Source organism: Azoarcus olearius (assembly GCF_001682385.1).
In the GTDB taxonomy this organism is placed as follows: domain Bacteria; phylum Pseudomonadota; class Gammaproteobacteria; order Burkholderiales; family Rhodocyclaceae; genus Azoarcus; species Azoarcus olearius.
Genome location: NZ_CP016210.1, coordinates 4,355,752 through 4,451,751, shown reverse-complemented (window position 1 = coordinate 4,451,751; position 96,000 = coordinate 4,355,752). Strand labels below are relative to the sequence as shown.

General features: G+C 69.3%; 90 protein-coding genes (1 of these 90 only partly in view). 61 read left to right on the top strand and 29 right to left on the bottom strand.

The annotated features are described in order from the left end of the window. Nucleotides 1-313 precede the first annotated feature (313 nt). The 15 genes from rpmH (at nucleotide 314) to dqs_RS20290 (ending at nucleotide 17,803) form a co-directional block, all read left to right on the top strand. The gene (rpmH, locus tag dqs_RS20600; RefSeq protein WP_002926183.1) at nucleotides 314-448 is read left to right on the top strand and encodes a 50S ribosomal protein L34; all 135 of its coding nucleotides are present in this window, start codon (nucleotides 314-316) and stop codon (nucleotides 446-448) included. Nucleotides 449-545: 97 nt separating this feature from the next. Beyond that, the gene (gene rnpA, locus dqs_RS20355; protein WP_041644152.1) at nucleotides 546-812 is read left to right on the top strand and encodes a ribonuclease P protein component; all 267 of its coding nucleotides are present in this window, start codon (nucleotides 546-548) and stop codon (nucleotides 810-812) included. Continuing rightward, nucleotides 809-1,018 (top strand): membrane protein insertion efficiency factor YidD, encoded by a 210-nt coding sequence (gene yidD / locus dqs_RS20350; protein ID WP_011767712.1) that lies wholly within the window; start codon nucleotides 809-811, stop codon nucleotides 1,016-1,018. The genes rnpA and yidD overlap by 4 nt, the downstream gene beginning before the upstream one ends. 26 nt (nucleotides 1,019-1,044) lie before the next feature. Continuing rightward, nucleotides 1,045-2,688: a membrane protein insertase YidC gene (gene yidC / locus dqs_RS20345; RefSeq protein ID WP_041642917.1), complete on the top strand. Its 1,644-nt coding sequence runs from the start codon at nucleotides 1,045-1,047 to the stop codon at nucleotides 2,686-2,688. Further along, nucleotides 2,660-4,018 carry a tRNA uridine-5-carboxymethylaminomethyl(34) synthesis GTPase MnmE gene (gene mnmE, locus dqs_RS20340; RefSeq protein ID WP_011767710.1) on the top strand — a complete coding sequence of 453 codons (1,359 nt, stop codon included), beginning with the start codon at nucleotides 2,660-2,662 and terminating at the stop codon, nucleotides 4,016-4,018. The genes yidC and mnmE overlap by 29 nt, the downstream gene beginning before the upstream one ends. A 59-nt stretch (nucleotides 4,019-4,077) precedes the next feature. Then, a complete protein-coding gene (locus dqs_RS20335; RefSeq protein ID WP_065341572.1) occupies nucleotides 4,078-4,842 on the top strand; it encodes a TSUP family transporter in 765 nt (254 codons plus the stop codon). Beyond that, nucleotides 4,835-5,812, top strand: a complete 978-nt coding sequence (speE, locus tag dqs_RS20330; protein ID WP_157108232.1) for a polyamine aminopropyltransferase — start codon at nucleotides 4,835-4,837, stop codon at nucleotides 5,810-5,812. Before dqs_RS20335 ends, speE begins: the two co-directional genes overlap by 8 nt. A gap of 92 nt (nucleotides 5,813-5,904) precedes the next feature. Beyond that, the gene (gene rsmB, locus dqs_RS20325; protein WP_065341570.1) at nucleotides 5,905-7,185 is read left to right on the top strand and encodes a 16S rRNA (cytosine(967)-C(5))-methyltransferase RsmB; all 1,281 of its coding nucleotides are present in this window, start codon (nucleotides 5,905-5,907) and stop codon (nucleotides 7,183-7,185) included. Then, nucleotides 7,136-7,750, top strand: coding sequence for a DUF4390 domain-containing protein (locus dqs_RS20320; protein ID WP_041642914.1), 615 nt, complete (start codon nucleotides 7,136-7,138; stop codon nucleotides 7,748-7,750). The genes rsmB and dqs_RS20320 overlap by 50 nt, the downstream gene beginning before the upstream one ends. Then, the gene (locus tag dqs_RS20315) at nucleotides 7,747-9,867 is read left to right on the top strand and encodes a sensor histidine kinase (protein ID WP_065341569.1); all 2,121 of its coding nucleotides are present in this window, start codon (nucleotides 7,747-7,749) and stop codon (nucleotides 9,865-9,867) included. The genes dqs_RS20320 and dqs_RS20315 overlap by 4 nt, the downstream gene beginning before the upstream one ends. Nucleotides 9,868-9,870: 3 nt before the next feature. Further along, entirely contained in the window at nucleotides 9,871-11,118 is a 1,248-nt protein-coding gene (locus dqs_RS20310) for a sigma-54-dependent transcriptional regulator (RefSeq protein WP_065341568.1), read from the top strand. Nucleotides 11,119-11,200: 82 nt separating this feature from the next. After that, the gene (trkA, locus tag dqs_RS20305) at nucleotides 11,201-12,604 is read left to right on the top strand and encodes a Trk system potassium transporter TrkA (RefSeq protein ID WP_011767703.1); all 1,404 of its coding nucleotides are present in this window, start codon (nucleotides 11,201-11,203) and stop codon (nucleotides 12,602-12,604) included. After that, nucleotides 12,604-14,076, top strand: coding sequence for a TrkH family potassium uptake protein (locus dqs_RS20300; RefSeq protein WP_011767702.1), 1,473 nt, complete (start codon nucleotides 12,604-12,606; stop codon nucleotides 14,074-14,076). Before trkA ends, dqs_RS20300 begins: the two co-directional genes overlap by 1 nt. A gap of 87 nt (nucleotides 14,077-14,163) precedes the next feature. Then, entirely contained in the window at nucleotides 14,164-15,240 is a 1,077-nt protein-coding gene (hemE, locus tag dqs_RS20295; protein WP_011767701.1) for a uroporphyrinogen decarboxylase, read from the top strand. A gap of 391 nt (nucleotides 15,241-15,631) precedes the next feature. Beyond that, a complete protein-coding gene (locus dqs_RS20290; RefSeq protein ID WP_065341567.1) occupies nucleotides 15,632-17,803 on the top strand; it encodes a primosomal protein N' in 2,172 nt (723 codons plus the stop codon). A gap of 439 nt (nucleotides 17,804-18,242) precedes the next feature. On the opposite strand, the gene can is transcribed toward dqs_RS20290, so the two are convergent. The 3 genes from can to dqs_RS20275 form a co-directional block, all read right to left on the bottom strand. After that, nucleotides 18,243-18,914, bottom strand: coding sequence for a carbonate dehydratase (gene can, locus dqs_RS20285; protein WP_011767699.1), 672 nt, complete (start codon nucleotides 18,912-18,914; stop codon nucleotides 18,243-18,245). A gap of 170 nt (nucleotides 18,915-19,084) precedes the next feature. Beyond that, nucleotides 19,085-19,807, bottom strand: a complete 723-nt coding sequence (locus dqs_RS20280; protein WP_065341566.1) for a uracil-DNA glycosylase family protein — start codon at nucleotides 19,805-19,807, stop codon at nucleotides 19,085-19,087. Nucleotides 19,808-19,843: 36 nt separating this feature from the next. Then, a complete protein-coding gene (locus tag dqs_RS20275; protein WP_011767697.1) occupies nucleotides 19,844-21,364 on the bottom strand; it encodes an AmpG family muropeptide MFS transporter in 1,521 nt (506 codons plus the stop codon). A gap of 251 nt (nucleotides 21,365-21,615) precedes the next feature. Between dqs_RS20275 and dqs_RS20270 the strand changes: the two genes are divergently transcribed. Together dqs_RS20270 and dqs_RS20265 are read left to right on the top strand one after the other, a co-directional pair. After that, complete coding sequence (locus dqs_RS20270) at nucleotides 21,616-21,933, top strand: hypothetical protein (RefSeq protein ID WP_011767696.1); 318 nt, start codon at nucleotides 21,616-21,618, stop codon at nucleotides 21,931-21,933. Between the two features lie 174 nt (nucleotides 21,934-22,107). After that, a complete protein-coding gene (locus dqs_RS20265; protein WP_065341565.1) occupies nucleotides 22,108-22,911 on the top strand; it encodes a peptidoglycan-binding protein in 804 nt (267 codons plus the stop codon). Between the two features lie 15 nt (nucleotides 22,912-22,926). On the opposite strand, the gene metW is transcribed toward dqs_RS20265, so the two are convergent. After that, complete coding sequence (gene metW, locus dqs_RS20260; protein ID WP_011767694.1) at nucleotides 22,927-23,514, bottom strand: methionine biosynthesis protein MetW; 588 nt, start codon at nucleotides 23,512-23,514, stop codon at nucleotides 22,927-22,929. Nucleotides 23,515-23,516: 2 nt separating this feature from the next. Beyond that, a complete protein-coding gene (gene metX / locus dqs_RS20255; protein WP_011767693.1) occupies nucleotides 23,517-24,644 on the bottom strand; it encodes a homoserine O-succinyltransferase MetX in 1,128 nt (375 codons plus the stop codon). Between the two features lie 201 nt (nucleotides 24,645-24,845). Here metX and thiS point away from each other — a divergent pair, with 201 nt between their 5' ends. The 5 genes from thiS (at nucleotide 24,846) to dqs_RS20230 (ending at nucleotide 29,161) form a co-directional block, all read left to right on the top strand. Further along, nucleotides 24,846-25,049 (top strand): sulfur carrier protein ThiS, encoded by a 204-nt coding sequence (gene thiS / locus dqs_RS20250; protein ID WP_011767692.1) that lies wholly within the window; start codon nucleotides 24,846-24,848, stop codon nucleotides 25,047-25,049. A gap of 54 nt (nucleotides 25,050-25,103) precedes the next feature. Continuing rightward, nucleotides 25,104-25,889 (top strand): thiazole synthase, encoded by a 786-nt coding sequence (locus dqs_RS20245; RefSeq protein WP_011767691.1) that lies wholly within the window; start codon nucleotides 25,104-25,106, stop codon nucleotides 25,887-25,889. Next, on the top strand, nucleotides 25,886-26,626 hold the full coding sequence (gene trmB / locus dqs_RS20240) for a tRNA (guanosine(46)-N7)-methyltransferase TrmB (protein WP_065341564.1): 741 nt from the start codon (nucleotides 25,886-25,888) through the stop codon (nucleotides 26,624-26,626). Before dqs_RS20245 ends, trmB begins: the two co-directional genes overlap by 4 nt. Nucleotides 26,627-26,731: 105 nt before the next feature. Continuing rightward, entirely contained in the window at nucleotides 26,732-28,552 is a 1,821-nt protein-coding gene (sppA, locus tag dqs_RS20235) for a signal peptide peptidase SppA (RefSeq protein WP_041644148.1), read from the top strand. A 99-nt stretch (nucleotides 28,553-28,651) separates the two neighbouring features. After that, a complete protein-coding gene (locus dqs_RS20230) occupies nucleotides 28,652-29,161 on the top strand; it encodes a hypothetical protein (RefSeq protein WP_011767688.1) in 510 nt (169 codons plus the stop codon). 7 nt (nucleotides 29,162-29,168) lie between these two features. On the opposite strand, the gene hemW is transcribed toward dqs_RS20230, so the two are convergent. From hemW to dqs_RS20205, 5 genes are read right to left on the bottom strand one after another with little or no spacing between them, the layout of a single operon-like run. Continuing rightward, a complete protein-coding gene (hemW, locus tag dqs_RS20225; protein WP_065341563.1) occupies nucleotides 29,169-30,392 on the bottom strand; it encodes a radical SAM family heme chaperone HemW in 1,224 nt (407 codons plus the stop codon). Further along, nucleotides 30,389-30,985 (bottom strand): RdgB/HAM1 family non-canonical purine NTP pyrophosphatase, encoded by a 597-nt coding sequence (rdgB, locus tag dqs_RS20220; protein WP_011767686.1) that lies wholly within the window; start codon nucleotides 30,983-30,985, stop codon nucleotides 30,389-30,391. The genes hemW and rdgB overlap by 4 nt, the downstream gene beginning before the upstream one ends. 3 nt (nucleotides 30,986-30,988) lie before the next feature. Beyond that, a complete protein-coding gene (rph, locus tag dqs_RS20215; RefSeq protein WP_065341562.1) occupies nucleotides 30,989-31,708 on the bottom strand; it encodes a ribonuclease PH in 720 nt (239 codons plus the stop codon). Between the two features lie 22 nt (nucleotides 31,709-31,730). After that, a complete protein-coding gene (locus dqs_RS20210; RefSeq protein ID WP_011767684.1) occupies nucleotides 31,731-32,651 on the bottom strand; it encodes a PP2C family protein-serine/threonine phosphatase in 921 nt (306 codons plus the stop codon). Between the two features lie 11 nt (nucleotides 32,652-32,662). Then, complete coding sequence (locus dqs_RS20205) at nucleotides 32,663-33,613, bottom strand: serine/threonine protein kinase (protein WP_041642910.1); 951 nt, start codon at nucleotides 33,611-33,613, stop codon at nucleotides 32,663-32,665. A gap of 92 nt (nucleotides 33,614-33,705) precedes the next feature. Between dqs_RS20205 and dqs_RS20200 the strand changes: the two genes are divergently transcribed. From dqs_RS20200 to dqs_RS20190, 3 genes are all read left to right on the top strand, one after another. Continuing rightward, nucleotides 33,706-34,572, top strand: a complete 867-nt coding sequence (locus dqs_RS20200; protein WP_011767682.1) for a YicC/YloC family endoribonuclease — start codon at nucleotides 33,706-33,708, stop codon at nucleotides 34,570-34,572. Nucleotides 34,573-34,735: 163 nt separating this feature from the next. Continuing rightward, nucleotides 34,736-35,191 (top strand): MerR family transcriptional regulator, encoded by a 456-nt coding sequence (locus dqs_RS20195; protein WP_065341561.1) that lies wholly within the window; start codon nucleotides 34,736-34,738, stop codon nucleotides 35,189-35,191. Next, nucleotides 35,136-35,522: a carboxymuconolactone decarboxylase family protein gene (locus dqs_RS20190; RefSeq protein WP_011767680.1), complete on the top strand. Its 387-nt coding sequence runs from the start codon at nucleotides 35,136-35,138 to the stop codon at nucleotides 35,520-35,522. Before dqs_RS20195 ends, dqs_RS20190 begins: the two co-directional genes overlap by 56 nt. A gap of 15 nt (nucleotides 35,523-35,537) precedes the next feature. Here the strand turns inward: dqs_RS20190 and dqs_RS20185 are convergent, their stop codons facing one another. Genes dqs_RS20185 through imuA form a run of 3 tightly spaced genes read right to left on the bottom strand, consistent with a single transcriptional unit; the run spans nucleotide 35,538 to nucleotide 40,988 of the window. Further along, complete coding sequence (locus tag dqs_RS20185; RefSeq protein WP_065341560.1) at nucleotides 35,538-38,732, bottom strand: error-prone DNA polymerase; 3,195 nt, start codon at nucleotides 38,730-38,732, stop codon at nucleotides 35,538-35,540. Nucleotides 38,733-38,740: 8 nt separating this feature from the next. Next, complete coding sequence (locus tag dqs_RS20180; RefSeq protein WP_065341804.1) at nucleotides 38,741-40,204, bottom strand: Y-family DNA polymerase; 1,464 nt, start codon at nucleotides 40,202-40,204, stop codon at nucleotides 38,741-38,743. Nucleotides 40,205-40,220: 16 nt separating this feature from the next. Then, nucleotides 40,221-40,988: a translesion DNA synthesis-associated protein ImuA gene (imuA, locus tag dqs_RS20175; protein ID WP_011767677.1), complete on the bottom strand. Its 768-nt coding sequence runs from the start codon at nucleotides 40,986-40,988 to the stop codon at nucleotides 40,221-40,223. 289 nt (nucleotides 40,989-41,277) lie between these two features. On the opposite strand from imuA, the gene dqs_RS20170 reads away from it, so the two are divergent. The 8 genes from dqs_RS20170 (at nucleotide 41,278) to dqs_RS20135 (ending at nucleotide 50,469) form a co-directional block, all read left to right on the top strand. Further along, nucleotides 41,278-41,814: a hydrolase gene (locus tag dqs_RS20170; RefSeq protein WP_232502204.1), complete on the top strand. Its 537-nt coding sequence runs from the start codon at nucleotides 41,278-41,280 to the stop codon at nucleotides 41,812-41,814. Nucleotides 41,815-42,004: 190 nt separating this feature from the next. Further along, nucleotides 42,005-42,619 carry a guanylate kinase gene (gene gmk / locus dqs_RS20165; protein ID WP_011767675.1) on the top strand — a complete coding sequence of 205 codons (615 nt, stop codon included), beginning with the start codon at nucleotides 42,005-42,007 and terminating at the stop codon, nucleotides 42,617-42,619. Nucleotides 42,620-42,621: 2 nt separating this feature from the next. Then, the gene (gene rpoZ, locus dqs_RS20160) at nucleotides 42,622-42,837 is read left to right on the top strand and encodes a DNA-directed RNA polymerase subunit omega (RefSeq protein ID WP_011767674.1); all 216 of its coding nucleotides are present in this window, start codon (nucleotides 42,622-42,624) and stop codon (nucleotides 42,835-42,837) included. A gap of 22 nt (nucleotides 42,838-42,859) precedes the next feature. Next, nucleotides 42,860-45,058, top strand: a complete 2,199-nt coding sequence (locus dqs_RS20155; RefSeq protein WP_011767673.1) for a RelA/SpoT family protein — start codon at nucleotides 42,860-42,862, stop codon at nucleotides 45,056-45,058. 98 nt (nucleotides 45,059-45,156) lie between these two features. Next, nucleotides 45,157-45,348, top strand: coding sequence for a DUF3460 family protein (locus dqs_RS20150; protein WP_011767672.1), 192 nt, complete (start codon nucleotides 45,157-45,159; stop codon nucleotides 45,346-45,348). A gap of 123 nt (nucleotides 45,349-45,471) precedes the next feature. After that, entirely contained in the window at nucleotides 45,472-46,236 is a 765-nt protein-coding gene (locus tag dqs_RS20145) for a class I SAM-dependent methyltransferase (protein ID WP_065341559.1), read from the top strand. 2 nt (nucleotides 46,237-46,238) lie between these two features. Beyond that, a complete protein-coding gene (locus tag dqs_RS20140) occupies nucleotides 46,239-47,663 on the top strand; it encodes an exonuclease domain-containing protein (protein WP_065341558.1) in 1,425 nt (474 codons plus the stop codon). Between the two features lie 247 nt (nucleotides 47,664-47,910). Next, entirely contained in the window at nucleotides 47,911-50,469 is a 2,559-nt protein-coding gene (locus dqs_RS20135) for a sensor histidine kinase (RefSeq protein WP_065341557.1), read from the top strand. On the opposite strand, the gene dqs_RS20130 is transcribed toward dqs_RS20135, so the two are convergent. Then, nucleotides 50,432-50,797: a response regulator gene (locus dqs_RS20130; RefSeq protein ID WP_236778713.1), complete on the bottom strand. Its 366-nt coding sequence runs from the start codon at nucleotides 50,795-50,797 to the stop codon at nucleotides 50,432-50,434. The genes dqs_RS20135 and dqs_RS20130 overlap by 38 nt on opposite strands. Nucleotides 50,798-50,880: 83 nt before the next feature. On the opposite strand from dqs_RS20130, the gene dqs_RS20125 reads away from it, so the two are divergent. The 8 genes from dqs_RS20125 (at nucleotide 50,881) to dqs_RS20090 (ending at nucleotide 60,817) form a co-directional block, all read left to right on the top strand. Further along, a complete protein-coding gene (locus dqs_RS20125; protein ID WP_065341555.1) occupies nucleotides 50,881-54,075 on the top strand; it encodes a response regulator in 3,195 nt (1,064 codons plus the stop codon). Nucleotides 54,076-54,267: 192 nt separating this feature from the next. After that, nucleotides 54,268-54,771: a ferredoxin-type protein NapF gene (napF, locus tag dqs_RS20120; RefSeq protein ID WP_065341554.1), complete on the top strand. Its 504-nt coding sequence runs from the start codon at nucleotides 54,268-54,270 to the stop codon at nucleotides 54,769-54,771. Continuing rightward, nucleotides 54,768-55,022: a chaperone NapD gene (locus dqs_RS20115; RefSeq protein WP_011767665.1), complete on the top strand. Its 255-nt coding sequence runs from the start codon at nucleotides 54,768-54,770 to the stop codon at nucleotides 55,020-55,022. Before napF ends, dqs_RS20115 begins: the two co-directional genes overlap by 4 nt. 1 nt (nucleotide 55,023) lies before the next feature. Further along, entirely contained in the window at nucleotides 55,024-57,567 is a 2,544-nt protein-coding gene (gene napA / locus dqs_RS20110; RefSeq protein ID WP_065341553.1) for a nitrate reductase catalytic subunit NapA, read from the top strand. Nucleotides 57,568-57,861: 294 nt separating this feature from the next. Further along, the gene (napG, locus tag dqs_RS20105) at nucleotides 57,862-58,722 is read left to right on the top strand and encodes a ferredoxin-type protein NapG (protein WP_011767663.1); all 861 of its coding nucleotides are present in this window, start codon (nucleotides 57,862-57,864) and stop codon (nucleotides 58,720-58,722) included. After that, the gene (gene napH, locus dqs_RS20100; protein WP_236778712.1) at nucleotides 58,719-59,714 is read left to right on the top strand and encodes a quinol dehydrogenase ferredoxin subunit NapH; all 996 of its coding nucleotides are present in this window, start codon (nucleotides 58,719-58,721) and stop codon (nucleotides 59,712-59,714) included. The genes napG and napH overlap by 4 nt, the downstream gene beginning before the upstream one ends. Next, on the top strand, nucleotides 59,711-60,163 hold the full coding sequence (locus tag dqs_RS20095) for a nitrate reductase cytochrome c-type subunit (RefSeq protein ID WP_011767661.1): 453 nt from the start codon (nucleotides 59,711-59,713) through the stop codon (nucleotides 60,161-60,163). The genes napH and dqs_RS20095 overlap by 4 nt, the downstream gene beginning before the upstream one ends. 15 nt (nucleotides 60,164-60,178) lie before the next feature. Further along, nucleotides 60,179-60,817, top strand: a complete 639-nt coding sequence (locus tag dqs_RS20090; RefSeq protein WP_065341551.1) for a NapC/NirT family cytochrome c — start codon at nucleotides 60,179-60,181, stop codon at nucleotides 60,815-60,817. Nucleotides 60,818-60,865: 48 nt separating this feature from the next. On the opposite strand, the gene dqs_RS20085 is transcribed toward dqs_RS20090, so the two are convergent. Then, nucleotides 60,866-62,503, bottom strand: coding sequence for a methyl-accepting chemotaxis protein (locus tag dqs_RS20085; RefSeq protein ID WP_065341550.1), 1,638 nt, complete (start codon nucleotides 62,501-62,503; stop codon nucleotides 60,866-60,868). Between the two features lie 587 nt (nucleotides 62,504-63,090). Here dqs_RS20085 and ccmA point away from each other — a divergent pair. The 10 genes from ccmA to dqs_RS20035 all read left to right on the top strand — a co-directional run bounded on the left by ccmA (nucleotide 63,091) and on the right by dqs_RS20035 (nucleotide 70,494). Then, nucleotides 63,091-63,717, top strand: coding sequence for a cytochrome c biogenesis heme-transporting ATPase CcmA (gene ccmA, locus dqs_RS20080; protein WP_011767658.1), 627 nt, complete (start codon nucleotides 63,091-63,093; stop codon nucleotides 63,715-63,717). Next, nucleotides 63,711-64,379 (top strand): heme exporter protein CcmB, encoded by a 669-nt coding sequence (gene ccmB / locus dqs_RS20075; RefSeq protein WP_065341549.1) that lies wholly within the window; start codon nucleotides 63,711-63,713, stop codon nucleotides 64,377-64,379. The genes ccmA and ccmB overlap by 7 nt, the downstream gene beginning before the upstream one ends. 88 nt (nucleotides 64,380-64,467) lie before the next feature. Further along, a complete protein-coding gene (gene ccmC, locus dqs_RS20070; protein WP_011767655.1) occupies nucleotides 64,468-65,244 on the top strand; it encodes a heme ABC transporter permease CcmC in 777 nt (258 codons plus the stop codon). Further along, complete coding sequence (gene ccmD, locus dqs_RS20065) at nucleotides 65,244-65,465, top strand: heme exporter protein CcmD (RefSeq protein ID WP_011767654.1); 222 nt, start codon at nucleotides 65,244-65,246, stop codon at nucleotides 65,463-65,465. Before ccmC ends, ccmD begins: the two co-directional genes overlap by 1 nt. Continuing rightward, entirely contained in the window at nucleotides 65,462-65,908 is a 447-nt protein-coding gene (gene ccmE, locus dqs_RS20060) for a cytochrome c maturation protein CcmE (protein WP_011767653.1), read from the top strand. Before ccmD ends, ccmE begins: the two co-directional genes overlap by 4 nt. After that, the gene (locus dqs_RS20055) at nucleotides 65,905-67,881 is read left to right on the top strand and encodes a heme lyase CcmF/NrfE family subunit (RefSeq protein ID WP_011767652.1); all 1,977 of its coding nucleotides are present in this window, start codon (nucleotides 65,905-65,907) and stop codon (nucleotides 67,879-67,881) included. The genes ccmE and dqs_RS20055 overlap by 4 nt, the downstream gene beginning before the upstream one ends. Before the next feature lie 19 nt (nucleotides 67,882-67,900). Further along, nucleotides 67,901-68,494 carry a DsbE family thiol:disulfide interchange protein gene (locus tag dqs_RS20050; protein ID WP_011767651.1) on the top strand — a complete coding sequence of 198 codons (594 nt, stop codon included), beginning with the start codon at nucleotides 67,901-67,903 and terminating at the stop codon, nucleotides 68,492-68,494. Nucleotides 68,495-68,567: 73 nt separating this feature from the next. Beyond that, complete coding sequence (locus dqs_RS20045; protein WP_050976236.1) at nucleotides 68,568-69,020, top strand: cytochrome c-type biogenesis protein; 453 nt, start codon at nucleotides 68,568-68,570, stop codon at nucleotides 69,018-69,020. Next, on the top strand, nucleotides 69,017-70,276 hold the full coding sequence (ccmI, locus tag dqs_RS20040) for a c-type cytochrome biogenesis protein CcmI (RefSeq protein ID WP_084018728.1): 1,260 nt from the start codon (nucleotides 69,017-69,019) through the stop codon (nucleotides 70,274-70,276). The genes dqs_RS20045 and ccmI overlap by 4 nt, the downstream gene beginning before the upstream one ends. Nucleotides 70,277-70,284: 8 nt before the next feature. Next, complete coding sequence (locus tag dqs_RS20035; RefSeq protein WP_011767648.1) at nucleotides 70,285-70,494, top strand: hypothetical protein; 210 nt, start codon at nucleotides 70,285-70,287, stop codon at nucleotides 70,492-70,494. A gap of 18 nt (nucleotides 70,495-70,512) precedes the next feature. On the opposite strand, the gene alr is transcribed toward dqs_RS20035, so the two are convergent. Beyond that, a complete protein-coding gene (gene alr / locus dqs_RS20030; protein WP_065341547.1) occupies nucleotides 70,513-71,574 on the bottom strand; it encodes an alanine racemase in 1,062 nt (353 codons plus the stop codon). 61 nt (nucleotides 71,575-71,635) lie between these two features. Next, nucleotides 71,636-72,949, bottom strand: a complete 1,314-nt coding sequence (locus tag dqs_RS20025) for a D-amino acid dehydrogenase (RefSeq protein ID WP_065341546.1) — start codon at nucleotides 72,947-72,949, stop codon at nucleotides 71,636-71,638. 104 nt (nucleotides 72,950-73,053) lie between these two features. Between dqs_RS20025 and dqs_RS20020 the strand changes: the two genes are divergently transcribed. The 7 genes from dqs_RS20020 to dqs_RS19990 all read left to right on the top strand — a co-directional run bounded on the left by dqs_RS20020 (nucleotide 73,054) and on the right by dqs_RS19990 (nucleotide 79,177). Beyond that, on the top strand, nucleotides 73,054-73,602 hold the full coding sequence (locus dqs_RS20020) for a winged helix-turn-helix transcriptional regulator (RefSeq protein ID WP_236778711.1): 549 nt from the start codon (nucleotides 73,054-73,056) through the stop codon (nucleotides 73,600-73,602). 117 nt (nucleotides 73,603-73,719) lie between these two features. Beyond that, nucleotides 73,720-74,340, top strand: coding sequence for a hypothetical protein (locus tag dqs_RS20015; protein WP_011767644.1), 621 nt, complete (start codon nucleotides 73,720-73,722; stop codon nucleotides 74,338-74,340). Beyond that, nucleotides 74,337-75,716, top strand: a complete 1,380-nt coding sequence (locus tag dqs_RS20010; protein WP_084018725.1) for an NAD(P)/FAD-dependent oxidoreductase — start codon at nucleotides 74,337-74,339, stop codon at nucleotides 75,714-75,716. Before dqs_RS20015 ends, dqs_RS20010 begins: the two co-directional genes overlap by 4 nt. Beyond that, the gene (locus dqs_RS20005) at nucleotides 75,713-76,723 is read left to right on the top strand and encodes a chorismate transformation FkbO/Hyg5 family protein (protein ID WP_065341545.1); all 1,011 of its coding nucleotides are present in this window, start codon (nucleotides 75,713-75,715) and stop codon (nucleotides 76,721-76,723) included. Before dqs_RS20010 ends, dqs_RS20005 begins: the two co-directional genes overlap by 4 nt. Then, a complete protein-coding gene (locus tag dqs_RS20000) occupies nucleotides 76,720-77,571 on the top strand; it encodes a MipA/OmpV family protein (protein WP_065341544.1) in 852 nt (283 codons plus the stop codon). The genes dqs_RS20005 and dqs_RS20000 overlap by 4 nt, the downstream gene beginning before the upstream one ends. 20 nt (nucleotides 77,572-77,591) lie before the next feature. Continuing rightward, the gene (locus dqs_RS19995; protein ID WP_011767640.1) at nucleotides 77,592-78,380 is read left to right on the top strand and encodes a lysophospholipid acyltransferase family protein; all 789 of its coding nucleotides are present in this window, start codon (nucleotides 77,592-77,594) and stop codon (nucleotides 78,378-78,380) included. 29 nt (nucleotides 78,381-78,409) lie between these two features. Then, the gene (locus dqs_RS19990; RefSeq protein WP_065341543.1) at nucleotides 78,410-79,177 is read left to right on the top strand and encodes a glycosyltransferase family 2 protein; all 768 of its coding nucleotides are present in this window, start codon (nucleotides 78,410-78,412) and stop codon (nucleotides 79,175-79,177) included. A 24-nt stretch (nucleotides 79,178-79,201) separates the two neighbouring features. On the opposite strand, the gene argC is transcribed toward dqs_RS19990, so the two are convergent. The 6 genes from argC to dqs_RS19960 form a co-directional block, all read right to left on the bottom strand. Further along, the gene (gene argC / locus dqs_RS19985; RefSeq protein WP_065341542.1) at nucleotides 79,202-80,125 is read right to left on the bottom strand and encodes an N-acetyl-gamma-glutamyl-phosphate reductase; all 924 of its coding nucleotides are present in this window, start codon (nucleotides 80,123-80,125) and stop codon (nucleotides 79,202-79,204) included. Nucleotides 80,126-80,239: 114 nt separating this feature from the next. Next, nucleotides 80,240-81,544 (bottom strand): cation:proton antiporter, encoded by a 1,305-nt coding sequence (locus tag dqs_RS19980; RefSeq protein WP_011767637.1) that lies wholly within the window; start codon nucleotides 81,542-81,544, stop codon nucleotides 80,240-80,242. Next, entirely contained in the window at nucleotides 81,544-82,269 is a 726-nt protein-coding gene (gene fabG / locus dqs_RS19975; RefSeq protein ID WP_065341541.1) for a 3-oxoacyl-ACP reductase FabG, read from the bottom strand. The genes dqs_RS19980 and fabG overlap by 1 nt, the downstream gene beginning before the upstream one ends. Nucleotides 82,270-82,279: 10 nt before the next feature. Beyond that, on the bottom strand, nucleotides 82,280-82,789 hold the full coding sequence (locus dqs_RS19970; RefSeq protein WP_084018722.1) for a hotdog family protein: 510 nt from the start codon (nucleotides 82,787-82,789) through the stop codon (nucleotides 82,280-82,282). Next, nucleotides 82,786-83,613, bottom strand: coding sequence for a beta-ketoacyl synthase chain length factor (locus dqs_RS19965; RefSeq protein ID WP_065341540.1), 828 nt, complete (start codon nucleotides 83,611-83,613; stop codon nucleotides 82,786-82,788). The genes dqs_RS19970 and dqs_RS19965 overlap by 4 nt, the downstream gene beginning before the upstream one ends. A gap of 4 nt (nucleotides 83,614-83,617) precedes the next feature. Continuing rightward, on the bottom strand, nucleotides 83,618-84,823 hold the full coding sequence (locus tag dqs_RS19960; RefSeq protein WP_065341539.1) for a beta-ketoacyl-[acyl-carrier-protein] synthase family protein: 1,206 nt from the start codon (nucleotides 84,821-84,823) through the stop codon (nucleotides 83,618-83,620). A gap of 181 nt (nucleotides 84,824-85,004) precedes the next feature. Between dqs_RS19960 and dqs_RS19955 the strand changes: the two genes are divergently transcribed. From dqs_RS19955 to dqs_RS19945, 3 genes are read left to right on the top strand one after another with little or no spacing between them, the layout of a single operon-like run. After that, nucleotides 85,005-85,874, top strand: a complete 870-nt coding sequence (locus dqs_RS19955; RefSeq protein WP_065341538.1) for a FecR domain-containing protein — start codon at nucleotides 85,005-85,007, stop codon at nucleotides 85,872-85,874. Between the two features lie 52 nt (nucleotides 85,875-85,926). After that, complete coding sequence (locus dqs_RS19950) at nucleotides 85,927-86,799, top strand: c-type heme family protein (protein ID WP_011767631.1); 873 nt, start codon at nucleotides 85,927-85,929, stop codon at nucleotides 86,797-86,799. Nucleotides 86,800-86,809: 10 nt separating this feature from the next. Continuing rightward, nucleotides 86,810-88,240, top strand: a complete 1,431-nt coding sequence (locus tag dqs_RS19945; protein WP_065341537.1) for a serine/threonine-protein kinase — start codon at nucleotides 86,810-86,812, stop codon at nucleotides 88,238-88,240. On the opposite strand, the gene dqs_RS19940 is transcribed toward dqs_RS19945, so the two are convergent. The 6 genes from dqs_RS19940 to tssG form a co-directional block, all read right to left on the bottom strand. Then, nucleotides 88,241-89,590 (bottom strand): tetratricopeptide repeat protein, encoded by a 1,350-nt coding sequence (locus tag dqs_RS19940; RefSeq protein WP_065341536.1) that lies wholly within the window; start codon nucleotides 89,588-89,590, stop codon nucleotides 88,241-88,243. An 18-nt stretch (nucleotides 89,591-89,608) separates the two neighbouring features. Beyond that, nucleotides 89,609-90,745 carry a PI-PLC domain-containing protein gene (locus dqs_RS19935; protein WP_065341535.1) on the bottom strand — a complete coding sequence of 379 codons (1,137 nt, stop codon included), beginning with the start codon at nucleotides 90,743-90,745 and terminating at the stop codon, nucleotides 89,609-89,611. A gap of 37 nt (nucleotides 90,746-90,782) precedes the next feature. Then, nucleotides 90,783-91,940 (bottom strand): lipase family protein, encoded by a 1,158-nt coding sequence (locus dqs_RS19930; protein WP_065341534.1) that lies wholly within the window; start codon nucleotides 91,938-91,940, stop codon nucleotides 90,783-90,785. Between the two features lie 11 nt (nucleotides 91,941-91,951). Continuing rightward, nucleotides 91,952-92,341 carry a DUF6795 domain-containing protein gene (locus tag dqs_RS19925; RefSeq protein ID WP_011767626.1) on the bottom strand — a complete coding sequence of 130 codons (390 nt, stop codon included), beginning with the start codon at nucleotides 92,339-92,341 and terminating at the stop codon, nucleotides 91,952-91,954. 100 nt (nucleotides 92,342-92,441) lie between these two features. Beyond that, nucleotides 92,442-95,162, bottom strand: a complete 2,721-nt coding sequence (gene tssH / locus dqs_RS19920; RefSeq protein WP_011767625.1) for a type VI secretion system ATPase TssH — start codon at nucleotides 95,160-95,162, stop codon at nucleotides 92,442-92,444. A 48-nt stretch (nucleotides 95,163-95,210) separates the two neighbouring features. Then, nucleotides 95,211-96,000, bottom strand: the 3' portion of a protein-coding gene (gene tssG / locus dqs_RS19915; protein ID WP_065341533.1) for a type VI secretion system baseplate subunit TssG. 254 nt of this gene lie beyond the right edge of the window; the window shows 790 of its 1,044 coding nt (coding positions 255-1,044); its start codon lies beyond the right edge, outside the window — the gene reads right to left on this strand; it ends in the stop codon at nucleotides 95,211-95,213.

Below are 96,000 nucleotides of genomic sequence, written 5' to 3'. Positions count from 1 at the left end.
GGAGAGGGCGGATTGCGCTTGCGACACGGTGCTCGGAAAAAAACCGCCGGCCACCGACGATGAAGCGGGCGACAGGCGGGGGATTGTAGCCAGGGGGCTTGTTGTTCGGATGTCATGCGCCGGAGGCCGGACCCGCGCTTTTGGTGGCGGGGCCTGCCCCTCCTGGGCCGGCGCGACTTGGAAGACGCGATTCTACCCGTCGGACCCGGACTTATCCACAGCGCCGGCCGCGCGGAAACCAAAAATTCTTATTGACAAACATGGAATTATCCAATTAAATCTCGCGTTTGACCTAACTGCAGGCAAGCCGAACATGAAACGCACTTACCAACCTTCCGTCGTCCGTCGCAAGCGCACCCATGGCTTCCTGGTCCGCATGAAGACCCGTGGCGGTCGTGCGGTGATCCGCGCCCGTCGTGCCAAGGGCCGTCATCGCCTCGCTGTCTGAGGTGACGGATCCCGCGGGTGCCGATGAGCGATTCCTTGGCGCCCACAGATTGCACAAAACGGATGAGTTTTCATCCGTTTTTGCTTTTCGGCGGGCCCTGCGTGGGCGCTACTTCATGCTGCACTATCGCCCCAACGCATTGACGACTGCCCGACTGGGTGTCGTGGTCGCCAAAAAGCTCGCCAAGCGGGCCAATGTGCGCAATCTCGTCAAGCGCATCGCCCGCGAGCGTTTTCGCCGTCAGCGCACCGTCCTGCCGGCTCACGATCTCATCGTCCGCCTGCATGCGCCCGTCACCGAGGCCAGCCGCGCGGCGCTGAACCAGGATCTCCTGCAGTTGTTCGGGCGCCTGCCACAGACATGAAAACCGTGCTGATCGTTCTGCTGCGTTTCTACCGCTACGCGATCAGCCCCATGCTGGGGCGGAACTGTCGTTTCCATCCCAGCTGTTCCGAATACGCCATCGAGGCGGTCCAACGCCATGGCGCCGTGCGCGGCGCCTGGCTGGCCGCCCGGCGGGTGGCGCGCTGCCATCCGTTCCATCCCGGCGGGTATGATCCCGTTCCCTGATCAACGACCGAATAGCGCGAGTTCCGATGGATCACCGTCGCCTGATACTTCTCATGGTTTTCACCCTTTCCCTGGTCATGCTGTGGGAAGGCTGGATCAAACACAACCGCCCGCCCGTAACCGAAACGCCGACTGCTGCCGCTCCTGAAGCCGCGACCGGCGCGGTGCCGACGCCGAGCGCCAGCCTGGGCGGTACCCCGGCCGTGCCGGCCGCTGCCGCGGCTTCCTCGGCGCCGCGGGTCAAGGTCGTTACCGACGTGCTGCAGGCCGAAGTGTCGGCCGAAGGTGGCAGCATCGTGCGGCTCGAACTCGAAAAGCACCGTGCCACCACCGACCGCAGCCGCGGTTTCCTGCTGCTGGACGACGGCGAACGCCACCTCTATGCGGCCGAGTCCGGCCTGATCGGCACCGGCCTGCCCACCCACCGCACCCGCTTTGCGCTGCCGGCTGGCGACCAGGTGCTGAAGGACGGCGAGGATCGTCTGGTGCTGCGCCTCGAAGCGCCCGAGCAGAATGGGGTCAAGGTCACCAAGGTGATGACCTTCCACCGTGGCAGCTACCTGGTGGACGTCAACTACGAAATCGCCAATGGCGGCGCTGAACCCGTCAAGGCGCACGCGTATTACCAGTTCACCCGCGACGGCAAGCCCGCCGAGCAGGTGGAAGCCTTTGGCGTGACCACCTTCACCGGCCCGGCGTACTACACCGACGCGGCGAAGTTCCAGAAGGTCAAGTTCTCCGATATCGACGAAGGCAAGGCCAAGTTCGCCAAGACCGCCAACGACGGCTGGGTGGCGATGGTGCAGCACTACTTCGTCGGTGCGTGGCTGCCGGAAGCGGGCGTGGAGCGCGAGTACTTCGCGCGCAAGGTAGGCGGCGATCTCTATTCGGCCGGCGCCATCGAGTCCGTGGCGGACGTGCAACCGGGTGCCACGGGCAACGCCCAGGCCCGCCTCTACGTCGGCCCGCAGGAGCAGGACAAGCTGGAGAACATCGCGCCGGGTCTCGATCTGGTGGTGGACTACGGTTGGCTGACCGTGATCGCGGCGCCGCTGTTCTGGGCGCTGTCGGCCCTGCACAAGCTCACCGGCAACTGGGGCTGGGCAATCATCCTGGTCACGGTGGCCCTGAAGGCGCTGTTCTTCCCGCTGTCGGCGGCCAGCTACAAGTCGATGGCCAAGATGCGCGTGCTGGGCCCGCGCCTGCAGCGCATGAAGGAGCTGTACGGCAACGACAAGGTCAAGATGCAGCAGGAGATGATGAATCTCTATCGCACCGAGAAGATCAATCCGCTCGGCGGCTGCCTGCCCATCCTCGTGCAGATCCCGGTGTTCATCGCGCTGTACTGGGTGCTGCTCGGCAGCGTCGAAATGCGTCAGGCGCCGTGGCTGGGCTGGATCCAGGATCTTTCGGCGAAGGACCCCTACTTCATTCTGCCGATCATCATGGGTGTTTCCATGCTGGTGCAGATGAAGCTCAATCCGACCCCGCCTGATCCGATCCAGGCGAAGGTGATGATGGCGATGCCGATCGTGTTCACCTTCATGTTCCTGTGGTTCCCGTCCGGTCTGGTGCTGTACTGGGTGGTGAACAACGTGCTGTCGATCGCCCAGCAGTGGCAGATCACTCGGATGATCGAGGGTGGCAAGCAAGGCGCCAAGACCGCCTGAGGCCATCGCCGCAATCGCAACGGCGCCGGGCCGCGGAGGCATCGGCGTCGTTCGCGTTTCGGGGGCGGGTCTCACCGGTTTCGCGCAGCAGTTGTGCGGGCGCGAGCCGCAGCCGCGTCTTGCGACGCTGGCGCGCTTTCGTGACGCTGACGGCGCCACGATAGACGAAGGCATCCTGCTCTACTTTCCGGCGCCGGCTTCCTTTACCGGAGAAGACGTCCTCGAGTTGCAGGGGCATGGCGGGCCGGTGGTCATGCAGATGCTGCTGGCGCGGTGCCTTGCCTTGGGTGCGCGACTGGCGGAGCCGGGCGAATTCACCCGTCGCGCCTTTCTCAACGGCAAGCTCGATCTGGCCCAGGCCGAAGCGGTCGCCGATCTGATCGAGGCCTCTACCGCCGCCGCGGCGCGGTCCGCGCTGCGCTCGCTGTCGGGTCAGTTCTCCGAGGAAGTGCTGCGTATCCGCGATGCGCTGATCGACCTGCGCATGCTGGTCGAGGCGACGATCGACTTCCCGGAGGAAGAGGTCGAGTTTCTCGACAAGGGGCGGGCGCTGCCCCGCCTTGCCGCCATCCGTACTCAACTCGACGCCCTGCTGGATCGCGCGCGCCAGGGCGCCTTGCTGCGTACCGGCATGAACGTGGTGCTGGTCGGCAGGCCCAATGTCGGCAAGTCCAGCCTGTTGAACCAGCTTGCCGGCGAGGATCGCGCGATCGTTACCGACGTTGCCGGGACCACCCGCGACGCCTTGCGCGAGGCGATCCAGATCGAGGGCATTCCGCTCCACGTCATCGACACCGCCGGTTTGCGGCAGACCAGCGATGTGGTCGAGCGTATCGGCATCGAGCGTACCTGGCGCGAGGTAGAGCGGGCGGATGTCGTTCTGAGGGTGATCGATTCTGAAGGCGCCGAGGAGGATGCACTGGAGGCTGAACTTGCCGCCCGTTGCCCTTCCGCCGCTGCACGTATCACCGTGGTGAACAAGATCGACCTGCTCGGCCTCGCGCCGGAGCGGACCGAGACGGCCGGCGCGGTGCGCTTGAGGCTGTCCGCGCGCAGCGGGGACGGCGTGGATCTGCTGCGCACCGAACTGTTGCGGGCCGCTGGTTGGCATGCGCATGGCGAAGACGTCGTGCTTGCGCGGGAACGTCACCTGCTTGCGCTGCGTGAGGCGTTGGATCATCTCGCCGCCGCGGAAGCCGCCGCCTCGGCCCTGGAACTCTTTGCTGAAGAGTTACGGCTGGCGCAGGAGGCGCTCGCCGGAATCACTGGCGAATTTTCCGCCGACGATCTGCTCGGCGAGATCTTCTCCCGCTTCTGTATCGGCAAATAAGCAGCGCCCGGTTTCGTCACCGGGTGGCCTGTTGTTTCACGTGAAACCGGACAGCTCCCATGGATGTGGATTTTCTTCTGATTGCACTCGGAGCCGCCGCGTTCTTTGCCGGCTTTGTGGATGCGATCGTTGGCGGCGGGGGGCTGATTCAGATTCCCGCGCTGTTTGCGGCTTTTCCCAACGCACTGCCGGCCACGCTGTTCGGCACCAACAAGCTCGCCAGCATCGTCGGAACGACGAGCGCCGCAGTCCAGTACGCCCGGCGGGTGGTGATCCCCTGGCGCGTCGCGGGGCCGGGTGCGGCAGCAGCGTTGATCGGTTCCTGGTATGGCGCCAAGGCGGTCGCCTACCTGCCCCCGGCGATGCTGCGCCCGCTGGTGCTCGTGCTGCTCGTCGTGGTCGCCGCCTACACGTTTGCCAAGAAGGAACTGGGGCAGGTTGCCCGCGAGCGCGAGCACCGGGTGGTTCCGCTTGCCGTTCTGATCGGAGGTGGCATCGGGTTCTACGACGGCTTCTTTGGTCCAGGGACGGGCAGCTTTCTGATCTTCCTGTTCATCCGGGTGCTGGGCATGGACTTCCTGCGCGCCTCGATGACTGCCAAGATCGTGAACGTCGCCACCAATCTCGCTGCGATCACCTTCTTCGCGCGCAACGTCGAGTTGTTCTGGGCGTTCGCCGCAGTGATGGCCGCGTGCAACTTGTGCGGCGCCATTGCCGGCTCGCGGCTCGCGCTCAAGCACGGCGCCGGCTTTGTCCGCAAGATGTTCCTCGCTGTCGTCAGCGTGCTGATACTCAAGCTCGCCTACGACGTGTTCCTTGCCTGACCGCTGGGTGTTTCACGTGAAACGAAAACGGCCTTCCTGCCTGATCAGTTCCGCGGTCCCGAGCGGGTCAAAACCTGAGACGGCCGTCGCTGCGCCGCTGGGTGCCGCGACCGACATGGTCCTGCGGCGCGCCGTCCTGCTGGACAAGGGCCGCTCTTCTCGCCAAAGCTACGAGGTGTGGGACACGCCCGATTTCGGCCGGGTTTACCTGCTGGACGGGCGTCTGATGGCGGCGGAGGCCGTTGCCAGCTACGGGCACGAGGCGCTTATCCACCCCGTAGCGCTTGCCCACCCGGAGCCGCGGACAGCGCTCGTGCTCGGGGGCGGTGATGGCGGCTCGGCGCGCGAGTTGATTCGTCATCCCTGCATCGAGGCGGTCACCGTGGTCGAACTCGACGACGCGGTTGTCGAGCTTGCGCGCCGCTATCTGCCGGCGATACACGACGGCGCCTTCGAAAACGGCCGGGTGCGTTTGACCATCGGCGACGCACACGCGCATGTGCTGGCGAACGCCGAATCAGTCGCCGGTGTGCGCTACGACCTCATCGTGTTCGACCTGACCGATCCAGACGGCACGGCCGCCGCCTTGCACGAAGCGTCCTTCTTTGCCGCGTGCAAGGCCTGTCTCCGCCCCGGCGGCGCGATCGTGGTTCAGCTGGGATCCCCCCACTACCACCGCTCGCAGGTGGTCGCGTTGGTGGCCCGGCTCGCGCAGTCCTTTGCCTGCGTGCGCCCCTATCTCGCCGACGTGCCGGTGTATGGCGGCGCCTGGGCCTTCGCGAGCGCGTCCGACGCGCTCGATCCTTCCGGGCTTGACCCCGTCGAGATCGAGCGGCGCGTCCGCGCGCGGGGTCTGGCAGTGCGCCACTACAATGGCAATCTCCATCGCGCACAGTTCGCGCTGCCGACTGATCTGCAGACGGCGCTTCGTGCCGCGCTTTCCAACCCGCAGTTCGACGGGCCAACGTGAAAAGACTCTCTTCATCCCGACCCCCCGCGTCAACGCAGCGCCGCAGCCCGGCCCCGCGCCCCTCCTCGCCCCGAACCGACCGCGCGGGCGCGATGCTCCCGCCCGACAGCCTGGCCTATGCGCTGCATCACGCGGCGGACCTCGTGGGCACGGTGCTCGAAGGCGGCAACCTCACCGCTGCGTTCGAAGCGCGCCTCGCCGATCATCCCGCCTGGCCGGACGCCACCCGCGGGGCGGTGCGCGATCTCGCGTGGTCCACGCTGCGCGAGTACGGGCGCGGTGATGTCGTGCTCGACCGCCTGCTGAAATCGCCGCCGCCCGCTTATATCCACGCGCTGTTGCTGGTTGCGCTCCATCGCCTGGAGCAACGGCCGGAACAGGCTCACACCGTCGTCGACCAGGCGGTAAGCGCCGCGGCTGCCGCAATGCCCGGCTTGAAGGGCATGGTAAACGGCGTGTTGCGCAACAGCCTGCGTCAGCACGAAGAGGTCGCCGCTTGGCGTTCGGCGAGCGAGGTCGCCCGCATGCGCCATCCCGCGTGGTGGATCGCCCGCCTGCGGCGCCAGTGGCCCGACGCTTGGCCGGCAGTGGCGGCTGCGGGCAACTTGCCGCCGCCGATGGCGCTGCGGGTGAATCGCCGCAAAGCCCGGCGCGACGACGTGCTCGCGGAACTGGCGTCGGCCGGGATCGGCGCCCGCCCCTGCGACGAAGACGGCGTGCTGCTCGACGTGCCGTGCGCAGTCGCCCGGTTGCCAGGCTTTGCCGAGGGGCGCGTTTCGGTACAGGACGCCGGCGCGCAGTATGCCGCCCGACTGCTCGATCTCCACGACGGCGATCGTGTTCTCGATGCGTGTGCGGCCCCGGGCGGCAAGGCCGCCCATCTGCTCGAGCGCGCCGATGTCCAGTTGCTTGCGCTCGAACTCGCCCCCGAACGCGCGGCCCGTATCGGCGCCAACCTCCAGCGCCTGGGCCTTGAGGCCAGCGTGAAGGTGGGCGACTGCCGCGCCGTCGATAGCTGGTGGGACGGCACACCGTTCGATCGCATCCTGGCCGACGTACCTTGCTCCGCCTCTGGCGTGGTGCGGCGTCATCCCGACATCAAATGGCTGCGCCGGGACGAGGACATTGCGGGGTTCGCCGCTCAGCAGGCGGAAATCCTGGATGCGCTTTGGCGCACGCTGCGCCCGGGTGGCACAATGCTTTATGCCACCTGCTCGGTGTTCGAGGAGGAGAATGCGGGCCAGGTCGCCGCGTTTCTCGCCCGCCACGCCGATGCGCTTTCCGTGTCGATCGACGGCCAGCCCCATCTATGCCTGCTTCCCGATGCCGACCATGATGGCTTCTTCTACGCGCTTCTTCGCAAAGCTGCCTGAGCGCCTGCGCGTCGCGTGCGCGACCGTGCTGCTGGCCTTGCTTGCGGCGAGCGCACAGGCCGACGACGTCGAGGTGGAGCAGGCCGAAATCGTCGCCGGCGATGCGGGCGGCTACGTATTGAATGCGGACATCCGGGTCGATCTCAACCCCCGTCTGGTCGACGCCATCATGCATGGGGTGGCGCTGTACTTCGTCACCGAGGTCATTGTCGAACGGCCGCGCTGGTACTGGTTGAACGACGTCGTGGTGAACCGCAGCCTCAACTACCGTCTGTCGTATCAGGCGATCACCCGCAGCTACCGCCTTTCGATCGGCAGCCTGCACCAGAACTTCGACAACCTCGAGGCGGCGCTGCGGACGATGCAGCGTATCCGCAACTGGCAGATCGCCGGCAATGAGGACTTGCGCCCCGGCGTATCGCACGAGGTGTCGCTGCGCTTCAGGCTCGATACCGCCCAGCTGCCCAAACCCTTCCAGGTCACCGCCATCGGTAGCCGCGACTGGAATCTCGGTACCGACTGGCAACGGTGGACCTTCCTGCCGGGAGCGGCGGCCTCGCGATGAAACGCATTGCCCTGATCGTCATTGCCGCGATTGCCGGCATCTCGCTGTTCCTGCTGACCACGGCCAGTTCCAACACCGGTCTGCTGGCGGGCAGCTACCCCTACCTGCTCGCCATCAACGGCGCGGTCGCGGTGGCGCTTGCGGGGCTGGTGGCGGTGCAGCTGCGGGACCTCTGGCGCGAGTACAAGGCGCGCCAGTTCGGTTCGCGCATGAAGTACCGGCTGATGCTGATGTTCGCGTTGATGGCCCTGGTGCCCGGTGTCGTGATCTACGCGGTGTCGCTGCAGTTCGTCGTGCGCAGCATCGAATCCTGGTTCGACGTCCGGGTGGATTCGGCGCTGGAAGGCGGCATCGCGCTCGGACAGAACGCGCTCGACTACCTCGTGGGGCAGGTGGATGCGAAAGCCCAGGACATGGCGCTCGATCTGGAGGTCGAGGGCACGGTGACCCCCGCGCGGCTCAACCGTCTGCGCGAAACCGCCGGGGTGGCGAGCGCCACCGTGCTGTCGCCGGCGGGGCAGATGGTGGCCACCGCCTCGGACGGCGTGGGCGACTGGATTCCGGAGCTGCCCAGCGTGGCGCAGCTGCGCCAGGCCCGCCAAAGCCGCAGCCTGCATCTGGTGGACAGCCATCCGGACGGCCAGCTGCTGATCCGCGTGATCGTCCCGATCGCAAGCCGCTCGCTCGCCGCCGAACCGAATCTCCTGCAACTCACCCAGGGCGTACCCGAAACCTTCTCGCGTCACGCCGAAGCGGTGCAGGAGGCCTATCGCGACTACCAGGAACTCACGCTCGCGCGCACCGGCCTGAACCGCATCTACACGCTGACGCTGACGCTGACCCTGCTGCTTGCGCTGCTGACGGCAGTGGCGGTGGCCTTCGTGCTGGCACGCCGGCTGGCGGCGCCCTTGCTGATCCTCGCCGAGGGCACCCAGGCGGTGGCGCAGGGCGACTACAGCCCCCGCCAGGCCCTGCCCGCCCGCGACGAACTGGGGGTGCTGACCCAGTCCTTCAACCAAATGACGCGCCAGCTCGAAGACGCCCGCGCCGCGGCGGACCGCAACCGCGCCGCGGTGGAGTCCGCCCGCGCCTACCTGGAAAGCGTGCTGGCCAACCTGTCCACTGGCGTGCTCGCGTTCGCGCCCGACGGCACCTTGCGTGCTGCCAATCACGGCGCGATGACCATCCTCGGTGACGATCTGCTCGGCTTCGAAGATATCGCGCTCGCCGCGTGGCCGCGCCACACCCACTTTCGCGATGCACTGCTGGAAGGGTTCGCGGCGCACGAAGGCGACTGGCACGAGCAGATCGAACTGCCGGTCAAGGACAGTTCGCCGCTGACGCTGCTGATCCACGGCTCGCGCCTTCCGCAGGCCACCGGGGGCGGGCTGGTGGTGGTGTTCGACGACATCACCCGCCTGATCGCCGCGCAGCGCGACGCCGCGTGGGCCGAGGTGGCGCGGCGGCTCGCGCACGAGATCAAGAATCCGCTGACGCCGATCCAGCTGTCGGCCGAGCGCCTCGCCTTCAAGCTCGCCGATCAGCTCGATGGCGACGGACGCGAGATGCTCGAACGCTCCACGCGGACCATCGTCAACCAGGTCGAATCCATGAAGAACCTGGTCAACGCTTTCCGCGACTATGCCCGGCTGCCGGCGCCGGTGCTGACCACGCTGGATCTCAATGCCTTGATCCGGGAAGTGCTGACCCTGTACGAAAGTGCGGCGGTGCTGATCCGCTTCGAGCAGTCCGCCGATCTGCCGCCGGTGCTCGGCGACGCGTCGCAGATCCGCCAGGTCATCCACAACATGCTGCAGAATGCCCAGGATGCGCTCGGTGGCCAGGAGCAGGGCACGATCAACGTCGTCACGCGGCGCGACGGCGAGCGCGCGCTGCTACTGTTCCGCGACAACGGCCCGGGTTTTCCGCCCGAGGTCCTGGCGCGGGCCTTTGAACCCTATTTCACCACCAAGACGCGCGGCACCGGTCTGGGCCTCGCGATGGTGAAGAAAATCATCGATGAACACGGTGGCGACGTGCGCGTCGCCAACCGCGACAGCGGCGGCGCGGAAGTCCGTATCCGCCTGCGTTTCGCGACCCCCGGCAGTGAAGTCTGAACAATGGCAAATATTCTGATCGTCGACGACGAAGTCGGCATCCGCGAACTCCTCTCCGAGATCCTGCGCGACGAGGGCCACGATGTGAAGCTGGCCGAAAACGCCGCGGCGGCCCGCGCCGCGCGCAACGCGGGCCGGCCCGACATGGTGCTGCTCGACATCTGGATGCCGGATACCGACGGCATCACGCTGCTCAAGGAGTGGTCAGCCAATGGCCAGCTGACGATGCCGGTGGTCATGATGTCGGGCCACGGCACCATCGACACCGCGGTGGAGGCGACGCGGATCGGCGCCATCGACTACCTCGAGAAGCCGATCGCGCTGCAGAAGCTGCTGTCCGCGGTCAAGCGCGGACTGCAGCGTCCACCGGCGGCGGGCACGCCCACGCCACTGACGCTGGCCGCCTTCTCGCGCTCGCTGCCGCTGCGCGAACTGCGCCGCCGGGTGGAGCAGATCGTCGAGAATTCGCGCGTGCTGCTGCTGCGCGTTGGCCACGGCAGCCTCGCCGAACTGGTGGCGCGCAGCGTGCAGGCCGCGGGCGCGCCCTGGCTGGATCTGGGGGCGGCGAGCGCCCCGGTCGATATCGGCCAGCTGCAGGCGCTGCAGGGCGGGGTGTTGTTCGCCGGTGAGCTGGCCCGCCTGTCGCGCAGCCAGCAGAAGAACCTCGCGTTCGCCATCGACCGCCTCGACAGATATGACCTTCGCATTGTCGTGGCCACCGATCGCGGGGTGGACGCGCTACTTGCCGACGGCTGGGACGAATCCCTGCTCAGCCGGCTGTTCGAGGTCAGTCTGGCGCCGCCCTCGATCACCGACGTCAAGGACGACCTGCCGGAACTCGCGAGCCAGATCCTGCTGCACCTGGTGGAAGGCGGCGAGGTGCCGTTGCGGCGCTTCTCGTCGGCGGCCCTCAACCAGCTGCGGACCCAGGCCTGGCCCGGCGGCTATGCCGAGCTGCGGGCCGCGGTGAAGTCGCTCGCGCTGGGCACGCTGGAGGACGAGATCGCGCTCGCCGACGTGCGTCGCCTGCTGCAGCCGCCGGCCGACGCCGCGGTCAGCGGCATTTCGCTCGACCAGCCGCTGCGCGAGGCGCGCGAGGCCTTCGAGCGCATGTACTTCGAGTACCACCTGCGGCTGGAGAGCGGCAACATGACCCGGCTGGCGGAGAAGACCGGCCTGGAGCGGACCCACCTCTATCGCAAACTCAAGCAATTGGGCCTGCAGGCGGGCAGGCGTCACGAAGAGGCCTGAAGCCACGGTGCCGGCACGGTATCGCCGGCCTACCCGCGCAGCGTAGAATCGCGGTCCCAAATTTCAAGCGGGGTGGTCGCGCGTGAAGATCATCATCCTCGGCGCCGGGCAGGTCGGCGCTTCGGTGGCGGAAAATCTCGTCTCCGAAGCCAACGACATCACTCTGGTCGACACCAACGCCGACCAGCTCGCCAGCCTGCGTGAACGGCTCGAAATCCGCACCGTGTGCGGCAACGCCGCCTCACCCTCGGTACTGCGCGACGCCGGCGCCGACGACGCCGACCTGCTGATCGCGGTCACCCAGTCCGACCAGACCAATCTGTGCGCCTGCCGGGTCGCGAAAGCGCTGTTCAATCTGCCGACGCGCATCGCCCGGTTGCGCTCGACCGATTACGTCGATCACCCGGAACTCCTCAATGACGAAAACTTCGCGGTGGACTTTTCCATCTGTCCGGAGCAGATCGTCACCGACTACATCAAGCGCCTGATCGCCTTTCCGGAGGCGCTACAGGTGCTGGAGTTTGCCGACGGCGTCGTCAGCCTGATCGGTGTGCGCGCCTTCGAAGGCGGCCCGTTGGTCGGCCACCCGCTGAAGGCGCTGCGCTTCCACCTGCCCAATGTCGAGGTCCGGATCGCCGCCATCTACCGCAACGGCGAGCCGATCATCCCGGAAGGCGACACCGTGATCGTGCCGGGGGACGAGGTGTTCTGCCTCGCGGCGAGCGTGCATATCCGCCAGGTGATGCGCGAACTGCGGCGCACCGACAGGCCGATGCGGCGGGTCATGATCGCGGGCGGCGGCAACATCGGCCTGCGTCTCGCGCGCAGCATCGAGCGCGACTACCACGTCAAGCTCCTCGAAGTGGACAAGCGCCGGGCCGAAACGCTGGCGACCCAGTTGAGCAACGCGCTGGTGCTGAGCGGCGACACCACCGACGAGAAGCTGCTCGAGAACGAAGGCATCGACGAGATGGACCTGTTCGTCGCGCTGACCAACGACGAGGAAGACAACATCATGTCGGCCTCGCTCGCCAAACGCATGGGCGCGCGCCGCACGCTGGCGCTGATCAACCGCAAGAGCTACGTGGACCTGGTGCAGGGCGGGCCGATCGACATCGCCATTTCGCCGGCCCACACCTCCATCGGTTCGCTGCTTGCCCATGTGCGCCGGGGCGACGTGGTGGCGGTGCACAGCCTGCGCCGCGGTGCGGCCGAAGCGCTGGAGATCATCGCCCACGGCTCGCCCAAGGATTCGAAGGTGGTCGGCCGTCGGATCGAGGAAATCGCCCTGCCGAAGGGCGCCACCATCGGCGCCATCGTGCGCGAGGAAAAGCGCGCCGACGGCAAGCTGTTGCGCCGCGTAGTGATCATTCCGCACCACGACACCCTGGTGGAACGCGAAGACCACGTGATCGTGTTCTGTACCCACAAGAACCTGGTGCGCAAGGTGGAAAAGCTGTTCCAGGTCGGATTCACTTTCCTGTGATGCGCGGCGCCAACGCGCGGGCCTATTTCCCCGCTTTCAACGCCCTGGGCCTGATCATCATGATCTTCGGCCTGCTGATGGTTTTTCCGCTGGCGGTCGCCTGGGCCTTGGGCGACGGCGCGGAAATGGCATTCGATCAGGCCATCCTCGTCACCTTCTTCGCCGGCCTGCTGCTGTGGGCCGCCACCCGCAGCCGGCGCCGCGACCTGCGGGTGCACGACGGCTTCCTGCTCGTGGCCGCGACCTGGGTGATCCTGCCGGTATTCGGCGCGCTGCCGCTGATGGCCTTCCTGCCCGAGCTGACGCCCACCGACGCCTACTTCGAAGCGGTATCCGGCCTCACCGCCACCGGCGGCACCGTGCTCACCGGGCTCGACCGGCTGCCGACTTCGATCAACCTGTGGCGGACCTTCATGCACTGGATAGGCGGCATGGGGGTGATCGTGCTGGTGGTCGCAATCCTGCCGCTGCTCGGCATCGGCGGCCGCCAGCTGTTCAAGGCCGAGGTGCCGACGCCGATGAAGGAAACCAGCCTGACGCCGCGCATCGCCGAAACCGCGAAGGGGCTGTGGCTTACCTACATCCTGCTGACCATCGCTTGCGGTTTCAGCCTGTGGCTGGCGGGGCTGGAAGGCTGGGACGCGGTGATCCACGCATTTTCGGTCACCGGGCTGGGAGGTTTTTCCAGCCGCGACGAATCGCTCGGCTATTTCGGCAACGTCGCGGTCGAGGGCGTGGCGATGGTGTTCGCGCTCGCGTCCGCGCTCAACTTCTCGACCCACTACCTGGCGCTGTCGCGACGTTCGTTTGCGCCCTACCTGCGCGACCCGGAGATTCCCTTCTTCTTCGCCGTGCTGTTGTTCAGCATCGCGCTGCTCACCGTCTACCTGCAGCAGTTCGAGGCCCACGCCGACCTGTTCTCGACAGTGCGCTATGTCGCGTTCCACGTGGTGTCGATCTCCACCTCGCTCGGCCTGGCCACCTACGACTACACGATGTGGCCGATGTTCGCGCAGATCTGGGTCCTGTTCCTCGGCAGCTTCATGGCCTGTTCGGGGTCCGCCGGCGGCGGCATCAAGATGATGCGGGCGATCATCCTTTACAAGCAGGTGCTGCGCGAAATCATCCGCTCGCTCCACCCCAACGCGGTTCGGCCGGTGCGGCTGGGCAGCCAACCCGTCAGCGAGGGCACGCTGCACGCGGTGCTCGGGTTCAGCTTCATCTACATGGTCACCATCGTCACGCTGACGCTGGTGCTGTCGGCGTCCGGGGTAGAGCTGATCACCGCGTTTTCGGCGGTGGTCGCCTGCCTCAACAACACCGGCCCCGGCCTGGACGCGGTGGGGCCGGCGTCCAACTACCAGGGGCTCAGTGATTTCCAGACCTGGGTGTTGTCCTTCACGATGATCCTCGGCCGTCTCGAAATCTTCACCTTCCTCGTCGTCCTCACGCCGACCTTCTGGCGGCGTTGAGCCGGTGCGGCGCGCGACGCAGGCGCGCCCCCGGATATCGGCGATAATCGACGTTTATCCGCATCAGCCGGACGAGAGGACCGCGACGTGAGCCGCCTGAAAAACGACACCTTCCTGCGTGCGCTGCTGCGCCAGCCCACCGAATACACCCCCGTCTGGCTGATGCGCCAGGCGGGACGCTACCTGCCGGAATACTGCGAAACGCGCAAACGCGCGGGCAGCTTCCTCAACCTGTGCAAGAGCCCCGCGCTCGCCTGCGAGGTGACGCTGCAGCCGCTGGCGCGCTACGACCTCGACGCCGCCATCCTGTTCTCGGACATCCTAACGGTGCCGGACGCGATGGGGCTGGGCCTGTATTTCGCCGAAGGCGAGGGCCCGCGCTTCGAGCGTCCGCTGCGCGACGAATGGGAGATCCGCAACCTGTCGGTGCCGGACCCCCACGCCGAGCTGCAGTACGTGATGGACGCGGTGTCCGAGATCCGTCGCGCGCTCGACGGCAGCGTGCCGCTGATCGGCTTCTCGGGCAGCCCGTGGACGCTGGCCTGCTACATGGTGGAAGGCGGCTCGTCGGACGACTATCGCCGCATCAAGACCATGGCCTACAGCCGGCCCGACCTGCTGCACCACATCCTCGGCGTCACCGCCGACGCGGTCGTGCAGTACCTGAACGCGCAGATCGAGGCCGGCGCGCAGGCCGTGATGGTGTTCGATTCCTGGGGCGGCGTACTCGCCGAAGCCGCTTACCGCGAGTTTTCGCTGCGCTACCTGCAGCGCGTGGTGGATGGGCTGATCCGCGAGCGCGAAGGGCAGCGCGTGCCCAGCATCGTGTTCACCAAGGGTGGCGGCATCTGGCTCGAGTCCATCGCCGCGATCGGCAGTGACGCGGTCGGACTCGACTGGACCATGGACATCGGCCGCGCCCGTGCGCTGGTGGGCCAGCGCGTGGCCTTGCAGGGCAACCTCGACCCCTCGATCCTGTTTGCCCCGCCCGAGGCGGTGGCGGCCGAGGCGCGTCGCGTGCTCGACGCCTACGGCCCCCACCCGGGCCACGTCTTCAATCTGGGCCACGGCATCTCCCAGTTCACCCCGCCCGAAAACGTCTCGGTGCTGGTGGATACGGTGCATGACCATAGTCGTAAGCTGCGGGCCGCGGTTGGCGGATAAGTGACAAATCGCCGGAAGGCCGCCTGAAGGTGGCATTTCCGGCGTCTGTCAAGCGGGATAGTGCTATTTCCTGCTTGACTTATACACATCCACAGCAATGTGTCAGGCCCGACGCACAGACTTGGTGCGTTATTCGATGTTTTTTCAAGACATTGAAAATAAAGCAAAAAATTTTTGCGTAATGTTAAGGCAAAGTGACGGAAAGGCTTGTGGGGCCTAGGTTTTCGTCGGATTCACCCAGCTTTCCCACAAAGTTATCCACAGGTTTTGTGGACAAGCCGGGGCCCGTCGCACGGCCAGATATTTAGCGCCGCTATGCACAGCTGTTTCTCAGCTAAGTTTCATATCTATTTGATTTTTATAGGTTGTTGTAGAAACAACATTTTCCCGCATGCGCATTGTCCGCGTCGCGTTGCCGGTGCCGCTAACGCAACTTTTTGATTATTCGCTGGAAGATGCATGCGAGACGGATGTTGGGCGATGCGTCCGGGTGCCGTTCGGGCGTGGGGACAAGAGCGGCGTCATCGTCGAACTGGCTGAACTGGCGGCGGTGGAGCCGGCGCGGCTCAAGCCGGTGCTTCACGTCCAGCGCGAGGTGGAGCCGCTGCCGCCGGACTGGCTGGCGCTCGTCGCCTTCGTCGCACGCTACTACCACGCCCCGCTGGGCGAGGTCATCGGACTCGCCTTGCCGCCGGGATTGCGGCGCGCCGACGAGGTCAGCGGCGAGTTGACCGATCCGCTGCTGGAACCGAGCGCTGCCGGGGCGCTGGCCCTTGCCGAGACCAAGCGTGAAAGCCGCGCCCTGGCGCTGCTGCGCGAGGTCGCCGGATTGGGGGCGCCGGTGCGCCGCAGCGCCGTGCGGGCGCTTGCGGCCGGCAGCGCGGTGGGGGATGCGCTGCGCCGGGGCTGGTTGCAGCCCGCCGCCGGGCAACCCGCTCATGTCGCGGCCGCCGCGCCCGCATTGACCGACGAACAGGCGCAGGCCCTTGCCACGATGGAGGCGGCGGGCGCCGGTTTTCGCGCCTGGTTGCTGCAGGGGGTGACCGGCAGCGGCAAGACCGAGGTCTACCTGCGTCTCGCGGAACGGGCACTCGCCGCGGGCGGGCAGGTCTTGATGCTGGTGCCGGAGATCGCGCTCACCCCGCAGCTCGAACGCCGCGTCGCCGAGCGCTTTCCGTCCGCGCAGGTCGTCAGCCTGCATTCGGCGCTGGCGGAGGGGGCGCGCTCGCGTGGCTTCGTCCAGGCGCTCGAAGGCCAGGCGGACATCGTGCTGGGTACGCGCCTGGCAGTCTTTGCCCCGTTGCCGCGCCTGGGGCTGATCCTGGTCGATGAGGAACACGACGCGTCCTACAAGCAGCAGGAGGGGGTGCGCTATTCGGCACGCGACGTCGCGGTATGGCGTGCGCGCCAGCGCGGGGTGCCGGTGGTCCTCGGTTCCGCTACGCCCTCGCTGGAAACCTGGCAGCACGCCCGGCAGGGCCGCTACGGCTTGTTGTCGCTGCGGCGGCGCGCGGTGGCGGCCGCGCTGCCGCCGGTGCGCTATGTCGATACCCGCAGGCAGCGGCTCGACGAGGGGCTGAGCGCGGCGCTGTGCCAGGCCATCGAGCAGCGTCTGGAAAGGGGCGAACAGAGCCTGGTGTTTCTCAACCGGCGCGGCTACGCCCCGGTGCTTGCCTGCCCGTCATGCGGCTGGATCAGCCGCTGTCCGCATTGCTCGGCGAACCTCGTGGTGCATTTGATGGACCGGCGCGTGCGTTGCCACCATTGCGGGGCCGAAGGTCCCATTCCGCCCGCCTGTCCGAGTTGCGGCGATCAGGACATCCAGCCCTACGGGCGCGGCACGCAGCGGATCGAGGCGCGCCTGGCCGAACGTTTCCCGCAGGCGCGGGTGCTGCGGGTCGATCGCGATGCCGCACGCACGCGGGCGCAGTGGGAAGGGCTGCTGCAGACGATCGCGGACGGCGGGGCGGACATCCTCGTCGGTACCCAGATGATGGCCAAGGGGCACGATTTTCCGCGCCTGACGCTGGTCGGGGTGGTGGGGGCCGACGCCTCGCTGCACGCCGCCGACTTCCGCGCGCCGGAGCGTCTGTTCCAGCAACTGATGCAGGTCGGTGGCCGCGCCGGGCGCGGTGCGCTTGCGGGCGAGGTGCTGGTCCAGACCGAGTACCCCGGCCACGCGCTGTACCAGCACCTGGCCCGCCACGACTTCGACGCCTTTGCGGCGATGGCGCTGGAGGAGCGGCGCCAGGCGGGTTTTCCGCCGCATACGGCGCAGGCGATGCTGCGCGCCGACGCCCCCGCGCTGGAGGCCGCCACCGACTTCCTGCAGCACGCCCGCCGGCTTGGAGAAGAGCGCGCCGCGCCGGGCATCCGCCTCTACGATCCGGTGCCGATGCGCCTGACGCGGCTCGCCCGCCGTGAGCGCGCGCAACTGCTGGTGGAGGCGGACCAGCGAGCGTTGTTGCAGGGCTTTCTGGTGGAGTGGATGGCTGCCTTGCGGGCGCAGCGAACGCCACGCGAACTGCGCTGGCAGATCGACGTCGATCCGCTGGAGGTCTGAGCGCTGGGTTTTCGCGGGTCGAACGTTTTCGCCGGCCGGAAAAGAAAAAGCCCAGGCACTGGGTGCCTGGGCAAATCCACACCAAAGGAGGAGGGTGGAGGAGACGGTTCAAAGAATAGCTGAGCGGATGTTGCAATGCAACAGCCGGCTCAGCAAATGTTTTTATGGACCGATCAACTTCACTTCCGTTGGCGGGTTTCAGAGGCAAGGCCGCAAACGTGACACGTTGTTGCAACGCGCAATGTGGGTACGGGAAAACCCGCACGCTGGCGCGAAACCCAAGGGTGGAACAGAAAAACGGGGCGGGGACCGGGTATGCGGGCGGCCGGGGCGCGGAGCAAGGCGCGCCGTGCGCGAGCCTCGCGCCTCCCTGACGGGGGGGAGCCTCGGGCGGGACGTGGGCGTCGTGCGGCAGCCGCGACGCCCGTCGCAAGACAGCTCAGACGCTGTCGCGGACCTGGCTGACCGCCTGGCGGTACTGTTCGAGCGCCTCGTCGCGGCTGCCCGCGTCGATGCCGAGGTCGTGCACCAGCCCGTCCTTGAGGCCGTAGCACCAGGCGTGCACATTCACCTTCTGCCCACGGGCCCAGGCTTCGCGCAGCACCGAGGTCTGGCAGATGTTGACGACCTGCTGCATGGCATTGAATTCGCACAGCCGGTCGACCCGCAGGTTGGGGTCTTCGATCTGCGCCAGCGTGGCTTCGTGCAGGTCGCGGACGTCCTGCACATGGCGCAGCCAGTTGTCGATCAGGCCGAGGCGGTTGTTGTTCAGCGCTGCCTTCACCCCGCCGCAGCCGTAGTGACCGACCACCAGGATGTGTTTCACGCGCAGCACATCCACGGCGTACTGGATCACCGAGAGGGCGTTGAGGTCGGTGTGCACCACGACGTTGGCGACGTTGCGGTGGACGAAGACCTCACCCGGGGCGAGGCCGATGATCTGGTTGGCGGGAACGCGGCTGTCGGAGCAGCCGATCCAGAGGTATTCGGGTGTTTGCTGGTTGGCGAGCCGGGTGAAGTACTCGGGATCTTCACCATGCATGCGTTCGGACCAGGCTTTGTTGTTGTCGAACAGTAGCTGGATGTCGGGGGTATTCGGGGTCGTTTGCATCTGTGTGGGCCGGGCAGGGTTTCCATAATTATGAATAATAGAGACCGCCTTGTCAGCCGGGACATTCGCCGTCAAGCGCTTGCGCCGCGAGGCGCCGGCAGCCGCCGGCGCGGTTTTTCCGCTCCCGCGGGGCGCGGCGGCCTTGGGCAAGGGCGACTTTGTCCGTGCTTTCATGTCGCACTCCAGATCCCGAGCTGCTCGAGCTGGCGCGTCGCCGCCTCCGCCCAGCCACGGTTCGCGGCGGGGCTGGCGGGGCTGGGGTGCAGGATGCGTCCGAGCTTGACGGGGAGGCCGGCAAGCGCCTCGGCAGCCCGCTTTTCCGCCCAGGCGCCGACCCCGATCACCCATTCCGGCTCCAGCGCCTGCGTTACCGCGCGCAGGTGCGCGTCGCACGCGGCCAGCAAGGGGCGCTGCTCGCCGGCGGGAAGCTTGTCGGGGGTCAGGTTGCGGCCGTGGTCGAAGAATGCGAGCGGACAGTAGTTGACGACGAAATGGTCGGCGAAGAAGGCGGCCGGGGTGTTGAAGCGGCTGCGGAACAAGCCCCACAGGCGCTGGCCGCTGACTTCCGAGCGGGCGCAGTCGAAACCTTCCACCGGGCGCTTGGGATTGACCTGCGCGGGTTGTCCCACTGCGCCGGCCAGCCCCAGCCAGTCGCGCGCAGTGGCGATTTCGCCGAAGGGCACACCGATCTGCGCCATGCCGAAGGGCCCGGGGTTCATGCCGAGGAAGATCACCCGCTTGCGTCCTTCGCCATACCGTTCCAGGTACGCCCGGTGGATGTCCCAGGCGTAGCCGAGCGGGTTGTAGACGTGGCTGACCGGGGGGGCGAAATGCAGGCTGTCGACCTGTTCAGAGAGCGTGCGGGCGGCGTTGACGAGGGAGGCTGCGGTCATCGGTGAAGGGCTGGAGAACGGTGGAAAGTGGCGCGGCTAGTCGTCGGCACCGGCGGGAACGGCGGGGCGGCCGAGCGCCGCGAGGGCGTCGCGCTGCAGCCATACCATCGCGACGCCGGGCACCGCGACGACGATGGAAAACAGGAAGAACGACGGCCACCCGATGCTCGCCGACAGCACGCCGGAGAGCGGGCTGACGTAGATCCGGCCGACCGCCGCGAATGCGGACAGCAGGGCGTAATGCGTGGCGGTAAAGCGCTGGTTGCACAGCGCCATCAGCAGCGCGATGAAGGCGACGGTGCCCATGCCGCCGGAAATGTTCTCGCCCGCAATCACCGTGAGCAGCAGGCCGTCCAGCTGGGTGGGCCTATCGAGTGCGACGATGCCCCAGTCGAAAGCCGGCAGGTCGACCGCGCCCCAGGCGCCGCGGCCGAGTTCGGCCAGCAGGTAGAAGCCGAAGTTGGATACCAGTTGCAGCACGCCGAACAGCAGCAGCGAGCGATAGAGCGCGAGCCGGGTCATGATCAGCCCGCCGATGAAGGCACCGAGGATGGTCAGCCACAGGCCGATCACCTTGTTCGCGATTCCCACTTCCTCCTGGCTGAACCCCATGCCCTTGATCAGGAAGGGCGTGGTCAGGCTGCCCGCGAAGGCGTCGCCCAGCTTGTACAGGATGATCAGCGCCAGGAAGGCGGCCGCGCCGCGCTGGGCGAAATAGCTCGACAGCGAGCGGTTCAGGGTTTCGAAACCGGCGCGCCGCGCCGCGAGGTAGGCGAGTGGCAGCGCCGCCGCGATTTCCATCAGCACGAACAGCAGCTGGATCCAGCGGTTGGGATCGTCCGGGTCGAGGCCGGCGAGCTTCAGCAGGTGGTGGGCGGCGAGATAACCCACGGCAAGCCCGGCGAGCATCGCGACGAAGCCGCGCAATTCGCGCGCGGGGTCGGAGTCGAGCGCGCGCAGGTGGCTTGCCACGCGCGGCAAGGTCAGCAGCGACAGCACGGCACAGCCCAGCATGATCGCTGCCATGCTGTGATAGACCCGCGGCCAGGACTGCCACTGCCCGGCCCAGATCAGCGCGATGCCGCCGGACGTGATCATCGCCAGCCGGTAGGCGAACACGTGCACCGATGCGCCGAGGCCGCGCTCCTCCTCGGGCAGCAGGTCGGTGCGGTAGGCGTCGACGACGACGTCCTGCGAGGCCGACAGGAAGGCCACCAGCAGTGCGGCGATCGCGAACAGCTCTGGCGCGGCGCTCGGCGACAGGCTGCCCATCCACCACAGCAGCGCTGCCAGCGCGAGTTGTGTCACCACCAGCCAGCCACGGCGGCGGCCGAGCAGCGGCGGTTCGAAGCGGTCCATCAGTGGTGCCCACAGGAACTTGAACGTGTAGGGCACCCCCACGAGGCCGAAGAAGCCGATGGTGGCGATATCGACGCCATCCACCGTCAGCCAGGCCTGCATCGCCTGCCCGGTGAGGGCGAGCGGCAGGCCGGACGCGAAGCCGAGCACCAGGATCGCGAACAGGCGCCAGCCGCGGCCCAGCGTATGAGCGGTCACCGGAACTGCTCCCGGGGCTCGCCAGCCCGGCCGGGGAGGCAGGCGGGCAGGGCAACAGGTGGAGCGAGCGGCGTGGCGGCGGAACGGGGCACGGCGGAATTCCCGGGCAAAAAGTCCGCGGATTATCCCAGATCGGCGCCCTCGCCGCCGGGCAGGGCGGCTTCACAATTCGATACCTTTCTTGCGCGCCGAGGGCGCGGGCGCGAAGAATGCGGCCCATAACAAGTCCAGACCAAAGGAGGAGACCCGCCATGCCGCACGTCGTGATCGTGGCCTTTGGTGCCGATCGTGAATACGAATTCACCGTGAGCGAGCAGGAGGCCGCGGCGCTGCGCAAGGACGACGCGCGCGCCTGGCTCGCGGCGGAGTTCGACGCGCTCGAGTGCTCGCCGTCCAACCCGATGGGGAAGATCCTGGTCCTCGACATGGTGCTCAATGTCGCCAAGTACGGGGGCGAGTCCCGCTTCGCTCAGGCCGGCGATTGGGCGCGTGCCTTCGTCACCGCCGCCGCCGTCGTGCTCGACCGGCCGGTGATCCGTATCGACGTGCCGGGTTTCACTGTCGGCTGAGCCGCCATTCGCCCTCTCGGGCTGTGATCCTGCCGTCTGTCCGGGCCGCCCCGGCGGCATTGGCGACCCCGCTTCCCGGGGCGCCGGACGAGGATGCCTCTCGCATGAAATGCGCGCGGTGCTCGCCTATAGTGGGTTCACGCGGCGCAGCCGCGAACCGGGGAGGGCGGGGCGATGGCGGTGCTGAAGAGGGGTGCAAGCGGCGCGGCGGTCGAGCGCCTGCAGAGGCGGCTGCTGGAATGCGGCTTTGATCCCGGCCTGATCGACGGCCTGTTTGGCGGCGGCACCGAGGCCGCGGTGCTGGCCTATCAATGGAGCGAAGGCCTGTTGCCGGACGGTATCGCCGGGCCGCGCACGCTGAAGTCGCTCGGGCTCGCCACCGTGAAGGATGCGTGGCCCGACGTGATTCCCGGCGTCAGCGTCGAGGCGGTATCGGAAATGTTCCCCTGCACGCCGGTGGGCAATATCCGCCGCAACCTGCCGGGCGTATGTGCCGCGCTGCGGGCGCGTGGACTCACCGACCGCCCGATGGTCCTGATGGCGCTGGCGACCATTCGCGCCGAGGCGGAGTGTTTCGAGCCGGTGGCCGAGGGTTGCTCGCGCTTCAATACCTCGCCGCGCGGCCATCCCTTCGATCTCTACGACCGCCGGCGCGACCTCGGCAACCAGGGCGCGCCGGACGGCGAGCGTTACCGCGGGCGCGGCTACGTCCAGCTCACAGGGCGTTTCAACTACGCGCGCTACGGCGACGTGCTCGGGATGGGAAGCCGTCTTGTTGATGAACCGGAGGACGCCTCCGAGCCCGCCGTCGCCGGTGACCTGCTGGCGGCCTTCCTGGCGGACAAGGAGGCGCTGATCAAGCGCGCGTTGGTGGCAGACGATCTCGGGGCCGCGCGGCGTCTCGTCAACGGCGGCAGTCATGGCCTCGACCGTTTCGCCGATGCCTTTCGCCGCGGCGAACGCGTGCTGCCCGCCTGAAGGCGGGACGCGGCGCTAGTCGCGCCCCAGCCGATATACCGCGACGCTGGCGAGGAAGTTCGGTTCGTCCAGTACCAGCTTGCCTTCGTCGAAGGCAAGCCGCTCGCGCACCGCGATGCCGTTCATCTCGCACAGCGCATCGAAGTCGGCGATCGTGAAGAAGCGCACGTTGGGGGTGTTGAACCACTGGTGCGGCAGGCTTTCGGACACCGGCATGCGGCCGTTGAGGATGCTCTGGCGGTGGCGCCAGTAGCCGAAGTTGGGAAAGCTCACCACCGCCTCGCGCCCCACGCGCAGCATTTCCGCCAGGATGCCCTGGGTGTTCTGCATCGCCTGCAGCGACAGGCTCATGATGACATGGTCGAAGAAGCCGTCCTCGAAGCCCGAGAGACCGTTCTCCATGTCCACCTGGATCGCATTCACGCCGTTCTTCACGCACGCGATCAGCTTGTCCGGATCGTTCTCGACGCCGTAGCCCTGCACCTGGCGCACCGCGATCAGGTGCTTGAGCAGGCTGCCGTCGCCGCAGCCGAGGTCCAGTACCTTCTCGCCGGGGGCGATCCACTGGGCGATCACGTCGTAGTCGTAGCGATAGGCCGCCATCCTTACACCTCGATGCGGTCGAACCAAGCGCTGAGCAGCGCGTGGTATTGCGGGTCGTCGAGCAGGAAGGAGTCGTGCCCGGCGGGGCAGTCGATCTCCGCGTAGCTGACGTTGCGCCGGTTGTGCAGCAACGCATAGACGATCTCGCGCGAGCGTGCCGGCGAGAAGCGCCAGTCGGTGGTGAAGGACACCACCAGGAAGTCGGCGCTGGCGCGGGCGAGCGCGGCGTTGAGATTGCCGCCGTGCTCGAAGGCCGGATCGAAATAGTCCAGCGTCTTGGTCGTCAGCAGGTAGGTGTTGGCGTCGAAGTAGCCGGCGAACTTGTCGCCTTGGTAGCGCAGGTAGGACTCGATCTCGAACTCGACGTCGTAGCTGTACACCGCCTTGCCGTGGCGCAGGCTGCGGCCGAATTTCTCACCCATCGAGTCGTCCGACAGATAGGTGATGTGGCCCACCATGCGCGCCAGCTTCAGGCCGCGCGCCGGCACCACGCCGTGCTCGTAATAATGGCCCCCGTGAAAATCCGGGTCGGTCAGGATGGCCTGGCGCGCGACCTCGTTGAAGGCGATGTTCTGCGCGGTGAGCTTGGGCGCCGAGGCGATGACGGCAGCGTGGCCGACGCGCTCCGGGTACTGCAGCGTCCAGGACAGGGCCTGCATGCCGCCCAGGCTGCCGCCGACGATCGCGGCGAAGCGTTGGATGCCGAGGCGGTCAGCGAGCCGCGCCTGCGCGTCCACCCAGTCCTCGACGGTGACGAAGGGGAAATCGGCGCCCCACGGCCGCCCGGTGGCCGGATTGACCGAGCCGGGGCCGGTGCTGCCGTAGCAGCCGCCGAGGTTGTTCACCCCGATCACGAAGAACTTGCGCGTATCGAGCGGTTTGCCGGGGCCGACCAGGTTGTCCCACCAGCCGACGTTGCGCGGGTCGTCCGCATAGACGCCCGCCACATGGTGGGAGCCCGACAGCGCGTGGCAGACCAGCACGGCATTGCTGCGCGCGGCGTTGAGCTGGCCATAGGTTTCGTACACCAGGTCGTAGCCGGCGAGCGTGCCGCCGCTGCGCAGCGGCAAGGGCTCGTCGAAGTGGGCCGTCTGCGGCGCCACGGTGCCGACGGATTGGGGTTCGGTCATGATCTGTGCGTGGAAAACAAAAAACCCAGCCGGCTCGAAAACGCGGACTGGGTCGCCCTCGCTTTAGCCGGATTTATTGAGCGCCCGCAAGCTGTGGTTCAAATCGGCGCTAAGTGGCGGAAAATTAGCCGCGCCCCGGGGAAAAGTCAAACCACCCAGCGTGATAACATCCTTGCCCGCTTCTCCGTTTTCCGTCGCAGCATGATCCGCGTCATCCTCAACGGCCAGCCCGCCGAACTCGCGCCCGGCCTCACCGTCGCCGCCCTGCTCGAACAACGCCAGCTCGCCGGCAAGCGCCTCGCAGTCGAACGCAACGGCGAGATCGTTCCGCGGGCGCGCCATGCCGACACCGCGCTGGCCGATGGCGACCGGCTCGAGATCGTGGTGGCCGTAGGCGGCGGCTGAGCCGCCGGTGCGGATCGTCTTCGTCCATCCCCTTTGCCTTTGCAGGTTGAACCCATGAACGACACCCTGGTGATCGCCGGCAAGCACTACCGCTCCCGGCTGCTGGTCGGCACCGGCAAGTACAAGGATTTCGCCGAAACGCGTGCCGCGATCGACGCCAGCGGCGCCGAAATCGTCACCGTCGCGATCCGCCGCACCAACATCGGCCAGAACGCCGACGAGCCCAACCTGCTCGACGCGCTGCCGCCCGACCAGTTCACCATCCTGCCCAACACCGCCGGCTGCTACACCGCCGACGACGCGGTGCGCACGCTGCGGCTGGCACGCGAGCTGCTCGATGGCCACGCGCTGGTCAAGCTCGAAGTGCTGGGTGACCCCAAGTCGCTGTTCCCCAACATGCCGGAAACCCTGAAGGCCGCCGAAACCCTGGTCAAGGACGGCTTCGAGGTGATGGTGTACTGCGCCGACGATCCCATCCAGGCCAAGATGCTGGAAGAAATCGGCTGCGTCGCGGTGATGCCGCTCGCGTCCCTCATCGGCTCCGGCATGGGCATCCTCAATCCGTGGAACCTGCGCCTGATCATCGACAATGCCAAGGTGCCCGTGCTGGTGGATGCCGGCGTCGGCACCGCGTCGGACGCCGCGATCGCGATGGAGCTGGGCTGCGACGGCGTGCTGATGAACACCGCGATCGCCGCCGCCGGCCAGCCGGTGCTGATGGCGAGCGCGATGAAGAAGGCGGTGGAGGCCGGCCGCGAGGCCTTCCTCGCCGGCCGCATGCCGCGCAAGTTCTATTCAGCGGATCCCAGCTCGCCCACCGCGGGGCTGATCGGTTCATGAGCGAAGCTGACAACAAGCCCGTGTCGGCCGCGGTCGAGCTGATCGCGCAGGACCGCCCGGAGCACCGCTTCTCCAGCCGCAGCATCCGCAGCTTCGTGCTGCGCCAGGGGCGGATGTCGGGCGCGCAGCAGCGCTACCTGGAAGACATGCTGCCGAAGATCGGCATCGAATACCGCCCGGCGCCGCTCGACCTCGACGCCGCCTTCGGCCGCAGCGCGCCGAAGATCCTCGAGATCGGCTTCGGCATGGGCGAGACCACCGCGAAGATCGCCGCTGCGCACCCCGAGCAGGACTACCTCGGCATCGAGGTGCATGGCCCCGGCGTCGGCGCGATGTGCAAGCTGGTGGCGGAAAACGGCCTCGCCAACGTGCGCATCATGCAGCACGACGCGGTCGAGGTGATGCGCGACATGATCGCCGACGGCGCGCTCGCCGGCGTGCACGTGTTCTTTCCCGACCCCTGGCGCAAGGCGCGCCACTACAAGCGCCGGCTGATCCAGCCCGATTTCGTCGCCTTGGTGGCGCAAAAGCTCGCCCCCGGCGGCTACCTGCACTGCGCGACGGACTGGGAGCACTATGCCCACTGGATGCTGGAGATTCTCGCCGCGGAGCCGCTGCTGCAGAATACCGCCGACGGATTTGCGCCGCGCCCCGACTACCGGCCGCTGACCAAGTTCGAAAACCGCGGCCTCAAGCTCGGCCACGGCGTGTGGGATCTGGTTTTCCGTCGCCGCTGAGTAACGCCGCCCCGTTTCCGGCCGCGGCCCAGCATGATCGGCAATCCCCGCGCCGTGCGCGTGCATCCGCCGCGGCGCCCCTGAACGGACGAGGAGAACGTCACCGTGTTGCGTAGGCTGTTCCGGTTCATCGGCCGCGTGTTGCGCGCGCTCTGGCGCGGCGTCGACCTGCTGCGGCGCACCGCGCTCAACCTTGTGCTGCTGGTGTTGATCGTGGCTGCGCTGGTCGCCTTCTTCCGTGCCGTCCCCGAGGTGCCGCAGGGTGCCGCGCTGGTGCTGCGGCCGCAGGGCGTGCTGGTCGAGCAAACGGTCGAAGCGCCGCTGGCGCTGCTGCGCGGCGGTGCCGCGGGCGGCCAGGTGGCGCTGCACGACCTGCTCGAAGCGATCCGTGCCGCGGCCGACGACGAGCGCATCGGCGCGCTGGTCATCGAAACGGACGATCTCGCCGGCGCCGGCCTGTCCAAGCTGGGCGAACTGCGCGAGGCGGTGGTGGCCTTCAAGGCCAGCGGCAAACCGGTGCTCGCGCGCGGCGAGCGTTTCACTCAGGGCCAGTACTACCTCGCCACGGTGGCGGACGAGGTTCATCTCGCGCCGGACGGCTTCCTGCTGCTGCAGGGCCTCGCGCGCCATCTCACCTATTTCAAAGACGCGCTCGACAGCCTCGGCATCAAGCTGCACGTGTTCCGCGTCGGTGAATACAAGTCCTTCTCCGAGCCCTTCACGCGCAACGACATGTCCGACGAGGACCGCGAAGCCTCGCGCGACCTGCTCGACGGCCTGTGGGGTGCGATGCGCGGCGAGGTCGCGCGCGCGCGCAAGCTCACCCCGGAAGCGCTCGACCGCTATGTGCTCGGCTTTGCCGACGTGCTCGCGCAGGCGGGCGGCGACCCGGCGCGCGCGGCGCAGGCCGCCGGCCTGGTGGATCGTCTCTCTACCCGCGACGAGTGGCGCGCGCACCTGATCGAGCGCGTCGGCGCCGACAAGGCCGGCACCGGCTACCGCAGCGTGGAGGCCGATGCCTACCTGTTCTCGCTGCGCGCCGCGCGGCCCCGCCATCGCGACCGCGTCGCGGTGCTGGTCGCGCAGGGGGCGATTGCCGACGGCGAGCAGCCCGCCAGCGCGGTCGGCGGCGACACGCTCGCGCGCCAGATCCGCGAAGCGCGCGAGGACAACGCGGTAAAGGCGGTGGTGCTGCGTATCGACAGCCCGGGCGGTAGCGCATTCGCGTCCGAGGTCATCCGCCGCGAACTCGAGCTGACGCGCCGCGCGGGCAAGCCGGTGGTGGCCTCGATGAGTTCGGTCGCCGCCTCCGGCGGTTACTGGATCGCGGTCGGCGCGGACGAGATCTGGGCGCTGCCCACCACCGTGACCGGGTCGATCGGCATCTTCGCGATGCTGCCGGAGGTGAGCGGTCCGCTCGCGCGCCTCGGCGTCCATGTCGACGGCGTGGCCACCGGGCCGCTCGCCGGCATGCCGGACCCGCGGCGAGCGCTGGACCCGGGGATGGCGAAGGCGATGCAGCTCGGCATCGAGCATGGCTACCGGCGCTTCCTGGAGGTGGTGGCCGAGGGGCGCCGGATGAAGGTGGGCGAGGTCGACGCGGTGGCGCGCGGCCGGGTGTGGACCGGCGAAACCGCGCTCGAACTCGGTCTGGTCGATCAGCTCGGCGGCGTGGATGCGGCGGTTCGCGCCGCGGCCAAGCGCGCGGGCCTGGAGCACTACAGCGTGCAGTGGCCGGTCACCGAGGTGTCGGCCGGGCGTGTGCTGCTGCAGCGCCTGCTCGCCGACGTCGGCCTCGATGCGGCGCTGGCCGCGCCGGCCTCGCTGCGGCTGGTGGATGGACTGGAGGCCGCCGCGGCCGAACTGGCGCGCTGGAACGATCCGCAGCAACGCTACGCGCACTGCCTGTGCGCGGCGCCTGAATAACGCGGGCGCTGTCCGGCGCCCCGCGGCCGCCGAGCGGCGCCGTGGCCTTTCCGTCGTCATGCCAGAATTTCCGGCATAACAACGGAGAGGAGACGTGTCATGGCCGTGGTTTTCGCCAAGACCGCGCGGGGCCAGGAGGAAATCGCCCGTCGCGCGGCGGGCCTCACCCCCCGTCAGCGGCGGGTATTGATCTGTATCGATGGTCGCCGCAGTGTCGATGAACTGCGGGAACTGAGTCCGGCCGACGACCTTCAGCACACGCTGGGCTTATTGGAAGAGGCGGGCCTGATCGAAGCGGCGCTGCTCGCCGAGGCGGAAGGTGCCACCACCGCGATCACCGCGCCGCTGCCGTCGATCACCGCGTTCGCGCCTTTGCCCGCCGAAGCCGACCCGGTGCGCGTGCAACAGGCGCGCAACTTCATGACCAACACCATCAACGCCTTCGTCGGCGCGCTCGGCGCCAGCTCGCTGCTGCAGCGGATCGAAGGTGCCGCGGACCAGCCGGCCCTGCGCGCGCTGTTCGACGAGTGGTATCACGCGCTGGTCAGCTCGCGCGAGGGCCGGCGCGAGGCCGAGGCGCTGCGGACCAAGCTGCTGCAGGTGATCTGAGCGGCGCTCAGTCGTCCAGGAAACGCTGCAGAAGGTCGTTGAGGAAGTGGCGTCCACGCTCGGTCGGGCGCACGCTGTCGGCGTCGATCTCGAGCAGGCCGTCCTGGCGCGCCGCACGCAGGCGCGCTTCCACCGCGGCCAGCGGCAGCCCGGTGCGCGCGGCGAACAGCGCGAGCGGAAAACCGCCGGTCAGCCGCAGCGCGTTCATCATGAATTCGAACGGCAGCTCGGCGACCGTCACCGACCGCCGTTCCTGCACGAAGTCGCCGCGCGCCGCGCCTTCCAGATAGCGCTGCGGATGCTTGTGGCGCATCTCGCGCACGATGCCTTCATGGTTGGAGAGCTTGCCGTGGGCGCCGGGGCCGATCCCGAGGTAGTCGCCGAACTGCCAGTAGTTGAGGTTGTGGCGGCATTCCTGCCCCGGCCGGGCGAAGGCGGAGGTTTCGTAGTGGCGGAAGCCCGCGGCCGCCAGCCGCGCCTCGATCGCGTCCTGCATGTCGGCGGCGCTGTCGTCGTCCGGCAGCGGCGGCGGATCGTGGGCGAAGGGCGTGTTCGGCTCCAGCGTCAGGTGGTAGCAGGACAGATGCGTGACGCCGAAGCCGAGCGCGGTGTCGAGGTCGGCGAGCGCCGCGTCCAGCCCTTGCTGCGGTAGCGCGTACATCAGGTCGATGTTTACCCGCTCGAAGTGCGCGAGTGCGCCTTCGATCGCACGCTTCGCTTCGTCGCTGCCGTGGATGCGGCCGAGGCGGACGAGCATGGCGTCGTCGAAGCTCTGGACGCCGAGCGACAGGCGGTTGACGCCGGCGGCGCGGAAATCGCGGAAGCGGGCCGCTTCCACCGTGCCGGGATTGGCCTCCAGCGTGATCTCCGCCAGGGGGTCGAGCGGCAGGCGCATGCGGATGTCGGTGAGCAGGCGGTCGAGCACCGGTGCCGACATCAGGCTGGGCGTGCCGCCGCCGATGAAGATGCTGTGCACCCGACGCCCCCACACCTGCGGCAGGGCGGCTTCGAGGTCGGCCACCACGGCTGCGGCCCACGCCTCTTCCGGAATGGCGGTCTCACCGCGCGGGGCGTGCGAGTTGAAGTCGCAGTAGGGGCACTTGCGCACGCACCACGGGAAATGCACGTACAGCGCGAGCGGCGGTGGCGCGCTGAGCTGCGGGCGCTCGGGAAGGACGACGGCCGCCGCTGCCGGCGCCGGCGTCAGCGGTATGACGCGGCGTTCGTTCACAGCGGGTGGGTCTTGAGGCGGTCGAGCAGATGGCGCATGGCGGCGCCGCGGTGGGAGAGGGTGTTCTTCAGCGCGGCGTCCAGTTCGGCCGCGGTCTGCGCGAGTTCCGGCAGCCAGAACAGCGGGTCGTAGCCAAAGCCGCCCTCGCCGCGCGCCGCTTCGAGGATGGTGCCGTGCCATTCACCGTCGGCGATCAGCGGGCGCGGATCGCCGGCGTGGCGCACCAGCACCACCGCCGAGTAGAAGTAGGCGCTGCGGTCCGCGACCCCGGCCAGCTTGTCCAGCAGCAGCGCGTTGTTGCGCGCGTCGGACTTCGGTTCGCCGGCAAAGCGCGCGGAAAGCACGCCCGGTGCGCCGCCGAGCGCGCTCACGCACAGGCCGGAGTCGTCGGCCACCGCGGGCAGGCCGGTGGCCGCCGCGGCATGGCGCGCCTTGGCGAGCGCGTTCTCGACGAAGGTGCCGTGCGGCTCCTCGGCCTCCGAAACGCCAAGCGCGCCCTGCGCCACCACCTCGATGCCGAGCGGCGCGAGCAGGGCCTGCATCTCGGCGGCCTTCTTGGCGTTGTTGCTGGCAAGGACGAGTCGTTTGCTCATGGGTCAGGCTCCCGCCAGCGCCGCCTTCTGCAGTTCCACGAGGCGGCCGATGCCGGCTTCGGCGAGGTCGATCAGGGCGTTGAGTTCGGTGCGTGAGAAGGGCGTGCCCTCGGCGGTGCCCTGCACTTCGATGATGCCGCCGCTGCCGGTCATCACCACGTTCATGTCGGTGTCGCAGCCCGAATCTTCAGTGTAGTCGAGGTCGAGCACCGGCACCCCGTCGACGATCCCGACCGAGATCGCGGCAACGAAGTCGGTCATCGGGTTGGTGGCGAGCTTGCCGGCGGCCACCAGGCCTTCGAGCGCGTCGTGCAGCGCGACGCAGGCGCCGGTGATCGACGCGGTGCGGGTGCCGCCGTCGGCCTGCAGCACGTCGCAGTCGATCACCACCTGGCGTTCGCCGAGCGCGGCCAGATCCACCACCGCGCGCAGGCTGCGGCCGATCAGGCGCTGGATTTCCTGGGTGCGGCCGGTCTGCTTGCCCTTGGCGGCTTCGCGCGTGCTGCGGGTGTGGGTGGCGCGCGGCAGCATGCCGTATTCGGCGGTGACCCAGCCGCGGCCCTTGCCCTTGAGGAAAGGCGGCACCGCTTCCTCCACGCTGGCGGTGCACAGCACCCGGGTGTCGCCGAACTCGACCAGCACCGATCCTTCGGCGTGGCGCGTGTAGCGGCGGGTGAGGCGGACGGGGCGGAGTTCGTTGGCTTGGCGCTGGCTGGGTCGCATGGGTCGGGTCTGCTGAGGAGGCTCAGGGTTTGGAGAATTTGTGGATCGCGGCGTTGATCTCGGCGATGGCGTTCTCGATTTCGTCGTCCGAGAGATCGAGGCCACCGGCCGGCGCCCGGCTGCGCTGGAAGGCGTCGAGCTGGGTGGTGAAGTTGTTCAGCGCCATGGTCTGGGTGGAGACGGAGTCGGCCGCGCCGGGCGCGAGGTCATCATGCCAGCGCATCGCCACCGCGGACAGGTTGTCGCAGCTGGCGCCGGCGGCGACCTCCGCGCGGGTCAGCAGGCGCGGCACCGCGGCCATCAGGTTCTCGTCAGCCAGGCCCAGCAGCAGGGCGTCGTCGTTGAGCGGTCCCCACAGGCCGTCGGTGCACAGCAGCAGGGCATCGCCGTCGTGCAGCGCGGTGCGGCGCGAGAACTCGATCTGCGGCGCGTGGTTGCCGCCCAAGCAGGAATAGATGCGGTTGCGCCCGGGATGGCGGGCCGCGCCCTCGGCGTCGAGCAGGCCTTGTTCGATCATCAACTGCACGCGCGAATGGTCGCGCGTCTGCGCCACCACCTGGCCCTGCCGCATCAGGTACAGCCGCGAGTCGCCCGCGTGCGCCCAGTACGCATAGCCTTCCTGCACCACGCAGGCGACCACGGTGGTGCGCGGGGCCTCCGGCAGGTGCTTGTCGAGCGCGTAGTCGAGGATGGCGTGGTGGGCGTTCATCAGTGCGCGCGACAGGAACAGGCCGGGGTCGGCCAGCAGCGGCTGCGCCTCGCGCTGGAAAGCCTGGGTGATGAACTGGACCGCCAGGTGCGCCGCCACTTCGCCGTGCAGGTGGCCGCCCATGCCGTCGGCGATCAGCATCAGCAGCGCGTCGCGCGAATAGCAGTAGGCGATGCGGTCCTGGTTGGTCTTGCGCCGGCCGATGCGGCTTTCCTGGTAGATGGTGAATCGCAAGTTGAACTCCGTCAGCCGCGGCCGATGAATGATTTGAGCCGTGCGCCCAGGTCGGTGAACCACGAGGCCGGCATCGGTTCGCCCGCCTCCTTCTGCATCAGTGCCTTCTGCAGCGTATAGACGCTCTGCGGTCGCGCCAGCGGATCCAGGCGCAGGCTCCATTCAATCAGTTCGAGCAGTTGTCCGGAATAGCGTCCTGCATGCGTTCTGGAAATCGGCATGATGGTGTCGTGTTTCAGGCGCTCGTCCGAACGCGGCGGCGCGGCGCCCACGATGCAGGCATAGATGCTGGCGCCGACGCTGTAGATGTCGCTCCACGGCCCCAGCGCCTCGCGCTGGCCGAGCTGTTCGGGCGAGGCGAAGCCGGGCGTGTACATCGGCTTGAGCATCGGCTGGTCGAGCGCCAGGGTCTGGCGCGCGGCGCCGAAGTCGAGCAGCACCGGGGTGCCGTCGGTGCGCAGGTAGATGTTGGACGGCTTGATGTCGAGGTGCAGCAGCTTGTGCGCATGCACCTCGCGCAGGCCGTTGAGCATGCGGGTGAACACGCCACGGATGAAGCGTTCGCCGACATCGCCGCGGTGCTTCTGGATGTAGTCGTGCAGCGTGCGGCCGCGTTCGAACTGCATCACCATGTACACCGTGTTGTTGGCGCGGAAGAAGTTGAGCACGCGCACGACGTTGGGATGCATCAGCTTGGCCAGCGAGCGGCCTTCCTCGAAGAAGCACTTCATGCCGTAGCGGAAGGCGGGCAGGTTCTCGTCGGGCACCAGCGGCTCGATCTGCCCTTCCTTGCGCAGCGCGAGCGAATTCGGCAGGTACTCCTTGATCGCCACCGCGGTGCCGTCGTCATCGTCGTAGGCCAGATAGACGATGGAGAAGCCGCCGAGGGAAAGCTGGCGTTCGATGCGGTAACGGTCGAGCTGGAAGCCGGCGGGAAGGGCGCAGTTTGCTTGAGGCGGCATCTGGTCGAGCGCTAAGATTCGGCTTTCCGCGGCATTTTCCTGTTGGGCCTGCAGTGTACTCGAACACGGCAGCTTCCCGGAGACCCCCATCCATGATCCATAGCATGACCGGTTTCGCGGTGCAGACCCGCGATCTTGGCCCCGTGAGCCTTCATCTCGAGCTGCGCAGCGTCAATTCCCGCTATCTGGACCTGTCCTTCCGCATCGTCGAGGACCTGCGCCAGGCGGAGCCGGCCATCCGCGAGCAGATCGCGGCCAAGCTGACGCGCGGCAAGGTCGAATGCCGTCTGAATCTGCACACCAACGATGCCGCCCCGCGCAGCCTCGCGCTCAACAACGCCCTGCTCGGCCAGCTGGCCGACGCCCAGGCCGCGGTGCGCCGCCAGTTCGCCGACGCCCAGCCGCTGTCGGTGGGCGAAGTGCTGCGCTGGCCCGGCATGCTCGCCGACGACAGCCTCGCGTTCGAGCAGATGCAGCCGGTGATCGCCGAACTGGCCAAGGCCGCGCTCGACGAACTGGTCGCCACCCGCCGCCGCGAAGGCGACAAACTCGCGGCGATGATCCGCGAACGCGTGGTGCGCATGCGCGAACTGGTCGCGATCGCCACCCCGCGCATGCCGGCCATCGTGGCCGAATACCAGGACAAGCTCACCGCCCGCCTGCGTGACGCAGTGGCTTCGCTCGACGAAGACCGCGTGCGCCAGGAAGTGGCGCTGTTCGCCCAGCGCATCGATGTCGCCGAGGAGCTGTCGCGCTTGGCCACCCACCTCGACGAAGTCGAGCGCATCCTCAAGGCCGGCGGCTCGGCCGGCAAGCGGCTGGATTTCCTGATGCAGGAACTCAACCGCGAGGCCAACACCCTCGCCTCCAAGTCCGCCGCCACCGACATCACCAACATCGCGATGGAACTGAAGGTGCTGATCGAGCAGATGCGCGAGCAGGTGCAGAACATCGAGTAAGGCGCAGCAGCGTTTTTTCCCGCGGCGGCGCCTTGCGCTGCCCGCTTTCCCCACGGGGTGCCGCGCGGCGCGCGCCGCCCCGCTTGCGATGTAGCCGGCATTTGACCGCGGCCGGTGCGCGGTGCTTGACTTCGAGCGCACTCGAACTTCTAGCATCGTTCCCATGGAATCCCATCTCAGTATCGACGAGGTCGCGCGCCGCACCGGCCTGTCCGCCCACACGCTGCGTTATTACGAGCGCATCGGCCTGATCGCGCCGGTGGCGCGGGCGCCGGGCGGGCAGCGGCGCTATGCCGCGGTTGATCTTGAATGGATCGGATTCCTGCTGCGACTGCGCGCCACCCGCATGCCCATCGGGCAGATGCAGGCGTTCGCGCGGCTGCGCAGCGAGGGGAACGCTACTGCCGGGGCCCGGCGCGCACTGCTCGAAGCGCATCTGGCCGAGGTGCTGGCCACCATCGAAGCGATGCAGCAGGCCGCCACGGCGCTGCAGGCCAAGATCGGCCATTACCGCGACATCGAGCGTTCCCTGCCGTCGTCCACCACCGATGAGAGGGAATCCCATGCCACAGGACCGCTACGCAACCGGCCTCGCGCGGCTGCGCGAGATCGACGGTGAAGCCGGCGAGCGCGTCGTCGCCAGCCTTGCCGACATCGCCCCCGACTTTGCCCGCTACCTGATCGAGTTTCCGTTCGGCGACATCTACTCGCGCCCCGGGCTGGACCTGCGCAGCCGCGAGATCGCGGTGGTCGCCGCGCTCACCGCGCTCGGCAATGCCGCGCCCCAGCTCAAAGTGCATATCCGCGGCGCGCTCAACGTCGGCGTCAGCCGCGACGAGATCGTCGAGACCATCATGCAGATGGCGGTGTATGCCGGCTTTCCGGCGGCGCTCAACGGTCTGTTCGCCGCGCGCGAGGTGTTTGGCGAGGATGCCGTAGCGGCGTCGTAAGGCGGCGCCCGCCGTTCAGTGGAAGTCGCGGCTGCGCGCAGCCAGCCCGCCCACCCAGGGGCTGAGGTCGACCAGGCGCTTGGCGAGCAGATGCACCACCTCGCCTTCGCGCTGCAGCTGGCCGAACACGCCGAGCAGGCGGGCGCCGAGCAGTTCGCGGCGCTGGCGCTCGGCGAGCCCGGCATAGACCACCACGTTGGCCGATCCGGTTTCGTCTTCCAGGGTGACGAAGATCACGCCCTGCGCGGTGCCGGGGCGCTGGCGGCCGGTCACGATGCCGGCGACGCGCACCAGCGCGCGGTCGGGCGTGCGTGCCAGCGCGGCGGCCTGAAGGAAGCGTCCGCGGGCGAGGCGCGCGCGCAGCAGTGCCAGCGGATGGCGGCCGAGGCTGAAGCCGGTGGCGGCGTAGTCGGCGAGCAGCTCCTCCGCCTCCTGCGGCGCCGCGAGTGCCACCGTGGCTTCGGGCGGCGGCGCGGCGTCGAAGAGGTCGCCCTGCAGGCAGACGCCGGCCACCTGCCAGGCGGCCTGGCGGCGGTGGCCGGCCAGCGCCTGCAGCGCGCCGGCGGCGGCGAGCAGGTCGAGTTCGCGGCGCTGCAGCGCAGCGCGGCGGGCGAGGTCGTTGGTGTCGGCGAAGGGCGCCGCCGCGCGTGCTTCGGCCACGCGCAGCGCGGCGGCCTCGGGAAAACCGGAGATTTCGCGCAGGCCCAGCCGCACCGCCGGCCGCCGGCCAGCGTCGGGGTCGGCGGGCAGGTCTTCCAGCGTCGCATCCCAGGCGCTGGCGGTGACGTCCACCGGCCGCACTTCCACGCCGTGGCGGCGGGCGTCCTGCAGCAGCTGGGCGGGCGCGTAGAAGCCCATCGGCTGGCTGTTGAGCAGGCCGCACAGGAAGGCCTCCGGCTCGTGGCGCTTGAGCCAGGCCGAGGCGTAGGCGAGCAGCGCGAAGCTGGCGGCGTGGGATTCCGGGAAGCCGTATTCGCCGAAGCCTTCGATCTGGCGGCACAGCGCGTCGGCGAAGTCGCTGTCGTGGCCGCGTGCCTTCATGCCGTCGCGCAGCTTCTGCTTGAAGCGCTCGATATGGCCTTTCTGCCGCCACGACGCCATCGCCCGCCGCAGCTGGTCGGCCTCGCCGGGGGTGAAGCCGGCGGCGACCTCGGCCAGCTTCATCACCTGTTCCTGGAAGATCGGCACCCCCAGCGTGCGCTCCAGCACCGCGCGCACGTCGGCGGGCAGACGGGCGAGGGTGCGCGCGCTGGCGGCGGGGTCGGCGCGGTTGGTGAGGTAGGGGTGGACCATGTCGCCCTGGATCGGCCCGGGGCGGACGATCGCCACCTGCACCACCAGGTCGTAGAACTGGCGCGGCCGCAGCCGCGGCAGCATTGCCATCTGCGCGCGCGATTCGACCTGGAACACGCCCACCGAGTCGGCCGCGCACAGCATGTCGAAGGTGGCGGCGTCCTTGGGCGGGATGTGGGGGAGCGCGAAGGGCGCACCGCGGCGCCGGCCGACCAGCTCCAGGCTGCGGCGGATCACCGACAGCATGCCGAGCGCGAGCACATCCACCTTGAGCAGGCCGAGCGCTTCGAGATCCTCCTTGTCCCACTGGATCACCGAACGCTCGGGCATTGCCGCGTTCTCGATCGGCACCAGGCGGCCGAGCGGGCCGCGCGAGATGACGAAGCCGCCGACGTGCTGCGACAGGTGGCGCGGAAAACCGATCAGCATGCCGGTGAGGTCCAGCCATTTCGCCACCCGCGGGCTGGCGGGGTCGAGGCCGAGTTCGATGAGCCGCGCCGGCAGCTGGTCGCGCTTGTCCCACCACGCCAGCGAGCGCGCGAGCGCGTCGATCTGGGGCTGGCCGAAGCCGAGCGCGCGGCCGGCGTCGCGCAGCGCGCCGCGGGTGCGGTAGCGGATCACGGTGGCGGCGAGCGCGGCGCGGTCGCGGCCGTACTTGCCGTAGATGTACTGGATGACGGTTTCGCGCCGGTCGTGCTCGAAATCGACGTCGATATCGGGCGGTTCGTCGCGCTCGCGCGAGATGAAGCGGCCGAACAGCAGGGAGGCTCGCGCCGGGTCCACCTCGGTGATGCCGAGCGCGTAGCACACGATGGAGTTGGCCGCGGAGCCGCGGCCCTGGCACAGGATGCCCTTGGCGCGGGCGAAGCAGACGATGTCGTAGACGGTGAGAAAGAAGGGCTCGTAGCCCAGTTCGATGATCAGCGCGAGCTCCTGCTCGACGTTGTCCGCGATCGCCGGCGGCACGCCTTGCGGATAGCGCCGCGCCAGTCCGGCCTGGGTTTCGCGGCGCAGGTAGCTGGCCGGGGTTTCGCCGGCGGGGACGATCTCCTGCGGGTACTCGTAGCGCAGGGAGTCGAGCTGGAAGTCGCACGCCAGGGCGAGGCGGGCGGCGGCTTCGAGCAGTTCGGCCGGGTACAGCCGCGCCAGCCGCAGCGGATGGCGCAGGTGGCGTTCGCCGTTGGGATGGAGCGCGGTGCCGGCCTCGAACACCGTGGTGCCGAGGCGGATCGCGGTGAGCGTGTCCTGCAGCGGGCGGCGGCCGCGCAGGTGCATGTGCACATCGCCGGCCGCCAGCCGCGGCAGCCCCGCCGCGGCGGCGAGTTCGGCGGTGCGCCCGAGCCACGCGGCATCGTCGGCGCCGCTGTGCAGTTCCACCGCCAGCCAGCCGCGTTCGCCGAAGCGGCGGGCGAACCAGTGCGCGTCCTCGGCGGTGGACGCGGCATCGGGCAGCCACAGCGCGTAGCAGTCGGGTACCGCGCCGGCGGGCGAGATCGCGTCGAGGTCGGCGCGCACCAGGCGGTAGCTGCCCTTCTCGCTGCGCTGGCGGGCGAGGGTGATCAGCGCCGAGAGGTTGCCGTAGCCGGCCCGGTTCTTCGCCAGCAGTACCAGCTTGAGGCCGCAGGCGAGGCGGAACTCGGCGCCGAAGACGAGGCGGAACTGTTCGGCGCGCTCGGCGAGCAGGCGGTCTTGCGCGCTGGCCTCGGGAGCGTCGGCGGCGGCGCGCAGGTCGCGGCGCAGTTCGGCGAGGCCGGTATCGGCGCGCACCGCGCCCGCCAGCGAACATTCGTCGGTGATCGCCAGGCCCTGGTAGCCGAGCGCCCAGGCGCGCGCCACCAGCTCTTCCGGGTGCGAGGCGCCGCGCAGGAAGCTGTAGTTCGACAGGCAGTGGAGTTCGGCGTAGGGCGGGGTGGCCATGGCGGTGCTCAGGCGAAATGGCCGTGCAGCCACCAGCCGCGGTCGTCGCGGAACACCCACAGCCAGGCGCCGCGGCGACTGAGCGCGACGAAGTAGTCGCGGCGCAGGTCGCCGTGGCCTTCGCCGCCGTCCCACCAGCCGCTTTCGATGCGCTCGGCGCGGGTCAAGAGGCGCAGCGGGCCGTCGTGCTGGGGGCGGCCGCGCCGTTCGGCAAGCGCGCGCGGCGCCGGCAGCAGCCACAGCGGCCGCGGTGGGGCGCCACGCGGCGGGGCGCTGGCCGGCAGCGGCCAGTCGGGGCTGCGGGTGGCGCACTCGGGACGGTGCTCGCCCACTACCGCCAGGGCATGCACCGCTGTCTGGCCGAGGCGGGCGCGCAGGCGTTCCACCACCGGGGCGATCGCCGCGCCCCCGGCCTCGCCGAACAGGCCGGCGCTGTGGCCGGGCAGGGGCAGGGGCGTCTCGGCCAGCAACTGCAATTCGACCACCGGGGCGGCCAGCGTCGTGCGGTCCAGTCGTTCGCGCAGCACCCGCAGCAGCCGCCCGGCATCGCGGGTGGCGGTGGCAAAGCCGAGGACGAGGCGGGTCGGGGGCGCGTCTTCGTGGATCAGCACCAGCAGGTATTCCTGCACCCCGGCGGCGCGGGCCGCCAGCCAGCCCGCCAGTGCCATCGCCAGGCGGCGGGCGGCGAACAGCAGCATGGCGGCGTGATCCACCCGTGCCGGCAGTTCGAGCCGAGTGGCGAAACGCTGCGGAAAGGCAAAAGGCGGGCGCGGATCGGGAACGGTGCCGAGTGCGCGTTCGAGCTGCAGTGTCAGCTGCGGGCCGAAACGGCGCGCCAGCGTGGCCGGCGGCAGCGCCAGCAAGTGGCCGAGGTGGCGCAAGCCCAGCGTGTCCAGGCGCCGCTGGTCGGCGGGCGGCAGGCGCAGCACCTCCACCGGCAGCGGGGCGAGCAGGGCGTGCAGTCCGTCGACGGTGGCAGCCTGTGCGGCGTCCGCGGCGGCAGGCGGGCCGGCGTGCGGCATCGCTGCTGCGGGGGCGATGCCCGCGCGCGCCAGCCACTGCGCGCCCAGCACGCTGGGCGCCAGGCCACATTGCAGCGTGAAGCCCTGTGCCTCGCCTTCCTCCCGCACTTGTCCGAGCAGCGCTGCGAGCCCGCCGAAAAGGCGCAGGCAACCCTGGATTTCGAGTACCAGCTCATCCTCGCCGGCCACGCTCAACTGCGGGCTGAAGCGCCCCGCCCAGCACGCCAGTGCTTCCAGTGCCGCGGCTTCGCGGGCGGGATCGCGCGCGTGCAGGGTCAGCCCGGGGGCGAGGCCGAGTGCGCTCGATACCCGCAGGCCGGGCTGGATGCCGGCGGCCTCGGCGGCGCCATCCCCCACCACGATGCGCTGGTGGGCAACCGCCGCGGCCGGGGAGGGGGCGTCGAACACCTCCACCGCCAGACGGGGAAAACGCAGCGCAAGCCACAGCATGGCGTCGTGCTTCGGCTCACGCCGCCACCGCAGCGTGGGGCGGCCGGCGGCCGGCGGCCGCGGGGGCAAGGTGCGGCGGCGCGGGAGACGGGGTGGGTTCCGCCGCGGGGGCTGCCCCGGCCACCGGCGCGGCTGGCGCCAGCCTGTCCCAGTGGAGCGGGCGCGGCACCGCCAGCCGCAGGGGCGCCGCCAGGGGCGGCCCGCGGCGTTTGAGCACCTCCACCGCCAGTCCGCCTTCGGCGGCGGCAAGTGCCAGACGCAAGGGCGCGGGTGAAGCGCTGGCGGCGACGGTGTGGGGGCGGAACACGAAGGCGAGACTGCGGCGGCCGTGGGCGGCAAGTTGCAGGCGGCGCAGGCCGCGGGCATCGCTGTCGGGCAGCCAGGCGAGCAGCGCCGCGAGGGCGCCGCTGGCAAGCAGTTGCTCGCAGGCCCAAGCGGCATCCGTCGCGCCGGCTTCGACCACCAGCAGGCGGTCGAGCGGCACCCCGGCCGCCAGCCAGGCGGGTGCATGCGGGCGCCATGGCGGCGCGACCAGGACCACCCAGCCCGCTTCCGGATCGAGCGCCGCCAACGCGGGCAGCAGCAGGGACAGCTCGCCGATGCCCGCTTCGCGGCTCAGCAGTTCGGTGAGTTCGCCACAGGGCCAGCCGCCGCCCGGCAGCACCGCGTCGAGCGCCGCATGGCCGCTGGCCCGCACCGGCGCGGCGGCCCGGGACAGCTGTCCCCCACGCCACACATCGGGGCGTTGCAGGAGGTCGGCGACGGCGGAAGCAGGGACGGCCATGGGCGCGGCGGGTCGGAAAAAAGGGATGTGATTGACTGTAAGTTTATACAGTCAACAATCTCCGTTTCAAGCTGCCGAGGTCCACGGCGCTACGCGTTTCCGCCCAGCGCGATGCTTCCGCCATCCCGATGATGTAGAACGAATTTGCGCCGCATGGCTGCGTTTTGTCGCAATCCGGCGTAACTTTTCGCAGCGCTGCGGGTCGATCCCGGCAAACCCCGGGCGTTGCGATGGCGCCGCGGTGTTGCCGTGCCCCGCCCCTTCCGTCCTCAAGGAGCTTCCGATGCGCATGAAAGCGTCTGCCTCGATCGTGCTCGCGGTCGATCTGCAAAGCCGCCTGCTGCCCGTCATCGACGGCGGCGACGCGGTGCTCGGCCACGCTGTGTGGATGGTGGAACTGGCGCGCAGCCTGGGTGTGCCGGTGCTGGCCACCGAACAGTATCCGCAAGGCCTGGGCCCCACGGTGCCGGCGCTGCGCGCGCGCCTGGGCGATGCCCCGGTGCTCGAAAAGATCCACTTCTCCGCGCTGGCGGACGACAGCTGGCGGCAGCAGCCGGAAACCGCGCGGCCGCAGTGGATCGTGATCGGCACCGAAGCCCACGTGTGCGTGCAGCAGACGGTGTTCGACCTGCTGGCGGCCGGGCGCGAGGTGTTCATCGTCGAAGAGGCGGTGGGTTCGCGCACGCCGCGCGACAAGGCGCTGGCGCTGGAGCGCATGCGCCAGCACGGCGCCGAGATCGTCAGCCGCGAGATGGTCGCGTTCGAGTGGCTGGAGCGTGCGGACGATCCGCGTTTCCGCGAGGTGCTCAAGCGCTTCATCCGCTAGCTGGCACGGACGATCTCCGCCGCCTGGTGCGAAAGTGTCAGCGGCGCTGCCGTGAAAGGCGCGCCGGGCGCTACAATCGCAGCTTCTCCAGCTTGCTCCCGGCTCCCGCGCTGCACGCATCGCCTGCACCGCGGGTCGCGGCGTCCGTGGTGGGCGGCAGGCGGAACCAGACGACATCAAGGATCGCCCGATGCCCGGAACCCTCTTCATCGTCACCGCGCCGTCGGGCGCCGGCAAGACCACGCTGGTGCGCGGCCTGCTCGATCGCGACCCCCAGGTGCAGCTGTCGATCTCCTATACCACCCGCGCGCCGCGGCCCGGCGAGCAGGACGGGCGCGAGTATCACTTCGTCGATGTGCCCACCTTCCGCGCGCTGCGCGACCGCGGCGAGTTCCTGGAATGGGCCGAGGTGCATGGAAACTATTACGGAACCTCGCGGGTCTGGCTGAAAGAGCAGCTCGCCGCGGGGCGCGACACCCTGCTCGAAATCGACTGGCAGGGCGCGCAGCAAGTGCGCAAGGTCTTCCCCGACGCGGTGGGCGTGTTCGTGCTGCCGCCCTCACTGGAAGAGCTGGAAAACCGCCTGCGCGGCCGCGGTACCGACAGCGATGACGTCATCAGCCGCCGCCTGCTGGGCGCGCGGGGCGAGATGCGGCATGTCGGCGAATTCGATTATGTTATTATTAACAACGAGTTGCATGAAGCGCTGGACGATCTGGTTGCGGTCGTGCGCGCCGCGCGGCTACGCTACGCCAACCAGCATCTGCGCCATCTGCAGTATTTTGCGTTTCTCGAACAGGACTAACCATGGCCCGCATCACCGTTGAAGACTGCCTGAAAAGAATCCCGAACCGCTTCCAGCTCACGCTGGCGGCCACCTATCGCGCGCGCCAGCTCACCGCCGGCGGCACGCCGCAGATCGAACTCGACCCGCATGACAAGGACAAGCCCACCGTGATCGCACTCCGCGAAGTGGCTGCCGGCAAGGTCGGGCTCGAGATGCTCAACCGCGGTCAGGCCTGATTCCGCGCGGGGGAAACGTGCGATGGACAGTGCCGCCGTATCCGCTCCCCCGCTGCCTGCCGCCCCCCAGGCCGAAGTCTGGCCCGACTTCGCCACGCTGCGCGACAAGCTCGCCAGCTACCTGAAGGCCGATGATCTCGGCCGCATCGACGCCGCCTACCACTTTGCCGCCGCCGCCCATGAAGGGCAGTTCCGCATCAGCGGCGAACCCTACATCTCGCACCCGGTCGCGGTCGCGTCCATCGTCGCCGACTGGAATCTCGATGCCCAGGCGCTGATCGCCGCGCTCCTCCACGACGTGATGGAGGACACCCACATCTCCAAGGCGGAGATCGCCGAGCGCTTCGGCAAGACCGCCGCCGAGCTGGTGGATGGGCTCTCCAAGCTCGACAAGATCGAGTTCCGCTCGCAGGAAGAAGCCCAGGCCGAGAACTTCCGCAAGATGCTGCTGGCGATGGCGAGCGACCTGCGGGTGATCCTGGTCAAGCTCGCCGACCGCCTGCACAACATGCGCACGCTCGACTACATGCGCCCCGCCAAGCGGCGCCGCATCGCGGTCGAGACGCTCGAGATCTACGCCCCCATCGCCAACCGGCTGGGGCTCAACAACCTTTACCGCGAGCTGCAGGAACTCTCCTTCCAGCATCGCTACCCGCTGCGCTACCGCGTGCTCGCCAAGGCCATCAAGGCGGCGCGCGGCAACCGCCGCGAGGTGGTCGGCAAGGTGCTGGCCAACATCGAGGAGCGCCTGCCGCAGTGGGGCATCGCCGCCGACGTGCAGGGGCGCGAGAAGCACCTCTACGGCATCTACCGCAAGATGGTCGAAAAGCACCTGTCCTTCTCGCAGGTGCTGGACATCTACGGCTTTCGCGTCATCGTGCGCGACGTGCAGTCCTGTTACCTCGCGCTCGGCGCGCTGCACTCGATGTACAAGCCGGTGCCGGGCAAGTTCAAGGACTACCTGGCCATCCCCAAGGCCAACGGCTACCAGTCGCTGCACACCACGCTGATTGGCCCCTTCGGCACTCCGGTGGAAGTGCAGATCCGCACCCGCGAGATGCACCACATCGCCGAAACCGGCGTGGCCTCGCACTGGCTGTACAAGGAAGACGAGAAGACGCTGACCGAGCTGCAGCAGAAGACCCACTCCTGGCTGCAGTCGTTGCTCGAACTCCAATCCACCTCGGGCGAGGCCACCGAGTTCCTCGAACACGTCAAGATCGACCTCTTCCCCGGGGAGGTCTATGTGTTCTCGCCCAAGGGCAAGATCTTCTCCATGCCCAAGGGCTCCACGCCGGTCGATTTCGCCTATGCCGTGCATACCGACATCGGCAACCGCTGCGTGGCCTGCCGCATCAACGGCGACCTGATGCCGCTGCGCTCCGAGCTGCGCAACGGCGATCAGGTCGAGATCATCACCGCGGCGCACGCCAACCCGAATCCGGCCTGGCTGTCCTATGTGCGCACCGGCAAGGCGCGCGCGCAGATCCGCCACTTCCTCAAGAGCGCGCAGCAGGAAGAATCGGTCGCGCTCGGCGAGCGCCTGCTCAACCAGGCCCTGCGCCCGCACGGGCTCACGCTGGGGCAGATCTCCACCTTCGCGTGGGACCGTTTCCTGCGCGACCGCGGCGTGCGCAGCAAGAAGGAGATCTTCTCCGACATCGGCCTCGGCAAGCGCCTGCCGGTCATCGTCGCGCGTCGCCTGTCGCAGGCGCAGGATCAGGAATCCGGCCGCCCCGACGTGATCAAGCCGAAGCCCGCCGGCGCCATCATGATCCGCGGCAGCGAGGGCATCGCGGTGCAGCTCGCGCGCTGCTGCCATCCGATCCCGGGCGACCCCATCATCGGCACCATCCGCAAGGGCCAGGGGCTGGAAGTGCACCTGCACGATTGTCCGGTGGTGGCCAAGCTGCGCGGCGACCGCGGCCGCTGGGTGGACGTGGAATGGGAGCCGGGCGACGACCGCATGTTCGACGTCACGATCCGCGTGCTCACCAAGAACGCCCGTGGCGTGCTCGCCAAGGTCGCCAGCGTGATCTCCGAGGAAGAGTGCAACATCCAGAACGTCAGCATGGACAACGAGCAGGGCGCCTACATCGCGCTCAGCTTCACGCTGCAGGTGCGTGACCGCATGCACCTCGCGCGCGTCATGCGCGGCGTGCGCCGGGTGCAGGAAGTCGTGCGCATCGGCCGGGTCAAGGGCGACGGCCGCGTCGGCTGAGCCCCGGCGGCGCTCGCGTGCGCCGTTTCGCGCCCCGCAGCCGCGGCGCTTGCGCCCGCTGCTGGTAGAATCGCCGGGTTTTCGAGGGAGAATCCGACATGGCGATGTACGAATCCGAGCACACCAAATTCATGCGCGAATGGATGGCCAAGCATCCGGAGCAGGCTGCCGAACAGAAGAAGGGCCGCGCGCTGTGGTGGGACAAGCCGCAAGACCTGAACGTGCAGGCCGACAACAGCGCTTCGCGCGTGCCGGTCAAGCCCTACTACTACGACATCAACAATCACTGAGCGGGCCCGGCGACGCTGCGCGCCGTTCCCCCTGTCGCCGGCGGTCGGGTGCGTGCAACGCCCGCCCGCCGGTTTTCCATCCGAGGCCGGCACCGCCCGGTCTCCGCTTCTGACCGTCCCACGATGACCGACCCTGCGTACAGCGCCAGCCCGCTGCAGACTGACCCGCAGCTGCGGCGCTATTTCGCCACCGAGGCCGAGCGCCGCCACACCACCCGCGCGCTGTTCGACCGCGCCGCCGCCGGCTACGACCGCGCCGAACGCATCACCGCCTTCGGCACCGGGCCGTGGTATCGCCGCTACGCCCTGCAGCGCAGCGGCCTCGCTGCCGGCATGACGGTGCTCGACGTCGCCGCCGGCACCGGCCTGGTCGCGCGCGAGGCGCACAGCATCGTCGGCCCGGCCGGACGTCTGGTGGCGCTCGATCCGTCCCCCGGCATGCTGGAGGAGTTGCGCAAGAAGCTCGACGTGCAGACCCTCGAGGCCTACGCCGAATCCATTCCGCTGGACGACGGCGAAGTCGATTTCGTGTCGATGGGCTACGCGCTGCGCCACGTCGCCGACCTCGACCAGGCCTTCGGCGAATACCTGCGCGTGCTGCGCCCCGGCGGCACCGCCTGCATCATGGAGATCACCCGCCCGCGCAGCCTGTTCGGCCGCCTCGCGCTGCGCTGCTATATCCGCGCGGTGGTGCCGGTGCTCGCCCGCCTCGCGCGCTGCACGCCCGACGTGACCATGCTGTGGGAATACTACTGGGACACCATCCAGGCCTCGGTGGAACCCGAGCGGGTGATGGAGGCGATGCGCGCCGCCGGGTTCGAGGACGTGCGCTGCATGCTGACGATGGGCGTGTTCCGCGAATACATCGGACGCAAGCCGGCGGCCTGACGATGTCGCTGCCGGCGCGCTACGTCCTGGTCGATCTCGAAACCACCGGCGCGCATCCGCTGCGCGACCGCATCACCGAGATCGCCATCCTGCGCATCGAGCGCGGCCAGCTCGTGCAGCGCTGGGAAAGCCTGATCAACCCCGGAGTGCCGATTCCGCCCACCATCCAGGGTGTCACCGGCATCGACGACACCATGGTCGCCGGGGCGCCCGACTTCGCCGCGGTGGCCGACACCGTGGCGGCGCTGCTCGATGACTGCGTGTTCGTCGCCCACAACGCGCGCTTCGACTACGGCTTCCTGAAGACCGCGTATGCCGCACTCGGGCGCGAGTTCGACGCCCCGGTGCTGTGCACCGTCAAGCTGTCGCGCGCGCTTTATCCCGACCACCACCGCCACGGCCTCGACGCGATCATCGAACGCCACGGCCTCGCGTGCGGCGCCCGCCACCGCGCGATGGGCGATACCGAGGTGCTGTGGCAGTTCGCCCGCGTGGTCGAGCAGGCTTTTCCCGCGGCCACGCTGGCGCGCGCGGTGGAACGGGCGATGAAGGCCCCGGCGCGCCCGCCCGACCTGCCCGAAGGCGCGATCGAAGGGCTGCCCGAGGCGCCCGGCGTGTATCTGTATTTCGCCAGTCCCGAGGCGATGCCCGGTGAAGGCCGCGAGCGGCCGCTCTACATCGGGCGCGCCGGCAGCCTGCGCGGGCGCGTCATGGAGCAGTTTGCCGCGGCGGCGCGTGGCGGCAAGGAGGCCGATTTCATCCGCCGCGTGCAGCGCGTGGAATGGGTGGAGACCGCCGGCGAACTGGGCGCGCAGCTGCTCGAGGCGGAACTGCTGCGCAGCCACCGCCCGCCGCACAACCGCCAGCCCGAACGCGGCGTGGACGCCTTCGCGCTGCGCCACATCTCCAACCGCAAGCGGCCGCCCATCCTCGAGCGGGTCACGGTGGCGGACACCGATCCCGCCACGTGGGATGCGCTGTACGGCTGCTTCCGCAGCCCGCGCGAAGCGGACAACCTGCTGCGCGAGTTCGCGTTGCTGTACCAGCTCTGCCCGCGCCGGCTCGGGTTGGAACACGGCGGCGCCGGCCCGTGCTCGGCCCACCTCGCGCGCCGCTGCGCCGGCGTGTGCGCGGGCCGCGAAACCTTCGCCGCGCACGACGCCCGCCTGCTCGGGGCGCTCGGCGCGACCGGGCTCAAGCCGTGGCCGTGGGCCGGACCGGCCGCGGTCGTCGAGGCCGCCGCGCACCGCCCGCCCGCCTTCCATGTCTTCGACCGCTGGTGTTATCTCGGCAGCACCGAGGACGAAAGCGAGCTGCCGGTGCTGGCCGCGCAGCCGCGCCGGTTCGATCTCGACCTCCAGCGCTTGCTGGCGCGCTGGTTCGCCACGCCCGGCAAGCTGGAACAGGTGCGCCCGCTGCCGCGCTGAGGCGGCGGCAGCCGCCAGCGCCTGCAGGTGCCCACCCCGGGTACTCCATTGACTATTTCTTTAGTAGTAATCTTGGTGGTCGCGCGATAATGCCGCTGGCGCTGCTCCCGGCAGTGTTCCGGCGTGCATTTCTTCCTTTTTGCCACCGATGTTGCCGGTAGAATCGCCCTACGCCGGCCAGCCGCCGGAGCAGGCCGACGGTCGCGGGGATGCGTCGCCGGAATAAAACAAAGGACGTAGCCGCCGGATGGGAATCGATCTGCACAAGTGGGGCATACGCGCCAAGCTCATCCTGCTCTTCGTCATCATCAAGGTGGTGCCGCTGATCCTGCTCGCGCTGCTCGCCTGGGAAGGCGTGACCCACCTCGGCAGCGGGCTGGCCGAGCGCACCGCGACGCTGGCCGACGAAGTGCGCAACACCGTCGCGCAGATGGGCAAGACCTTCACCACCGAGTCGGTGAAGGCGCTGGACGACCGGGCGCGCGAGGAGATCGAGCGCCTGACCACCGACACCGCGCGCGCGGTGGCCGACTTCCTGTACGACCGCGACCGCGACGTGCTGCTCGCCGCCGCCCTCGAACCGACCGAGGCGCAGTACCGGCGCTTCATCGACAACCGCACGCGCAACATCGTCGAAGCCGGTGAGTGGGTGCTGGCCGCCGACGGCAAGGGCTGGGCGCCGAAGCAGAGCCCTGTTCCCGACACCCAGGGCGTGGTCGCCAGCAATGCCGAGAACCGCCAGGACTTCCACTACCGCCCGCCGGAAACGGTGCGGCGCACGGTGCCGCTGCCGCTTTATCACGAGATCACCTTCGTCGGCCTCGACGGCCGCGAGCGGCTCAAGATCTCGCGCACCGGGCTGCTGCCGCGCGAACTGCGCGATGTCTCCGACAAGGCCAACACCTGGTGCAAGGCCGAGACCTACTTTGACGAGCTGAAAAAGCTCAAGCCGGGCGAGATCTACGTGTCGGACGTGATCGGCCCCTACGTGCCGTCGCGCGTGATCGGCCCGTTCACGCCGGAAAAGGCGGCCAAGCTCGGCATCCCGTTCGCCCCCGCGGCCGAGGCCTACGCCGGGCGGGAGAATCCGCAGGGCAAGCGCTTCCAGGGCATCGTGCGCTGGGCGACGCCGGTGGCGCGCGACGGCAAGGTCATCGGCTACGTCACGCTCGCGCTCGATCACACCCATGTGATGAGCTTCACCGACAACCTGATGCCGACGGCCGAGCGCTACACGCCGATTCCCGACGCTGCCAACGGCAACTACGCCTTCATCTGGGATTACCTCGACCGCAACATCGCCCACCCGCGCCACCATTCCATCGTCGGCTTCGATCCGCAAACCGGCGAGCACGCCACGCCCTGGCTGGAGGACGGCCTCCACGCCGCCTGGCAGGCGAGCGGGCAGCCGCTGCGCACCTATCTCGCAAGCATTCCGCCCTTCGACCACCAGACGCGCGACAAGAAGCCCGCGGCGGCGCTGACGCGTGCAGGCAATGTCGCGCTGGAATGCCGCTACCTCAACTTCGCGCCGCAGTGCCAGGGCTGGCATGACCTCACCGAATACGGCGGTTCCGGCTCCTTCCTGATCCTGTGGAGCGGGGTGTGGAAGCTCACCACCGCCGCGGCCATCCCCTATCACACCGGCCAGTACGGGCGCACGCCGCGCGGTTTCGGCTACGTGACCATCGGCGCCAACGTGGACGACTTCCACGAGCCGGCGCGCACCACGGCGCGCCTGATGGAAGACAAGGTGGCCGAGTTCGGCGAGCGGATGAAGGAGCAGCAGGCCGGGCTGCAGAGCCTGATCGACCATTCGATGAGCCGCACCGCCTTCGGCCTCACCTTCTCCACGCTGATCATGGTGTTCTTCGTGGTCGCGGTGGCGATCTGGCTGGCGTCGATGCTGACCCGCCGCATCACCGACCTCATCGGCGGGCTCAACCGCATCGAGGCGGGCGACTTCGGCTTCCGCTTCCGCAGCGAGTCGAAGGACGAACTCGGCCGCCTCAGCGATTCGCTCAACAACATGGCGGACAGCGTCAGCGAATCCTTCCAGCGGCTGGAAGACGCCCGCCGTCAGGCCGAGGACAACAGCCGCATGAAGAGCGACTTCGTCGCCAGCATGTCGCACGAGCTGCGCACCCCGCTGAACGGCATTCTCGGCTTTGCCGAGCTGATCCGCGACGACGCCCCCAACGATGAAGTGCGCGACCATGCCGACACCATCTACCAGAGCGGCGAACACCTGCTGTCGCTGGTCAACGACGTGCTCGACATCGCCAAGATCGAGGCTGGGCACATGAGCCTTGAGTCGGTCGCGTTCGACCTGCCGGCGCTGCTGCAGCAGGTGGCCAACCTGCACGGCACGATGGCGCAGCAGAAGGGGCTGGCGTTCGCCACCGAGTTCGCGCCCGGGCTGCCGGCGACGCTGGCCGGCGATCCCACGCGGCTGCGCCAGGTGATCAACAACCTGCTGAACAACGCGATCAAGTTCACCCCGGCGGGCGAGGTGAAGCTGCTTGCCCGCACGGAAGCGGACCGGCTGATCGTCGGCGTGCGCGACACCGGCCCCGGCATCGCTGCCGAGATGCAGCCGGTGATCTTCGATCGCTTCCGCCAGGCGTCCACCTTCATCACCCGCGAGCACGGCGGTACCGGCCTCGGGCTCGCGCTGGTGCGCGAGGTGGTGGCGCTGATGGGTGGGGCGGTGCGGCTGGAGTCGGCGCCGGGCGAGGGCGCCTACTTCGAATTCTGGATTCCGCTCGTCAGTCCGGCAGCGCCGACTGAAGGGCGCTCATCGTGATCGGCTTGATCATGATGCTGTCGAACCCGGCGCTGAGAATGCGCTCCTTCTCGAACTCCATCGCATGCGCCGTGTAAGCGACGATTCTCAGCCCCGCGAAGCGGCGGTCGGCGCGGATGCGCCGGCACACCTCTTCGCCGTCCATGCCCGGCATGCTGATGTCGAGCAGCACGCCGTCGAAGCCGCCTGCGCTCAACCGTTCGAGCGCGGCTGCGCCGTTGTCCACCTCTTCGGCCTGCCAGCCGCGCTTCTTCAGCATGGCGAGGGCGAGTTTGCGGTTGACGGGCACGTCGTCAACGACCAGGACCTTTTTCATCGGCAGCGGCAAGCGGGGGGAATTCGAGCGCCCCTTATACACCAGAAGGTGGGCCCGCAGAAGCTGCGCCCCCGCACGCGCGCGGAGGCCAGGCCATGAACGCGCTCGCAAGGCTGTGGCCGGGCAAGTTGCGCGCGCGCCTGTTGCTGGCGCTGATCCCGATGGTCGCGCTGTCGATCGGCGGGCTCGGCTACCTCCTCACGCTCGGCAGCGAGCAGTCCATCCTCGCCGAGAAGCGCGAGCGCCTGCTGGGCGTCACCCGGCTGCTGTCGGCGCGCCTGGAGGCCGACGGCGGCTACGCCGCGCTGCTCGCGCGTTCCCCCACGCCCGCGCAGGACCGCGCCGCGCGCATCGGCGTGCTCAACGCGGCGCTGGCCGGCTATACCGACGAGGTCGCCGCCGCGTTTCCCGGCACCGGCGTGGGCTATTACCACCGCGAACTGGACGCCATCCTCACCTACGGCCCCAGCGCCAAGTTCGGCGACAAGGTCGGGGTGTCGGTGGCGGCGGACCATCCGGGGCGGCGCGTGATGCATCTCGGGACCGCGGCGGTGGAGCGCGGCCTGCTGGTGCGCGGCCGCATCCTCAACGCGATGACGCCGGTGCGTCAGGGCGAGGAGGTCGTCGGCTACATCTGGGCCAACCAGCTGATCGACGACATCGACGCCGAAATCAGCCAGATGCGCACCATGGTGTCGGCCTTCACCGCGCTCGCGGTGCTGGTGGCGACGCTGCTGGTGGTGCTGCTCGCCACGCGGCTGACGCGCGACGTCGGCACCATCACCGCGGGCGTGCGCCGCATCGAGCAGGACCTGGGGGAGCGCCTCCCCGCGATGACCGGCGAGACCGGCGCGATCGCCCACGTGGTGAACACGCTCGCGGCCTCGCTCGAGGCGGCGCGCAGGACCGAACGCGAGCGCGCGGCCAGCGCGCTGCAACGTAGCGAAGGCATCCTGCGGGCCGCGATCGACGCGATCGACGAAGCCTTCATCATCTGCGACGAGCAGGACCGCCTGCTGTTGTGCAACGACCGCTACCGCGAACTCTTCGCGCTCACCGCCGATCTGCTGGTGCCCGGCACCCCGTTCGAGCGCATCCTGCGCGCCAGCGTGGCGCGCGGGCAGTTTCCGGAGGCGGTGGGCCGCGAACAAGCGTGGCTGGCCGATGCGATGGCGCGCCACCAGGCCGGCACCGAGGCGCGCGAAACCTGCATTGCGTCGGGGCGCTGGCTGCGGGTGGTCGATCGCCGCACGCCTGCCGGCCACATCGTCGGCTTCCGTGTCGACGTCACCGACCTGCACGAGGCGCGCGCCGCCGCCGAGGCCGCCAACCAGGCCAAGAGCCTGTTCGTCGCCAACATGAGCCACGAGATCCGCACGCCGATGAACGGCGTGCTCGGCATGACCGAGCTGCTGCTGACCACCGAGCTTGACGACGAGCAGCGCGACTTCGCCGAGACCGCCCGCCACAGCGCGCAGGCCCTGCTCGGCATCCTCAACGACATCCTCGACTTCTCGAAGATCGACGCCGGCAAGCTCGACATCGAAACCATCGACTTCGACCTGCATGGCGTGCTCAACGAAATCAGCAGCCTGCTCGCGCTGCGCGCCGAGGAGAAGGGCATCGAATTCATCTGCCGCGTGGAGCCCTCGCTCCCCGCGCGGCTGCGCGGCGATCCGGGCCGGCTGCGGCAGGTCTTGCTCAACCTGGTCGGCAATGCGATCAAGTTCACCGACCACGGCGAAGTCGTGGTGAGCGTGGGCGTCGAGGACCGCGGCGAACCACTGCGCGTGCGTTTCGAGATCCGCGACAGCGGCATCGGCATTCCGGCCGAAACCCTGCCCGCGCTGTTTTCGCCCTTCACCCAGGCCGAGGGCTCGACCAGCCGCCGCTTCGGCGGCACCGGGCTGGGGCTGTCGATCAGCAAGCGCCTGGTCGAGCTGATGGGGGGCGAGATCGGCGTCCGCAGCCAGCCGGGCGTGGGCTCGACCTTCTGGCTGGCGCTGCCGTTCGCGCGCCAGCCGGGTGGCGAACATCTGCCGCCGGCCTCCGACCTGGCCGGCCGCCGCCTGCTGGTGGTGGACGACAACGCCAGCAGCCGCGAACAGCTCGGCCTGCTGCTCGGCGCGTGGGGCTGCGAGCTGCTGGAGGCCGCCGACGGCGATGCCGCGCTGGCACTGCTCGCAGGCGAGGCGGAGACGGGCGCGACGATCGACGGCGCGATCCTCGACCTGCGCATGCCGGGCATGGATGGCGAAGCGCTCGGCCGACGGATCAAGGCCGATCCCGCGTTGGCCCACCTGCCGCTGCTGCTGCTGACCCCGGTCGCGATGCGCCCCGACGCCGAGCGCCTGCGCGCCGGCGGCTTTGCCGCCTATCTGGCGAAGCCGGTCCGCGCCGACCTGCTCGAACGCGCGCTGCGCACCCTGCTGCGCCAGGGCGGGCAGCCGCTGCGGATGCCCACCGCCCCGCTCATGGGAGGCGAGCGTCCGCGCCACGGCCGCATCCTGCTGGCCGAGGACAACGCCACCAATCAGAAGATCGCCCGCACGATGCTGGAACGCCAGGGTCACCGGGTGCACGTGGCCGGTGACGGCGCCGCGGCGCTGGCCGCGCTGGTGCAGGGCGATTACGACCTCGTCCTGATGGACTGCCGCATGCCCGAGGTGGACGGCTTTGCCGCGACCCGGGCGATCCGCGATGGCCTGGGCGGCGCCCGCCATGCCGCCATCCCCATCGTCGCGATGACGGCCGACGCGATGGAAGGCGACCGCGAGCGGGTGCTGGCGGCGGGCATGGACGACTACCTGACCAAGCCGATCGACGCCGCGCGGCTGGAGGCGACGGTGCGGCACTGGCTCAGCGTACCGGCGGATCCGTCGCCGCCGGACCTGCCCGCCGGACCGCCCGCCGCGCGAGGGCGCGCCTTCGATGCCGACCTCGCCCTCGACCAGATGGCCGGCGACCTTGACATCGCGCGCGAAATCCTGCCCGAGGCGGTCGCCGCGCTGTTCGGCGAAACCGCAAGCCTGCGGCTGGCGGTGGAGGCGGCGGACGGCGAAACCTGCGTGCGCGCAGCCCACACCGCCAAGGGCCTGGCCGGCACGGTCTGCAGCGCGGAGGCGGTGGACGCCGCGTTGGCGATCGAACTGGCGGCGCGCGCCGGCGACTTCGCCACCGTGACGCAGCTGCTGCCCGGCTGGACCCATCTGCTGGAAGTGCTGGCCGCCGATGTGGATCGCTGGCTGGCGGAAAGCCGGCCGGCGGCTGGCGAACCCAGCCTGGGCTGACGCCCGCCGCGGCGCCCCGCCGCCGGCATTGAACCGACCCTCGCCCCCGCCGCGGTCCGCGCCCGATACCGCGCTGTTTTTGCGCGTATTGAGAGCGATTCCTATCTTGACGTTCATCAATGACGCGGGGTCGGCGCCGCACGGAAGATATCCCCATTCGCTTCCTGGGGAATTTCCGTGGTTTCCGTATCGATGGCGCGCAGGGGCTTCCTGCGTGGCCGTACCCCGCCCGGCGCCTCGCCGCTGCGTCCGCCCTGGGCGGTCGCCGAAGAGGACTTCCTGCGCCAGTGCACCCGCTGCGACGCCTGCGTCGCGGCCTGCCCCACGCAGGTGGTGGTGCGCGGCGGCGGCGGATACCCCGAGATCGACTTCGCCCGCAGCGAGTGCAGCTTCTGCACCCGCTGCGTCACCGCTTGCGCGCCGCGCGCGCTGCAGCGTGACGACGGACGGACGCCCTGGACCCCGACCCTGACCCTGGGCGCCGGCTGCATCGCGCAGCACGGCGTGGAGTGCCGGGTGTGCGGCGAGGCCTGCGGTGCCGGCGCGATCCGCTTCCGGCCGCGCGCCGGCGGCGTAGCGCTGCCCGAGGTGGAGGCGGCGCGCTGCACCGGCTGCGGCGCCTGCGTCGCGCCCTGCCCGGTGCGGGCGATTTCCCTGCAGATGAACACGATGGCGGTGATGGAGGAAGGCGCATGAGGATCGCGAGCCTGGTGGTGCGGGCCAAGCCCGAGCACTTCGCGGAACTGAACGAGACCCTGGGCGAGATCCCGGGGGTGGAAGTGCATGGCGCCTCGGCCGAGAACGGCCGCATGGTCCTCTGCATCGAGGATGGCGAGGGCTACTCGATCACCGATTCGATATTGGCGGTGAGCCTGGCCGAGCATGTGCTCGGCGCCACGCTCGCTTACGAATACACCGACGAAGGTCTGGAATTACTGGAGGCGTGAGATGAGCATGGATCGACGCGATTTCATCAAGGCCAATGCGGTTGCCGCCGCGGCGGCGAGCGCCGGCATCGGCATCCCGGTGGTGGCGCAGGCGCAGCCCAACGGCGCCAACACCAAGGTGCGCTGGGACAAGGCGGCGTGCCGCTTCTGCGGCGTCGGCTGCTCGGTGCTGGTGGGCGTGCAGAACGGCCGCGTGGTGGCGACCCAGGGCGATCCGGACGCGCCGGTCAACCGCGGGCTGAACTGCATCAAGGGCTATTTCCTGTCCAAGATCATGTACGGCGAGGACCGCCTGACCAAGCCGCTGCTGCGGATGAAGAACGGCAAGTACGACAAGAACGGCGAGTTCACGCCGATCTCGTGGGACCAGGCCTTCGACATCATGGCCGAGAAGTGGAAGGCCGCGCTGAAGGAACAGGGCCCGGATTCGATCTGCATGTTCGGCTCCGGCCAGTGGACGATCTGGGAAGGCTACGCCGCCTCCAAGCTGTGGAAGGCGGGCTTCCGCACCAACAACATCGACCCCAACGCCCGTCACTGCATGGCCTCCGCGGTGACCGGCTTCATGCGCACCTTCGGCATCGACGAGCCGATGGGCTGCTACGACGACATCGAGAACGCCGACGCCTTCGTGCTGTGGGGTTCGAACATGGCGGAGATGCACCCGATCCTGTGGACCCGCATCACCGACCGCCGCCTGTCGCGCGAGGGCTGCGAGGTGCATGTGCTGTCCACCTTCGAGCACCGCTCCTTCGAGCTGTCCGACAACGGCATGATCTTCACGCCGCAGACCGACCTCGCGATCCTCAACTACATCTGCAACTACATCATCCAGACCAAGCGGGTGAACACCGCGTTCGTCAATGCGAACGTCAAGTTCAAGGCCGGTGAAACCGACATCGGCTTCGGCCTGCGCCCCACCCACGCACTGGAGCAGAAGGCCACCAGCAACGGCTACCCCGGCGCCGACGGCAAGCCCAAGGGCGACGTCAACGCCGCGAAGGACATCAGCTTCGAGGAATTCGCCAAGTTCGTCTCCGACTACACGCTGGAGAAGACCGCCAAGCTCACCGGCGTGCCCGCCGAGCGCCTGAAGCGGCTGGCCGAGGTCTATGCGGACCCGAACAAGAAGGTGATGTCGTTCTGGACCATGGGCTTCAACCAGCACACCCGCGGCACTTGGGTGAACAACATGATCTACAACGTCCACCTGCTGGTGGGCAAGATCAGCGAACCCGGCAACAGCCCGTTCTCGCTCACCGGCCAGCCGTCTGCCTGCGGCACCGCGCGCGAGGTCGGCACCTTCGCCCACCGCCTGCCCGCGGACATGGTGGTCGCCAACCCGATGCACCGCGCCATCGCCGAGGAGATCTGGAAGCTGCCGGAAGGCACCATTCCGGCCAAGATCGGCCTGCACGCCGTGGCGCAGAGCCGCGCGCTGAAGGACGGCAAGCTCAAGTGCTACTGGACCAGCACCACCAACAACATGCAGGCCGGTCCCAACGTCAACGAGGAAATCTACCCCGGCTGGCGCAACCCGAATGCCTTCGTCGTGGTGTCCGACGTCTATCCGACGGTGTCGGCGCTGTCGGCCGACCTGATCCTGCCCTCGGCGATGTGGACCGAGAAGGAAGGCGCCTTCGGCAACGCCGAACGCCGCACCCAGTTCTGGCGCCAGCAGGTCACCGCCCCGGGCGAGGCCAAGAGCGACCTGTGGCAGTACATCGAGTTTTCCAAGCGCTTCAAGGTCGAGGAAGTGTGGCCGGCTGACCTCATCGCGAAGAAGCCGGAGGTCAAGGGCAAGACCCTGTTCGACGTGCTGTTCGCCAACGGCACGGTCAACAAGTTCCCGCTCTCCGACGTCGAGAAGGCCAACGCGCATGCGATTCCGGGCTACATGAACCTCGAATCGAAGGCGTTGGGCTTCTACCTGCAGAAGGGCCTGTTCGAGGAATACGCCCAGTTCGGCCGCGGCCATGGCCACGACCTCGCCGACTTCGACGTCTATCACAAGGCGCGCGGCCTGCGCTGGCCGGTGGTTGAGGGCAAGGAAACCCTGTGGCGCTTCCGCGAAGGCTACGACCCCTACGTGAAGCAGGGCGAGGGCGTGAAGTTCTACGGCCACAAGGACGGCAAGGCGGTGGTGTTCGCGCTGCCTTACCAGGATCCCCCGGAGATGCCGGACAAGGAGTTCGACATGTGGCTGTGCACCGGCCGCGTGCTGGAGCACTGGCACACCGGCTCGATGACCCGCCGCGTGCCCGAACTGCACCGCGCGGTGCCGGAAGCGCTGGTCTTCATGCATCCCGAGGACGCCACCCAGCGCGGCCTGCAGCGCGGCATGGTGGTGAAGATCGCCTCGCGCCGCGGCGAAGTCGTCGCCCGGCTGGAGACGCGCGGTCGCAACAAGCCGCCGAAGGGGCTGATCTTCGTCCCCTTCTTCGACGAAGGCCGGCTGGTGAACAAGCTGACGCTGGACGCCACCTGCCCGATCTCGAAGGAAACCGACTTCAAGAAGTGCGCGGTGAAGGTGATGAAGGCGTAAGGGCCAGCCCTCGGCGCAGGCCGGTTGGCTCCCTCCCCTTCAAGGGGGTGAAGCAGGGGTTTCGGCAAGCACTGCTTGCCGCCCGCCCCAACGGGGATGCCTCCTGGCACCGGCTGCGGGGCGGCCTGATGTACTCCCTCCCCTTCAAGGGGAGGGCTGGGGTGGGGATGGGGTTGTCGCGGCGCTGAACCGAACCCCATCCGGCTCCCGACCTTCCCTCGAAGGGGGAGGAACCGATCAACAGGCGCTTGCGCGCCGCAAACCGCAGTTTCAACGACAAGCAGTCAGACCGACATGAGCAACGACCAGTCCCCCCGTGCCGGAGAGGCGGTATCCCCGCCCCGCCGCCGCTTCCTCAAGGAAGCGGCCGGCGTGGCCGGTGGCGCCGGCCTGTTGTCGCTCGGCGTCGGCCTTTACGCCAAGCAGGCCTCGGCGCTGCCGGCCACCGCGCTGCGCCCGCCCGGCGCGCTCGCCGAAGCGGATTTCCTCGCCGCCTGCGTGCGCTGTGGCCTGTGCGTGCGCGACTGCCCCTACGACACGCTGAAGCTCGCCGAACTCGGCGCCGCCACCGCCACCGGCACGCCCTACTTCGAGGCGCGCAAGGTGCCGTGCGAGATGTGCGACGACATCCCCTGCGTGGCGGCCTGTCCCACCGGCGCGCTGGACCGCGCGCTGACCGACATCGCGCAGGCCCGCATGGGTCTCGCGGTGCTGATCGACCACGAGACCTGCCTCAACTTCCTCGGCCTGCGCTGCGACGTCTGCTACCGCGTGTGCCCGGTGATCGACAAGGCGATCACGCTGGAGAAGGTGCATAACCCCCGCTCCGACCGCCACGCCATGCTGCTGCCGACGGTGCATTCCGACCACTGCACCGGCTGCGGCAAGTGCGAGAAGGCCTGCGTGCTGCCGGGCGAGGCGGCGATCAAGGTGTTGCCGGCGAAGCTGGCGCAAGGCTCGCGCGCCGAGCACTACCTGCGCGGCTGGGAAGAAAAGGAGGCCGCCGGCGGCTCGCTGATCGGCGAGCAGGTGGAACTGCCGGTGCGCGGGATGGAAGACAAGGCCTACGGCGACACCCGGCTGCGCCCGGGTGAAACGCCCGCCACCGCGCCGGCGGCCCCGGCCGGCGGGCTCGATTCGGGGTGGAAGCCATGAACGCGTCCGCACGCCCGCCCGCAGGGAGCGCGGCCTCCCGCGGAAACGATGTCCCGCAGCAGCCGGGCGGGCCGTCCGTGCCGTCGGCCGAGGACGCCGTGCCGGCGACCAGCGTGCGCGGCGCCGCCCGCCGTGGCGCGGTCGCGCGCCCCGGTGCCGAGGCGGTGGCGGCCAAGGGCTGGCTGCGCGCGCACAAGTGGCTGCTGCTGCGCCGTTTGAGCCAGTCCGGCATCCTCGCGCTGTTCCTCGCCGGGCCCTGGTTGGGGTGGTGGATCGTGAAGGGCAACCTCAGCTCCAGCCTCACGCTCGGCGTGCTGCCGCTCACCGATCCCTTCGTGCTGGCGCAATCCATCGCGGCCGGACAGTGGCCCTACCGCGAGGCGCTGACTGGCGCCGGCATCGTGCTCGCTGTCTACCTGCTGTTGGGCGGGCGCGTGTTCTGTTCGTGGGTGTGCCCGATGAACATCGTCACCGACGCCGCCGCGTGGCTGCGGCGCCGGCTCGGCCTCAAGGGCGGCAAGGTGCCGGCCGCGGCCACGCGCTACTGGCTGCTCGGCTTCGTGCTGGTGGCCGCCGCACTTACCGGTTCGCTGGCGTGGGAGTGGGTGAATCCGGTGTCGATGCTGCACCGCGGGCTGGTCTTCGGTTTCGGCCTCGCGTGGGGCATCGTCGGCGGTGTCTTCCTCTACGACCTGCTGATCGCGCCGCGCGGCTGGTGCGGCCACCTCTGCCCGCAGGGCGCTTTCTACGGCCTCCTCGGCCGCAGCGCCGGCGTCCGCGTGTCGGCCGCGCGGCGCAGCGCCTGCAACGACTGCATGGACTGCTTCGCGGTCTGCCCCGAACCCCAGGTCATCCGGCCGGCGCTGAAGGGCGTCGGTCAGGACCATCCGCTCATCCTCGCCGGCGACTGCACCACCTGTGGCCGCTGCGTGGATGTCTGCGCTCAGCACGTTTTCCGTATTACGACGCGATTCAACAGGAGCGAGTCATGAAAAAACCAGCCCGCCAATGCGTGATTGCGCTCATTGCCGCCCTCGGCATCGGCGCCTGCCTGCCTTCCGCCGTGCTGGCCGAAGGGGTGCGCAGCATCCGTGGCAACGAAGTCTCGGCGACCGAAGTGGCGCCCGGCAACTTCAAGCCCATCCCCGACCGCGCGCCGATTCCGCGCGACTACGTGCAGCAGCCGCCGCTGATCCCGCACAAGATCGAAGGCTACGAGATCAGCAAGAACTTCAACCGCTGCATGGACTGCCACGCCTGGAGCCGCTACCAGGAGACCGGCGCGACCAAGGTCAGCCTGACCCACTTCAAGGACCGCGACGGCGGCGAACTGTCGAACATCTCGCCGCGGCGCTACTTCTGCGTGCAGTGCCACGTGCCGCAGACCGATGCGCCGCCGCTGGTCAGCAACGGCTTCCAGCGTGCCGACGGCCTGCGCTGAGCGACGGAGAACGTCATGACCGACACCACCAAGCAGGGCCGTTGGACCTGGCTGCGCCGCATCGGCTGGACCGCGCTCGGCACCGCCTTCGTCGCCGGCATCGTGTTCTGGGGCGGCTTCAACTGGGCCCTGGAGATGACCAACAAGGAGCAGTTCTGCATCTCCTGCCACGAGATGAAGGACAACGTCTATCTGGAGTACCGCAACACCATCCACTACCAGAACCGCACCGGCGTGCGCGCCACCTGCCCGGACTGCCACGTGCCGAAGGAATGGGGGCCGAAGATGATCCGCAAGATCAAGGCTTCCAACGAGGTCTGGCACAAGCTGCTGGGCTCGATCGACACGCCGGAGAAGTTCAACGCCAAGCGCCTGCAGCTGGCGCAGAACGAATGGCGGCGGATGAAGGCCAACAACTCGCAGGAATGCCGCAACTGCCACAACTACGAGTATTTCGACTACTCGGTGCAGGGCCGGCGCTCCAACCAGATGCACCAGGCCGGGCTGTCGGCGGGGCAGACCTGCATCGACTGCCACAAGGGCATCGCCCACTCGCTGCCGCCGATCGAGCAGGAAATCGGCGCGGCGCGCGATTCGGTCGCACCCGAGGTGTTCCACCCGGCCCCGCCCAAGGCCGCCGAACAGGCACACTAGGCCGCGCGGTAACGAGGACGGCGGACTGCGGTGTCCGCCGTCTGTTTTTTACACGGCGTACTGCCCCACGGCCTTGCGCATGCGGTCCACCACCGCTTCCAGCCGGTGCACCATGTCCTCGGTGTCCGCCACCACGGCCACGTTCTGCTCGGTCATCGACGCGACCTGCTCGATATGGCGGGCGAGGTCCTGCAACGCCACCTGTTGCTCCCCCGAGGCGTGCGAGATTTCGGTCACGCGCTCCATCGTGACCGCCATCTCGGCATTGATGCGGTTCAGCGATTCTTCCGCCGCGCCGACGCGCTCCACCCCTTCGCCCACCTGGGTGGCGCCCGCGCGCATGGTGTCGACCGCCTGCTGCGTTTCGCTGCGGATGGTGTCGATCATCTCGCCGATTTCACGCGTCGCCTGGCCGGTGCGTTCGGCGAGCTTGCGCACCTCGTCGGCCACCACCGCGAAGCCGCGCCCCTGCTCGCCGGCGCGCGCGGCCTCGATCGCGGCGTTGAGCGCGAGCAGGTTGGTCTGGTCGGCGATCTCGCGGATCACGCCGGTGATGCGGCCGATCTCGTCCGAACGCTTGCCCAGGGTTTCGAGCTGCTCGGCCGACACCCCGACGCGGTCGGCCAGCGACTGGATGTTGCGGCTCGCGTCGCGCGTGATCCGCGCGCCTTCGTCCGACACGCGGCTGGTCTCTTCCGCCACCTCGCGGGTCGAGGCGGCATGCGCCGCAACCTCGCCGATCGACACCGTGACCTCTTCGATCGACGCCGCCGCCGAACTGGCCGCTTCGCTCTGCGTCTGCGCCGACAGGCGCACGTCGTGCACCCGGCTACCCACCTGCCCGGCGGCGCGCTCGACCTGCACCGACACCTCCGTCATGCCCTGCAGTGTGGCCTGCACCGAGGACACCACCTTGTCGGCGCGGCGGGCGAGGGCACCGATCACGTCGCGCCGTTTGAGGTCGAAGCGGTGCCGCAGGTCGCCGGTGCTCAGGATGCTTTCCAGCCAGGCCGCGGTGGCGCCGAGGTCGCGCTGGACGTGCGGCGCGTAGATCAGCAGGAAATACAGCGCGTAGAGCAGCGAGGGCACCGCCACCAAGGCCATCAGCGTCCCCGGAACCTCGATCGAGGTGAAGCCTTCGACGACCATCAGCAGGGCCTGCAGCACGGCGAGCACGCCCACCGCATTCATCTGGGCCCGCAGCGACACGGCTGCGTTCATCCACGCGGGCCGGTTGGCGACCACGCGGCCGTGATAGACCTTGATCGAGCGGTCGCCCTCGCGGATGCGCTTGTAGGCGGCTTCGGCCGCGGCAACCTCTTCGCGCGTCGGGCGCGACCGGACCGACTGGTAACCGACGATCCGGCCGCCCTCGCGCACCGGCGAGGCGTTGGCCACCACCCAGTAGTAGCCGCCGTCGCTGCGCCGGTTCTTCACCAGCCCCCGCCACGGCCGGCCCGCCACCAGGTCGGACCACATGTCCTTGAAGGCCTCCGCCGGCATGTCGGGATGGCGGACCATGTTGTGCGGCTTGCCGATCATGTCCTCGCGCGTATAGCCGCTGATCTCGGCAAAGGCCTCGTTGGCCTCCTCGATGCGCCCCTTGAGGTCGGTACGCGAGTAGATGAAAGCGCCGTCCGGGATGACGGTCTCGATTTCGTTGGTGTACGAACTGCGGGCGCGCATGCTGTTCTCCCGTCCGCGGCGCAGGGCCGTCGGATCTCTCTGAGGCGGGGCTGGAGGAAGTATGGGGAGCACGTTTCGTGCCCACGACTTTAGTTGTGTCGATTGACCGGAATGGGCCGGTTTGTCTGGCGTAGTAGCGGGGTTTGTCGCCGCAGCATGCGCATTCAAACTACAACGATAGTTATAGAAAATAAGCCCGTGCACGCCCGTTTTGTGGCTTTGTCCATGACGACAACGCGATAGGAATGGCCGCAGGTGAGTATCGCGCGAGTTTGTCCTTTTTGTCCAAGACAAAAATACATATTAGTCGATAAGTTTGGCAATAGATGCGATGTTGTCCAGGACGTACAGGCTGCGAGATGGTGGGGCTGGTAGACACGGGGACGTTCGCGCCCGGGTGCATTCAACCCTCGTGCTCTCGGGGTCTATTACCAACGGCCGAGAGGTGCGGTGGTGCGCGCCGTGCGCGCGATGCACCATCACGCGGCTGCAGCGACGGTACAAAGGCGACAGCCGGGGCCGTGATGGCGGTTTTGCGCGGTCGGCGCCATTCCCGCCGTAGCCGCCTTGTGGTTCAATCCGCCCCCATGCTCGAAGCCGAAGATCTCGCCTGCCTGAAGGGCGACCGCCTGCTGTTCCGCGGCCTCGCCCTCCGTGTGGAGGCGGGTGATCTCGTGCGCCTCGCAGGCCCCAACGGCGTCGGCAAGACCAGCCTGCTGCGCCTGCTGACCGGGCTGGCCCAGCCTGAAGCCGGTAGCGTGCGCTGGCAGGGCCGGCCGATCGCTGCCGAACGCGAGGCTTTCCATCGCGCACTGCTCTATCTCGGCCACGCCGCCGCCCTCAACGACCTGCTGAGCCCGCTGGAGAACCTGCGCTTTGCCTGCGCGGCCGCGGGCGAGGACGCCGACGTGGCGCGCTGCACCGCCGCGCTGGAACGCATCGGGCTGGGCAACCAGCTCGACCTGCCGGCGCGCGTGCTGTCGCAGGGCCAGCGCCGGCGCGTGGGGCTGGCGCGCCTGTTCCTGTCGGCGCAGCGCCCTCTGTGGGTGCTCGACGAACCCTTCACCGCGCTCGACGTGGCCGCGGTCGCCGATCTCGCCGCGACCTTGTCCGCGCACTGCGCCGCCGGCGGCATGGTGGTGCTCACCACCCACCAGGATGCGGGCTTCGCCCGTCCGCCGCGGGTGCTCGATGTCGGGGCCTGGGCATGTTGAGCGCCTTCGTCGCCGTGCTGCGGCGTGATCTGCTGCTGGCCTGGCGCGGCCGCGCCGACGTGCTGGTGACCCTGGCCTTCTTCGTCATCGTGGTGTGCCTGTTCCCGTTCGGCGTCGGCGCCGAGCCCAACCTGCTGCGCGCGATCGCGCCGGGGGTGCTGTGGGTCGCCGCGCTGCTCGCCTGCCTGCTGTCGCTGCACCGGCTGTTCGCGCAGGACCACGCCGATGGAACCCTTGAGCAACTTCTCCTGTCTAGTGAGCCTGCCGTGCTGTGGGTGACCGCCAAGGTGCTGGCGTTCTGGCTCAGCACCGGCCTGCCGGTGGTGGTGGTCGCGCCCGCGCTGGCCTTGCTGCTTGACCTCGAACAAGGTGCGCTTTCCATACTCGTTCTAAGTTTGGCGCTCGGCACGCCCATCCTCGCGCTGCTCGGCGCGGTGGGGGCGGCGCTGACCCTGGGCCTGCGCGGGGGCGGCATGCTGCTTGCGCTGCTGGTGCTGCCGCTGTTCGTGCCGGTGCTGATCTTCGGTGCCGGCGCGGTCGAGGCCGAGCTGTCGGGCACCGGCGCGGCCGCCCACCTGCTGCTGCTCGGCGGCGGGCTGGCGGGGGCGCTGGCGCTGGCGCCGTTGGCGTGCGCGGCGGCGCTGCGGATTTCGAGCGAATGACGATCAACCTTTACCCGGCCGGCGCCGTGCGCACCGGCCGCCCGGGCGACACCGCGGCGAACCGGCGCCGGCAAGCGAAGCGAACTTCATGACTACCTCCGATCGCGGTTTCAGCCTGTTCCGGTTCGCAGCGCCGCAGGCTTTCTATCCGCTCGCCGGCCGCCTTGCGCCGTGGTTCGCGGCTGCCGCCGCGGTGCTCACGGTCGTCGGCCTGTGGCTGGCCTTCTTCGTGGCGCCTACCGACGCGGTGCAGGGCGAGGTCTACCGGGTGATCTTCATCCACGTGCCGGCGGCGTGGATGTCGATGTTCATCTACCTGGTGATGGCGGGATGGTCCGCGGTGGGCCTGGTCATGAACACCCGCTTGTCCTTCATCATGAGCCAGGCCCTGGCACCAACCGGCGCAATGTTCTGTTTCGTGGCGTTGTGGACCGGCGCACTATGGGGGCGGCCGACCTGGGGCGCCTACTGGGTGTGGGACGCGCGCCTGACCTCCCAGCTGCTGCTGCTCTTCCTCTATTTCGGCTTCATCGCGCTCACCCGTGCGATCGAGGACCCGCGCCGCGCCGACCGCGCCGGCGCGCTGATCGCGATCGTCGGCGCGGTGAACGTGCCGGTGATCTATTTCTCGGTGAAGTGGTGGAACACGCTGCACCAGGGCGCCTCGGTCAGCCTCACCAAGGCGCCGTCGATGGCGTCCACGATGCTGGCCGGCATGCTGGTGATGGCCTTCGCGGCCTGGGCCTACACGCTGGCGGTGGTGCTGTGGCGGGTGCGGCCGATGATCCTGGAGCGCGAGCGCCACACCGAGTGGGTGGGCGCGGTCCTTGCGCAGGAAGCCGCGGCCGAAGGAGGGCGTGGGTGATGCAGTGGGAATCGTGGGCGGCGTTCTGGGCCATGGGGGGCAAGGGGCCCTTCGTGTGGTGGAGCTACGCGGTGAGCTTTGCGCTGATGGCGCTTGAGCTGGGGCTGCTGGTGCAGCGGCGGCGCGACACCCTGAAGCGGCTGCTGCGCTGGCGGCGCGCGGTCGGCAAGGACAAGCAAGGTGGCGGCCCGATCGGGGCCGCGGTGGAGATGGAACGATGAAAGCGCGTAACAAACGTCTGATGCTGGTCGGCGGCGGCATTGCGCTGCTGGTTGCCGCGGCGGCCCTGGTGCTGTCCGCCTTCCAGCAGAACCTGGTGTTCTTCCACACCCCGTCCGAGGTGGCGGAGGGCAAGGCGCCGGTCGGCAAGACCTTCCGCGTCGGCGGCATGGTCGAAACCGGTTCGATCCAGCGCGACGCCGACGGCGTCACCGTGCGCTTCGTCATTACCGACACCGCGAAGGTGATCCCGGTGAGCTACAGGGGTTCGCTGCCCGACCTCTTCAAGGAGGGCAAGGGCGCGGTGGTGCAAGGCACGCTCGGCGCCGACGGCCAGTTCCGCGCCACCGAGGTACTCGCCAAGCACGACGAGAACTACATGCCGCCCGAGGCCGCGCACGCGCTCGAACAGGCCCACAAGACCGCGACGACGGTGCAGCAATGATTCCCGAACTCGGACATTTCGCGCTGGTGCTGGCCTTGGTGCTGGCGCTGGTGCAGGCGGTGGTGCCGCTGGTGGGCGCGCAGCGCAACCGGCTGGCGCTGATGGCGGTGGCGCGGCCCGCGGCGCAGGGGCAGTTCTTCTTCGTCGCGCTGTCGTTCGTACTGCTGACCTGGGCCTTCGTGGTCAATGACTTCTCGGTGCAGTACGTGGCGATGCATTCCAACACCGCCACGCCGCTCGCCTACCGCATCACCGCGGTGTGGGGCAGCCACGAGGGCTCGCTGCTGCTGTGGGCGCTGACGCTGACGCTGTGGACGGTGGCGGTGACGGTATTCTCGCGCCACCTGCCGGAAGCCTTCGTTGCCCGCGTGCTCGGCGTGCTCGGCTGCATCAGCGTCGGCTTCCTCGCCTTCATGCTGGTCACCTCCAACCCGTTCGACCGCCTGCTGCCGGGCGCGCCCGAGGGCCGCGACCTGAACCCGCTGCTGCAGGACCCGGGCATGATCATCCACCCGCCGCTGCTGTACATGGGCTACGTCGGCTTCTCGGTGGCCTTCGCCTTCGCCATCGCCGCGCTGCTCAGCGGCCGGCTCGACGCCGCGTGGGCGCGCTGGTCGCGGCCGTGGACCACCATCGCCTGGGTCTTCCTCACCGCCGGCATCACCGTCGGCTCGGGCTGGGCCTATTACGAACTCGGCTGGGGCGGCTGGTGGTTCTGGGACCCGGTGGAAAACGCCTCCTTCATGCCCTGGCTGCTCGGCACTGCGCTGATCCACTCGCTGGCGGTCACCGAAAAGCGCGGCGCCTTCCGCAGCTGGACGGTGCTGCTGGCGATCGGCGCGTTCTCGCTGTCGCTGCTCGGCACCTTCCTGGTCCGTTCCGGCGTGCTCACCAGCGTGCATGCCTTCGCCACCGATCCGCGCCGCGGCCTGTTCGTGCTCGCCTTCCTCGTCACCGTGATCGGCGTGTCGCTGGTGCTCTACGCCTGGCGTGCCCCCCGGCTGGCGGGCGGCGGCCGTTTTGGCCTGGTGTCGCGCGACACCTCGCTCCTCGGCAACAACGTGCTGCTGTCGGTGGTATCGGCCTCGGTGCTGCTCGGCACGCTCTACCCGCTGTTCCTCGATGCGCTCGGCCTGGGCAAGATCTCGGTCGGCCCGCCGTACTTCGAGGCGGTGTTCGTGCCGCTGATGACGCCGGTGGTCATCCTGATGATGTTCGGCCCCTTCCTGCGCTGGAAGAACGACGACCTCGGCGCCGCGGTGCGCCGCGTGGCGCCGGCCTTCATCGCCAGCGTGGTGATCGGCGTGGGCGCCGCGTTCGCGATCGGCCATGTCACCTGGCGCACCGTGCTCGGCCTTGCGCTCGCCGCGTGGGTGGTGCTGGCCAGCCTGCAGCTGCTGGTCTCGCGCCTGCGCGAACGCGCCGGCGCGGCGGTATCGTCGCGGCTCTCCACCATTCCGGCGGCGTGGTGGGGCATGTGGCTGGCGCACCTCGGCGTTGGCGTGTTCATCATCGGCGTCACCCTGGTCGGCAGCCTCGAGCAGAACCTGGACCTCAAGATGCGCCCGGGCGAGCAGGCGGAGTTCGCCGGCTACACGCTGGCCTTCCGCGGCGTGCAGGAGATCGAAGGCCCCAACTACGATGCCGCGCGCGCCAACATCGTGATGTCGCGCGGGGGCGTCGAACTCAACACGCTGGAGCCGGAAAAGCGCGTCTATCGCGCGCAGCAGATGCCGATGACCGAAGCCGCCCTCGACGTCGGCCTGTTCCGCGACATCTATGTCTCGCTCGGCGAAGGCCTGAAGGACGGCAGCTGGATCGTCAGCCTGCACTACAAGCCCTTCATCAGCTGGATCTGGGCCGGCTGCCTGCTGATGGTCGCGGGCGGCATCTGCGCCGCGGCCGACCGCCGTTATCGCAAGCTCGCCGAGCGCAGCGCCGCGGCGGCGGCCACCGCCGGCCAGACCGCCTGAACCTGCCGTTGGAATCCCGATGAAAGCGAAGTTCCTCGTTCCCCTGATCCTGTTCCTGGTGCTGGCGGGCTTTCTTGCCTTCGGCCTCACCCTCAATCCGCGTGAAGTGCCGTCGCCGCTCATCGACAAGCCGGCGCCGGCCTTCCGCCTCGCCCGCCTCGACCAGCCGGCGCAGACCTTCGCGCTGGAGGAAATGCGCGGCCAGGTGTGGCTGCTCAACGTGTGGGCGTCGTGGTGCGTGGCCTGCCGCCAGGAGCACCCGGTGCTGGTCGATCTGGCCAAGCGCCAGCTCGCCCCCATCGTCGGCCTCAACTACAAGGAAGTGCGCGGCGACGGCGAGATCGATGCGCGCGACATGGCGCTGGAGGCGGAAACGGCGCTGGCGATCGAGCGCGCGCACGGCTGGCTGCGTGCCCACGGCGACCCCTATGCGCTGTCGGTGCTCGACATCGACGGCCGCGTCGGCATCGACTTCGGCGTCTATGGCGTGCCCGAAACCTTCCTGATCGACCAGCGCGGCAACATCCGCTACAAGCACATCGGCCCGATCACCCCGGAAAGCGTCGAGAAGATCTTCGCGCCGCGCATCGAGGAGCTGAAGCGTGCGGGCTGATTCCAGGCGGTTGCCGTTGCGCGCCCGCCGCGCGCTGACCCTGTGCGCCGCGCTGCTCGGCCTCGCCGGCGGCATGCCGGCACTGGCCGCGGACGCCGCGCCGCAGGCCCGTCCGGCGGTCGAGGACCCGGTGCTGGAAGAGCGCGTGCTGGAGTTGTCGCACAAGCTGCGCTGCCTCGTGTGCCAGAACCAGTCGATCGCCGAATCGCATGCGCCGCTCGCGGTGGACCTGCGCAACCAGGTGCGCGAGCAGTTCGTCGCCGGGCGTAACGAGGTCGAGATCGTCGACTACCTCGTCGCCCGCTATGGCGACTTCGTGCTCTACGAGCCGCCCTTCAAGACCACCACGCTGGTGTTGTGGCTCGGCCCGCTGCTGCTGCTGGTCGCCGGCGCCGGCTGGCTCGGCCTGCGCCTGCGGCGCCGGGCCGCGGAAGCGGCCACGCCGCTGAGCGACGCGGAACATGCCCGCGCCCGCGCGCTGCTCGAGGGCGGCGCCGATACCCCCAAACAGGAAGAACGTTCGTGAGTGTTTATCTGCCCTTCGTGCTGCTCGCGGCCCTGCTGGTCGCGGCGGCCCTGCTGCTGGTGCTGCCGCCCTTGTTCGGCGCGGGCCTGCAGCGTCGCCGCCGCGCGGCCGACGTCAGCACCGATGCCGGCCAGGCCGCCAGCGCGCTGACGGTGCTGCGCGAGCAGCTTGCCGAACTGGAGGCGGAACGCGCGGCCGGCACGATCGACGCCGAAACCTACGCCCGCAGCCGCGACGACCTGGAGAAGCGCGCGCTGGAGGAAGGCGAGGCCGCCGCGGCCACGGTGGAAGCCCGGCCGGCGCCGCGCCTCGCGATTGCGCTCGCGCTGGCGGTGCCGGTGCTTGCCACCGCGATCTACCTCGCCCTCGGCGAACCGGCCGGGCTCGACCCGCAGCGGGTCGCCGGCCAGGGCGGTTTCAGCCGCGAACAGGTCGCGCAGATGGTCGGCGGCCTCGAAGCCCGGCTGCAGCAGGAGCCGGACAACGTCGAAGGCTGGATGATGCTGGCGCGCTCTTACGTGGTGCTGGAAGACTTCCCCAAGGCCGCCGCGGCCTACGAGCGGCTGGTGGCGCTGGTGCCCGACAACCCCGACATCCTCGCCGACTGGGCCGACACCGTGGCAGCCCAGCACGGCAGCGTGTCCGGCCCGGCAGAGGCCATCGTCAGCCGCGCGCTCGAGGCCGACCCGAACCACGTCAAGGCGCTGCTGCTGTCCGGCACCGCGGCCTTCGAACGCAAGGACTACGCCGCCGCGTCGGCGCAGTGGGAACGTATCCTGGTGCGCATCCCGCCGCAGGAAGAAGCGGCGCGCGCGCTGCGCGCCGGCATCAACGATGCGCGCGCCAAGGGCGGGCTGCCGCCGCTCGCCGAAGCGCCGGCTCCGGCCGCCCCCGCCGCGGCTGCCGGTGCGGCGGAGGGCGGCAGCCTGACGCTGGCCGGGCGGCTCGAGATCGCGCCGGCGCTGCGCGAACGCGCGGGCGCGGACGACACCGTGTTCGTGTTCGTGCGTGGCGGGGGCGGCGGCCCGCCGCTCGCGGCGCTGCGCTTCAAGGCGGGCGAGTTGCCGCGCGAATTCAGCTTCGCCGACGCCCCGCGCATGGGCGACGGGCCGGTTCCGGCCCAACTGACGCTGACCGCGCGGGTTTCGAAGAGCGGCGACGTGGGCGCCCGCCCCGGCGATCTGGAAGGCCGGGTGGACCGCGTGGCGCCGGACGCGGGCGGCGTGGCCCTCGTGATCGACACGGTGCGCGAATAGGGCAGGTGATGGCGATCGCAGCCGGCACGCCGCAGCGCCCCGGCGGCATTGCCGACTGCCGGGGTTGCGCGGGCTACTACATCACCCACGATCCCGCCTTTCCCTACGGTTGCCGCATCCTAGGGTTCCACAGCCGGCGCAAGCCCTGCATCGAGGTGGAGGCGGCCTCCGGCGAACCCTGCCGCGGTTTCACGCCGAAGCCGGCGCGCACCGCCTAGCGCGCCGCGCGGCGCGCTTCACCCGCGGTAGCGAAAGGCCACCCGTTTGACGTTGCACAGCAGCTCGTAGGCGATGGTGCCGGCGCCGGCGGCGACCTGGTTGATCGGCACCTGCCGGCCCCACAGCTCCACCCGGCTGCCGATGCCGGCTTGAGGCAGGTCGGTGAGATCCACCGTCAGCATGTCCATCGACACCCGGCCGACCAGCATGCTCGGCTGGCCGTCGACCGCCACCGGGGTGCCGTCCGGCGCACTGCGCGGATAGCCGTCGGCATAGCCCATCGCTACCAGGCCGATGCGGCGCGGGCGCTCGGCGACGTAGCGTGCGCCGTAGCCCAGCGGCGCGCCGGCGGCGAGTTCGCGCACCGCGATCACCTCGCTTTCCAGCGTCATCACCGGCTGCAGGCCGTTACCCTCGCCGGGCATCGGGTCGGCGCCGTAAAGCAGGATGCCCGGCCGCGCCCAGTCGGCGTGCGCGTCGGGCCAGCCGAGCACCGCGGCTGAATTGGCGAGGCTGCGCGGGCCGGGCAGCCCTCGCGTGGCGGTGTCGAAATCGGCCAGTTGTTCGGCGGTGGCGATCACCTGGGGTTCGTCGGCGCGCGCGAAGTGCGTCATCAGCGTGATCTCGCCGACCTTGCCGCTCGCACGCAGGCGTTGCCACGCGCTGCCAACGGCGTCGCCGACGAAGCCGGCGCGGTTCATACCGCTGTTCACCTTCAGCCAGATGTCGAGCGGGCGCGCCAGTGCGGCCTGCTCGATCATCTCGATCTGGGCCGCGTGATGCACCACGGGCCACAGGCCATGCGCGACCACCTGCTCCAGCTCGGCGGCGTCGAACACGCCTTCCAGCAGCACGATGGTCTGGGTGATGCCGGCCGCGCGCAGCTCCAGCGCCTCGTCGAGAAAGGCGACCGCGAAACCGTCGGCCTCCGCCGCCAGCGCCTGTGCGCACCGCACCGCGCCGTGGCCGTAGGCATTGGCCTTGACCACCGCGAGGGCGCGCCCGCCGTGGCGGCTGCGGGCGAGACGGTAGTTGTGGCGGAGGGCGTCGAGGTCGATCAGGGCGGTGGCGGGGCGCATGCGTGCAGGGCGAGGGGTGGACAGGTTGGCGGCAGCGCCAGGCGGCGACTGCCGGTGAGGTTCAGGCCGCGGGGGACAGGTCGAAGCCGCTGCCGCGGCCGGTCGTCACTTTGCCATAACGGGCCAGCGCGAGGTCGTCGTGGCGGATCACCGGACGCTTTCCGGTGACGAGGTCGGCAAGCAACTGGCCGGCACCGCAGGCCATTGTCCAACCCAGTGTGCCGTGGCCGGTGTTGATGAAGAGTTCGGGGTAGGGGGTGGCGCCGACGATGGGGGTGCCATCGGGCGTCATCGGCCGCAGCCCGGTCCAGAACTCGGCGCCGCCCAGGTCGGCCGCGCCGGGGAACAGATCGCCGGCGACCATTTCCAGCGTGGCCCGGCGGCGCGGGTCGAGGCGCAGGTCGAAGCCGGCGATCTCCGCCATGCCGCCGATGCGGATGCGTTCGTCGAAGCGGGTGATCGCGATCTTGTAGGTTTCGTCGAGCACCGTGGACACCGGCGCGGCGGCCGCGTCCACCAGCCGCGCGGTGAGCGAATAGCCCTTCATCGGATACACCGGCAGCGCCAGCCCGAGGCTGGCGGCGAGCGCGCGCGAATAGCTGCCGAGCGCGAGCACATAGCGGTCGGCCTTGAGGACGTCCTCGCCGGCCGCGCTGCCGATGCGCACGCCGTCGATGTGGCCGCCGCGGTGCGCCAGCCCGCGCACGTCGATGCCGAAGCGGAAGTCCACGCCCAGCTCGGCCGCCTGCGCGGCGAGGCGGGCTGTGAAGAGCCGGCAGTCGCCGGTTTCGTCGTTGGGCAGCCGCAGCCCGCCGGCCAGACGGTCGCGCCGGGCCGCGAGCGCGGGTTCGGCGTCCGCCAGGTGGTCGCGGTCGAGCAGTTCGAAGGGCACGCCGCAGGCCTCCAGCACCGCGATGTCGCGCGCCGCCGCCTCGTACTGGGCCTCGGTCCGGAACAGCTGCAGCGTGCCGCGGCTGCGTTCTTCGTAGTGAATGCCGCTGTCCGCGCGCAACTGGCGCAGGCAGTCGCGGCTGTATTCGGCCAGCCGCATCATGCGGGCCTTGTTCTCGGCATAACGGCCGGCGCGGCATTGCGCCAGCATCGCGAGCATCCAGCGCAACTGGAACAGCGTGCCGTCCGGGCGGATCGCCAGCGGCGCGTGGCGCTGGAACAGCCACTTCAGCGCCTTCAGCGGAATGCCGGGCGCCGCCCACGGCGTCGAGTAGCCCGGCGAAACCTGGCCCGCGTTGGCGTAACTCGTCTCCAGCGCCGGTGCCGGCTGGCGGTCGAGCACGGTGACGCGGGTGCCGTTGCGGGCGAGATACCAGGCGGTGGTGGTACCGATGACGCCGCTGCCGAGGACGATGATATGCATGGCCTATGCTTGCCGTTTGTGGTGATTAAGTGCACTTTAGCCGCACTGGTGCAGTGACTTTCTCTTATTGAAATGGGGCACACGGTGAAAAATTCCGAATTTGGATGTCTTCGCGCTGTTTCTCCGTTGAAACCCGCGCGGCGGGCTCCGCGACGGGGGCGGCGGTGAAGGCGGGAGGCCGCGCGGGCGTCGCGCTCGACCGCATCGACCGCCGCATCCTCGACCTGCTGCAGAAGGAAGGGCGCCTGCCGATGACCGAACTCGCGCAGCGGGTGGGGCTGTCGCCCACGCCGTGCACCGAGCGCGTGCGCCGTCTGGAACGCAGCGGCGTGATCACCGGCTACCACGCCCGCGTCGATCCCCATGCGCTCGGCAAGCCTTTGCTGGTGTTCGTCGAGATCAAGCTGTCGGCGAAATCGGGCGACGTGTTCGACCGGGTGAAGAAGGAGATGCTGTTCATCCCCGAGGTGATGGAATGCCATCTCGTGTCGGGCGATTTCGACTACCTGATCAAGGCGCGGATCGCCGAAATGGCCGAGTACCGCCGCCTGCTGGGCGACATCCTGCTGAAGCTGCCGGCCGCGGCCGAGTCGCGCAGCTACGTGGTGATGGAGGAGATCAAGGAGAGCCTTTACCTGCCGCCGAACGCCTGAGCGGCGGGCCGGGACCGCCGCCGCGCAATATCGTTCGCGAACTGCGTCAGAGTGCATTCAACCCGTATGGCGGCTGCGGTATAGTCCGCGGCTTGGGATGCCTGCCGGAGGGTCACGATGAAGCCGATTGCCGCCAATCCGCCCGCGGCCGCCGGGCTGCTGCGCCGCGCACTCGCAGCGCTTGCCGCCGTCGCCGCGCTGGGCGCCTGCAAGACCACCGAAACCACGCTGGCCAGTCCGCTGCTGCAGGGCTACACCTGCTGCAACCTGCGTTACGACGGCGACTGGATCAGCGATTCCAACTACGCCAACCTGCCGATGGTGCCCGCCGGGACGCCGATCAAGGTGCTGAGCTACGGCCGCGATCGCGCCCACGTCGATCTGGGCGGCAAGCCGTTCCGCCTCGGCCACGACTACGGCAGGGCGGAGGAAAGCACCGAGCGCTGGGTATCGAAGCTGGTGGTGATCGAGGACCCGAACCAGAAGCTGGCCACCTACCCCAAGCAGGTGCAGGCCGCGATCCGCGCCGGCCAGGTCATGAAGGGGATGACGCGCGAGCAGGTCATCATGGCGGTCGGCTACCCGCTGACGAGCGAGAACCGCAGCCTCGACGCGCCGGTGTGGCGGCTGTGGTGGTCGAGCTTCGGCGAATACCAGGTGGAGTGGGACAAGCAGGGCCGGGTGAAGGACATCACCGGTCATCCTGAAACCTTGAAGATGATGGTGTACAAGCCGTGAACATTGCCGACCAAGCGGTAGACAAACCCTTTTCCCGCCCGGCCACGGGCGCAGCGGCCGAGGTGAGCGAGCGCGACTGCGATGTGCTGGTGATCGGCGGCGGGCCCGCCGGCTCCACGGTGGCCACGCTGCTCGCCGAGCGTGGCCACCGCGTCACCCTGCTCGAGAAAGACCACCACCCGCGCTTCCACATCGGCGAATCGCTGTTGCCCGCCAATCTGCAGTTGTTCGACAAGCTGGGCGTCGGCGACGAAATGCGCGCGATCGGCATCGAGAAGCACGCGGCCGAATTCGTCTCGCCGGATCACGACTGCACCCAGACCTTCCGCTTCGCCGACGCCTGGGACAAGTCGATGCCGTACGCCTATCAGGTGCGGCGCTCCGAGTTCGACCACATCCTGCTGCGCAACGCCGCGCGCAAGGGCGCGGAGGTGATCGAGGGCTGCAAGGTCAAGGACGTCGAGTTCCACGCCGACGGCGCCAGCGTGGCCGCGGAGCGCGAGGACGGCCGCCGCGAGCGCTGGCAGGCGCGCTTCGTGATCGACGCCTCGGGCCGCGACACCTTCCTCGCCAACCGCATGCGGGCCAAGCACCGCAACCCGCACCACAACAGCTCGGCCCTGTACGGCCACTTCGCCAACGCCAAGCGCCATTGCGGGTCGGCCGAGGGCAACATTTCGATCTACTGGTTCGAGCACGGCTGGTTCTGGTTCATTCCGCTGGCCGATGGCGCCACCAGCGTCGGCGCGGTGACCTGGCCCTACTACATGAAGCGGCGCAACGGCCGCAGCCTGGACGCCTTCCTGCTCGACACGATCGCGCTGTGCCCGCCGCTCGCGGAGCGTCTGGGCGAAGCACGGCTGGTGTCCGACGTGCATGCCACGGGCAACTTCTCGTACACCACCGACCATACCCACGGCGACCACTACCTGCTGCTGGGCGACGCCTACGCCTTCATCGACCCGGTGTTCTCGTCCGGCGTGATGCTGGCGATGCAGGGCGCGTTCTATGGCGCCGAGGCGGTCGACACCTGCCTGCGCAAGCCGGCGCAGAAGCGCGCCGCGCTGGCGCGGTTCGACAAGGCCGCGCGCCACGGCCCGCGCCAGTTCTCGTGGTTCATCTACCGCATGACCAACCCGACGATGCGCGACCTCTTCATGGGCCCGCGCAACCCGCTGCGGGTCAAGGACGCGCTGATCTCGCTGCTGGCCGGCGACATCTACGGCAAGACGCCGATCTGGGCCTCGCTCGCCGTGTTCAAGCTGATCTACTACACCGCGGCGCTGCGCCATCTGCCGCGTACGCTGGCCGCGCTGCGCCGCCGCCGCCGCAACATCCGCCCGGTCGAAGACCAGGAAATGGCGTCCCACGCATGACGGTTGCCGTCGTACCGGAATTCGACTGGCAGGGCGCCGCCGGCGGCGAGGCCGACCTGCTCGGCCTGCTGCACTTCGGCATGCCCGCCGCGCCGCCAACCGCCGCGCCGCAGTTGCGCGTTGCCGCCCCGATGCTGGCACCCGCGCCGGTGTGGCAGGCCGGCTGGCGGCTCGATGGAGAACCGAGTGCCGGACACGCCGGGCGGGTGCATTACCGCTGCGCGGATGGGCTGCTGTTCGGCGTGCTGACGGTGGCGGAAGCGGATTTCGCTGCCGCCGATCCCGCCACCGCGCTGCAACGGGCTACCACCCACGCCTTTACCGAGGTTTTCGCGTGTGCGGACGCGCTCGCACACCCGCGCCTGCTGCGGGTGTGGAACTACCTGCCGCGCATCAATCAGGTGGAGTTCGGGCTGGAGCGCTATCGCGCCTTCAACGCCGGACGCCAGCTCGCATTCGCCGCCAGCGGCCGCACGCTCACGGGGGAGGTCCCGGCGGCGTGCGCGCTCGGCAGCGCCGACGGCGAGCTCGCGATCGCCTTCATCGCCACCACCGGGCGTCCGCGCGCGGTGGAAAACCCGCGCCAGCTCAGCGCCTACCACTACCCCGCGGAGTACGGTCCGCGCAGCCCCACCTTCTCGCGCGCCGCATTGCTGCAACACGGCGGCGGCACACTGCTGTTCGTGTCCGGCACCGCCAGCATCGTCGGCCACCGCAGCGTGCACCTGGGTGACGCGCGTGCGCAGACGGTCGAAACCCTGGCCAACATCGAGGCCGTACTGACCGAGGCCGGGCGCGTCGGGGGCGAACGTTTCGCTGCCGACAGCCTCGCCTACATCGCCTACGTGCGCCACGCCGCCGACTACCCCGCGGTGCGCGCGGAGGTCGAGGCCCGACTCGGCCCGCGCGCTGCGGTCGCCTACGTGCAGGCCGACGTCTGCCGCGCCGAACTGCTCGTCGAGATCGAGGCGAGCGGCGGCCACCCGATCCGAGGATGGAATCCATGAAGTCGTTTGCCGCGGCGTTGCGCCGCTCCTTCGCCGCCGCGCTTGCCGTGGCCGGCGCGCTGGCGGCCGGTGCCGCGCAGGCCGAGGAAAAACCGCTGTGGGAGGCCGGGCTGGGGGTCGGTGTGCTGTCCTTTCCGGATTACCGCGGCTCGTCGCGCCAGCGCAATCACGCGATCGCCGTGCCCTACTTCGTCTATCGCGGGGATTTCTTCAAGGCGGACCGCGACGGCATCCGCGGCGTCTTCCTCGATACCGAGAATGTCGAGCTGAACCTCAGCCTGGCGGCCTCGCTGCCGGTGGATAGCTCGGGCAACAGCGCCCGCCGCGGCATGCCCGACCTGCGCCCCACGGTGGAGTTCGGCCCCTCGCTGGAGATCAACCTGTGGCGCGCCGCGGACCACAACGCGCGTGTCGACCTGCGCCTGCCGGTCCGGATCGGCTATGCGGTCAAAGGGCCGGTCAAGCCGGTCGGCGTCACCTTCAGCCCCTTTCTCAACCTCGACGTCGATCCCTTCGGCCACTCGGGCTGGAACCTCGGCGTGATGGCGGGGCCGATCTTCGCCAACGCGCGCCAGCACCGCTACTTCTACGACGTCGAGCCGCAATACGCGCTGCCCGACCGCCCGGCCTACCGCGCCTCCGGCGGCTATTCCGGCTCGCAGTTCATCGCCGCGCTGTCGAAGCGCTTCGACAGCTACTGGGTGGGCAGCTTCGTGCGCTACGACACCCTGCGCGGCGCCGCCTTCGCCGACAGCCCGCTGGTCGAGCGCGAGCGCGCGTGGGCCGCCGGCGTCGCGATTGCCTGGGTGCTGGGCGAATCGTCGCGCAAGGTCGAGGTTCAGGACTGAGCCCTCCCGGAGTTCCACCCGTGCCGCGCCGGTTTCCCGCCTTCTACGAGTATTTCTGCCTCTACTTCGGGCTGTTCAGCCTCGGGCTGATGTGTCTCGCATGGACGCCGTTTGCCGCCCTGCTGTATCCGCTGCTGCCGGAACGGCTCGGGCGCCGCATCGGGCGGCGTGCGATCACCACGGTGTTCCGGATCTACATCCGCGAACTCTCGCTGCTGCGCGCGTGCCGCTTCGACATCACCGCGCTCGATGCGCTGCGCGACCAGGGGCCGATGATCCTGGCGCCCAATCACCCCTGCCTGCTCGACGCGGTGATGGTGATATCGCGCCTGCCCAACGTGGCCTGCATCATGAAGGCGGCGCTGCTCAAGAACATCTTCCTCGGCGGCGGCTCGCGGCTGGCCCGCTACATCCCCAACGAGAAGCCGCTGCAGATGGTGTATGCGGCCTGCGACGACCTGGCCCACGGCAGCCAGCTGCTGATCTTCCCCGAGGGCACCCGCACCGTGCGCGCGCCGGTCAACCCGATCATGCCCAGCGTCGCGCTGATCGCACGCCGCGCCAAGGTGCCGGTGCAGACCCTCATCATCGAGACCGACTCCGCCTACCTGTCCAAGGGCTGGCCGCTGTTCCGCCGCCCGGCGATGCCGATCCACTACCGCATCCGGCTCGGCCGCCGGTTCGACCCGCCGAAGGACGCTGCCGCGTTCAGCGCCACGCTTGAAGCCTATTTCGCCGACGAGCTGGCGCGGGCACAATTCGTCCCCCCGCCGTTCCCGGCGGCTGCCGCCGACGCTCCGGCGGCCTGAACCCTGCCACCGCCCCGCGCGGCCGCCGTATGACTTCCCTGCCTTCCGCCACCCATGCGGTGCTGATCCCGAGCTACAACCCCGGCCCCAAGGTCTTCGACACGGTGCGGGCGGCGCGCGCGCAATGGAGCCCGGTGTGGGTGGTTGTGGATGGCAGCACCGACGGCACCGCCGAACAACTGGTCGAACTCGCCAGGACCGACCCCGGCCTGCGCGTGTTCGCGCTGCCGCAGAACCAGGGCAAGGGCGCGGCGGTGCTGTTCGGCCTCGACGAGGCCGCGCGTGCCGGCTACACCCATGTGCTGACGATGGACTCCGATGGCCAGCATCCGGCGGAGCTGATCCCGCGCTTCATGGACACCTCGATGAAGACGCCGGCGGCGATGATCCTCGGCAAGCCGGTGTTCGACGCCAGCGCGCCGCTGCTGCGGGTGCGCGGGCGCAAGGTGTCCAACGCCTGGGCCAACCTGGAGACGCTGTGGATGGGGATCGGCGATTCGCTGTACGGCTTCCGCGTCTATCCGGTGGAGCCGCTGCGCCGGGTGATGCGCGGCCAGCGCTGGATGCGCCGCTTCGACTTCGATCCGGAAGCGGTGGTGCGGCTGGCTTGGCGCGGGGTGCGGCCGATCAACGTCGATGCCCCGGTGAAATACTTCCGCGCCGACGAGGGCGGCGTGTCGCACTTCAACTACTGGCGCGACAACGCGCTTCTGACGTGGATGCACAGCCGGCTGTTCGCCGGCTTCGTGCTGCGCCTGCCGCTGTTGCTGTGGCGGCGGCTGAGCGGCCGGGCCTGACCCGACCGCCGCGCCAGGGCCGCGTCAGAGCCCCAGCATCAGCTTGAGGTTCTGCACCGCCGCGCCGCTGGCCCCCTTGCCCAGGTTGTCCAGCCGGGCGATCAGCACCGCGTGGCGGTATTCCTCGTTGGCGAAGACGCGGATCTCGAGCCGGTTGGTGTCGTTGAGCGCGAGCGCGTCCAGCTTGCCGTCCTCGGTGGCAGGCAGCACCTGCACGAACTGCTCCGGCGTGTTGCTCTGCGCGTAGTGCGCCGCGTAGGCGGCTTCCAGATCGGCGGCGCGCGGCTTGCCGGGCAGGGCGTCGAGATGCAGCGGCAGCTGCACCAGCATGCCCTGGCGGAAATTGCCGACCGCGGGGATGAACAGCGGACGGCATTCCAGCCCGGTGTATTGCATGATTTCCGGGATGTGCTTGTGCTTGAGGCCGAGCGCGTAGGCCTCGTGCAGCGGCGCGGTGCCGGCCTCGTAGGCTTCGATCATGCTGCGGCCGCCGCCGGAGTAGCCGCTGACCGAGGGCAGCGACACCGGGAAGCCGGCCGGCAGCAGGCCGGCGTCGATCAGCGGGCGGATCAGCGCGATCGCGCCGGTGGCGTAGCAGCCCGGGTTGGCGACCCGCTCGGCGCCCGCCACCGCCTGGGCGTGACCCGCGGTCAATTCCGGGAAGCCGTACACCCAGCCCGGCGACACCCGGTGCGCGGTGGAGGCGTCGATGATGCGCGGGCGCTTGCCCGGCAGGCCATCGATCAGCGCCACCGATTCGCGCGCGGCGTCGTCGTGCAGGCACAGGATGACCAGATCGACGCCGGCCATCAGCTCGCGCTTGGCGCCGACGTCCTTGCGCAGTTCGGGCGCGATGGAGACGAGTTCGATCTGCGGCATCTGCTGCAGCTGGTCGCGGATCTGCAGGCCGGTGGTGCCGGCTTCGCCGTCGATGAAGACCTTGGGCATGGCGGTTCCTGAAAGAAGAGGCAGGTCGACACCGGTGTGGCCGGTGTCGTTCAAGCCGTGTGTTGCGTATTGCGGGGGTTGTTCATTCTAGCTGCTGCAGCCGCTGGTCGAGCCTCACTCCCGCACCACGCTCGGCAGCGGATGACCGATGCGCGGCAGCCAGCGGCGCAGGCAGGGCGTGGTCACCACGGTGCTGAAGATCGCCATGATCACCAGCATCGTGAACATCTCGCGCGAGATCACGCCGAGGTCGTAGCCGACGTTGATCACCACCAGCTCCATCAGCGCGCGGGTGTTCATCATGATGCCGAGGATGCCGGATTCGTGATGGCCGAGGCCGCAACGGCGCGCGGCGAGATAGGAGCCGCAGAACTTGCCCGCGGTGGCGAGCGCCACCACCAGCGCGCACCAGCCCCAGTCGGCGGCACTGTCCAGGCTGCCGACATCGGTGCGCAGCCCGGTGTAGGTGAAGAAGATGGGCAGGAAGAACACCGTGACGAAGTGGCCGACGCGGGTGTTCCAGGCTTCGCGCAGGCCGTGCTCGTCATGCAGGATCACGCCCATCATGAAGCCGCCGAAGATGGCGAAGATGCCGAGCTGGTAGGTGGTCATGCCGGCGGCGAAGATCAGCGCCAGCACCGCGCCCAGCAGGTTGGGCGACAAGCGCCCGCGGTTGGGCTGGGCGAGCGCCACCATGCGCTTGGCGAGCGGACGCACGACGAACCAGCTGACCGCGAAGAACACCCCCACCAGCGCCACTTTGGTGGCGAATGCGGCAGGCTCGAAGTGCGACACCGCCAGCGTCGACACGAGCGCGAGCAGCAGCCAGCCGACCACGTCGTTGATCGCCGCGGCGCTGATCGCGATCACGCCGAGCGCGGTCCGCGTGAGCTGGAACTCCATCATGATGCGGCCGAGGATGGGCAGCGCGGTGATCGAGAACGCGGTGGCCACGAACAGCCCGCTCGCCAGCGGTTCGACGCTGGCCGGCATCAGCCCGGTGGCGAACCAGCCGAGGCCGAAGCCGAAGCCGAACGGCAGCACCAGCCCGGCGCTGGCCACCCACACCACGGTGCGGCGGTGCTTGCGATCGGTGAGGTGGCCGAAATCGAACTCCAGGCCGATCTGGAACATCAGCAGCAGCAGGCCGATCTGCGACAGGATCTGCATCGGCTCCGGCGGTGCGCTGCGGAACACCTGGCCGAACAGGTCCGGCGCCACCCAGCCGAACAGCGAGGGCCCGAGCAGGATGCCGGTGATGATCTCGCCGACCGCGGACGACTGCCCGAGGCGCGTCGCCAGCTCGCCGCCGGCGCGCGCCGCGAGGATGATGATCGCGAGCTGCAGCAGCGTGAAGAACAGCAGCGCTTCGGTCTTGTGCACGCTCACCGCGTGCAGTGCGTTGGCCGCCGTGCTCATCAGATCATCCCGCCGTTGATCGAGATGATCTGCCCGGTGATGTAGCCCGCCTGTTCCGAGGCGAGGAAGCCGACCAGGTCGGCCACCTCCTGCGGCCGCCCGGCGCGCTTCATCGGCACCAGCTGGGCGATCGCCGCCGCATCGAACGTGCCTTCGCTCATCGCGGTGTCGATCAGCCCGGGCGCCACCGCATTCACCGTGATGCCGCGGCTGGCCAGTTCCAGCGCCAGCGCCTTGGTGGCCGAATGCAGTGCGCCCTTGGCGGCGGCGTAGTTCACCTGGCCGCGGTTGCCGGCGATGGCGGCGACCGAACTGATGTTGATGATGCGGCCCCAGCGCGTGCGGATCATCGGCAGCGTCAGCGGTTGGGTGATGTTGAAGAAGCCGTTGAGGTTCACGTCGATGACGCGCTGCCACTGCGCCGCGCTCATGCCGGGGAAGACCGCATCGTCGTGGATGCCGGCGTTGTTCACCAGCACCTGCAGCGGCCCGGCGGCGAGGATGGATTCCAGCGCGGCGGACGTTGCAGCGGCATCGGTGAGGTCGAACGCGATCGCGCTCGCGCTGCCGCCAGCGGCGCGGAGCGCCGCGGCCACAGTTTCTGCGGTGGCGAGGTTCCGGTTGGCGTGCACCACCACGTCCAGCCCGTCGGCGGCCAGGCGTTCGCAGATCGCGCGGCCGATGCCGCCGCTGCCGCCGGTGACCAGGGCACGTTTGTTCGTCATGCGGAATCCTTCAGGAAGAAGCGTTGGCGGCCGGCGTGGTGCCGAGCACCACCGAGGCGCGACCGCCCAGCAGCAGGCGGCCGCCGGCAGTGAGCGAAAAAGCGTACAGCAGCGTGCGCGCATCGCCCGACAGGCGTTCGGCTTCGATCACCAGCTCGGTATCGAGGTCGTCCAGCCGCGCCACGTGGCATTCCACGCCGCGGGCGCTGCCGAGAAAGCCCGGCGCGGGCGGCGCGTCGGCGCCGGCCAGCAGCGCGCCATGCACCGCGATCGCCTGCGCGGCGTACTCGATGCCGGCCATGACGCCCAGCCGCCCGCCGCTGCGCAGCGGATTGGCAGAGTCGCGATGGCTGTGCGCGCTGCAGCGGATGCGGGTGTCGTCCCAGTCGTGCACCTGTTCGAGCAGGCACATGTCCCCTTGATGCGGGATGCGCGCGGCAATCCAGTCGCGCCCGCGCGCGGTGCCCGGCCGCGTGTCGTGCCCGACGCCCGCGGCGGGCGGCTGCGCGGCGCCGCTCATGCCTGCAGGTCGAGCGCGAGGCTCAATCCGTCGAGGTATTCCAGCCGGCAGCGGCCCGGTTCGCCGCGCGCCATCCGGGCGAGCAGCGGCAGCGCGCGCGCGGCGGGCACGCCGGTGCGCAGGGCTTCCAGCGCCGGGTCGGGCAGGGTGTCGGGCGCGGCCTCGACCAGCCCGCCGAGGCTGAGCCGGGGGCCGCCGTCGCCTTCCGCGGCGGGTTCGAGCAGCAGGGCCACGCCGAACGCGTCGATCATCGGGCGTGCCGCAGCCAGCGGGACGGGGTAGGGGTGGTCGTAGGCCACCAGCAGCACCGGTGCGCCGCTGCAGGCCAGCTGCGCGAACGCTTCGAGCAGGCCGGCGGCGAAGCTGCCGTCGTAGGCGGACACGATGGTCGAGGCTGCCATCGCGCCAGCGGCGATGCCCCAGTAGCCGGAGGCCGCGTTGTTGACCGAGTTGTGGAAGCGTGTGGGCGAGATCGCGCGGTCGTCCGACGCCAGCACTTCGCAGATCGCATGACAGTTGGCGCCGTCGCCGCCGGATGAGGCGAACACGGTGGCGAGCGTGGCGGCATCGGCGCCGGCCGCCCTCACCGCCTGCAGGCCGACGCCGATCGCCAGCTTGACCACGCCGCCGACGCGGCGACGCTCGGCCGCCGGCAGCAGATCCGGGGTGGGGATGCGGGTGGGCGCGGTCACCCACGCGTGTTCGCCGGCAAGCACCGCGCGCGCGGCGGGCCAGTCGTCCAGCGCGGGGCCGGTCAGGCCGATGCCGCTGATGCGGGCGGCGGGCAGGGCGCACGGAGGGGCCGGGTGTGAAGGCTGGGTCATGGGGTCATCCGGCGCGCGAAAACACGAGGCTGCAATTGGTGCCGCCGAAACCGAAGGAATTGCTGAGCACATGGCGCAGCGCGGCCGGGCGGGGGCGGCGCTGGTAGTCGATCGCGATCGCGGGGTCGAGGGTCCCGGTGCCCGGGCTGCCCGGGATGAGGCCGTCGGCGAGCGCGATCGCGCTGAACACGGCTTCGAGCCCGCCGGCGGCGCCGAGCGTGTGGCCGGTGGCGCCCTTGGTGGAGCTGGCCGGCGTGGCGGCGCCGAACAGCGCCTGCACCGCCTGCCCTTCGGCCGCGTCGTTGCTCGGGGTGGCGGTGCCGTGCAGGTTGATGTAGTCGATGTCGGCGGCCGTGAGTCCTGCCGTCGCCAGGGCCTGTTCCATCGCCAGGCGCGCGCCCAGCCCCTGCGGATGCGGCGACGACATATGGTGCGCATCGCTGGATTCGCCGCTGCCGCTGAGCAGCACCGCGCCGCTGGCGGGCTGCGCCGGCGCGCGTTCCAGCAGCGCGAACGCCGCCGCCTCGCCCACGGAAATGCCGTTGCGGGCCGCGTCATACGGGCGGCAGGGCGCGGACGACACCAGTTCGAGCGAGTTGAAGCCGTACAGCGTGGTGAGGCACAGCGAATCGACGCCGCCGACCACCGCCGCGTCGATCACGCCGGCGGCGATCAGGCGCGCAGCGCTGGCGAACACCTTGGCACTCGACGAGCAGGCGGTGGAGGTGACCCATGCGGGGCCGGTGGCGCCGATCACGTGGCGCACGAACTCCGCGACCGAGAAGATGTTATGGCTGCCGCGATAGTGGAAGGCGGGCGGCAGCGCGCCGGTGTGCGGGTCGCGCGCGCGGTAGGCGAGTTCGGTTTCGAGGATGCCCGAGGTGCTGGTGCCCAGCAGTACGGCCACTCGCGCTGCGCCATAGCGTTTCACGGCCGCCAGCGCGGCGTCGACGAAGCCGTCCTGCAGCAGCCCGAGCAGCGCCAGGCGGTTATTACGACAGTCGTAGTCGATGAGGGCCGGTGAGAGCACCACCTCTTCGAGCCGCGGCACGCGCCCGATCCAGGTGGGCAGGGTCACGGTCTCGAAGTCGCAGGGCGCGAGCCCGCTGCGGCCTTCCGCCAGCGCCTGCCGCGTTGCCGCGAGCCCGGTGCCGATACAGCTGGTGGCGGTGTAACAGGACAGGAGAAGGGGCTGCTGAAGCGGCTTCAAACGCGGTATCCGGTGAGATTTCGGCCGATTCTAACAAACTTGGCACGCCCGGCCGGCTATGCGGTTTGACATGTTTACGGCGGCCACCCTAGTATCCCGCGGGTTTGACAGGGTCTCTGCGTCCATGCGGCCGCCGCCGGCTGCGCGGGCGTTTCCAGCTGTCCTTCCTGTTCCGGTCGTCATGCTCCTCCACCGCCTGCGCCATCACGCCTGTCTCCTGCTGCTTGCGCTGTTCCCCGTTGCCGCGCTCGCGCAGGCCGGGGTCCGGCTGACCTATCTAGAGGGGCAGGCGCAGGTGATCCGCGACGTCCGCCTGCTGGCGGCCGCGCCCGGCCTCGCGCTGGCGGAAGCCGACATCGTCGAGACCGCGCCCGGCGCCTATGCGCTGCTCGAATTTCCCGACGGCCTGCGCCTCGCGCTCGGCGGCGACAGCCGCCTGCTGCTGCGCACGCTGACGCCGCGCGGCAAGGACGCGCGCGAGTTCGCGTTGCTGCAGGGCTGGGCCAAGGCCCAGTCGGGCGCCTCGTCCGCCGCGGCGGAGACCCGCCTGCTGCTGCCGACGCTGACGCTGCAGTGGCGCGAGGCGAGCTTCATCATCAATGCGGCCGCCGCGCCGGCGCTGTTCGTCGAGGGCGGCAGCCTGCGGCTGGCGAACGAAGGCCGCGGACGCGGCGCGGCCCCCCTCGAACTGCGCGGCGGGCGCTTCGTCGCGCAGGCGGCCGACCGCACCCTGAGCGAGGCCGAGCGGCCCGCGCCCGCCTTCGTCGCCGCGCTGCCGCGGCCCTTCCGCGATCCGCTGCCGGCGCTGCTGGCGCGCTTCGGCGACCGCCAAGTCGAGGCGCGCGTGCTCGGCGAAGTCGATTACGCCGCCGTCGCGTCGTGGCTGAAAGCGCCGCCGCCGTGGCGAACGGGCTTCGTGTCGCGTTTCACGCCGCGCACGCGCGACGCGGCCTTCCGCCAGCACCTTGCGGATAACCTGAAGGCGCACCCCGAATGGGAGCGCGTGCTGTATCCCGAACGCTTCCAGCCGCGGCCGCCGCCGCCACGCTGAGCGGCGGACCGCCCCCGACAACGAAAACCAACGACAACCGCGAGTCCCTCCCATGAAACTGATCGTCAAGTTCAACCTGGCGCTGAGCGTGGTCATCCTGATCGGCCTCGCGGCCGCGGGCTACGTGTCGCACGAACTCCTGCAGCGCAACGCGCGCGAGGAGATCCTGCAGAACGCCCGGATCATGATGCAGGGCTCGCTGGCGGCGCGCGGCTACACCATCAGCCAGATCAACCCGCTGCTGCAGAACCAGCTCAACTACGAATTCCTGCCGCAGTCGGTCGCCGCCTACGCCGCCACCGAGTACTTCAACGAGCTGCGCAAGCAGTACCCGGACTACACCTACAAGGAAGCGACGCTGAACCCCACCAACCCGCGCGACCGCGCGGCCGACTGGGAAGCTGACATCGTCAACGCCTTCCGCAACAACACCGGGCAGGCCGAGGTGGTCGGCGAACGCGACACCCCGTCCGGCCGCACGTTGTTCCTTGCCCGCCCGATCCAGATCAAGGACCCCGCCTGCCTGCGCTGCCACAGCGTGCCCGATGCCGCGCCGGCGTCGATGATCGCGCGCTACGGCACCGCCAACGGCTTCGGCTGGCAGCACAACGAGATCGTCGGCGCGCAGGTGGTGTCGGTGCCGATGGACCTGCCGATCAAGCGCGCCGACGCCACCTTCCGGGTCTTCATGACCCTGCTGGTGGCGCTGGTGGCCTTCATCTTCGTGCTGCTCAACGTGCTGCTGCTCACGCTGGTGGTGCGGCCGGTCAAGCGCCTCGCGCGCATCGCCGACCGCGTCAGCCTGGGCGAGATGGAAGTCGAGGAGTTCCCGGTCAAGGGCCGCGACGAAATCTCCACGCTGGCCGAATCCTTCGGCCGCATGCGCAAGAGCCTGGTGCATGCGCTGAAGATGCTGGAGTCCTGAGGTTCCGTCGATGAACGTCCCGCGCCGCCTCGGCAAATACGAAATCCTCGGCGTCCTCGGCAAGGGCGGCATGGGCACGGTCTACAAGGCCCACGACCCGGTGATCGACCGCACGGTGGCGCTGAAGACCATCCGCCGCGAACTGCTCGACGGCGGCAGCGGCGAAAGCATGGTCGAGCGCTTCCGCAATGAGGCGCGCGCCGCGGGCCGGCTCAACCATCCCGGCATCGTCGCGATCTACGACTTCGGCGAGGACGCCGATGTCGCCTACATCGCGATGGAGTACGTCGACGGCTGCGGGCTGGGCCAGTTCATGAAGCAGGACGCGCGGATGCCGGTCGGCGACGTCGTCAGCATCATGGTGCAGCTGCTGGAGGCGCTGGAATACGTGCATCTGCGCGGCGTCATCCACCGCGACATCAAGGCCGCCAACCTGCTGATCACTGCGGCGGGCAAGCTCAAGATCACCGATTTCGGCATCGCCCGCATCGACACCGCCAACCTCACCCAGGTGGGCGCCATCGTCGGCACCCCTACCGCGATGGCGCCGGAGCAGTTTCTCGGCCTCGGCATCGACCACCGCGCCGACCTGTTCGCCGCCGGGGTGGTGTTCTACGAACTGCTCACCGGCCGCCGTCCCTTCAGCGGCCCGATCGAGGCGATGGCCTACCAGGTGTGCAACGTCGTGCAGGCCCCGCCTTCGGCGCAGGTGGCCGGGCTGGCGCCGGCATTCGATGCGATTGCCGCAAAGGCGCTGGCCAAGCGCGCGGACGACCGCTACGCCGACGCCGCGTGCTTCCGTCTTGCGCTCAGCGAGGCCTACGAGCAGGCCTTCCGTGCGCCCCCCCGCGCGGCGGTGTCGGAAGAGACCGTGGTGATGACGGCCGAGGCGGTTCGCGCCAGCCTGGCCGCGCTGCAGGCGAAAGCCGACACGCCCACGTCCACCGCGCTGCCGGCGACCGGCGCGACGGCCACGCCGACGCAGTGGCAGGAAGACACGCTGAAGACGGTGGAGCGCCAGCTCGCGGCCTACATCGGCCCGCTCGCGCGGGTCATCGTGCGCAAGGCGGCGACCGACGCCGCCGACCTGGGAGAGCTGTACACGCGGCTTGCCGACAAGCTCGACACCGACGAGGCGCGCAAGGGCTTTCGCGCCGGGCTTACCCGGCTCGGGCTGCAGGCGGTGCCGGCGCCCGCAGCGCCGGCGACGACGGCCACGCCTGCGCCCACTGCGACCGTGCCGCGGGAGATCGGCGCCGCCGACCTCGAACGCGCCGGCAAGGCGCTGGCGCGGGCGCTGGGGCCGATCGCCAGCGTGCTGGTGAAGAAGGCGGCGCGCGATGCGACCGACCTGGCCGCGCTGCATGCCGCGCTCGCGGCACAGATCGACGATCCCGCGGCGCGCGCGCGCTTTCTGGCCGAGCTGGGCCCGGCGCGCTGATCAGGCCGCGGCGCCGCGCCGGGCGGCGCACAGCAGGCCGCGCACCGGCTTGCCGCCTTCGGTGCGCAGGTCCGTCTCGACGCAGGAGATGTCGCCAAAGCCGGCGCGGGCGAGTTCGCCGGTGACATAGCCGGCGGAGTGGGTGTAGCGCCCGTGGGGGGCGAGCCGGTAGCCGTGCTCGCCGCCCTCGGGGGCGGAAAGCTCCACCGTGAACACCAGCGTGCCGTGGCCGCGCAGGGCGCGGGCGGCGGCGCCGAACACCGCGTCGAGCGCGCCGAAGTAGCACAGCGTGTCGGCCGACACGATCAGGTCCTGGCTGTCCGCCTCGGCGCCCTGCAGGAAGGCGGTGAGTTCGGCCTTTACGAGCGCGTCGTACACCTTGCGCGCGGCGGCCTTGTCGAGCATGGGCTGCGACAGGTCGACGCCGACCAGACGGCGTGCGTGGGGCGCCAGCAGCGGCCCGCACAGGCCGGTGCCGCAGCCGGCGTCGAGGATGTCGAACTGGCGCCGGCCCTCGCCGCAGCGGCGCGCGACCTCGCCCGCCACCAGCTGCGGGGCGCGGTAGGTCAGCGCCGCGAGCTTGGCGTCGAAGCTCTCCGCGAAGCCGTCGAACACGCTTTCCACGTAAACGTCGGACGCGCGCGTCGGCACGTCCTGCCCGGTGCACGCCGCGAGGTGGTGGCGCGCGGTGGCGTTGTCGGGCTCGGCCGCCAGCCAGTTGCGGTAGAACTCGGCCGCCTCTTCGTAGCGCCCCAGCATGTAGTAGGCGTAGCCCAGCATCTTGCGCACCGCCGGGTTGGCCGGCATCAGCGTGACGCTTTCGCAGTAGTGGCGCACCGCCTCCTCGATCCGGCCGAGTCCGGCGAGCAGGTTGCCGAGGTTGTTGTGGGCGTCGATGTTCTTCGGGTCGCGCGCGAGCACGTCGCGGTAGGCGGCTTCCGCTTCTTCCAGGCGCCCTTGCGAGCGGCGCAGCACGCCGAGGTTGTTGCGCACCAGCGGTTCGTCGGGGGCGAGCCGCAGGCATTCCTCGTAGGCGTCGCCGGCGTCGTCGAAATAGCCGAGGTCGAGCAGGATGTTGCCGAGGTTGTTCCACACCCCCGGCGCGTCCGGCCGCAGCGCCAGGCTGCGCCGCATCAGCGTGATCGACTCCTCCACCTCGCCGCGCTGGTGGCGGGCGATGGCGAGGAAGTTGAGCGCGTCGGGATGTTCGGGCACGACGTCGAGCACGCGCCGGTAGATCGTTTCGGCGGCGTCCAGTTCGCCGATGCGGTGCAGCCGGGTGGCGAAGGCGAGGGCGTCGTCCAGCGTCATCTCGCTGGGGAGCTGGTCGGGTGCGGAATCGGTGGTCATGGTTCGGGGGGCGTCGGGTCAGCCGCGGTGGGCGCGCCGCAGCGTTGCCAGGTTGGCGCGCAACTGCGTGATCTCGTCATCGAGCGCGCGCGCGGCGTCGGTGAGTGCGGTGGCGGCGACGTGGTTGAGGCCGTAGATCGTGCGGCACTTCTGCGCGTCGGCGAAATCGACCATCACCACGTTCGGCATGAAGGCCTTCAGCACGTTGCCGAACGCGTGTTGGGTGGGATCAACGTGCCGGGCGAGCCGCGTCTCGATCGACTCCGCGAGGCCTTCGCGCCACAGCTGGTTGAGGCGGGAGACGTTCTTGACGCTCCATTGCTTCTCGTTGCGCTGGCGGATGCTTTCGAGCAGGCCGGTGCTGGTCCAGTACATCATGCCGATCACGTCGGGGTGGCCTTCCGCGCCGGCGCGCATGATCGCCGCCTGGGTCTTGCGGTTCTCCTTGATCTTGTCGCCGAACAGGTTGCCGAGCTTGGTGCCGCCCTTGCCGTAGTACTGCATGCCGTGGAAGGTGGGCGTATACGATTTGTCGCCGTCCTTGCCTTTCAGGCTGCGGATTTCGAGGATGCCGCTGCCCACCGGGTAGCGCGACGACACCGCGCGGATCCCTTCGCCGGTGAACAGCACCACCACCTTGCCGGCAAGCTGGCGCAGGCTGGTGGTGTTGAGATTGCCGGTGCCCTTGTACAGCGTGTTGCCGAGCAGCGTGACACAGGCTTCGGCAATCAGCGGCCAGTTGCGGCACTTGTCGAACTTGAGCAGCAGGAACTCGGACGATTCGGCGGTCACGAAGGCCGCCGCGTCCTGCAGGATCTTGTCCAGCCCCATGCCGAAGGTGCCGAGGCTCATCTTGCCGGCATCCACGCTGCGGGTGGCGCCGAGGTCGCGCACGAGGCCGGGCGCCTTCCCCTTGGTGACGCTGCCGTGATACGCGCGCAGCGCCACCTCGCGCCCGTTGCCGTGCGCGTCGCCGTGGTCCTGGGCGGCGATGCGCAGGTCGAACAGCCGCACCCCCGCCTTCGCCTGGCCGAGGATGTCGAGGTCCTGGGTCTTGGCGTTGCGCTTGCCCCCGGTGATCGCCGCGTCGTGGCTGCCGGCGAACACGATCTCGTTGAGCTGCTTGTCGGCACCCAGGTCGATGTAGCGGATCATCTACGCTCTCCTCGCTTGCAGGCTGGCGCCCGGGTACTCAGTTGAGATAGGCCAGCGCGCGCCGGGCCATCGTGCTCACCGAGGTGTACAGCAGGTCCAGCACCCAGCGCAGGAAGGCCGCGGTCACGTTGGTCACGGTCTGCGCCGCCCGCCCGAGGAAGCGGAAGATGGCGCTCAACAGGCCGCGCACGTGGCGTGCAAGCTCCACCGACAGGGTGGCGCCCTTGGCGAGCAGCCAGGCCAGCTGGTCGAGCACCGTGGCGCCGATCGTCAGCGTGACGCCGAGCGCACCCACCAGCAGGTCGCGCACCCGGGCCAGTACCCAGCGCAACGCCTTGCCGATCATCGTCAGCGCGCTGGCCGAGCCCATCAGGATCGTGCCCTTGCCTTCGGCCGCCTGCTCCAGCCAAGATTTGACGTTCTGGTCTTCGTTGGGCTTGCTGGCCTCGAGCAGCGTCTCCCAGGTGTGGTCCTTCACGCCCGCGATATAGCTGCGCTTCATGTTGTGGGCGCCGATGTTGATCAGGCCCGGGCTCTGGATCACGCAGCCGGGGCCGTCGAACGGCATGTGGCAGAACGGGAACAGCGGAATCATCGGCACCGGGTCGGAACTTGCCGAGACCCGGTGGATGTTGTCCGCGCCCAGCCGCTTGCTCATCGAGCGCGAATAGAACACGTCGCCCGAGCGCGGCGCGCCGAAGGTGTAGAGGCTGACCTCGCCCACCTTCTGCGCGCTCAGCGCATCGGCGTTGAGCATCGCCAGCGCGCCGCCCAGGCTGTGGCCGACGCAGTGGATGCGCGACGGATTGCGCCCGCGCAGGAAGTCGAAGATATCGCGCTGGAAGCTCTTCCAGACTTCGTGGAAACCGGCGTGGACAAGGTGGCCGCCGGGCCCGAGCTGCATGCCGATGTTGAGGTTGCTCAACCAGTCGAGCGATTGCGCGGTGCCGCGGGTCGCGATCAGCACCTCGCCGGCATACTGGCCTTCGCCCGCCGCGATGTAGCCGAAGCCGCTGATCTTCTTGAACGGGCCGCCGCCGCTCTTGCCCAGGAAGCGGCCGTTGTCGGCCACCGCGAACATGCCTTCGCACCCCAGCGGGGCCTGGATTTCGCGCAGTTCGGCCACCGCCGATTCACGCAGCAGGTAGACGCCGGACGCGATTGCCGCCGCCTGGGAGGGATTCAGGGTCGCCATCGGGCCGCTCCTCAGGACAGTTCGCAGATGCCGAAGACTTCACCGCGGCGTTGCGGTTCGGCCTCCAGGCGGCAGGTGAGCACGATCGGACGGCCGTCGAGTTCGCCGTTCTCGTCGTAATCGCGCTTGAACAGCACCCAGGCCTTGTAGCTCTTGCCGGCGTGGTTGATCGTGATGCTCTGCTTGACCAGCGGCTCATGCGGCAGCAGCGAGCCGAACAGCGACTTGCGCGTGATGTCCGGCAGCGCGAACGCACCGTTGGCGTCGGTGGTCGTGCTGTCGCGCCCGGTTTCGCTCTTCCAGGCCCATTCGAACTCGCGCTCGATCGTGGCGCCGGCGACCGGCTTGCCTTCGTGCAACACGGTGCCGCGCACCGCGGAAAACAACACCATCTTTCCCATTGCGTATCCCTCAGAACAGGCGCTCACGCACAGCGTGACGAAGAGCGCCAACAGTGCCCGGTGCCAGTGCCGGCCGGCCGCCACGGGCCGGCGGCGTTGATCAATCGAAGTTGTAGGTGAAGTCGGCATTCGCGACTCCCATCGCCACGCGCACGATCGGCTTGCCTTCCATCGTCCGGTTCAGGAACTCGCGGCTGATGTCGGGCAGCATGGTGTTGGTCAGGATGGCGTCGATCATGCGGCCGCCGGATTCGCTCTCGGTGCAGCGGCTGACCACCAGCTCGACCACGTCGTCGCCATACTCGAACGGGATCTTGTAGCGCGCTTCCACGCGCTTCTTGATGCGCCCGAGCTGCAGCCGGACGATGGCGCCCAGCATGGCGTCGGTCAGCGGGTAGTAGGGAATGGTGACGAGGCGGCCGAGCAGCGCCGGCGGGAAGATCTTCAGCAGCGGGTCGCGCAGCGCCTTGGCGAGGCCTTCCGGGTCGGGCAGCAGGTCGGGGTCCTTGCACATGCTGGCGATGAGGTCGGTGCCGGCATTGGTGGTGAGCAGGATCAGGGTGTTCTTGAAGTCGATGAAGCGGCCTTCGCCGTCTTCCATGAAGCCCTTGTCGAAGACCTGGAAGAACATCTCGTGCACATCGGGGTGGGCCTTCTCGACCTCGTCGAGCAGCACCACGCTGTAGGGCTTGCGCCGCACCGCCTCGGTCAGCACGCCGCCTTCGCCGTAGCCGACGTAGCCCGGAGGCGCGCCCTTGAGCGTGGACACGGTGTGCGCTTCCTGGAATTCGCTCATGTTGATCGTGACGACGTTCTGCTCGCCGCCGTACAGCGCTTCGGCCAGTGCCAGCGCGGTTTCGGTCTTGCCGACGCCCGAGGTGCCGGCGAGCATGAACACGCCGATCGGCTTGTTGGGGTTGTCGAGCCCGGCGCGCGAAGTCTGGATGCGCTTGGCGATCATCTCCATCGCGTGGTCCTGGCCGATGACGCGCTGGCCGAGCAGCTGCGGCAGGCGCAGCACGTTCTCGATTTCGTTGCGCGCCATGCGGCCGACCGGGATGCCGGTCCAGTCGGCGACCACCGAGGCCACCGCCTGGTAGTCCACCGTCGGCAGGATCAGCGGGTCTTCGCCCTGCAGCGTGGCGAGTTCGGCCTGGACTTCGCGCAGGCGCGCGAACAGCGCCTCGCGCTCGGGTTCGGGCGCGCTCTCGGCGGCGGCCTCCGGCGCGGCCGCTTCGGCCGCGGCTTCCAGCGCGCTGCCGGTGCCTTCCACCGGGCGGCTGCCGCTGCGCAGCTTGGCGCGCAGCGCGAGGAGTTCGTCGACCAGCGTCTTCTCGGCCGCCCAGCGTGCCTCGAGTTCGGCCAGCCGCTGCTGTTCTTCGGCCAGCAAGGCCTCGGCATGGGCCCGGCGCTCGCCGACCTCGATGCCGATGTTGCTCTCGCGGCCGATGATTTCCAGCTCGGTGTTCAGCGCGTCGATGCGCTTGCGGCTGTCGTCCACCTCGGCCGGCGTGGCGTGCAGGCTCACCGCGACGCGGGCGCAGGCGGTGTCGAGTAGCGAGACGGACTTGTCCGGCAACTGGCGCGCCGGGATGTAGCGGTGCGACAGCTTGACCGCGGCCTCCAGCGCCTCGTCGAGGATCTGCACCTGGTGGTGCTTCTCCATGGTGCTGGCAACGCCCCGCATCATCAGCACCGCCTTCTTCTCGTCGGGCTCGTCGACCTGCACGTTCTGGAAGCGCCGGGTCAGCGCCGGGTCCTTCTCGATGTACTTCTTGTACTCGGCCCAGGTGGTGGCGCCGACGGTGCGCAGCGTGCCGCGCGCGAGCGCCGGCTTGAGCAGGTTGGCCGCATCGCCGGTGCCGGCCGCGCCGCCGGCGCCGACCAGGGTGTGGGTCTCATCGACGAACAGGATGATGGGCTTGGGGCTGGCCTGGACTTCGTCGATGACCGAGCGCAGGCGCTGCTCGAATTCGCCCTTCATGCTGGCGCCGGCCTGCAGCAGGCCGACGTCCAGCGCCAGCAGCGACACGTCCTTGAGCGCCGGCGGCACGTCGCCGCGCGCGATGCGCTGGGCGAAGCCTTCGACCACCGCGGTCTTGCCGACGCCGGCCTCGCCGACCAGGATGGGGTTGTTCTGGCGGCGACGCATCAGGATGTCGACCACCTGGCGGATTTCTTCGTCGCGGCCGACGATCGGGTCCATCTTGCCGGAGCGGGCCTGCTCGGTGAGGTCGACGGTGAATTTCTTCAGCGCCTCCTGCTTGCCCATCTGCGCGGGCGCAATCGCGCCGCTGTCCTCGCCCGGCGCGCCGCCCGAGCCGTCGCGCGCGGTGAGGTTTTCTTCCGCCGAGCCGGCGACGATCTTGGTGAATTCGTCGGTCAGCACATCGGGGCGCACGCGCTCGAACTGGCGCGAGATCGCCATCAGCGCGTTGCGCAGCGAGGGCGTCTTGAGCATGCCGACCAGCAGGTAGCCGGAGCGGATCTGGCGGTCGCCGAACATCAGCGAGGCATACACCCAGCCGCGTTCGACGAGCGTGTCGAGGTTTTCGGAGAGGCCCGAGATCGAGGTCGAGCCGCGCGGCAGGCGGTCGAGCGCGGTGGTCATGTCGGCGGCCAGGCGCGCCGCGTCCACGTCGAAGTGGCGCACGATGCGGTGCAGGTCGGTGTCCTCGTTCTGCAGCAGCTGCTGCAGCCAGTGTTCCAGCTCCACATAGGGATTGCCGCGCAGCTTGCAGAAGACGGTGGCGCCTTCCATCGCCTTGTAGGCGAGGCTGTTGAGTTTGCCGAACGAGGCTACCCGACTGATTTCGCTCATGCGTGTCTCTCTCTTCGTATGCGGCGCCGGCGGCGGCCGCGGATGGTGTCAGTCGTGCGGGGAATCGCCCGCACGGGGAGGGGGTGTTCGTGCAACCAGGCGCTCGGCGTCGAGCACCAGTTCGTCGGCGTCGCGGTTGCCGCGCCGGGCGCCGAGCCAACTCGTCCAGCCCAGCCGCGCGCCGTGGGCAAGCCGCAGCGGCGGCACCTGGTCGCGCTGCAGCTGCAGCCGCGCATCCCACGACAGCTCGCCGCCGGTGTAGAAGCGTACCCAGTCCGCCAGCCGCGGCAGCGCGCTGCCACCGGGCAGGAAGGCTTCGTACTGGACCAGCGTCAGTGGGCCGATCTGCAGGCGGAACTTGCTCTGGCGGTCCCACACCCGGCGTCCGAGCACGGTGTCGCTGCCCAGCCGGGCGCGACCCAGGCGCGAATGGTCGCGTTCGCGCAGCGTCATCCAGTGGCCGACGTACTGTTCCACCGCCACCGGCAGCTCGAAATAGCCCGTGAGCACCGCCTGCAGCCCCTCGCCGTTGCGCACCTGGCGCGCGAGCAGGCCGGCCTGGAAGCGGCGGGCGTTGTCCGGCACGCTGTCGCGCTGCTGCAGGGCGGGCTGGCCGATGCCGATCAGCGAGCCGATGTAGGTGGAGAAGCGGTCCTGGCGCGGGCGGTCGAGGCTGACCGTGGGCTGGGCCTGCGCCCAGGCGCGGTAGAACAGCGCAAGGAAGCGGTGGTGGATGAGGTCGAGAAAGCGCGCGAAGGTCTCGTCGCCGTGGTGCAGCTCGCGGTGGTGGGCGTATTCGGTGAGATGCAGCGGCAGCGGGCCGTTGGGGCCGAGCAGG

What these genes read in the sequence shown, in the direction of transcription:
- rpmH (WP_002926183.1), top strand. Translation starts at nt 314, where the DNA reads ATGAAACGCACTTACCAACCTTCCGTCGTCCGTCGCAAGCGCACCCAT.
- yidD (WP_011767712.1), top strand. Translation starts at nt 809, where the DNA reads ATGAAAACCGTGCTGATCGTTCTGCTGCGTTTCTACCGCTACGCGATC.
- yidC (WP_041642917.1), top strand. Translation starts at nt 1,045, where the DNA reads ATGGATCACCGTCGCCTGATACTTCTCATGGTTTTCACCCTTTCCCTG.
- dqs_RS20335 (WP_065341572.1), top strand. Translation starts at nt 4,078, where the DNA reads ATGGATGTGGATTTTCTTCTGATTGCACTCGGAGCCGCCGCGTTCTTT.
- rsmB (WP_065341570.1), top strand. Translation starts at nt 5,905, where the DNA reads ATGCTCCCGCCCGACAGCCTGGCCTATGCGCTGCATCACGCGGCGGAC.
- dqs_RS20320 (WP_041642914.1), top strand. Translation starts at nt 7,136, where the DNA reads ATGCCGACCATGATGGCTTCTTCTACGCGCTTCTTCGCAAAGCTGCCT.
- dqs_RS20315 (WP_065341569.1), top strand. Translation starts at nt 7,747, where the DNA reads ATGAAACGCATTGCCCTGATCGTCATTGCCGCGATTGCCGGCATCTCG.
- dqs_RS20310 (WP_065341568.1), top strand. Translation starts at nt 9,871, where the DNA reads ATGGCAAATATTCTGATCGTCGACGACGAAGTCGGCATCCGCGAACTC.
- dqs_RS20300 (WP_011767702.1), top strand. Translation starts at nt 12,604, where the DNA reads ATGCGCGGCGCCAACGCGCGGGCCTATTTCCCCGCTTTCAACGCCCTG.
- dqs_RS20290 (WP_065341567.1), top strand. Translation starts at nt 15,632, where the DNA reads ATGCGCATTGTCCGCGTCGCGTTGCCGGTGCCGCTAACGCAACTTTTT.
- can (WP_011767699.1), bottom strand. Translation starts at nt 18,914, where the DNA reads ATGCAAACGACCCCGAATACCCCCGACATCCAGCTACTGTTCGACAAC.
- dqs_RS20280 (WP_065341566.1), bottom strand. Translation starts at nt 19,807, where the DNA reads ATGACCGCAGCCTCCCTCGTCAACGCCGCCCGCACGCTCTCTGAACAG.
- dqs_RS20270 (WP_011767696.1), top strand. Translation starts at nt 21,616, where the DNA reads ATGCCGCACGTCGTGATCGTGGCCTTTGGTGCCGATCGTGAATACGAA.
- dqs_RS20265 (WP_065341565.1), top strand. Translation starts at nt 22,108, where the DNA reads ATGGCGGTGCTGAAGAGGGGTGCAAGCGGCGCGGCGGTCGAGCGCCTG.
- metW (WP_011767694.1), bottom strand. Translation starts at nt 23,514, where the DNA reads ATGGCGGCCTATCGCTACGACTACGACGTGATCGCCCAGTGGATCGCC.
- metX (WP_011767693.1), bottom strand. Translation starts at nt 24,644, where the DNA reads ATGACCGAACCCCAATCCGTCGGCACCGTGGCGCCGCAGACGGCCCAC.
- thiS (WP_011767692.1), top strand. Translation starts at nt 24,846, where the DNA reads ATGATCCGCGTCATCCTCAACGGCCAGCCCGCCGAACTCGCGCCCGGC.
- dqs_RS20245 (WP_011767691.1), top strand. Translation starts at nt 25,104, where the DNA reads ATGAACGACACCCTGGTGATCGCCGGCAAGCACTACCGCTCCCGGCTG.
- trmB (WP_065341564.1), top strand. Translation starts at nt 25,886, where the DNA reads ATGAGCGAAGCTGACAACAAGCCCGTGTCGGCCGCGGTCGAGCTGATC.
- dqs_RS20230 (WP_011767688.1), top strand. Translation starts at nt 28,652, where the DNA reads ATGGCCGTGGTTTTCGCCAAGACCGCGCGGGGCCAGGAGGAAATCGCC.
- rdgB (WP_011767686.1), bottom strand. Translation starts at nt 30,985, where the DNA reads ATGAGCAAACGACTCGTCCTTGCCAGCAACAACGCCAAGAAGGCCGCC.
- rph (WP_065341562.1), bottom strand. Translation starts at nt 31,708, where the DNA reads ATGCGACCCAGCCAGCGCCAAGCCAACGAACTCCGCCCCGTCCGCCTC.
- dqs_RS20205 (WP_041642910.1), bottom strand. Translation starts at nt 33,613, where the DNA reads ATGCCGCCTCAAGCAAACTGCGCCCTTCCCGCCGGCTTCCAGCTCGAC.
- dqs_RS20200 (WP_011767682.1), top strand. Translation starts at nt 33,706, where the DNA reads ATGATCCATAGCATGACCGGTTTCGCGGTGCAGACCCGCGATCTTGGC.
- dqs_RS20195 (WP_065341561.1), top strand. Translation starts at nt 34,736, where the DNA reads ATGGAATCCCATCTCAGTATCGACGAGGTCGCGCGCCGCACCGGCCTG.
- dqs_RS20190 (WP_011767680.1), top strand. Translation starts at nt 35,136, where the DNA reads ATGCCACAGGACCGCTACGCAACCGGCCTCGCGCGGCTGCGCGAGATC.
- dqs_RS20185 (WP_065341560.1), bottom strand. Translation starts at nt 38,732, where the DNA reads ATGGCCACCCCGCCCTACGCCGAACTCCACTGCCTGTCGAACTACAGC.
- dqs_RS20180 (WP_065341804.1), bottom strand. Translation starts at nt 40,204, where the DNA reads ATGCTGTGGCTTGCGCTGCGTTTTCCCCGTCTGGCGGTGGAGGTGTTC.
- imuA (WP_011767677.1), bottom strand. Translation starts at nt 40,988, where the DNA reads ATGGCCGTCCCTGCTTCCGCCGTCGCCGACCTCCTGCAACGCCCCGAT.
- dqs_RS20170 (WP_232502204.1), top strand. Translation starts at nt 41,278, where the DNA reads ATGAAAGCGTCTGCCTCGATCGTGCTCGCGGTCGATCTGCAAAGCCGC.
- gmk (WP_011767675.1), top strand. Translation starts at nt 42,005, where the DNA reads ATGCCCGGAACCCTCTTCATCGTCACCGCGCCGTCGGGCGCCGGCAAG.
- rpoZ (WP_011767674.1), top strand. Translation starts at nt 42,622, where the DNA reads ATGGCCCGCATCACCGTTGAAGACTGCCTGAAAAGAATCCCGAACCGC.
- dqs_RS20155 (WP_011767673.1), top strand. Translation starts at nt 42,860, where the DNA reads ATGGACAGTGCCGCCGTATCCGCTCCCCCGCTGCCTGCCGCCCCCCAG.
- dqs_RS20150 (WP_011767672.1), top strand. Translation starts at nt 45,157, where the DNA reads ATGGCGATGTACGAATCCGAGCACACCAAATTCATGCGCGAATGGATG.
- dqs_RS20145 (WP_065341559.1), top strand. Translation starts at nt 45,472, where the DNA reads ATGACCGACCCTGCGTACAGCGCCAGCCCGCTGCAGACTGACCCGCAG.
- dqs_RS20140 (WP_065341558.1), top strand. Translation starts at nt 46,239, where the DNA reads ATGTCGCTGCCGGCGCGCTACGTCCTGGTCGATCTCGAAACCACCGGC.
- dqs_RS20135 (WP_065341557.1), top strand. Translation starts at nt 47,911, where the DNA reads ATGGGAATCGATCTGCACAAGTGGGGCATACGCGCCAAGCTCATCCTG.
- dqs_RS20125 (WP_065341555.1), top strand. Translation starts at nt 50,881, where the DNA reads ATGAACGCGCTCGCAAGGCTGTGGCCGGGCAAGTTGCGCGCGCGCCTG.
- napF (WP_065341554.1), top strand. Translation starts at nt 54,268, where the DNA reads ATGGCGCGCAGGGGCTTCCTGCGTGGCCGTACCCCGCCCGGCGCCTCG.
- dqs_RS20115 (WP_011767665.1), top strand. Translation starts at nt 54,768, where the DNA reads ATGAGGATCGCGAGCCTGGTGGTGCGGGCCAAGCCCGAGCACTTCGCG.
- napA (WP_065341553.1), top strand. Translation starts at nt 55,024, where the DNA reads ATGAGCATGGATCGACGCGATTTCATCAAGGCCAATGCGGTTGCCGCC.
- napG (WP_011767663.1), top strand. Translation starts at nt 57,862, where the DNA reads ATGAGCAACGACCAGTCCCCCCGTGCCGGAGAGGCGGTATCCCCGCCC.
- napH (WP_236778712.1), top strand. Translation starts at nt 58,719, where the DNA reads ATGAACGCGTCCGCACGCCCGCCCGCAGGGAGCGCGGCCTCCCGCGGA.
- dqs_RS20095 (WP_011767661.1), top strand. Translation starts at nt 59,711, where the DNA reads ATGAAAAAACCAGCCCGCCAATGCGTGATTGCGCTCATTGCCGCCCTC.
- dqs_RS20090 (WP_065341551.1), top strand. Translation starts at nt 60,179, where the DNA reads ATGACCGACACCACCAAGCAGGGCCGTTGGACCTGGCTGCGCCGCATC.
- dqs_RS20085 (WP_065341550.1), bottom strand. Translation starts at nt 62,503, where the DNA reads ATGCGCGCCCGCAGTTCGTACACCAACGAAATCGAGACCGTCATCCCG.
- ccmA (WP_011767658.1), top strand. Translation starts at nt 63,091, where the DNA reads ATGCTCGAAGCCGAAGATCTCGCCTGCCTGAAGGGCGACCGCCTGCTG.
- ccmB (WP_065341549.1), top strand. Translation starts at nt 63,711, where the DNA reads ATGTTGAGCGCCTTCGTCGCCGTGCTGCGGCGTGATCTGCTGCTGGCC.
- ccmC (WP_011767655.1), top strand. Translation starts at nt 64,468, where the DNA reads ATGACTACCTCCGATCGCGGTTTCAGCCTGTTCCGGTTCGCAGCGCCG.
- ccmD (WP_011767654.1), top strand. Translation starts at nt 65,244, where the DNA reads ATGCAGTGGGAATCGTGGGCGGCGTTCTGGGCCATGGGGGGCAAGGGG.
- ccmE (WP_011767653.1), top strand. Translation starts at nt 65,462, where the DNA reads ATGAAAGCGCGTAACAAACGTCTGATGCTGGTCGGCGGCGGCATTGCG.
- dqs_RS20055 (WP_011767652.1), top strand. Translation starts at nt 65,905, where the DNA reads ATGATTCCCGAACTCGGACATTTCGCGCTGGTGCTGGCCTTGGTGCTG.
- dqs_RS20050 (WP_011767651.1), top strand. Translation starts at nt 67,901, where the DNA reads ATGAAAGCGAAGTTCCTCGTTCCCCTGATCCTGTTCCTGGTGCTGGCG.
- dqs_RS20045 (WP_050976236.1), top strand. Translation starts at nt 68,568, where the DNA reads ATGCCGGCACTGGCCGCGGACGCCGCGCCGCAGGCCCGTCCGGCGGTC.
- dqs_RS20035 (WP_011767648.1), top strand. Translation starts at nt 70,285, where the DNA reads ATGGCGATCGCAGCCGGCACGCCGCAGCGCCCCGGCGGCATTGCCGAC.
- alr (WP_065341547.1), bottom strand. Translation starts at nt 71,574, where the DNA reads ATGCGCCCCGCCACCGCCCTGATCGACCTCGACGCCCTCCGCCACAAC.
- dqs_RS20025 (WP_065341546.1), bottom strand. Translation starts at nt 72,949, where the DNA reads ATGCATATCATCGTCCTCGGCAGCGGCGTCATCGGTACCACCACCGCC.
- dqs_RS20020 (WP_236778711.1), top strand. Translation starts at nt 73,054, where the DNA reads ATGTCTTCGCGCTGTTTCTCCGTTGAAACCCGCGCGGCGGGCTCCGCG.
- dqs_RS20015 (WP_011767644.1), top strand. Translation starts at nt 73,720, where the DNA reads ATGAAGCCGATTGCCGCCAATCCGCCCGCGGCCGCCGGGCTGCTGCGC.
- dqs_RS20005 (WP_065341545.1), top strand. Translation starts at nt 75,713, where the DNA reads ATGACGGTTGCCGTCGTACCGGAATTCGACTGGCAGGGCGCCGCCGGC.
- dqs_RS20000 (WP_065341544.1), top strand. Translation starts at nt 76,720, where the DNA reads ATGAAGTCGTTTGCCGCGGCGTTGCGCCGCTCCTTCGCCGCCGCGCTT.
- dqs_RS19990 (WP_065341543.1), top strand. Translation starts at nt 78,410, where the DNA reads ATGACTTCCCTGCCTTCCGCCACCCATGCGGTGCTGATCCCGAGCTAC.
- argC (WP_065341542.1), bottom strand. Translation starts at nt 80,125, where the DNA reads ATGCCCAAGGTCTTCATCGACGGCGAAGCCGGCACCACCGGCCTGCAG.
- dqs_RS19980 (WP_011767637.1), bottom strand. Translation starts at nt 81,544, where the DNA reads ATGAGCACGGCGGCCAACGCACTGCACGCGGTGAGCGTGCACAAGACC.
- fabG (WP_065341541.1), bottom strand. Translation starts at nt 82,269, where the DNA reads ATGACGAACAAACGTGCCCTGGTCACCGGCGGCAGCGGCGGCATCGGC.
- dqs_RS19970 (WP_084018722.1), bottom strand. Translation starts at nt 82,789, where the DNA reads ATGAGCGGCGCCGCGCAGCCGCCCGCCGCGGGCGTCGGGCACGACACG.
- dqs_RS19965 (WP_065341540.1), bottom strand. Translation starts at nt 83,613, where the DNA reads ATGACCCAGCCTTCACACCCGGCCCCTCCGTGCGCCCTGCCCGCCGCC.
- dqs_RS19955 (WP_065341538.1), top strand. Translation starts at nt 85,005, where the DNA reads ATGCTCCTCCACCGCCTGCGCCATCACGCCTGTCTCCTGCTGCTTGCG.
- dqs_RS19950 (WP_011767631.1), top strand. Translation starts at nt 85,927, where the DNA reads ATGAAACTGATCGTCAAGTTCAACCTGGCGCTGAGCGTGGTCATCCTG.
- dqs_RS19945 (WP_065341537.1), top strand. Translation starts at nt 86,810, where the DNA reads ATGAACGTCCCGCGCCGCCTCGGCAAATACGAAATCCTCGGCGTCCTC.
- dqs_RS19940 (WP_065341536.1), bottom strand. Translation starts at nt 89,590, where the DNA reads ATGACCACCGATTCCGCACCCGACCAGCTCCCCAGCGAGATGACGCTG.
- dqs_RS19935 (WP_065341535.1), bottom strand. Translation starts at nt 90,745, where the DNA reads ATGATCCGCTACATCGACCTGGGTGCCGACAAGCAGCTCAACGAGATC.
- dqs_RS19930 (WP_065341534.1), bottom strand. Translation starts at nt 91,940, where the DNA reads ATGGCGACCCTGAATCCCTCCCAGGCGGCGGCAATCGCGTCCGGCGTC.
- dqs_RS19925 (WP_011767626.1), bottom strand. Translation starts at nt 92,341, where the DNA reads ATGGGAAAGATGGTGTTGTTTTCCGCGGTGCGCGGCACCGTGTTGCAC.
- tssH (WP_011767625.1), bottom strand. Translation starts at nt 95,162, where the DNA reads ATGAGCGAAATCAGTCGGGTAGCCTCGTTCGGCAAACTCAACAGCCTC.